The sequence below is a fragment of the Pseudomonas fluorescens group sp. PF-69 genome (assembly GCF_054481235.1).
In genome coordinates this window covers 510429-625771 of record NZ_JBTMNC010000001.1, presented here as the reverse complement: position 1 = coordinate 625771, position 115343 = coordinate 510429, and the positions used below count along the sequence as shown (strand labels likewise).

Below are 115343 nucleotides of genomic sequence, written 5' to 3'. Positions count from 1 at the left end.
CTTGATCGCCAAGGAAGAGGGTGACGTGGTCGCGGTCAAAACGCCGAGTGGCGTTATCGAGTACGAGATTGTCGAAGTTCGCCACATCTGAAAGTAAAAGCAGGCGCCTGCTTCGTGCGGGCGCAATGCTTTGGCAGCTGACTCAGATGTTGTGGGTTGGCGGCCTGTGGTTGTTGCACATCGGTCTGCTGCCGGTGCTGGGGCTGATTGGCCTGGCACCGCTGTTGATCGACGAAATTGCAGGCACCCTGAATGCACTGTTGGTGGGGTTTACCACAGTGTGTCTGGTTTTCCAGGCTTTGGTGCTGATTCAGGCCGAGGGTCGTGCCAGTCTATGGCGCGATATTCGTGGCCAGCTGTTGCTGGTGGGGTTGTTTGCCTGCGCGATGTACTTCGCGGTGCGTGTCGGGTGGCCCGATGCGGAGCGTTGGCAGGTGTTCAGTTATCTTGTCCTGGGCTTTTCTGGACTGGTGCTGGTCATGCAGCCGGTGCCTGGATGGAGTGGCAGGGTGCGCGAAGCACACCCTTGACCCTTGCCGTCACTTGAAGCGATGGACGTTCGACAGCTGTTTGTTGACGCTGAAGTTCTTGCGGTAAATCAGTGCCATCTTGCCGATGACCTGAACCAGGTCCGCCTTGCCGACCTTGCACAGTTCTGCAATGGATGCCAGGCGCGATTCGCGATCGAGGATGTTGAGCTTGATTTTGATCAGTTCGTGATCCGCCAAAGCGCGTTCAAGTTCGGCTAACACACCTTCAGTCAAACCGTTGTCAGCCACAATCAAAACCGGTTTCAGATGGTGGCCAATGGATTTGTACTGTTTCTTCTGCTCTTGAGTGAGCGGCATAATCTGACCCTTTCGTCTGGATTCTGTAAAATGGCGGCCATTTTACCCGAGGGTTCGTGGATCCGCCCAATTAATCACGACCCTTATCATCGAGGTGCCCAATGGCGCGTTCCAAGACAAGCCTTGGTTGGCTGAAAAGACATGTCAATGACCCCTATGTGAAGCAGGCGCAGAAGGATGGCTACCGCTCGCGTGCGAGTTACAAGCTTCTGGAGGTCCAGGAGAAATACAAGCTGATCCGTCCGGGCATGAGCGTTGTCGACCTGGGTGCGGCGCCCGGTGGCTGGTCGCAGGTCACTAGCCGGCTGATTGGGGGGCAGGGGCGTCTGATCGCCTCGGACATCCTGGAAATGGACAGCATTCCGGACGTGACTTTCATCCAGGGTGACTTTACTCAGGACGAAGTGCTCGCTCGTATCCTTGAAGCCGTGGGTAATTCGCAGGTGGACCTTGTGATTTCCGATATGGCCCCCAATATGAGTGGTACGCCTGCCGTAGATATGCCCAAAGCCATGTTTCTTTGCGAGCTGGCTCTTGATCTGGCTGCCCGGATACTCAAGCCGGGTGGTAATTTCGTGATCAAGGTTTTTCAGGGGGAAGGGTTTGATGCTTACGTAAAGGACGCTCGTCAGAAATTCGACAAGGTCCAGATGATCAAGCCGGACTCGTCCCGTGGCAGTTCCCGTGAGCAGTACATGCTGGCTTGGGGCTACCGCGGTCGGAGTGAATAAAGCGAGGTTTTTTTGCAGGGCAATAGGATTTTCGTATTTCGCCCTGTGAGAAATAACGAATATTGTGTAGGAAGAGTTTCACAAAGGGTTACAGACGGCGCCTGCCAAGTTGTAGGTAATGTAGTAAGTTAGGCCGGTGAATATCATGCGAAGCGCGCGCCATCAGCGGCGCTTGCTTCAGAGGGTAGTTAATTGAACGATATGGCAAAGAATCTGATCCTGTGGTTGATCATCGCGGCTGTCCTGGTGACGGTGATGAACAACTTCTCCAGCCCTAACGAGCCGCAGACCCTCAACTATTCCGACTTCATCCAGCAGGTCAAGGATGGCAAGGTCGAGCGCGTAGCGGTTGATGGCTACGTGATTACCGGCAAGCGCAACGATGGCGACAGCTTCAAGACCATTCGTCCGGCGATCCAGGATAATGGCTTGATCGGCGATCTGGTGGATAATCACGTCGTGGTCGAAGGCAAGCAGCCTGAACAGCAAAGCATCTGGACTCAACTCCTCGTCGCCAGCTTCCCGATCCTGGTGATCATTGCCGTGTTCATGTTCTTCATGCGCCAGATGCAGGGCGGCGCCGGAGGCAAGGGCGGGCCGATGAGCTTTGGCAAGAGCAAGGCGCGCCTGCTCTCCGAAGATCAGGTGAAAACCACGTTGGCTGACGTTGCCGGTTGCGACGAAGCCAAGGAAGAAGTGGGTGAACTGGTCGAGTTCCTTCGTGATCCGGGCAAGTTCCAGCGTCTGGGCGGTCGCATTCCCCGCGGCGTGCTGATGGTTGGTCCTCCGGGTACCGGTAAAACCTTGCTGGCCAAGGCGATTGCTGGCGAAGCCAAGGTGCCGTTCTTCACCATCTCCGGTTCTGACTTCGTCGAAATGTTCGTCGGCGTGGGTGCCAGCCGCGTTCGCGATATGTTCGAACAGGCCAAGAAACATGCGCCATGCATTATCTTCATCGATGAAATCGACGCCGTCGGTCGTCACCGTGGTGCCGGCATGGGCGGCGGTCACGACGAGCGCGAGCAGACTCTCAACCAGTTGCTGGTAGAGATGGACGGCTTCGAAATGAACGATGGCATCATCGTGATTGCGGCCACCAACCGTCCAGACGTACTGGACCCCGCACTGCTGCGTCCGGGCCGTTTTGACCGTCAGGTTGTAGTGGGTCTGCCGGATATCCGTGGTCGCGAACAGATTCTCAAGGTCCACATGCGCAAAGTGCCAATGGGTGACGACGTTGCTCCGGCTGTTATCGCTCGTGGTACCCCAGGTTTCTCCGGTGCTGACCTGGCCAACCTGGTCAACGAGGCATCGTTGTTCGCCGCGCGTGCCGGCAAGCGCATTGTCGAGATGAAGGAATTCGAACTGGCCAAAGACAAGATCATGATGGGTGCCGAGCGCAAATCCATGGTCATGTCCGAGAAAGAAAAGCAGAACACGGCTTACCATGAGGCGGGTCACGCCATTGTTGGTCGCGTCGTGCCTGAGCATGATCCGGTGTACAAGGTATCGATCATCCCGCGTGGTCGTGCGCTGGGTGTGACCATGTTCCTGCCGGAAGAAGATCGCTACAGCCTGTCCAAGCGAGCGCTGATCAGCCAGATCTGCTCGCTGTACGGCGGTCGTATTGCTGAAGAAATGACGCTGGGCTTCGATGGTGTGACCACCGGTGCTTCCAACGACATCATGCGCGCCAGTCAGATTGCGCGGAACATGGTGACCAAGTGGGGGCTTTCGGAGAAACTTGGACCATTGATGTACGCCGAAGAAGAAGGTGAGGTTTTCCTTGGTCGTGGCGGCGGTGGTCAGAATGCAAGTTTCTCCGGCGAAACGGCCAAGCTGATCGACTCCGAAGTACGCAGCATTATTGATCAATGCTACGGCACGGCTAAGCAGATCCTGACGGACAACCGTGACAAGCTCGATGCCATGGCTGATGCTCTGATGAAGTACGAGACGATCGATGCTGATCAGATCGATGACATCATGGCGGGTCGTACGCCTCGCGAACCTCGCGATTGGTCGGGTGGCACGGGTACTTCCGGAACCCCTCCGGTGGTGCAGGATGAGCGTCCGGAAACACCGATTGGCGGTCCGGCTGCTGACGTTTAAGGTTTGAAATGACTTCTGTTCAGTCCTCGACCCGGTTGCCTTGCGGCAACCGGGTTCTTGATTTGGCCCAGACTCATGTCATGGGCATTCTCAATGTCACTCCCGATTCTTTCTCCGACGGTGGTCAATACAGCCAGCTCGACGCAGCGTTGCGCCATGCCGAAGCCATGGTGGCGGCTGGCGCGACCCTGATCGATGTGGGCGGTGAGTCCACGCGACCAGGTGCCAGGGTGGTTTCACCGCTGGAAGAGCTGGAGCGTGTAGCGCCGGTCGTCGAGCGGATCAGCCGTGAACTGGATGTGATCATCTCGGTGGATACCTCCACGCCAGCCGTCATGCGCGAGACCGCGCGACTGGGGGCCGGGTTGATCAATGACGTTCGGGCGCTGCGCCGGGAAGGCGCGCTGGATGCGGCGGCGGCAACCGGGTTGCCAGTCTGTCTGATGCATATGCTCGGCGAGCCGGGCGACATGCAGGACAATCCGCAATACCGGGACGTTACGAAGGAAGTGGGCGAGTTTCTTGCTGAGCGCATGGTTCGGTGCGCGGCTGCTGGGATTGGCGCCGATCGGATCATTCTCGATCCTGGCTTCGGCTTCGCAAAAAACTTGCAACACAATCTGAGCTTGTTCAAGCATATGGAAGCCTTGCATGCCTTGGGGCGCCCCCTGTTGGTCGGGGTTTCACGAAAGAGCATGATCGGGCAAGCATTGAATCGCCCCGTGGGTGAGCGCTTGTTCGGCAGTCTTGCCCTTGCGGCGCTGGCTTCGCATAAGGGTGCGCGTATATTGCGCGTCCATGATGTAGCAGAAACTATCGATGTGGTGAGGATGATCGCCGCAGTGGAATCAGCCGAATAAGAGTTATGGAGAGCTTATGACTAGGAAATACTTTGGTACTGACGGCATTCGTGGTCGAGTCGGTGAATACCCGATTACTCCTGATTTCATGCTCAAACTCGGCTGGGCCGCGGGCATGGCGTTTCGCAAGATGGGCGCCTGCAAGGTGCTTGTCGGCAAGGACACCCGCATTTCCGGTTATATGTTTGAGTCGGCGCTTGAGGCCGGGCTTACCTCGGCCGGCGCCGATGTAATGCTGTTGGGGCCGATGCCAACGCCGGCCATCGCTTACCTGACGCGCACCTTTCATGCTGAGGCCGGGATTGTGATCAGTGCTTCGCATAATCCTCACGATGACAACGGCATCAAGTTCTTCTCCGGAAAGGGTACCAAGCTGCCGGATGAAGTCGAGCTGATGATCGAGGAGCTGCTGGACACGCCGATGACCGTGGTTGAGTCGAGCAAGATCGGCAAGGTCACGCGAATCAACGATGCGTCGGGTCGTTATATCGAGTTCTGCAAGAGCAGCGTGCCGACTGGCACCAGCTTCGCCGGGATGAAAATCGTCATCGACTGTGCCCATGGTGCGACTTACAAGGTAGCGCCTAGCGTGTTCCGTGAGCTGGGCGCCGATGTCGTTGTTCTTTCCGCGCAGCCCAATGGTTTAAACATCAATGACAATTGTGGTTCGACCCATATGGGGCAACTGCAGGCTGCCGTTCTTGCCGAGCATGCTGATCTTGGGATCGCGTTCGATGGTGATGGTGACCGTGTTCTGATGGTCGATCACACGGGTGCCATCGTCGATGGGGATGAGCTGTTGTACATCATTGCTCGCGATTTGCATGAGCGCGACAAGCTGCAAGGCGGTGTGGTCGGTACCCTGATGAGTAACCTGGGGCTGGAGCTGGCTCTGGCGGACCTGGCGATTCCTTTTGTTCGTGCCAATGTTGGTGACCGTTATGTGATTGCTGACCTGCTGGAGCGCAACTGGCTGGTAGGTGGCGAGAACTCGGGGCATATCGTTTGCTTCAATTACACCACTACGGGTGATGCGATCGTTGCTGCATTGCAGGTTCTGATGGCGCTCAAGACGCGCTCGGAAAGTCTGGCTCAGTCTCGTCAGGCGTTGCGTAAGTGTCCGCAGGTATTGATCAATGTACGTTTCGGCGGGGGAGCGAGTCCCCTCGAGCATTCGTCGGTCAAGGAAGCCAGTGAGCGAGTGACCAAGGCCATGGCGGGTCGTGGACGCGTGCTCCTGCGCAAGTCCGGGACAGAGCCACTGGTGCGCGTCATGGTCGAAGGCGAAGACGAAACTCAGGTTCGCGGCTACGCCGAAGAGCTGGCAAAACTGGTTACTGAAGTTTCTGTCTGAATTCGGCTTGCCAGCCATGATTGTGTTGGGTAACATCTGCGCCCACTTTGACCGACGAGGTACAGCATGCGTCGCCCTATGGTAGCTGGTAACTGGAAGATGCACGGTACCCGCGCCAGCGTCGCTGAGCTGATCAAAGGCCTTCGTGATCTGGCCTTGCCGAGCGGTGTTGATGTTGCGGTATTCCCACCTTTTCTGCATATCAATCAAGTGATTGATGGCTTGGAAGGAAAGCCGATTTCGATTGGCGCGCAGAACTCTGCGGTGGAATCGATGCAGGGTGCGTTGACAGGTGAGATTGCGCCGAGTCAGTTGGTGGATGCAGGTTGTTCCCTGGTGCTTGTCGGGCACTCCGAACGCCGCCAGGTACTCGGCGAGCAGGACGGAATGCTGATTCGCAAGTTTGCGGCGGCACAGGCGTGTGGCTTGATCCCGGTGTTGTGTATAGGGGAGACCCTTGAGCAGCGCGAAGCCGGGAAGACTCTCGAGGTTGTCTCGCGTCAGCTTGGCAGTATCATTGAGGAGTTGGGCGTCGGTGCTTTTACAAGCGCAGTGATCGCTTACGAGCCGGTCTGGGCCATTGGCACCGGGCTGACTGCTTCGCCGCAACAAGCTCAGGATGTGCATGCAGCCATCCGTGCGCAGTTGGCGGTAGAGAATTCTGAAGTCGCGCAAGGTGTGCGGCTTCTATACGGCGGCAGCGTGAAGGCGGCCAATGCGGTCGAACTGTTCGGCATGCCGGATATCGATGGGGGGCTCATTGGTGGAGCTTCCCTGAATGCAGATGAGTTCGGTGCGATTTGTCGCGCCGCGGGAAACTGAAAAAATGCTGGAAACAGTCGTAGTCGTTTTTCATCTGCTGGGTGCATTGGGCGTAGTTGCTCTGGTATTGCTGCAGCAGGGTAAAGGTGCGGATGCTGGCGCGTCTTTCGGAGCAGGTGCTTCAAATACTGTGTTCGGAAGCCAAGGTTCCTCTACCTTTCTTAGTAAGTTTACTGCTATACTTGCCGCAGGTTTCTTCATAACCAGCTTAGGGTTAGGTTACTTTGCTAAAGAGAAAGCTCACCAGCTGACTCAAGTAGGTTTGCCAAACCCGGCAGTGTTGGAAGTTCCAAAGCAACAACCGGCTTCTGATGATGTACCGGTGCTTCAAGAGCAAAAGTCGGCTACTCCAGCGACTGACGTGCCTCCAGCTCAAGAGCAGAAGTAAGAAGGGTTTCAAACGTAGTATTGCCGAGGTGGTGGAATTGGTAGACACGCAACCTTGAGGTGGTTGTGCCCATAGGGTGTAGGGGTTCGAGTCCCCTTCTCGGTACCAATTAGTCAGGAGAGCCCGCTGTTGCGGGCTTTCTTGCAGGTGGAAGGTTACATTGACCCTGTCAGGGATCGGTCGTATACTTCCGCCCCAGCTTTGTCGCGGGGTGGAGCAGTCTGGTAGCTCGTCGGGCTCATAACCCGAAGGTCGTCGGTTCAAATCCGGCCCCCGCAACCAGTTTAAGGAGCCCCTTTTAAGGGGCTTTTTGTTAGCTGGACACTTTATAACGCCGCTGTTCGACGGCGTTTCAGGGATGGGCGTTTCGCCCATTTTTTTATTTTGCATAGCATGCATTTACATGCACGAGGGGGTTCAGGTGTCGAGCAAGCTAGAACAGTTGCAGGCCTTGTTGGCCCCGGTGGTCGTGGCCCTTGGCTATGAATGCTGGGGTATTGAGTTTTCGGCTCAAGGTCGCCACTCACTGTTGCGCGTTTATATCGATAAAGAAGGCGGTGTGCTGGTGGACGATTGTGCCATCGTCAGCCGTCAGATCAGCGGTGTCCTGGATGTTGAAGATCCGATTTCCGTTGAATACACCCTTGAGGTTTCCTCGCCTGGCATGGAACGCCCTCTGTTCACTCTTGAGCAGTTTGCAAAATTTGCCGGTGAACAAGTGAAGATCAAGCTGCGCTCGCCTTTTGAAGGTCGACGCAACTTTCAGGGCCTTCTGCGCGGTGTAGAAGAGCAGGATGTCGTGGTGCAGGTAGAAGACCATGAGTTCCTGTTGCCGATCGATATGATCGACAAGGCCAACATTATTCCCAGTTTTGACTGAGACGCGGATCCCGCGGATCCAATGGCTTGCGAAAGGCGAGGCGTACGATGAGCAAAGAAGTACTGCTGGTTGTTGAGTCGGTATCCAATGAAAAGGGCGTACCGGCAAACGTAATTTTTGAAGCGCTGGAGCTGGCCCTGGCCACTGCTACCAAAAAGCGTTTCGAGGACGAAGTTGATCTGCGTGTGGAAATCAATCGCCACACCGGTGCTTACGAGACTTTCCGTCGCTGGACGGTTGTCGAAGAAGCAGACCTTGACGATCCGGCCATCGAAACCTGGCCGAGCAAGGTTGCTGAAACGCACCCGGGTGCCAAGGTGGGTGACGTCGTCGAAGAAAAAATCGAATCGATCGAATTCGGCCGTATCGCTGCACAGACTGCCAAGCAAGTCATCGTGCAGAAAGTCCGCGAGGCCGAGCGTGCCCAGGTTGTTGACGCTTACCGCGAGCGCCTGGGTGAAATCATCTCCGGTACCGTGAAGAAAGTGACCCGCGACAACGTGATCGTCGATCTGGGTAACAACGCTGAAGCGTTGCTGGCTCGTGAAGACATCATTTCTCGCGAAACCTTCCGTGTTGGCGTGCGTCTGCGTGCGCTGCTCAAGGAAATCCGCACCGAGAACCGCGGCCCGCAGTTGATCCTGTCGCGTACCGCGCCGGAAATGCTGATCGAGTTGTTCCGCATCGAAGTGCCGGAAATCGCTGAAGGCTTGATCGAAGTGATGGCGGCTTCCCGTGACCCGGGTTCGCGCGCCAAGATCGCCGTTCGCTCGAAGGACAAACGCATCGACCCGCAGGGCGCTTGCATCGGTATGCGCGGCTCGCGCGTCCAGGCAGTGTCGGGCGAGTTGGGCGGTGAGCGTGTTGATATCGTTCTGTGGGACGACAACCCGGCTCAGTTCGTGATCAACGCCATGTCCCCGGCCGAGGTTGCGGCAATTATCGTCGACGAAGATGCCCATGCAATGGACATCGCCGTTGGCGCAGACAATCTGGCTCAGGCCATCGGTCGCGGTGGTCAGAACGTGCGTCTGGCCAGCCAATTGACTGGCTGGACCCTGAACGTGATGACCGAATCGGACATCCAGGCTAAGCAGCAAGCAGAAACCGGCGACATCCTGCGCAACTTCATCGACGAGCTGGAAGTCGACGAAGAACTGGCCCAGGTGCTGGTCGATGAAGGCTTCACCAGCCTGGAAGAGATTGCCTACGTACCGTTGGAAGAAATGCTCAACATCGACGGCTTTGACGAAGACATCGTCAACGAGCTTCGCGCTCGTGCCAAGGATCGTTTGTTGACCAAAGCCATCGCTACTGAGGAAAAGCTGGCAGACGCCCATCCGGCCGAAGACCTGCTCTCGCTTGAGGGTATGGACAAGGATTTGGCGATGGAACTGGCGGTGCGCGGCGTAATTACCCGCGAAGACCTGGCCGAGCAGTCTATTGACGACCTGCTCGACATCGACGGCATTGACGATGATCGTGCCGGCAAGTTGATCATGGCCGCCCGAGCCCACTGGTTCGAGTAATTAGGCGCGGCCTGAGGAGAGAAGTGCATGACGCAAGTCACGGTGAAACAACTGGCCGATGAGGTCAAAACACCGGTAGAGCGCCTGTTGCAGCAGATGCGTGAGGCAGGTCTGCCGCACACCGCCGCCGAAGAAAGTGTGACTGACAGTGAGAAGCAATCGTTGCTGACTCACTTGAAAAGCAGCCACAAGGCGAAAGTGGAAGAACCACGCAAGATTACGCTGCAGCGTAAAACCACCAGCACCCTGCGTGTTGCTGGCAGCAAAAGCATCAGCGTAGAAGTACGCAAGAAGAAAGTCTTCGTACAGCGCAGCCCGGAAGAAATCGAAGCCGAGCGCAAGCGTGAACTGGAAGAGCGTCGCGCAGTAGAAAATGCTGCACGTCAGAAGGCTGAAGAAGAAGCCAAGCGTCGCGCCGAAGAAGAAGCTCGTCGCCAGCCTGCTGCGCCGACCGCTCCAGCCGAACCTGTAGCAGCGCCTGCAGCAGTGGCCGAACCTGTGCGCGAAAGCGCGCCGGTCGTGGCAGCTGCTCCAGCCGCTCCTGCGGCGGACACTCGCAAGCGTGACGAACAGCGCCGTCCGGACAAGCCACGTGCCGACGATAACAATCGTCGCGGTGGTGGCGATGGTGAGCGCAAAAACGCTCCGCATCGTGCTTCGGTCAAGGAAAAAGCGCCTGCTCCACGCGTTGCCCCTCGTACTACCGACGAAGAAAGCGATGGCTTCCGTCGTGGTGGTCGCGGCAAGGCCAAGCTGAAGAAGCGCAACGCCCACGGTTTCCAGAGCCCAACCGGCCCTGTCGTGCGCGAAGTGAAGATCGGCGAGACCATCACTGTGGGCGATCTGGCCCAGCAGATGTCGGTCAAGGCTGCTGAAATCATCAAGTTCATGTTCAAGCTGGGTACTCCGGCGACCATCAACCAGGTTCTCGATCAGGAAACTGCTCAACTGGTTGCCGAGGAGCTGGGCCACAAAGTGACCCTGGTCAGCGACACCGCCCTGGAAGATTCCCTGGCCGAGTCCCTGAAGTTTGAAGGTGAAGCCGTTTCCCGTGCACCTGTCGTGACCGTCATGGGCCACGTTGACCACGGTAAGACTTCCCTGCTCGACTACATCCGTCGTGCCAAGGTTGCTGCTGGCGAAGCCGGTGGCATCACCCAGCACATCGGTGCCTACCACGTTGAAACCGACCGTGGCATGGTGACGTTCCTCGACACCCCAGGTCACGCCGCGTTTACCGCAATGCGTGCCCGTGGTGCCAAGGCGACCGACATCGTGATCCTGGTGGTTGCAGCGGACGACGGCGTAATGCCGCAAACCATCGAAGCTGTTCAGCACGCCCAGGCTGCTGGCGTTCCTCTGGTCGTTGCCGTGAACAAGATCGACAAGCCGGGCGCTGATCTCGATCGCATCCGCAGCGAATTGTCGGTACACGGCGTGACGTCGGAAGAGTGGGGCGGTGACACGCCATTCGTACCGGTCTCGGCGAAGATGGGTACCGGTGTCGACGAATTGCTCGAAGCCGTTCTGCTGCAAGCCGAAGTTCTGGAATTGACGGCTACGCCTTCGGCTCCTGGCCGTGGTGTGGTGGTTGAATCGCGTCTCGACAAGGGCCGTGGCCCGGTGGCGACCGTTCTGGTTCAGGACGGTACCTTGCGTCAAGGCGACATGGTGCTGGTCGGTTCCAACTACGGCCGCGTTCGCGCCATGCTCGACGAGAACGGCAAGGCCATCAAGGAAGCCGGTCCAGCCATCCCTGTCGAGATCCTCGGCTTGGACGGTACCCCGGATGCTGGCGACGAGATGAGCGTGGTTGCCGACGAGAAGAAAGCCCGTGAAGTGGCTCTGTTCCGTCAAGGCAAGTTCCGCGAAGTCAAACTGGCTCGTGCTCACGCAGGCAAGCTGGAAAACATCTTCGAAAGCATGGGTCAGGAAGAGAAGAAGACGCTCAACATCGTCCTCAAATCCGACGTCCGTGGTTCGCTGGAAGCGTTGAACGGTGCCTTGAACGGCCTGGGTAACGACGAAGTGCAAGTGCGCGTTGTCGGTGGCGGTGTCGGTGGTATCACCGAGTCCGACGCCAACCTGGCACTGGCCTCCAATGCTGTACTGTTCGGCTTCAACGTGCGTGCCGATGCCGGCGCTCGCAAGATCGTCGAGCAGGAAGGTCTGGATATGCGTTACTACAACGTGATCTACGACATCATCGAAGACGTCAAGAAAGCCCTTACCGGTATGCTTGGCAGCGATGTTCGCGAGAACATCCTCGGTGTGGCCGAAGTGCGTGACGTGTTCCGTTCGCCGAAGTTTGGCGCGATCGCCGGTTGCATGGTGATCGAGGGTACTGTTCACCGTAACCGTCCAATCCGTGTACTGCGCGAAGACATCGTTATCTTCGAAGGCGAGCTGGAATCCCTGCGCCGCTTCAAGGATGACGCTTCCGAAGTGCGTGCCGGCATGGAATGCGGTATTGGCGTGAAGAGCTACAACGACGTCAAAGTCGGTGACAAGATCGAAGTCTTCGAGAAGGTTCAGGTTGCTCGCAGCCTCTAACTCGCGCACTTCAAGAGCCGTGATGGGCAGCCGCATGCAAATGCACGGCGCATCACCCGGACTCTAAACGCAACGCCCGGTCTGGCTTCTGTCAGGCCGGGCGTTTGCCGCTTTCAGACCTCACGGGTTTCGCCGTGGGGCAGTAACAGGTAACAAGACATGGCAAAAGAATATAGCCGTACCCAACGTATCGGCGATCAGATGCAGCGCGAGCTGGCACAACTGATCCGTCGTGAAGTCAAAGACCCGCGCGTCGGCCTGGTCACCATTACCGCAGTGGAAGTCAGCCGTGACGTCGGTCACGCCAAGATTTTCATCACCGTGATGGGGCAGGACAGCGCCGAAGAGATTGCACAGAGCATCAAGGTGCTCAACTCCGCCGCCGGTTTCCTGCGCATGCAGTTGGCTCGCGAGATGAAGCTGCGCAGCGTTCCACAGTTGCACTTCCATTACGACGAAAGCGTTGTGCGTGGTGCGCATCTGTCGGCCTTGATCGAGCGCGCAGTGGCTGAAGACAATCAGCATCCGGTTGCGGCAGAAGCCGAAGACACCAAGGAGTAATCGGTGGCTCAGGTCAAACGTATCCGTCGTAACGTCAGCGGTATCATCCTGCTGGACAAGCCGCTGGGGTTCACCTCCAATGCGGCCTTGCAGAAGGTCCGCTGGTTGCTCAATGCCGAGAAGGCCGGACACACCGGCAGTCTCGACCCGCTGGCCACCGGCGTGTTGCCGTTGTGCTTCGGTGAGGCCACCAAGTTCTCGCAATACCTGCTTGATTCCGACAAGGGTTACGAAACCCTGGCGCAACTGGGCAAAACCACGACCACGGCGGATGCCGAGGGCGAAGTTTTGCAGGAGCGTCCTGTGACCGTTGGTCGCTCCGATATCGAAGCTGTGTTGCCGAATTTTCGTGGGCAAATCAGTCAGATACCGCCGATGTACTCGGCGCTCAAGCGTGATGGTCAGCCGCTGTACAAGCTGGCCCGTGCAGGCGAAGTAGTGGAGCGTGAACCGCGTTCTGTTACTATTACGCGCTTGGAATTGCTGGCCTTCGAAGGTGATACTGCGCGGCTGGCAGTGGATTGCAGCAAAGGCACCTATATTCGCACCCTGGTGGAGGATATTGGTGAGCAACTCGGTTGTGGCGCTTACGTGGCAGAACTGCGACGTACCCAGGCCGGGCCTTTCACGCTGGCCCAGACGGTCACCCTGGAAGAGTTGGAAGCGGTACATGCCGAAGGCGGCAACGAAGCGGTCGACCGCTTCCTGATGCCATCGGACAGCGGTCTTCTGGATTGGCCGCTTTTGCAGTTCTCGGAGCACAGCTCGTTCTACTGGCTTAACGGCCAGCCGGTACGCGCTCCGGATGCACCGAAATTCGGTATGGTACGGGTACAGGATCACAATGGTCGCTTCATCGGTATCGGTGAAGTGAGCGAAGACGGGCGCATCGCGCCGCGTCGACTGATTCGGTCAGAATGACCGGACGAGGGTGGCTGTCAACAGGCACGGTCACTACTCATTTTTAGATACAGGGATTTGTCCCTGGCCTGTTGAAACTGTTTTTCTGAAACAGTTTCCTGATAAAAGGATTGCCTCATGGCTCTCGACGTTCAAGAAAAAGCCCAAATCGTAGCTGACTACCAGCAAGCTGTTGGTGATACTGGTTCGCCAGAAGTGCAAGTTGCACTGCTGACCGCCAACATCAACAAACTGCAAGGTCACTTCAAGGCCAACGGTAAAGATCACCACTCCCGTCGTGGTCTGATCCGCATGGTAAACCAGCGTCGTAAGCTGCTGGACTACCTGAAAGGCAAAGACGTGAGCCGTTACAGCGCTCTGATCGGTCGCCTGGGTCTGCGTCGCTAATTCAGCGATTGCGCTAGAGGTTGGTTGTCTGTCGTGCATCCGCGGGTTTCCCGCTGGCACATGGCAGGCTTCCAGCCTCAAGTTTTATCTGGATATCTGCTTTGCCTGAGTCGCTGCACCCTGGACATCCCGATCGGGCCGATTCCCGACGTTGCCCAAGAATTTCGCAAGAAACCAGTTTCCCCAAGAGCCACAAAAGAAGGTAGGACACCGTGAACCCGGTCATCAAAAAATTCCAGTTCGGTCAGTCGACCGTTACCCTCGAGACTGGCCGTATCGCCCGTCAGGCCTCCGGCGCAGTATTGGTCACCGTTGACGACGACGTCAGCGTATTGGTGACCGTAGTCGGTGCCAAGCAAGCCGATCCAGGCAAGGGCTTCTTCCCTCTGTCTGTTCACTACCAGGAAAAAACTTACGCTGCCGGTAAGATCCCTGGTGGTTTCTTCAAGCGTGAAGGCCGTCCTTCCGAGAAAGAAACCCTGACTTCCCGACTGATCGACCGTCCGATCCGTCCGCTTTTCCCGGAAGGCTTCATGAACGAAGTGCAGGTAGTCTGCACCGTCGTTTCCACCAGCAAGAAGACCGATCCGGACATCGCTGCGATGATCGGTACCTCGGCTGCCCTGGCGATCTCCGGCATTCCGTTCGATGGTCCGATCGGCGCTGCCCGCGTTGCGTTCCACGAAAGCACCGGCTACCTGCTGAACCCGACTTACGAGCAGCTGGCTGCTTCGAGCCTGGACATGGTCGTTGCCGGTACTTCTGAAGCCGTTCTGATGGTTGAATCCGAAGCCAAGGAACTGACCGAAGACCAGATGCTGGGCGCCGTACTGTTCGCCCACGACGAATTCCAGGTCGTTATCCAGGCCGTCAAAGAGCTGGCCGCCGAAGCTGCCAAGCCAACCTGGAGCTGGGCTCCGCAAGCCGAAGCCACCGAGCTGCTGGGTGCCATTCGCGCCGAGTTCGGCGAAGCGATCTCCCAGGCTTACACCATCACCGTCAAGGCCGACCGTTATGCTCGCCTGGGCGAGCTGAAGGATCAGGTCGTTGCCAAGCTGTCCGGCGAAGAAGGCCAGCCTTCCGCTGCTGACGTCAAAGCCGCTTTCGGTGAAATCGAATACCGCACCGTTCGCGAAAACATCGTAAACGGCAAGCCACGTATCGACGGCCGCGACACCCGCACCGTACGTCCGCTGAACATCGAAGTTGGCGTTCTGCCGAAGACCCACGGTTCGGCGCTGTTCACCCGTGGCGAAACCCAGGCTCTGGTCGTTGCAACTCTGGGTACTGCCCGTGATGCACAACTGCTGGACACCCTGGAAGGCGAGAAAAAAGACCCGTTCATGCTGCACTACAACTTCCCTCCGTTCTCGGTGGGCGAGTGTGGTCGCATGGGTGGTGCCGGTCGTCGCGAAATCGGTCACGGCCGTCTGGCCCGTCGTTCGGTTCAGGCCATGCTGCCTGCCGCCGACGTGTTCCCGTACACCATCCGCGTTGTGTCGGAAATCACCGAGTCCAACGGTTCAAGCTCCATGGCTTCGGTCTGCGGTGCTTCCCTGGCTCTGATGGACGCTGGTGTTCCAATGAAGGCGCCGGTTGCCGGTATCGCCATGGGTCTGGTTAAAGAAGGCGAGAAATTTGCCGTCCTGACCGACATCCTGGGCGACGAAGACCACCTGGGCGACATGGACTTCAAGGTAGCCGGTACCGCCAAAGGCGTGACCGCGTTGCAGATGGACATCAAGATCAAGGGCATCACCGAAGAAATCATGGAAATCGCTCTGGGCCAAGCCCTGGAAGCGCGCCTGAACATCCTCGGTCAGATGAACCAGATCATCGGCCAGTCGCGTACCGAGCTGTCGGCCAATGCACCGACCATGATCGCGATGAAGATCGACACCGACAAAATCCGTGATGTCATCGGTAAAGGTGGCGCGACCATCCGTGCGATCTGTGAAGAGACCAAGGCTTCGATCGATATCGAAGACGACGGTTCGATCAAGATCTTCGGCGAAACCAAGGACGCCGCTGAAGCGGCACGTCAGCGCGTTCTGGGTATCACCGCGGAAGCCGAGATCGGCAAGATCTACGTCGGTAAGGTTGAGCGCATCGTCGACTTCGGCGCATTCGTCAACATCCTGCCTGGCAAGGACGGTCTGGTTCACATCTCCATGCTGAGCGACGCTCGCGTAGAGAAAGTGACCGACATCCTCAAGGAAGGTCAGGAAGTGGAAGTACTGGTACTGGACGTGGACAACCGCGGCCGCATCAAGCTGTCCATCAAGGACGTAGCAGCAGCCAAGGCTTCGGGCGTTTAATCCGCTCGCCCGCCTGACCGCTTCAACGTTGTAAAAAAGACCCCGCCGTGAAAACGACGGGGTCTTTTTTTGCCTGTAGACAATCAAGGCGCTGGCTAAAGTTGCCGGTATGCCTTCGCGATGCTAGGTTTAGCGCACCGCCCGTGTAGCTCAGTCGGTAGAGCAGCGCACTCGTAACGCGAAGGTCGCAGGTTCGATTCCTGTCTCGGGCACCATCCCTCTGTTGTTTCGCCTTTCTGCTCAAAATCCTCGATCGTACGTTTGGGGCCATCCCTTGCATTACTGCCGGCCTGTCCCTGGGCGCGACTGAAGATGAGTGCGGTTTATTTGTGGATTGATGTAAAGAGTCGTGTAAATCGTCTGATAAACATCCTATATTCGGAACCTGCATGAGCTTAGCCCAGCAGTTTTCAGATGATCCCGAATGGTTCTGAAGGCCAGACAAACCAGGTTGAACACGGTTATTTGCGTCAGAGAGATCCTTGATGATCCAGATCCATCTTCCATTCCCCAGATCAGCGAGAACACCATGACCGTTAAAGAAATGAGCCAGGAAGCCCGGCACGAAGAGGCGCTCAACAAGTATTTGCTGGATTCGCCCCAGCTAGCCGAAGAGATCAAGGACTTGCCAGCCGACGATCAGAAAGACCAGATCCAATGGGCCTTCGAGGATGAGGCTGAAGCCCAGGGCCTGCAGCCGTGGGAACTGACGCTCAAGTACACATCAAGCCCCGAAGAGTACGAGGCCGCGCGCCTGGTTCTTCACAAGGAGGCGGCTGAAGTGTTGGGCGTCGAGTGGGATGAGTACTGCGAGATGAATAATCTGGTGGTCTGAAAAAGCGCCCACCGCGTGCAGGAGCGAGCAAGCTCGCTCCTGCAGTTTTTCATTGCGTGTGATCAGAGGCTCAGACGCATCGACAGATCGACAGCCTTCACATCCTTGGTCATTGCGCCAATCGAAATGTAATCCACGCCGGTTTCGGCGATGGGCAGCAACGTGCTTTCGTTGATGCCGCCGCTGGCCTCCAGTTTTGCCTTGCCAGCGTTCAAGCGCACGGCTTCGCGCATGTCATCCAGACTCAGTTCATCGAGCATGATGATGTCGGCACCGGCCGCCAAGGCCTCTTTCAGTTCATCCAGGTTTTCCACTTCGATCTCAACCGGTTTGCCCGGTGCGATTTTGTGCGCGGCGGCGATGGCCTCAGGAATGCCTCCGCAAGCGGCGATATGGTTTTCCTTGATCAGGAATGCGTCATACAAGCCGATGCGATGATTGTGACAACCGCCACAGGTCACGGCGTACTTTTGCGCCAGACGCAGGCCCGGCAGGGTTTTGCGAGTGTCGAGCAGCTTGACCTGGGTCTGGGCCACGAAATCCGCCAGGTATTGCGCGCGGGTGGCCACGCCGGACAGCAGTTGCAGGAAGTTCAAGGCACTGCGTTCACCAGTCAGCAACGAGCGCGCGGGACCTTCGAGGTGGAACAGCACCTGGTTGGGTTTGACCCTTTCGCCATCGGCGACCTGCCAGTGCACTGCCACTCGTGGGTCCAGTTGCCGAAACACGGCATCGACCCAGGCGGTACCGCTGATCACGGCAGCGTCGCGGGTGATGATGGTGGCTTTGGCCAGGCGTTCGGACGGGATCAGCTGTGCGGTGATGTCGCCGCTGCCAATGTCTTCGAGCAGCGCGCGGCGCACGTTGGCTTCGATTTCGGTGGTCAAATCGGCGAGGCGTAGATTCGGCATAACGGACTCCACAAACAAAGTGTCCCGATTATAGGGCCATGGTGCGAAGCAACCCAAGGCATCCGAGCGATCGCCAATGCTCGCACACCTGCATTTGGTCGAATCCCATGGGCCTGCCTGCAGGCAAGGGAGGGGGCTATTTACAACGAAGCCGAAGAGTCCTCTGGCGCAAGCGCTATCTTTTACAAGATAATTCGCCTTGTATTTGACGTCATGACTTTGACGATTCGGATTTTCTGGAGGCTGGATGCACAAAGACGGGAATGTAGTGCCTTTGCGCAAGGCGACTACCGATCAGGCGATCCACCTGCCACTCGCCCGCCTGCCTGTGATTCTGCTTCAGGTTCGCGACAAGGCTACGCAACTACTCCGACAGAGTTTGCAAGAGCTGTTCGATAACGCTGACGACACGCTTTTCGAACTGGCCGACCGTGCTCGGAGCGACGTCGAACACAACATCTTCTTTCAGGCGATGCGCGACTTGCGTCTCAAGCGCAACAGTATCGAGCGGGTGTTTTTTGAACAGTTCTTCGACGGGTTTATCAGGCTGGCCCAGTACGAAACCACGCCTACCATCCTGACTCGCGTATTACCGGTCGACGTCAGCGTTGCACTGGAGGATGACGAACTCGAGCGCAATGTTGCGGTGGAGTCGATGGTCAACAAAGTGCTGAATCGCGATGGTTTCGCCCTCGACCAACTCACCGCCCGCCTCAGCACCTTGCTGGGTGGGGCACTGATCGAACGATACAACCCCCTGGGGCCGACGTTGCTCTGCGAGTTTTTCCTGCAGGCCGCGCGTAACCTGGGGGTAACGTTCAAGGTCAAGTTGATCATTCTCAAGCTGTTCGATCGCTACGTCCTCAGTGGTGCCGACCAGCTTTACGCTGAAGCCAATCAACTGTTGATCGCCACCGGCGTTTTGCCTGATCTCAAGCCTGCGCCAGGGCGCCGGATGGCGGATCAGCCGCCCTCCAGCACATCCCATGATGGCGCCGAGGGGCAAAACGAGGACGGTGTGCCGCCGGTGTTCCCGGCGCTACAGCAATTGTTGCTCCGTGTGCGCGGCAGCGTCGTCCCCACCCTGGATGCCAGTACCCCGGGAGAGCCGATTTCCAGCCAGGACCTGCTGCGTCTGCTCTCGCATCTTCAGCAATCTTCAACCGCGCCGAACGCGTGCAATGACCTGGATCTGCGCACCCGGTTGCAACAGTTGCTGACAGGGGCCAACGCCAGAAGTGGCAGGTTGCACGTCGTCGGTGCGGCCGATGACGATGTGATCAACCTGATCGCCATGTTGTTCGAAAGCATCCTCGACGACCTTCATTTGCCGGATGCGCTCAAGGCCCTGATGGGGCGGCTGCAAATACCGATGGTGAAAGTGGCGGTGCTCGACAAGCGTTTGTTCAGCCGCAGCAACCATCCGGCGCGACGCCTGCTTAATGAAATCGCCAGTGCCGCCCGGGGCTGGAGCGAGTGCGATGACCTCGAACGTGACAGCCTTTACGTGCGCACGGAGCAGGTGGTGCAGCGCCTGTTGAACGATTTTGTCGACGACCCGGCGATATTTTCCGAAGTGCTGGCCGACTTCCTGGCTTTCACCAGTGATGAGCGTCGTCGCAGTGAATTGCTGGAGCAGCGTACCCGCGATGTTGAAGAGGGGCGCGCCAGAACCCTGCTGGCCCGTCAGCGTGTCGAACAGGCGTTGAACCATGCGCTGCTGGGCAAAGTGTTGCCGCAAAGCGTGGTGCTGTTTGCCCGGGATGCCTGGAGCAAAGTGTTGCTGTTGACCTGCCTCAAGCATGGCGATCAATCCACACAGTGGCACGCCGATGTGCAAGTCATGGAGCATTTGATCTGGAGCGTCCAGCGTCATGAAGAGCCCGACGCCGGTACACGATTGTTGGCGCGGGTGCCGGGTTTGCTCAAATCCTTGCGCGAGGGTTTGAGTGGTTCGGCGTACGACCCTTTCGCCACCAGTGAGTTTTTCAGCGAACTGGAAAGCCTGCATGTGCAATTGTTTGAGCGGCCCGAGCGCTCGCTCGCGGATGCGGCGGTCATGATCGAAGTGCTGGAAAGAATCGTATTGCCCAGCGCCGATGAAGGCCCTGTGGATAAGGGGCTGCCGCTGCCGGCAGACGATGCCGGAATGCGCCACGTCAATCAGCTGCACTCTGGCTGCTGGGTCGAGTTCCAGACCGATCCGGAAAGCTCCCTGCGCTGCAAACTGGTGGCGATCATTGAAGCCACCGGTCAATACATCTTCGTCAACCGCACCGGCATGAAGGTGCTGGAGCGCAGTCGTTCGTCCCTGGCGCGGGAATTTCGCCAGGGGGCGGCACGGGTCCTCGATGACACCTTATTGTTTGATCGGGCGCTGGAGTCGGTCATCGGCCATCTGCGGCGTCTCAATCGCGGCAAGTGATCGCGTTCGGACGGGCTATCGCGGCATACTGGGCACTCACACGGTCGTCGTTGAAGGAGCCTGTATGCAGTTGGACCCCGCAAGCGGTTGGTGTCAGGACGTGCGTCTTTGCCCCTCGCCCAACTTCAATGCGCGCCCCACGGGCGAAATTTCCCTGCTGGTGATTCACAACATCAGCCTGCCGCCGGCGCAATTCGCCACGGGGAAGGTGCAGGAATTTTTCCAGAACCGACTGGATGTCACGGAGCACCCCTACTTTGAAGGGATTGCCGATCTGCGGGTGTCGGCGCATTTTCTGATCGAGCGTGACGGCACTGTCACCCAGTTTGTCTCTTGCCTTGAGCGCGCCTGGCACGCCGGCGTTTCGAGTTTTGAGGGGCGGGAGACCTGTAACGATTTTTCCGTGGGCATTGAACTCGAAGGCACGGATGATCTGCCGTTCACCGACGCCCAATATGACGCGTTGACGGCCCTTACCCGGCAACTGCAAAGCGCCTTCACGGCCATTACCACGCAGCGCATCTGCGGGCATAGTGACATCGCGCCCGGGCGCAAGACTGATCCGGGACCGGCGTTCGATTGGGCACGCTATCGTGCGGCCCTGGCAAAAGCCGCCATGGAAAAAGAGGAGTAACAATGAGTTTTCTGGTGCTGCTGTTGGCGGTCTGGATCGAGAAGTTCTCGGCCCTGCGCCACCGGGTACAACGCGACGGTTTTTGGTTGCGCGAACTGGCCAGGCTTGAGGTCAACGCGCGTCTGGTCAATCGGCCGTGGCTGATCCTGGCCATTTCGGTATTTTTGCCGGTGGCGTTGCTGGGGTTGCTGTTGGTGGTGCTGCAGCCGGTGGCCTACGGCTTGCTGGTGTTACCGGTGCACCTGCTGGTGGTGATTTACAGTCTGGGTCGTGGCGATCTGCTCGCCGGTCTGGGGCCGTTTCGCGATGCCTGGCGTCGGCAAGACCTGCAAGCGGCGGCCCATGTCGCCAAGCGCGACGTGGATATCTGCGCCGACAGTGGCGAACAACTGCTGGAACGGGTTGAAGGACATCTGCTGTGGGAGGCCTACCAGAGCTTTTTCGCGGTGATTTTCTGGTACTTCCTGTTGGGGCCGGTCGCGGCTCTGAGTTATCGATTGCTCGCGCTGGTTGAGGAGCATGGGAAAAACCCGGCCGTGGTCGAACGCGCGGCGCAACTGCGTCATGCCTTCGATTGGTTGCCGGTGCGCTTGCTGGCGGCAAGTTTTGCCTTGGTCGGCAACTTTGTCGCCGTCGGCCGGGTGATGTTGCACGAGTTGTTGAACTGGAACATCAGCGCCGCGCAATTGATCGAGAAGGCCGGGCTGGTGGCGGGTGAAATCCCGGCACCGGTGGTCGGGCCTGAAGGCATCAATAATCTTGACCGGATCTGGGAACTGCTGTTGCGGGCTGCAGTGCTCTGGTACGCCGGGTTTGCCTTGTGGACCGTTCTGGCCTGATTTCTTTTTAGCGGCCAAAAGATTGTCCGGGCGCAGCCAGAGCCCCGGACAAACTTTTGCCGTTAACCTTAAGTTACAAAACCTCTCTTCGATTTAAGCTATACAGAAATAGCGCCGGGTAGTGGCTATCTGCTGTCGGTCTGCGCCTGCCAATAAAAATAAGAAATCATGGGGAGACTTCCAGTGAAGCGCTTGCTCTATCCCGCTGTCGCACTGATGAACCGTCTGAGCTTTGGCATGAAGTTCAGTCTGATCAGCGTCCTGTTCCTGGTGCCGATGCTGGTGACCAACTTCTACCTGGTGCGTGACTCCTATCGCGAATTCCAGGGTACCCGTACCGAACTGCAAAGCCTCGACCTGCTGGGCAGCAGCCTGGCGTTGCGGCGCGATCTGGAAACCCTCAACAACCTGGTGCAGATCAATGTCACCCTGGGCCAGTCAGGCAAGGCGGGCAATGTCGAGTCGCAGATCAGCGCCCTGGAGCAAAGCCTTCTGACCCGTTTGCAAGGGCTGACCGCGATGAGCACGGACCCCGAGCAAATCGCGGTATTCGATACCAAGCGCGATGAAATGATCGCCGCCTTCAAGGCGCAACACAGCGAAACGTCCCTGCAAAGCAAAAGCGGAATGATTGGCAAGTTGCTCGCCAGCGCGCAGATTTTCAGCCAGATCGTTGCCAGTCAGGCCGGACTGAGCCGCGATTCCCAGAGCGACATGCGCCAACTGAGCGAACTCATCACCAATGTCACCCCGCCTGTGACTCAGCTTCTGGGTGAAGGCCGGGCGATGGGCTCCTTTTCGCTGGGCCAGGGCTTTCTCAATTCGGCGTCGAGTACCCGTTTCGATGAGCTGTTGGCGCAGATCGAGAAGCTGCAAGGCGAGTATGGGCTGAAATTGCAGGACGCATTGGGCTCCAGCAAAGCGGCGCGGGAAACCCTGGCAGCCTTGGCCGATGGCAGCCGGGCGACGTTGAAAAAGGCCAGTGAACTGTTCGAAGAACAAGTGGTAATGGCCGACACCCTGGATGCGCCCTGGCAGGGTTTCTACGATCAGGTCACCGGCCTGATGGACCAGACGTATCAACTCAACGAAGCCACGCTGAAGTTTCTTGGCACCCAATTGCAGCAGCGCCTGGATCAGAACCGCACGCACATGGTCTTGCAGGCAGTGGCGCTGTCGGTGGTGTTTGTGCTGATCTTCTACCTTTACGGCGGCTTCTACGCCTCGACCCGTACCACGCTCAAACGCCTTGGCGGGGTGATGGATAAAGTCGCGGCCGGCGACATGACGGTGACGTTCAGCGCCCACAGTCGCGATGAATTGGGCGAGTTGGGCGAGGTATTCAACGGCACCGTGAAAAAAATCCATGACCTGATTGAGCGCGTGGGGCAAACCGTCAGTGAGGTGGAGCGCCAGGCCGGGCAAGTTGAAAACGTCTCGGCGCAAAGCAACCATGCCGTGGCCGGGCAACGGAGCCAGATCGAGCAAGTCGCCACGGCAATGAACCAGATGTCGGCCACGGCCCTCGAGGTCGCGCGTAGCGCCGCCGCGGCGGTCAGCAGCGCCCACAGTGTCAACGACGAAACCATCAGCGGGCGTGGGCTGGTCGAGTCCCAGCAAGGCAGCATCGCGGCACTGGCCAGCGAAATAGATCAGTCGGTGCTGGTGATCAATCAACTGGCCAGTGACAGCCAGTCCATCAGCCGCGTGCTGGAGGTGATCAAGAGCATCGCCGAGCAGACCAACCTGTTGGCGCTCAATGCCGCCATCGAAGCGGCGCGGGCCGGCGAGCAGGGGCGTGGGTTCGCGGTGGTGGCGGACGAGGTCCGGACACTGGCCAAGCGAACCCAGCAATCGACCGAAGAAATCGAACAGATGATCACCAGGCTCCACAATGGGGTCGGCGCTGCCGTGAAGGCGATGGGTGTGAGCCATGAGATGGCCAATGGCACGGTAGGGCAGTCGGAAAAGGTCCAGCAGGCGCTGGAAAACATCCTCGGTGCCGTCGGTATGATCGTCGACCAGAACCAGCAGATCGCCGCAGCCGTGGAGCAGCAAACGGCGGTTGCCCACGACATCGACCAGAACATTGTCGAAATCAATCGTGCCGGTGAACGGACTGCTGAAGGTGCGCACCAGACCGAGGATGCCAGTCGCGTGTTGTCGGCTCAGGTGGTGGAACTCAAACAGCTGATCAGCGCATTCCGGGTCTAGATAGCCGCAGTCCGCCACCTGTATAAACGCTTGTTTGCGATGATCGCGTGATGGCCGACGTTGCTGTCGACGGGCATCTCGCGTTCGCGAACAGGCTCCGTTTTACAGGGGCTGTGTGTGGCTGAAAGTTTTGTAATACCTTTCTCAAATTTCGTAAGAACCTTGCAGTTTTTCTCCCTGTTCCTGTATTTCAACTTCAATGAACGGAGATTCATTTCAGTGCCCACACGGAGGAGGCCTTTCCATGTCTGTTGCAACCCTTGGAATCCAGGGACGCTGCGCCCATTGCCAGCGCACATTGCTGCTTGAGTCCTGGCAGATCAATGCCATTGCAATCAACGAAGCGTTCAGATGCACTCATTGCCGAAAAACCTTGCAACTGAACGACCCGAAACAAATCAAGCGCTTCAAGTCGCTTGATTCCCTGGCCATGTTGAAAGCAAGCCTGCTGGTGATGATTTGCACCGCTTTACTGGTGGCGCTGGTGCTGGAGTGGCTTGGCATGATCAGCGTTCTGGAGCAGCTCAATTTCTCGCTGCTGGCGATCTTCGTCTACTTCATCGCCATGCGCTTTGCCCGTCAGCGTCAGCACATGACATTGATTCTTGAGGCCGCCAAGGCTCACGCCGACTGATTACCAGTTGAACAATTCACAGGCATTGGCCGTGCTGACCGCCGCCAATCGCTCAGGGCTGATCGCCATGATGCCGGCCAGTGCCGCGCAAATGGCGGGCAAGTGGGCCGGGCTGTTACGTTGACCGGGAAACATGGCGGGTGCCATGTCCGGTGAGTCGGTTTCCAGGACCACTGATTCGAGCGGCAGCTCGGCGAGGACCCGGTGCATGCGCAGCGCCTGGGGCCAGGTCGCGGCACCGCCCAGTCCCAGTTTGAAACCGAGCTTGATGTATTCGCGCGCCTCTTCCTTGCTGCCGGCGAAGGCGTGGATGATGCCGGCGCGTGGCAGGCGAAAGCGCTTGAGCGTGGCAATGACCGCCGCATGACTGCGTCGCACATGGATCAGCGCCGGCAGATTGAAATCCGCAGCCAGTTGCAACTGTGCGTCGAACAACACTTGCTGGCGTTCGCGGTCGAGGGTTTCGATGAAGTAATCCAGGCCAATCTCGCCCACTGCGCACAACTGTCGGTGACCGGCCAGACGGGTCAGCCACTCACCGAGTTCGCGTACATCTTCGGGCCGATGATCGTCCAGATACACAGGATGCAGACCGAACGCGGCATGCAGGTCGGGATCGCTTTGCACCAGATCCCAGACGCGCTGCCAATTGCCCTGATAAACCCCCAGCACCACCATCCGCCGTACCCCGAGGGCGCGGCTTTCGGCCAGCAGCGCCTGACGATCCTTGTCGAAGTCGGGAAAGTCCAGATGGGTGTGGCTGTCGATCAGCTCCACGGTTCAGTCCTGGCGGATACGCTGCTTGAAGGTGCGCGGGATGGCCTGCACGCCGGGTTGGTAATCGGACTGCTCGATGGCGGCCAGGGCCAGTGCGAGGGCCTTGTCGGCAATCAGCTGATGTTGCTGGGCCATGGCATTGACCGGCAGAGGCAGGAAATCCAGCAACTGAGTGTCGCCGAAAGTGCCGAGGCGCAACGGGCGGTTTTTCAGCGGGAAGTCGTGCAAGGCATCGAACACGCCCTGCAACAGCACATAGGACGTGGTCACCAGAGCTTCGGGTAAATGGCCTACACGCTGGAGTAATTCTTCCATCAGTTGTTTGCCGCATTCGCGGCTGAAGGATTCGCCCTGTTCGATCAGCACCTCGCCGTCGAAACCTTTCAAGGCCTCTTTGAACCCGGCGGTACGTTCCTGGCTGATGCTCAGTTCCGGGCGGGCACCGATCAAGGCGATTTGCTTGGGTAACGGGTCCAGCAGGCTGCGGGTCAATTGCAGGCTGGCTTCGCGGTCGTCGCTGATCACCGAGCAGAAGTGTTCAGGCTCCATGACACGGTCGATCGCGATGATAGGAATACCCTTGGCTTGCAACTGGCGATAGCTGTCATCGCCGGGTGGCAGGCAACTGGCAACGATCAGGGCATCGCAGCGGCGGGCGCGGAACAGTTTTAGCAATTGGCGTTCGCTGTCCGGCGCGTCATCGGAACTGGCGATCAGCAGCTGATAGCCGCGAGCGCGTGCGCCTTGTTCCAGCAGTTTGGCGATTCGCGCGTAACTGGGGTTTTCCAGATCCGGCAAAATGAACCCCAGGGTGCGGGTGTGCCGACTGCGCAGCCCGGCGGCCTGGGGATTGGGCGTGAAGCCATGTTGCTCGACGACTGCGCGTACACGTTCGACGGTGGCGCTACTGATGCGTTGCTGTTCGGCCTTGCCATTGATGACGTAGCTGGCGGTGGTAACGGACACACCGGCCAACTGGGCAATATCACTGAGTTTCAACCCGGGATTTCCTTGTTTTTTCGAGCTTGCCTCGACAATTTTGCCAATCCTAACCGATTCACGCAGGCGATCCCGCCTTCACGCAGCCGACAAGTTGGACTTCAAGGATGGGCCATTATCGAGTAACGTGCCAATCAATCTAGATTAAACGTTTCAGCAGGCGTATTTTCTACGTTATGGGCGCCTTCGGCCGGTTCTGCCACGAAACCGCTGAAGACTGTCGCAGGACAAGCGCCTAAGCTGAAACACTCAAAACAATACCTGGTGCCAACAGGTGCCAAAAGGAGAAAGCATGCTCGAGCTCACCATAGAGCAGATATCCATGGGCCAGTCGGCTGTGGATAAGTCCGCAGCCTTGCAGTTGCTGGCCCGGCATCTGGTTACCGATGGTCTGGTTGCCGAGGGTTATCTCGCTGGCCTGCAGGCGCGCGAAGCCCAGGGCTCGACCTTTCTCGGTCAAGGTATCGCCATCCCCCACGGCACCCCGGAAACCCGCGATCAGGTATTCACCACGGGTGTGCGCCTGATGCAGTTTCCCGAGGGCGTTGACTGGGGCGACGGGCAGATCGTCTACCTGGCCATTGGCATCGCCGCCAAATCCGATGAACACCTGCGCCTGCTGCAATTACTGACCCGCGCTCTCGGCGAGACCGATCTGGGCCAGGCCCTGCGCCGCGCCAGCTCCGCCGAGGCCCTGCTGAAACTGCTGCAAGGTGCGCCGCAGGAATTGGCGCTGGATGCGCAAATGATCGGCCTGAGTGTGGCGGCCGAAGATTTTGAAGAGCTGGTCTGGCGCGGTGCGCGTTTGTTGCGTCAGGCCGATTGTGTCAGCAACGGTTTCTCCGCCGTGTTGCAACAGGTCGAAGCACTGCCTCTGGGCGATGGCCTGTGGTGGCTGCACAGTGAGCAAACAGTCAAACGCCCCGGTCTGGCGTTCGTGACCCCGGACAAACCGCTGCGTTACCTCGGTCAGCCGCTGAACGGGTTGTTCTGCCTGGCCAGCCTGGGTGAGGCCCATCAAGCGTTGCTCGAACGACTGTGCGCGTTATTGATTGAAGGTCGCGGCCATGAATTGGGCCGTGCTACCAGTTGCCGCGCGGTGCTTGAAGTGCTCGGCGGCGAACTGCCAGCGGACTGGCCGAGTACGCGGATCGCGCTGGCCAACGCCCACGGTTTGCATGCGCGGCCGGCGAAAATCCTCGCGCAACTGGCAAAGAGTTTTGAAGGTGAAATTCGCATCCGCATCGTCGATGGTCAGGACAGCGCGGTGTCGGTCAAGAGCCTGAGCAAGCTGCTCAGCCTCGGTGCTCGTCGCGGTCAAGTGCTGGAAATCATCGCCGAGCCGAGCATCGCTGCCGATGCGCTGCCTGCCTTGTTGGCTGCCATCGCAGAAGGCCTCGGTGAAGAAATCGAGCCGTTGCCGCCCGTCAGCCAGCCGCGCGAAGAGTTTGTCGAGACCGCCCAGGTACTGCTCGCCCCGGCGTCCGGCAGCGTGATTCAGGCCATCGCCGCCGCGCCGGGAATCGCCATCGGCCCGGCGCATATTCAAGTGCTGCAAGCCATCGAGTACCCGCTGCGCGGTGATTCCGCCGCCGTCGAACGCGAGCGTCTCAAGCAGGCGCTGGCGGATGTGCGGCGCGACATCGGTGGTTTGATCGAACGCAGCAAGGCCAAGGCCATTCGCGAAATTTTCGTCACCCACCAGGAAATGCTCGACGACCCGGAATTGACCGATGAAGTCGACACCCGTCTCAAGCAGGGCGAAAGCGCAGAAGCGGCCTGGATGTCGGTGATCGAAGCGGCGGCCCGGCAACAGGAAGCGCTGCAGGACGCCTTGCTTGCCGAACGTGCTGCCGATTTGCGTGATATCGGTCGACGGGTGTTGGCGACGCTCTGCGGGATCGAAACCCCGAGCGAACCCGAGCAACCGTACATTCTGGTGATGGACGAAGTCGGTCCATCCGACGTTGCGCGTCTGGACCCGACTCGCGTGGCCGGCATCCTCACCGCCCGCGGCGGCGCTACTGCCCACAGTGCGATCGTGGCCCGGGCGCTCGGTATTCCGGCGTTGGTCGGTGCCGGTCCGGCCGTGTTGCTGCTGGCGCCGGGCACGCCGTTGCTGATCGATGGCCAACGCGGTCGCCTGCACGTGGATGCCGACGCCGCAACGCTGCAACGGGCCACTGAAGAACGTGACACCCGTGAACAACGATTGAAGGTGGCGGCTGAACAGCGCCATGAACCGGCCTTGACCCGCGACGGCCATGCGGTCGAAGTGTTTGCCAACATCGGTGAAAGCGCTGGCGTGACCGGTGCGGTGGAGCAGGGTGCCGAAGGCATTGGCCTGTTGCGCACCGAACTGATTTTCATGGCGCACCCGCAAGCCCCGGACGAGGCGACCCAGGAAGTCGAATACCGGCGTGTCCTCGATGGCCTGGCGGGTCGACCCCTGGTGGTGCGCACCCTGGATGTCGGCGGCGACAAACCGCTGCCCTATTGGCCGATCGCCAAGGAAGAAAACCCGTTCCTCGGTGTTCGTGGCATTCGCCTGACCCTGCAACGGCCACACATCATGGAAGCGCAGCTGCGCGCCTTGCTGCGAGCAGCCGACAACCGTCCGCTGCGGATCATGTTCCCGATGGTCGGCAGTGTCGATGAGTGGCGCCAGGCCCGGGACATGACCGAACGCCTGCGTCTGGAAATCCCGGTCGCGGACCTGCAACTGGGGATCATGATCGAAGTGCCGTCGGCGGCGTTGCTGGCGCCGGTGTTGGCCAAAGAGGTGGACTTCTTCAGTGTCGGCACCAACGACCTGACGCAATACACCCTGGCCATCGACCGTGGTCATCCGACCTTGTCGGCCCAGGCCGATGGCCTGCATCCGGCGGTGTTGCAACTGATCGACATCACCGTGCGCGCGGCCCATGCCCATGGCAAGTGGGTCGGTGTCTGCGGTGAACTGGCGGCCGATCCATTGGCGGTGCCGGTGCTGGTCGGGCTCGGTGTGGACGAGTTGAGCGTGTCGGGGCGCAGCATTCCCGAGGTCAAGGCGCGGATCCGTGAACTCAGCCTCAGCCAGACCCAAACCCTTGCCCAAGCGGCGCTCGCCGTGGGCAGCGCCAACGAAGTGCGCGCATTAGTGGAGGCCCTGTAATGGCCAGGATTTTAACCTTGACCCTCAACCCGGCGCTGGACCTCACCGTCCAGTTGCCGCGCCTGGAACCGGGTCAGGTCAATCGCAGTGACGTGATGCACACCCATGCCGCCGGCAAAGGGTTGAACGTGGCGCAGGTATTGGCGGACCTCGGGCACCAACTGACGGTCAGCGGATTTCTCGGTGAAGACAATCTGCAAGCGTTCGAAACCCTGTTCGCCAGACGCGGCTTTGTCGACGCGTTTATCCGCGTGCCGGGGGAGACCCGCAGCAATATCAAACTGGCGGAAAGCGATGGTCGCATCACCGACATCAATGGCCCGGGGCCGCAGGTCAGCGCGACTGCGCAGCAGGCCTTGCTCGATCGTCTTGACCGGATCGCTCCGGGGCATGACGCCGTCGTCGTCGCCGGCAGCCTGCCTCAGGGCGTTAGCCCGCAATGGTTGCAGGCGTTGATCCTGCGCTTGAAAAAACTCGGTCTGAAGGTCGCGCTCGACACCAGCGGGGATGCCTTGCGGGCCGGGCTCAAGGCCGGTCCATGGCTGATCAAGCCGAACATCGAAGAGCTGGCTGAAGTGCTGGGTTGTGAGGTGGTTTCTGTCACCGCGCAGGCCGAAGCGGCGAATCGTTTGCACGCGCAGGGTATCGAGCATGTGGTGATTTCCCACGGCGCCGATGGCGTGAACTGGTTCAGCGTCGGTTCGGCGCTGCACGCCACACCACCTAAAGTCAGCGTCGCCAGTACGGTGGGCGCGGGCGACTCGTTGCTGGCGGGGATGCTCCACGGCCTGGTCAGCGCCGACCTGCCTGAGCAGACCTTGCGCAGCGCCACGGCAATTGCCGCGATGGCCGTCACCCAGATCGGTTTCGGTATCAGCGACGCGGCGCAACTGGCGCAGCTCGAACAGGGTGTGCGCGTGCGTCCCCTGACAGAACAATAAGAGGGTTGGTCATGAAATTAGCCATTGTTACTGCCTGCCCGAACGGCATGGTCACCAGTGTGCTGTGCGCTCGTCTGCTGGATGCAGCGGCCCAGCGTCAGGGCTGGAGCACCAGTGTCGAAGTGAACGACGCAGCGCATCCTGAACGGCAATTGTCGGCGGCGACGATCGAGGCCGCCGAGTGGGTACTGCTGGTGACCAGCGCCCCGGTGGACATGTCGCGATTCGTCGGCAAGCGGGTGTTCCAGAGCACCCCGGCGCAAGCCCTGCAGGACGTCGAGGCGGTGTTGCGCCGTGGCGCCGAAGAGGCCCGATTGTACGTCGCCCCTGAAACCGTCGCAGAACCGGTTGCGGTGAGCAAAAACGAACCGCGGCTGGTCGCGATCACCGCCTGTCCGACCGGCGTCGCCCACACCTTCATGGCCGCCGAAGCCTTGCAGCAAGCGGCCAAGCGCCTGGGTTACGACCTGCAAGTGGAAACCCAGGGCTCCGTTGGGGCGCGTAATCCGCTGAGTGCGCAAGCCATCGCCGAAGCCGACGTGGTGCTGCTGGCGTGCGATATCGAAGTCGCCACCGAGCGTTTCGCCGGCAAGAAAATTTATCGCTGCGGCACCGGTATTGCCCTCAAGCAGGCCGAAGCCACGCTGAACAAAGCGCTGGCCGAAGGCACGCAGGAAAGCGCAGCCAGCGGCGCCAGCGGTCCGGTCAAGGCAGAGAAGACCGGCATCTACAAACACCTGCTGACCGGCGTGTCGTTCATGTTGCCGATGGTGGTGGCGGGCGGTCTGATGATTGCCTTGTCGTTCGTGTTTGGCATCACCGCGTTCAAGGAACCCGGCACGTTGGCGGCGGCATTGATGCAGATCGGCGGCGAGACCGCGTTCAAGCTGATGGTGCCGTTGCTGGCGGGCTATATCGCTTACTCCATCGCCGACCGTCCGGGTCTGGCGCCAGGGATGATCGGCGGGCTGCTGGCGAGCTCCCTCGGCGCCGGTTTTATCGGCGGGATCATTGCCGGTTTCATCGCCGGTTACGCCGCCCAGGCGATCAATCGTTATGCGCGTTTGCCGCAAAGCCTCGAGGCGCTCAAGCCGATCCTGATCATCCCGTTGCTGGCCAGTCTGTTCACAGGCCTGGTGATGATCTACGTGGTCGGCAAACCCGTGGCCGGGATGCTCGAAGGGCTCACGCATTTCCTCGACAGCATGGGCACCACCAATGCGATCCTGCTTGGCGTGCTGCTGGGCGGGATGATGTGCGTCGATCTTGGCGGGCCGATCAACAAGGCCGCTTATGCGTTCTCGGTCGGGCTGCTGGCCTCGCAGAGTTATGCACCGATGGCCGCGACCATGGCGGCCGGCATGGTGCCGCCGATCGGCCTCGGCATTGCCACGTTCATCGCCCGGCGCAAGTTTGCCCAGACTGAACGCGAGGCCGGTAAAGCGGCGCTGGTGCTGGGGTTGTGCTTCATCTCCGAAGGGGCGATTCCGTTTGCCGCCAAAGACCCGCTACGGGTGATTCCGGCGAGCATCGCCGGTGGCGCGCTGACCGGTGCGCTGTCGATGTATTTCGGCTGCAAGCTGATGGCGCCCCACGGTGGATTGTTCGTGCTGGCCATTCCGAATGCGATCAACCATGCATTGCTGTATTTGCTGGCGATCGTGGCGGGGAGTTTGTTGACGGCGGTGGTGTACGCGCTGGTCAAGCGGCCTGAGGCGGTGGAATTGACGGCAGTGCCCGTCAGCGCCTGATCCCCACCCCTGTAGGAGCGAGCCCGCTCGCGATGAACTCAAAGACACCGCGGGCTATCAGATTTCCCCGCGTTATCGTTGACCACCCTCGCGAGCAGGCTCGCTCCTACAGGGGATTTGTGCCGCGTCAGTAAACGTCGCGGCGGTAGCGGCCCTGTTCGATCAGGCGTTCCACTTCGGCAGCGCCGAGCACATCGTTGAGCACTTGATCGACTCCCGAAGCCATGCCCTGCAAGCTGCCGCAGATATAAATCATCGCACCGTCCGCCAGCCACTTCTTCAGCTCGGCGGCTGATTCGCGCAGGCGATCCTGTACATAGATTTTCTCTGCCTGGTCCCGCGAGAACGCCAGGTCCAGGCGCTGCAGATCAGCCGAAATCAACCACTCTTCCAACTCGTCGCGACACAGATAGTCGTGTTCCCGATTGCGCTCGCCGAACAGCAGCCAGTGACGTTGTTGGCCGTCGGCAATCCGCGCCTTGAGCAGGCTGCGCAGCGCGGCCAGCCCGGTGCCGTTGCCCAGCAGGATCATGGGCACGGGGTCTGACGGCAGATGGAAACCACTGTTGCGTCGCACACGCAGGCTGATGGTGCTGCCCACCGGCGCGTGTTCGGTCAGCCAGCCGGAGCCGACGCCGAGGCTGCCATCGGGGTGCAGTTCCTGGCGAACGATCAGCTCCAGTACGCCATCGGCGGCAATCGAGGCAATGGAATATTCGCGCAGGGCCAAAGGCACCAGCGCATCCACCAGCGCCTGGGCATGCAAACCGACCAGATGCGCACGATTCGCCGGCAGTTGGCGGCTGGCGAGGGCTTGCTCCAGCGGCTGCGACCGGCCATCGAATTCAATCGTGGCGCGACCGTCAATCCCCAGGCCGTCGAGGAAATGCTCGATCGCCCAGGAGCCATTGCGCGGCAACACTTCCACCAGGTCACCTGCCAGCCAACTGCTGGTGGTGGGCGGCTTGAGGCCCAGCAAGTACACGGGCGAGCCGCTGCTGTCCGGGTTGAGCAACTCGCGACGAACCAGCGGCCAGTTGTCATAGCTCGGCGCTTTCCAGGTGTCGACCGGTGCTTGTCCGGTCAACAGCCCCAGTTGTTGCTGCCAGTGACGCAAGGCGTAAGGGTCGCCGCTGTCGACTTCTACCGGGGCGAACAAAGTCTTGCCGCCGTGTTCGCCCAGCCAGGTGTGCAAGCGCCGGGCGAAGCCGCAGAAGTGCTGATACTGCCGGTCGCCGAGACCGAGCACCGCGTAGTTCAAGCTCTCCAGGCTCGACGCCCGCCCCAGCACCTTGCGTTCAAAACCACGGGCGCTGTCCGGTGCCTGGCCGTCGCCGAAGGTGCTGACCACGAACAGCGCGTTGTTCGAACTCTGCAGGTCCTCCTCGCTGACAGTCGCCAGCGGCTGCACTTTCACTGGCAGGCCGGCCGCTTGTAATTGGCCGGCCGTCTGCCAGGCCAGTTGCTCGGCAAAGCCACTCTGGCTGGCGAAACTGATCAGCCATGCCGGGGTGTCGCTGGCGGGTTGGGCGAGGTCCTTGCGGGCGTCCTTGACCTGGCGTTTTTTGCGGCGACGATCGAGGTACAACAGCCAGCCCGTGACGAAAAACAGCGGCATGCTCAGCGCGGTGATCGTCAGGATGATCCGCCCGACGATGCCGAAGTAGCTACCGACGTGCAGCGCATAGAGGCTGGTCAGCAATTGCGCCTTGAAGCTCTTGTCGCTGTAGCGCTCGTGCCGTTTGATCTCGCCGGTGACCGGATCGAGGGTGATCTGGTTCAGCGCGCGGTCATGGGGTGAGTTTTTCAACAGGTAGAACACGGTCGCCGGTTGCCCGGCGACTGGCGGCATGCGCGTGTTATAGAAGCTCAGGTCGGGACCGGCGGCGCTATAGATGCTCAGCCACATGGCCGAGTAATCGACTGTCGGTGCCGGGCCGCTGGGGGCCGGGCCCCGACCACCGCGAACGCGCTCGTTCTGCGGTGAATCGGAGAGCAAACGGGTCAGGCCCTTGTTGTACCACTCGTAGGACCAGGACAACCCGGTCAAGGCGGCCAGGAGGTAAAACACCAGGCACCAGGTGCCGGCGACCGAGTGCAGGTCCCAGTTGAAGCTGCGACCTTTTTTCTTCCAGTCGAGGGTCAGCCAGGCACGCCAGCTTTTCCACTGGCGGGGCCAGCGCAAGTACAGGCCGGAGAGGCAGAAGAACACCAGGATCAACGTACAGGCCCCGGTGATTTGCCGACCGGTATCGCCCATGGCGAGGAAACGGTGCAATTGCAGCATCAGGCCGAAGAAGTCCTGGCCAGTGGCGTCGCCCAGCAGCTCGGCGGTGTAAGGATCGAAGTAACGCATCGGTCCGCGCCGTTCGCCCGGTGGCGGGGTGAAGAACACTTTTGCGGCAATGCCGCTGTCGATGTCGACCGAAAGCCCCGCCACCTTGTTGCCCGTGGCTGTTTCGATTTTCTCCACCAGTTCGGCGGGCGGCAGCACCCCGGCCACCTGCTTCTGGACCTGCAACACAGAGGGGTTCAGCGCATACAGGATTTCATCCTGAAACGATACCGTCGCCCCGGTGATGCCCATCAGGGCCAGGACGAGTCCGGCGCTGATGCCAAAAAACCAGTGCAACTGGAACAGGGTTTTCTTCAACACGTCGCTCGCCTTGTTCGTTCAAAAGTCATCACGGCGCGCATTATGCCGTGGGTTGTCGAGAAGCATTCTTTTTTACACGCAAAAGCCCCGTTCATCTGGATGAACGGGGCCAGGCCCTGTTTCGACCTTCTCCCTCCTGTAGGAGCGAGCCTGCTCGCGATGCTCGTCAACGATAACGCGTAAATCCTGACACCCCGCGTCGTGCTCAAGTCCATCGCGAGCGAGCTCGCTCCTACAGAGGTTGCGTGTTCACTTTTCCATCAGAAGTGGAAGTTGGTGCTCAGCAAGGCAGTACGGCCCGCCGCCTGGTTGGCGAAGTGAGTCGAGAAAGCCTTGTCGTAGTAGGTTTCGTCGGTCAGGTTCTGCACGTTCAGTTGCAGGTCGATGTTTTTGGTCAGCTTGTAGGCGGCCATTGCATCGTAACGAACGTAGGAATCGACCATGGTGGTGTTGGCCACGCTGCCGAACACGTCATCGACGTAGAACGCGCCGCCGCCGATGGTCAGCTTCGGCGTGACCTGATAGGTCGTCCAGAGGCTGGCGCTGTTTTTCGGCGTGTTAGGCAGTTCGTTGCCATCGTTGGCCTTGCCCAGCGGACCGCCATCGATCTGTTCGCTGTCCATGTAGGCGTAACCGGCGAAGACCTGCCATTTGTCGGTGATTTTGCCGGTAGCCGACAGTTCAACACCTTGAACGCGGGTCTTGCCGACGTTTTCATAGGACGTGGTGTTGGTCTGTACCCGGGCGTTTTCCTTCTCGGTGCGGAAGATATCGGCGGTCAGCGACAGACGATCGTTCATCAGACCCCACTTGGTGCCGATTTCGTAGTTCTTGGTGGTTTCCGGCTCCATGTCGCTGCTCAGCAGGTTGCCGTTGCGATCAGGCGTGCCGCCCAGCGGGTTGCCTTCCTGGCCGTCGCCGAGGGTCGTGCCCGGTGGGGTGGCGGACGTCGCGTACGACGCATAGATGCTGCCGTTCTCCGCCGGCTTGTAGACCACACCGAATTGACCGGTCACGAACTCACTGACGTCGTCGCCCTTGGAGGTGGTGGCGCCGGCGTTGGTGTAGGTTTTGTAGCTCGTGTCGAAATGGTCGTAACGCAGGCCCATGTTCACCAGCCATTGCTCGGACAGCTCGAGCGTATCGAACGCGTACAACGCATAGGTGTCGGCCTTGGTGTCGGTGCCGGCGTAGTTACGCGAGATGGCACCGCTCCACGGATCGCTCGGGTTCGGGTTTGCCAGCGAAGTACAGTTGTATCCGCTGCGAGGACCAATCAACGCAGGGTTGCAGTTGGTGGTCGCGGCGGCTGTTGCCGGGGTGGTGTCGGTGTTGACGTTGTACGAGGATTTCCGGTTCTCCTCGTGGGTGAATTCGATACCGGTGGCGAAACTGTTCTTGAACCCGGCGAGATGGAAATCGCCGAACAGGTCGGTCTGGTTCGTGGTCGTCTCGGTGTTGCTCACACGGGTGTTGGCACGACGCCAGACGCTGCCGTTGTTGACGTTGCCCTTGCTGTCGTCCGGCTGGGTCAGGATGTAGTCCTGCATGCTGGTGCCGTGGCGCAGGGTGTTCTTGACGGTCAGCGAGTCGTTCAGGTCGTGCTCGATGGCGATGGTCGCGGTGTCGGTGCGACCCTTGCGGAAATCGCGGTTGTCCAGGCCGTAGAAATTGCTGCTGTCGCCGCCGTCGTTTGGTTTGTCCGGGTTGGACTTGGTGCGGGCAGCGGAGCCGGCAGTCGGAATGGAGTAGGGGATACCCGAGTCCGGTGTGTCGTTACTTTCCAGATGGTAGTAGTCGAGATTGACCCGGGTATCGGTGCCCAGGCCAAAGGCCAGCGATGGAGCGACGCCCCAGCGATCGTAATCGACGCTGTCGCGGCCGGCGACGTTGCTTTCATGGCTCATCAGGTTCAGACGGCCAGCGGCGGTGTCGGAGAACTGATAGTTGCCGTCCATGGTGTAACGCTGGGTCTGGTCAGAACCCCAGGTAAAGCCACCGTCGAACGAGTCGCCCAGGTGCGCTTTTTTGCTCACCAGGTTGATGCTGCCGCCCGCTGCACCACGGCCGCCGATGGCCGAGTTCGGTCCTTTGCTGACTTCGATCGATTCAACGGCGAAGATCTCCCGGCTCTGCGAACCGGTATCGCGCACGCCGTCCAGGTAAGTATCGCCCTGGGCATCGAAACCACGAATGAATGGACGGTCGCCCTGTGGGTTGCCGCCTTCACCGGCACCGAAGGTGATGCCGGGAACGGTACGCAGCGCGTCCTGCATGTTCATGGCGCCGGTGTCCTTGAGCACTTGCTGCGGGATCACTGTGATCGAGCGCGGTGTGTCCACCAGCGGCGCGGTGTACTTGGGCGAGGAGGCTTTTTCGACGTTGTAGGTGGTCTGGTCCTGCGCTTCGCCAGTGATAGAGGTTGCACCGAGGGAGATGGTGTTGCCCGGTGCTTTCTCGTCGGTCTTTTCAGCCGCGAATACCATGTGGCCCGCGGAGCCGGCGGTGATCGCCATGCCAATTGCAGAAGCGAGTAAACGCGGTGAACTGACAGGTTGCTGTGGTTGCTGGCGTGACATTTTTATTCCCCTCCCCAAGGATTTGAGGCGGCGGAATATAGGGTAAATACGTATTCGTATCAATTGCGAAACATTACTATTCGCACTGAATTTACATTCTTTACAATTTACCCTTACGGTTTTTACCGTTTCATTCGTCTGGCGGGTTTTACACAGGCAATAAGAATCAATACCATTGGCGCCCCTTTGCTTTCTGGTGCCTTGCTCATGTTGCTGCACATCCCCGGCTTGTTCGAAAAAGAAGAAGTGCAGCGCATTCGCGAGGCTCTGGAGCAGGCCGATTGGGCGGACGGCAAAATCACCGCCGGTTACCAGTCAGCCAAGGCCAAGCACAATCTGCAATTGCCGGAAGGCCATCCGTTGGCCAAGGAGATCGGCGCGGCGATGCTGGAGCGGCTGTGGAAAAATCCGCAGTTCATGTCTGCCGCGTTACCGCACAAAGTCTTTCCTCCGTTGCTGAACTGTTACACGGCCGGTGGCAGTTTCGACTTCCATATCGACAACGCCGTGCGTCAACCCAAGGGCAGCATTGAGCGGGTGCGGACAGATCTGTCGGCAACGGTGTTTTTCAGCGAGCCTGCGGATTACGACGGCGGCGAACTGGAAATCCAGGACACCTACGGCACCCAGCGCGTGAAGTTGCCGGCCGGTGACATGGTGCTGTACCCCGGCACCAGCCTGCACAAGGTCAATGCGGTCACTCGCGGAGCCCGCTATGCCTCTTTCTTCTGGACCCAAAGCCTGGTGCGCGAAGACAGCCAGCGTGCCTTGCTGTTTGAAATGGATGGCGCGATTCGCCAACTGACCCAGGACCTTCCCGACCACCCTTCGCTGATCCGCCTGACCGGCACCTATCACAACCTGTTGCGCCGCTGGGTGGAGGTGTAAGTGGCGGAATTTCGATTGCGCCGCGAAGAAGTCCTCGACGGTGATCGGCTAAAAGCCATGCTCGACGAAAGCCCGGCGCGTGCGGCCCAGGCGATTCTGATGGCTGCCGGCGAAGGCATCCTCGATGCTCAGGCATTGCTCGGGCAGATACTGCTGGACGGGCAAGGCATCGCCCGGGATCAGCCGTTGGCGGTGCGTTGGTTCGACATCGCCGCCCGACGCGGGCATTCGATGGCGCGCAACATGCTCGGTCGCTGCCATGAACATGGCTGGGGGTGTGCAGCCGACGCTGCGGCTGCCGCACGGCACTATCGAATTGCAGCAGAAGCCGGGCTGGATTGGGCGATGTACAACTACGCCAATCTGCTGGCGACCGGGCGTGGAGTGATCGAGGATCAGTTGCAAGCGCTGAGTCTCTATCGTCACGCGGCCGAGTTGGGCCATGCGAAATCGATGAACCTGCTGGGTCGGTATCTGGAGGAAGGGCGGCTATGCCCGGCGGATCCGGCAGCGGCCCGTGACTGGTATCGGCGTTCGGCCGAGGGCGGGGATTTTCGTGGGCAGTTCAGCTTTGCGGCGGTGTTGACCGAAGAGGGAAATATCGACGACGCATTGGTCTGGCTGCGCAAAGCGCTGGCCGGGGGGAATCTGAATTTCTTGCGGGTGGCGAGTGAGGCGCTGATGGGCGCGACCGATCCGAGGATTCAGACCCTGGCGCACGAATTCCATCATCGTGTCGTTGAATTAACGCCAGTATCTTGAGCCTTTGTGGGAGCGAGCCTGCTCGCGATGACGTCATGGCATTCAACATCAATGTTGACCGACCTATCGCCATCGCGAGCAAGCTCGCACACAGGGTTTTGCATGGAAATCAAAAAGCCCATGACACGTCATGGGCTTTTTGCTTGAAGCTTGTTGCTTGAAACTTGCAGCTGCTCTTATACGTAATACGATTTCAGCGGCGGGAAGCCATTGAACTCAACGGCGCTGTAGCTGGTGGTGTAGGCACCGGTCGACAGCCAGTACAGGCGATCACCGATGGCCAGGTTCAGCGGCAGGCCGTACTTGTAGTTTTCGTACATGATGTCGGCGCTGTCGCAGGTCGGGCCGGCGATGACAACTTCTTCCATCTCGCCTTTCTTTTCGGTCCAGATCGGAAACTTGATGGCTTCGTCCATGGTTTCGATCAGGCCGGAGAACTTGCCCACATCCGTGTACACCCAACGCTCTACGGCGGTACGGGATTTACGGGCAACCAATACCACTTCGCTGACCAGGATGCCGGCGTTGGCGATCAGCGAACGGCCGGGTTCCAGGATGATTTCCGGCAGGTCGTCACCGAAGTCTTCCTTGAGGAAGCGGATGATTTCTTCAGCGTAGGTTTCCAGGCTGTTGGTGCGGGTGATGTAGTTGGCCGGGAAGCCGCCGCCCATGTTGATCAGCTTCAGTTCAATGCCGTCTTCTTCCTTCAGGCGCTCGAAGATCACTTTGACCTTGGCGATTGCCGCGTCCCAGACGCTGATATCGCGCTGTTGCGAGCCGACGTGGAAGGAAATGCCATAAGGCACCAGGCCGAGGTCGCGGGCGAGAATCAACAGGTCCATGGCCATGTCGGTCTGGCAGCCGAATTTGCGCGACAACGGCCAGTCGGCGGTGGTCGAGCCTTCGGTCAGGATGCGCACATAGACTTTCGAACCCGGCGCAGCCTTGGCGATGTTGCGCAGGTCGGCTTCGGAGTCGGTGGCGTAGAGACGCACGCCCTTCTCATAGAAGTAGCGGATGTCCTTGGATTTCTTGATGGTGTTGCCGTAGCTGATCTGGTCGGCGCTGACGCCACGGCTCAGCACTTTGTCCAGCTCATAGATCGAGGCGATGTCGAAGCTCGAGCCTTTTTCCTTGAGCAGGTCGATGATTTCCACGGCCGGGTTGGCCTTGACCGCGTAGTAGACCTTGGCGAATTCGAAACCGGCGCGCAGGTCGTCATAAGCCTTGCTGATCATTGCGGTGTCGATCACCACGAACGGGGTTTCTTGCTTGTCGGCGAACGCCTTCATTTTTTGAAAGGTTTCGCGCGCGAAATAGTCTTCGACCTGGATCGACATGCTGGGAACTCCTACTGGCAAACTAAAATTATCAATGGGTGCAAATGAACGTCCTCCGTATCCCCACTTTGGTTCGCCTACTTCCCAAGGCATGTCGCCGAAAGCAAAAAGGCCATGGGGAGCGTTGCTTCCCTTGGCCTTGCTGTCTCGTCGTCAGTACTTGAGCCGGATGGATCGTTTCCAGCATGGACGTTCGGCGCGAACTTTAGGGCGTGAGGGGCTTGAGATCAACAAAAAATGTCGCAATTTTGCACTCGTCTGTCGCACGGTAACGACACAGTCCTTTTTAACTGACACAGATGACAGGCGGATGTTCCGAACGATTTATGAAGTGTTAAAAATACCTGCACGTTCGACGCTTTTGTGTACAAGTTCACTGGAAAGTACGATGGCGTCAACTTCGGCGAAGTTGGCTGCGAGAATCTGGACTGAGAGGGAATTTGATTATTTAAGTGAGTGTTTGTGGATGGCTTTTGCAGGCTCTACTGTTGATATTTTTTTCCGGCCTGTGAATCACTCAAAAATCGCACAGAACCTGTGGGAGCCAGCCTGCTGGCGATGACAATTTCATCATCGAAACAGTGTTGACTGGTATTCCCCAATCGCTAGCAGGCTAGCTCCCACAGAGATTTGTGTTTTTTACTCGATTATCAGGCAACCACTGCCTCAGCCGGCGAGACGATACTGGTCTTCATCCCGCGCGAACGCCCGGAACTCAGATAAGCCGCGATCGACTCCTGTGTCACCTCACCCAGGAACACCCGCTCCGCATCCATCACCGGCAGCCACGAACGGTTGAACTCGTACATGCGCGACAACAGGATGCGCAAATGCTCGTCGTAGGCGGCCGTGGCATTGAACTCGCGCAAGTATTGCCCGCAGGTGCCGGCCTGGCGGTGCAGGTCGCGGCGTCGCACATAGCCCAGCGCCTTGTTCTCACCATCCGTCACGACTACATAGCGGCGGTCATGTTCGTCCATCAATTCCAGCGCGTCGGCCACCGGGGTATCCGGGCTGACGGACGGCGCGTTATCGGCCGCATCTTCAGCCTTGACCAGCAGCAAGCGCTTGAGGGTGCTGTCCTGGCCAACGAAGTTGCTGACAAAGTCATCCACCGGATGGGCGAGCAGGGTGTCCGGATGGTCGATCTGCAACAGCTTGCCGGCCCGGAAAATCGCGATCTTGTCGCCCAGCTTGATCGCTTCGTCGATGTCATGGCTGACCATGATCACCGTCTTGTTCAGCGCCCGTTGCATCTCGAAGAACTCGTTCTGGATCATTTCCCGGTTGATCGGATCGACCGCGCCGAACGGTTCGTCCATCAGCAACAGCGGAGCATCGGCTGCCAGGGCACGAATCACACCGATGCGTTGCTGCTGGCCACCGGACAATTCCCGAGGGTATCGATGCAGATACTGCTTGGGCTCGAGCTTGATCATGCTCATCAGCTCACGGGCGCGGTCGTGACATTTCTGTTTGTCCCAACCCAGCAGGCGCGGGACCACGGTGATGTTTTCCTCGATGGTCATGTTCGGGAACAGACCGATCTGCTGGATCACATAGCCGATGTTGCGGCGCAGGGTCACTTCGTCGAGGGCCGTCGTGTCTTCGCCGTTGATCAGGATCTTGCCCGAGGTCGGTTTGATCAGGCGGTTGATCATTTTCAACGTGGTGCTCTTGCCGCAACCCGATGGCCCGAGGAACACGCAGATTTCGCCTTCATTGACGGTCAGGCTCACCGAATCCACGGCTTTCACATCTTTGCCGTTGCTTTGGAAGGTCTTGCTGAGGTTTTGAAGTTCGATCATTTGAGTAATCCTTTTGGGGTCAGCGAGCGTTGCAGCCATTGCAGAAGCAGGTCGGCGAAGATGGCCAGCAGGCTGACCAGTACGGCACCGACAATCAGCATCGACATGTCACTGCGGCTGATGGAAGCGAGGATGAGCACACCGAGGCCGCCGGCGCCGATGGTCGCGGCGATGGTCATGACACCGATGTTCATGACCACGGCGGTGCGTACGCCGGCGAGGATCACCGGTACGGCGATGGGCAGTTCGACCATGCGCAGGCGCTGGCCGAAGGTCATGCCGATACCGCGCGCGGCTTCGCGAATGCCCGGTTCGACGCCGGTCAGGGCCAGGTAGGTGTTACGCATGATCGGCAGCAGTGAGTAGAGAAACACCGCGGTGATCGCCGGCATCGGGCCCAGGCCCTGGCCGAATTTGGAATAGAAGGGCAGCAACAGGCCGAACAGGGCAATCGATGGCACGGTCAGCAGTACCGTGGCGCTGGCTTGCAAAGGCCCGGCAAGGGTGGGGAAGCGGGTCATCAGGATGCCCAGCGGTACACCCACCAGTATCGCCAGCGTTACCGCGATGCCGACCAGGGTGATGTGCTGCCAGGTCAGGTGCAGTACCAGCGGCCAATCGAGATGGGAAAAGGCGTTCAAGAATTCCATGGCTTTTCCTCGTTCAGTTCAGTGGATGCTGGCGCAGGAAATCGGCGGCCACGGCGGAGGGGCTTTCGTGGTCGACATCAACCCGCGCGTTGAGCTGGCGCATGGTGTTGTCGTCGAACAGTTCGGCCAGAGGCTTGAGCTGCTCAGCCAGTTGCGGGTGCGCATCGAGATAGGCCTGACGCACCACCGGGGCGGCGGTGTAGTCGGGGAAGTAGTGCTTGTCGTCTTCGAGCAACTTGAGTTTGAAGGCGTTCAAGCGACCGTCGGTGGTGTAGACCAGGCCAGCAAATACCTGACCGTTGCGCAGCGCGGTGTAGACCAGGCCCGCGTCCATCTGGCGGATGTTTTGACGGGTCAGGTTCATGCCGTACAGCTTGACCATGCCATCGAGGCCATCGGAACGGTTGGCGAACTCGGTGTCCAAAGCCACCAGGTGGTTGGTCCTGGCCTCGTCTCGCAGCACCCTGTTGAGATCGCTGATGGTGTTGATCTGCGGGTACTCATCGGCGACGTTCTTCGGCAGTGCCAGGGCGTAGGTGTTGCTGAATTTCGACGGTGTTAGCCAGACCAGGCCCTTTTTTCCGTCGAGTTCTTTCACTCGGGCGTAGGACTGTTCGCTGTCGAGTTTTTCGGTCACATGGTTGTAGGCCACCAGCGACACGCCGGTGTATTCCCAGAGCATGTCCAGTTGACCGCTTTCGTGGGCGTTGCGGGCCAGATTACTGCCCAGGCCACCGGTGACTTGCACGTCGTAACCCTTGGCGCGCAGGTATTGGGAGGTGATTTCCGCCAGCAGCGTCTGTTCGGTGAACACGCGGGCGCCGATGCGGATCAGCGGTTTATCCGCCGCTTGGGCAAATCCTGCGCACAGCAGGATGCAGCCTAATAAAAAGCTTGATGTCTTCATGAGAGTTCCTTTGCCGAGGCTTAAGACGGGCGCAAGCCGCGTTCGAGCCAGGTTCGGCTGGCCAGTGTCACCAGACCGTCGAGCAGCAGGGCCAGCAGGGCGGTGCAGGCCGCGCCCAGCAGCAGTTGCGGCTGATTGTTCAGGGCGATGCCGGGGAAAATCAGGCTGCCGAGACTGTTGGCGCCGATCAGGAATGCCAGCGGCGCCGTGCCGACATTGATGGCCAGTGCCACGCGTACGCCACCGATGATGATCGGCACGGCGTTGGGCAATTCGACTTTCCACAGCACCTGGCGCGGGGTCATGCCGATGCCGACGGCGGCTTCCTTGAGTGAGCCCTGGACGTTTTTCAGGCCTTCATAGGTGTTGCGCACGATCGGTAGCAGCGAGGCAAGGAACAGGGCGAAGATCGCCGGCCCGCTGCCTATGCCGAGGATGCCGAGGGCGATGGCCAGCACGGCGAGGGGCGGGACAGTGTTGCCGATGTTGAAGACCTGCATGAAGCGTTCGGCGCGGCCAACCATGGTCGGGCGGCTGAGGAAGATGCCGGCGGGGATGCCCACGACAAGGGCGGCCAGCATGGAAGCGAGGACGAGAATCAGATGAGCTTGCAGGTAAAACAACAAATCGTCGCGGTAGTGTTCGATCGTGTCGATGCCGATCCAGTGGATCAGCAGGGCCAGGAGGGCGATGACCAGCGCGCCTCCTATCAGCCCTTTGCCATAGCGAATAGCCACAGGCGGACTCCTTTTTTCAGTCGGCGAGCGCAGTCCCGTGTGGCATGCCATTCCTGGCAGCCGGGAAATCAACGTTCGCGAGAAGCAGCTCATGCCGGGCGCGTTCCACTGCAGGAGCGAGCCTGCTCGCGAAAAACGTCCAGACAGCGCGTACATTCAGGTACCCGGCGTTATCGTTGACGTCCATCGCGAGCAGGCTCGCTCCTACAGGGGGTAGGCGCACGGCTGATGAGCCATAAGCGCAGCCTCGTCAGGCTAACTTGCTGATTTTTCAGCCCCTGACGAAAGCCGTAACAGGGGAGTGGACGCCTCCACCTTTTAAAAGGTTCCATAATTGGGAGCTTCTGGCCACCTTTAGTGTCCTGCGGGGATCTGTTGATCACCGCAGTCGACGGGCCGAGCGGTGGTCTGTGATGGACGGTTTGCGCTATACTCGCCGCCCTTTTTTGAATCACCTGCCAGGCGATTTCCCATGACCAAACAGGCCGCCGAAGTCGCGAAACGCCGCACTTTCGCCATTATTTCCCACCCCGATGCCGGTAAAACCACCATCACCGAGAAGCTCTTGCTGATGGGCAAGGCGATTGCGGTAGCCGGCACGGTGAAATCTCGAAAATCCGACCGCCATGCCACCTCCGACTGGATGGAAATGGAAAAGCAGCGGGGTATCTCGATTACCACGTCGGTCATGCAGTTCCCGTATCGCGAGCACATGATCAACCTGCTCGACACCCCGGGCCACGAAGACTTCTCCGAAGATACCTACCGCACACTGACCGCGGTGGACTCGGCGTTGATGGTCCTCGACGGCGGTAAGGGTGTAGAGCCACGCACCATCGCCCTGATGGACGTCTGCCGTCTGCGTGACACGCCGATCGTCAGCTTCATCAACAAACTCGACCGTGACATCCGCGACCCGATCGAACTGCTCGACGAAATCGAAGCGGTCCTGAAGATCAAGGCTGCGCCCATCACCTGGCCGATCGGTTGCTACCGAGATTTCAAAGGCGTGTATCACCTCGCCGATGACTACATCATCGTCTACACCGCCGGTCACGGTCACGAGCGCACCGAAACCAAGATCATCGAGAAACTCGATTCCGACGAAGCCCGCGCCCACCTGGGTGACGAGTACGAGCGCTTTATCGAGCAGCTGGAGTTGGTGCAGGGCGCCTGCCACGAGTTCAACCAGCAGGAATTCCTCGACGGTCAGCTGACCCCGGTGTTCTTCGGTACGGCGCTGGGCAACTTCGGTGTCGACCATGTACTCGACGCCGTGGTCGACTGGGCGCCGCGTCCGCTGGCACGTGTGGCCAACGAGCGCACCGTGGAGCCGATCGAAGAGAAGTTCTCGGGCTTCATCTTCAAGATCCAGGCGAACATGGACCCGAAACACCGTGACCGCATCGCCTTCATGCGTATCTGCTCCGGCAAGTACGAAAAAGGCATGAAGATGCGCCACGTGCGTACCGGCAAAGACGTGCGGATCGGCGACGCGCTGACCTTCTTCTCCTCCGAACGTGAGCAACTGGAAGAAGCCTACGCCGGCGACATCATCGGTTTGCACAACCACGGCACCATCCAGATCGGCGACACCTTCAGCGAAGGCGAAACCCTGGGCTTCACCGGTATCCCGCACTTCGCCCCGGAACTGTTCCGCCGCGTACGCCTCAAGGACCCGCTGAAATCCAAGCAGCTGCGCCAGGGCCTGCAACAACTGGCCGAAGAAGGCGCGACCCAGGTGTTCTTCCCGGAACGCAGCAACGACATCATCCTCGGCGCCGTCGGTGTGCTGCAGTTCGACGTGGTCGCCAGTCGCTTGAAGGAGGAATACAAGGTCGAGTGTTCCTACGAGCCGATCACCGTCTACTCGGCGCGTTGGGTCGAGTGCAGTGACAAGAAGAAGCTCGAGGAATTCTCCAACAAGGCCGTGGAAAACCTGGCACTGGACGGCGGCGGTCACCTGACCTACCTCGCACCTACAAGGGTCAACCTGGCACTGATGGAAGAGCGCTGGCCGGACGTGAAATTCCGCGCGACGCGCGAACATCACTAAGCGCTGAGTTGAAACACCCGAAACCCCGTTGCGAGAGCTGCGGGGTTTTTTGTTGTTCTGTAGCACGCCTTATGGACGCTCTGATATCGAACCTTTTGCAGTTGGGCTGCCGTGTACGAAGTCAAATAACACGATTATTGGCGATACCATTTGTCGGAACTGTCATTTTTAACAGGTTTTCATTTGGGTGGTTCAGTATTAAAACTGTTCAGGTTGTCGGTATGAAGTCCCAAAACTGGAACAGGATGGCTGAATCATGGCAGACGAAACTGATATAAAAAACGCTGAAGAGCAAAAACCAAATTGGATAAAGCCCGAGATTTATCATCCCAGGCCTGGAACTGTTTTACCAGGGTTTACGGTCCAGGCTGGCATCGATTTGTTTAATCCCTCTAGATGGCAGTTGAAAATCATGGAGGGTGATAAGGAGTTATATTTTCGTGAAATAAGCGCAGAGCAATATTTTACTCATAACGTAGGAAAGGATGCAATTAAGCCCGGCACAAGATTTGACGTTCACGTCCACTATTTACTTTCTTCGATCTGGGGTCAGTGGGCAAGTTTGAAAAATTTGTTAATGGCAGACCCTAAGCCGGTAATTACAGAACCAGCAGAAGGGGCTTTTACAAGTAAAAGGCCAAGGGTCGCTGGCCGAGGTGTTTCTGGCGCTACAATCAAACTGTATCAGGCAAAAAAAGGAACCGTGCTTTTCGGCACTGCAGTCGTTGACGCGAACGGGGATTGGCAAACCACACCTGTCATTGATTTTTCTGACGGGCCTTTTGAATTGGTAGTGAATCAAACTATCTCCGATACGGAGTACTGGTCTGAAAATGTAAAAATTATCGTGGCAGACCCTAAACCGGTAATTACAGAACCAGCAGAAGGGGCTGTTACAAGTAGAAGGCCACTGGTCGCTGGCCGAGGTATTCCTGACGCTACAATCAATCTATATCAGGCAAACTTTGGGGACCGGATTTTCGGCACTGCAGTCGTTGACGCGAACGGTGATTGGCAAACCACACCTGTCATTGATTTTTTTGAAGGGTCTTTTCAGTTGGTAGTGAATCAAACTATCAACAATACGGAGTACTGGTCTGACAACGTAAGGATTACCGTGGCAGCCACTAAGCCGGAAATTACAGCACCAGCAGTAGGGACTGTTACAAGTAGAAGGCCACTGGTCGCTGGCCGAGGTATTCCTGGCGCTACCATCAATCTGTATCAGGCAAACATAGGAACCGTGCTTTTCGGCACTGCAGTCGTTGACGCGAACGGTAATTGGCAAATCATACCTGTCGTTGATTTATATGTAGGGACTTTTCAGTTGGTAGTGAGTCAAATTATCTCCAATGCGGAGTACTGGTCTGACAACGTAAGGATTACCGTGATAGCTTTAAGAGTGCCCGTGATTACCAGTCCTGAGGATGGCGCAATAGTGAGCACAGACAAACCGATGATTCACGGATCGGGTTATGCCGGTGCGACTGTCAAGCTCTATCAGGAAAATGTCGGGGATACTGTCTTTGGCACTGCAATTGTTGGCTTGGACGGTAATTGGAGTATTTCTCCTACAGTAGCTTTTCCGAAGGGAGAGTTTTCTCTTACAGCTAATCAGTCTTTAGTAAGTGGTACTTCCGATTGGGCGAAGGTCGTCAATATTAGAATTGATGTGTAAATTTAAACCTTTGCGTCTGAGTGGTGAATTGCGTGAAAGAAGCCAGCGTGATTCGTTAGATGACGTGGGAAGTTGATTTCACAAAAAAACAGACGTTCACCCGTTACGTGCCTGGTTGAGTGCAGCAAGAAGTTGCCGGAGGAAAACCTGGCACTGGACGGTGGTGGTCACCTGACCTACCTCGCGCCGACTCGAGTCAGCCTGGCACTGATGGAAGAGCGCTGGCCGGACGTGAAATTCCGCGCGACGCGCGAGCATCACTAAGCGCTGAGTTGAAACACCCGAAACCCCGTTGCGAAAGCTGCGGGGTTTTTTGTTGCCTGTTGCATTACCTGTAGGAGTGAGCCTGCTCGCGATGATTTCAGGTGCGCCGCGTTTATTCGGGAGGTGTGCATCATCGTTAACCTCCATCGCGAGCAAGCTCGTTATCTTTTCGGCATAACGCTTATCGCAAACCAATCTCCACGCCCATGGCATTTCCGCCGAGTCGATACCGTCCTGTCTGGAGAACCCGGCTGATCGGAACTAGATTTTACTCAGCGCCAGCCAGGCACTTGAGTTTCACCTGCGAAAGGATGGAATCGGCTATGAACAGGTTGCTACGCGTTGTATTGCTGTTGAAGGTTTTCGTGATGCTGTCCCTCGGCAGTGCGGCGGTCTGGGCCGAGTGTGAGAACCACGCTACCCAGGCGATGAGCGGGCAGGGCGGAGACAGTGGATTGATGCTCGCCAAGTCCGAATCCGAACCGGGTGATCAGGGCCAGGGCGGCGCGGATAACGGTGACGACTCGACCACCGACGAACCGGATTCCAGTGACGACGAAGAAGGCGATAGCCAGACCTAAATCGCAGACAAAATAAAACCCCTTCCACTTGAAGTGGAAGGGGTTCGATCAACACAACCCCTGTGGGAGCTAGCCTGCTAGCGATTGCGGTGTGCCGGTAAACAGAAATGTTGACCGGTATACCGCTATCGCCAGCAGGCTGGCTCCCACATTTTTATGCCGCGCCGTGCACGAACTGCTCGGCGTAGTGGCAAGCCACTTGGCGGCTGTCGAGCAGGCGCAGGGCCGGCTCTTCAGTTTTGCAACGATCGGTGGCGTAGGGGCAACGCTTGTGGAACGCGCAGCCAGACGGCGGGTTCAGCGGGTTGGGCAGCTCGCCGACGATCTTGATCTTCGGCTTGTCCGGATCCGGGTGAATGGTCGGCGTCGCCGACAACAGCGCCTGGGTGTAGGGGTGCAGAGGACGGGTGTAGATGTCCTCTTTCGGGCCCATTTCCACGGGACGACCGAGGTACATCACCATCACGTGATCAGCGACGTGCCGCACCACCGCCAGGTTGTGGGAGATGAACACATAGGCGGTGTTGAACTCTTGCTGCAGGTCCATGAACAGGTTCAGCACCTGGGCCTGGATCGATACGTCCAGCGCCGAGGTCGGTTCGTCCGCCACCAGCACTTTCGGTTGCAGCATCATGGCGCGGGCGAGGGCGATCCGCTGGCGCTGGCCGCCGGAGAACATGTGCGGATAGCGCTGGTAGTGCTCGGGACGCAGACCCACCTGCTTCATCATCGCCTGGACTTTCTCGCGACGTTCGGTGGCCGACAGGTTGGTGTTGATCAGCAGTGGCTCGGCCAGTTGATCACCGATTTTCTGCCGTGGGTTCAACGATGCGTACGGGCTCTGGAACACCATCTGCACGTCTTTGCGCAGTTGCTTGCGCTGGGCCTTGTCGGCGCCGGCCACTTCCTGGCCGGCGATTTTCAGGGAGCCCGAGGACGGCTCTTCGATCAGTGTCAGGGCGCGGGCCAGGGTGGATTTGCCGCAACCGGACTCACCTACGACGGCGAGGGTCTTGCCGGCTTCCAGCTCGAACGACACACCGTTGAGGGCGCGAACGGTGGCGTGACCCTTGAACAGGCCACGGGACACTTCGTAGTGACGGGTCAGGTCGCGGGCGGTAAGAACGACGGCCATTACGCCACCTCCTGGTTCAGCGGGTAGAAGCAGCGGGCGAGGCTGTTGCTTTTCGGGTCAAGGGTCGGACGCTGCGCACGGCAGTTGTCCTGCACATACGGGCAGCGCGGCGACAGCAGGCAGCCCTGCGGACGGTCGTAACGACCGGGCACGATGCCCGGCAGGGTCGACAGGCGGGAGGCCCCCAGGCTGTGTTCCGGGATCGCCTTGAGCAGCGCTTCGCTGTACGGGTGAGCCGGGATGTCGAACAACTGGGGCACCTGACCGACTTCGACCGCTTGGCCGGCGTACATCACGCACACGCGCTGGGCGGTTTCGGCCACGACCGCGAGGTCGTGGGTGATCAGTACCAGGCCCATGTTCTGCTCTTTCTGCAACGCCAGCAGCAGGTCCATGATCTGCGCCTGAATCGTCACGTCCAATGCAGTGGTCGGTTCGTCCGCAATCAGCAGTTTCGGTTCGCCGGCAATGGCCATGGCGATGGCAACACGCTGGCTCATACCACCGGACAGTTGATGCGGGTAGGCGTCCATACGGCTGGCGGCACCCGGGATTTCGACTTTTTCCAGCAGTTCGATGGCACGCTTGCGCGCGGCCTTGCCGGACATTTTCAGGTGCAGGCGCAGCACTTCTTCGATCTGGAAGCCGACGGTGTAGCTCGGGTTCAGCGCGGTCATCGGGTCCTGGAAGACCATGGCCAGGTCTTTGCCGACGATTTGCCGACGCTGACGGTTGCTGAGCTTGAGCATGTTCTTGCCATCGAAATTCAGGGCGTCGGCGGTGACGATCCCCGGATGCTCGATCAGGCCCATCAGCGCCATCATGGTCACGGACTTGCCGGAACCCGATTCGCCAACGATGGCCAGGACTTCGCCCTTGTCCACTTTCAGGTCGAGGCCATCGACCACGGGAACGGCGTTCTTGTCGCCGAAGCGAACGTTGAGATTCTTGATTTCTAACAGGGACATTGGAATCTCCTCAGGCGGCGTTCTTGAGTTTCGGGTCCAGCGCATCGCGCAGGCCGTCGCCCATCAAGTTGATTGCCAGCACGCTGAGCAAAATGGTCAAGCCAGGCAGGCTGACGACCCACCAGGCGCGTTCGATGTAGTCGCGGGCCGAGGCCAGCATGGTGCCCCACTCAGGGGTTGGCGGTTGTACGCCAAGGCCGAGGAAGCCCAGTGCGGCGGCATCGAGAATCGCCGAGGAGAAGCTCAGGGTCGCCTGAACGATCAGTGGTGCCATGCAGTTGGGCAACACGGTCACGAACATCAGGCGTGGCAGGCCGGCACCGGCCAGGCGCGCGGCGGTCACGTAGTCGCGGTTCAGTTCGCCCATCACCGCAGCACGGGTCAGACGAACGTAGGACGGCAGGGACACCACGGCGATGGCGATCACGGTGTTGATCAGGCCTGGGCCGAGGATGGCGACGATCGCCACGGCCAGCAGCAGGGAGGGCAGGGCCAGCATGATGTCCATCAGACGCATGATGGTCGGGCCGACCACGCGCGGGAAGAACCCGGCGAACAGACCCAGCAGGATCCCCGGGATCAGCGACATGACAACCGACGACAAGCCGATCAGCAAGGACAGGCGCGAACCCTGGATCAGGCGCGACAGCAAGTCACGACCCAGCTCATCGGTACCGAGCAGGAACTGCATCTGCCCACCTTCCAGCCAGGCCGGAGGGGTCAGCAGGAAGTCGCGGTATTGCTCGCTCGGGTTATGAGGCGCGACCCACGGGGCGAAGATGGCGCAGAAAATCACCAGCAACATGAACAGCAGGCCGGCGACGGCGCCTTTGTTCTTGGAAAACGCTTGCCAGAATTCTTTGTACGGCGACGGGTACAGCAGGCTTTGATCCGCGGCGGAGGCGGTGGCGGCTACTGAGGAAGTTGGAGTGCTCATGGGTATTGACCTCAGCGCTGATGACGGATGCGTGGGTTGGCAAAGCCGTAGAGGATGTCCACTACGAAGTTGACCAGAATCACCAGGCAGGCGATTAACAGGATGCCGTTTTGCACAACCGGGTAATCCCGGGCGCCAATGGCTTCGATCAGCCATTTACCGATCCCCGGCCAGGAGAAGATGGTTTCGGTCAGGACCGCACCGGCCAACAGGGTGCCGACTTGCAGGCCGACCACCGTCAGCACCGGAATCAGCGCGTTACGCAGGCCGTGCACGAACACCACGCGCGATGGCGACAGGCCTTTGGCGCGGGCGGTGCGGATGTAGTCCTCACGCAGCACTTCCAGCATCGACGAACGGGTCATCCGGGCGATCACCGCCAGCGGGATCGTGCCGAGCACGATGGCCGGCAGGATCAGGTGATGCAGTGCGTCGAGGAACGCACCCATGTCATCGGCCAGCAGTGTGTCGATCAGCATGAAACCGGTGCGCGGCTCGATGTCGTACAGCAGGTCGATCCGCCCGGATACCGGGGTCCAGCCCAGGGATACCGAGAAGAACATGATCAGGATCAGGCCCCACCAGAAGATCGGCATCGAGTATCCCGCGAGGGAGATACCCATGACCCCATGATCGAACAGGGACCCTCGCTTGAGTGCCGCGATCACCCCGGCCAGCAGGCCCAGGATGCCGGCGAACAACAGGGCGGCCATGGACAGCTCCAGGGTCGCGGGGAAGAGAGAGGTGAACTCGGTCCAGACGCTCTCACGGGTACGCAGGGACTCCCCGAGATCGCCGTGGGCCAGTTTGCCGATGTAATCCAGGTACTGGGCATACAGGGGTTTGTTCAGACCTAGGCGTTCCATTGCCTGAGCGTGCATTTCCGGGTCGACTCTGCGTTCGCCCATCATGACTTCCACAGGGTCGCCAGGGATCATGCGAATCAACGCGAAAGTCAGCAAGGTGATGCCGAAGAACGTGGGGATCAATAACCCCAGTCGGCGGGCAATAAAACTAAACATCGTGTGGTGTACCTCATCAGCCGGTTAGGCGTGCCCGGCACGCCTGGGTTCAGGAATGCCGGGAGTTTCTTATCTACTTCACCTGGGTGGTGGCGAAGTTATTCGTGGTGAGCGGGCTAATGTGATAACCCTCTACGTTGTTGCGCATTGCTGTAAACATTCTAGTGTGCGCCATGCTGATCCACGGCTGGTCTTGATTAAAAATAACCTGAGCCTGTTCGTACAAGGCAGCACGCTCGGCCGGGTCGGTTTTTTCGCGGGCCTGGTCAATCAGTGCCTGGAATTTGTCATTGCACCAGCGCGCGTAGTTTTCGCCGTTCTTTGCCGCTTCGCAGCTGAGCATAGGCGTCAGGAAGTTATCCGGGTCGCCGTTATCGCCCGCCCATCCGGCGGAAACCATATCGTGCTCGCCGTTTTTCGCGCGCTTGAGCATTTCGCCCCATTCCATCACGCGGATGTCGATCTTGATCCCGACCTTGGCCAGGTCAGCCTGCATCATCTGCGCGCCCAGCATCGGGTTCGGGTTGGTCGGGCCGCCACCGTTGCGGGTGAACAGGGTGAATGTCGTGCCTTCAGGTACGCCGGCTTCCTTGAGCAGGGCACGAGCCTTGTCCAGATCGTGGGCCGGGTTCTTCAGGCTGTGGTTGTAACCGAGCAGGGTGTCAGGGTACGGGTTGACCGCCGCTGTCGCATTGCCTTTGCCAAACAGGGCGTTGACATAGGCTTCCTTGTCGAAGGCGATGTCGATGGCTTTACGCACACGCACGTCACTCATGTATTTGTGCGTGGTGTTCATGGCCACGTACGAAACGGTCATGGCGTTCAGTTCGTCGACCTTCAGGTTAGGGTCTTTCTTGATGCTCGGGATGTCATCCGGCTTCGGATACAGCGCCACCTGGCACTCGTTGGCCTTGAGCTTCTGCAGGCGCACGTTGTTGTCGGTGGCGATGGCCAGGATCAATGCCTCGGCCGGCGGCTTGCCACGGAAGTAGTCCGGGTTGGCCTTGAAGCGAACCTGGGCGTCCTTGTTGTAGCGCTGGAAGACGAACGGGCCGGTGCCCACCGGTTTGTTGTTCAGGTCGCCGGTCTTGTTGGCCTTGAGCAACTGGTCGGCGTACTCGGCCGGGTAGATTGACGAGAAGGCCATGGCGATGTCGGCCAGGAACGGCGCTTCACGGCGGGTCAGGGAGAACTTGACCGTGTTGTCGTCGACTTTCTCGACACTTTTGAGCAGTTCCTTGAAGCCCATGCTTTCAAAGTACGGGAAGCCTACGCTCGACAGTTTGTGCCATGGGTGGTTCGGGTCCAGTTGACGCTGGAAGCTCCAGACCACGTCGTCGGCATTCATGTCGCGGGTCGGCTTGAAGTATTCGGTGGTGTGAAACTTGACGCCCTTGCGCAGGTGGAACGTGTAGCTCAGGCCGTCATCGCTGATGTCCCAGGACTCCGCCAGTGCCGGAATCACTTCGGTGGTGCCGGGCTTGAAGTCAGCCAGGCGGTTGAAGATGGTTTCGGCCACTGCGTCGGCGGTGACTGCAGTTGTGTACTGGACCATGTCGAAGCCTTCGGGGCTGGCTTCGGTACAGACCACCAGGGGTTTGGCCGACACGCCAACCGCGACACTCAGCAACGCGGCGGCGATGGCCGCACGTAGGGGAAGCATTTTCATCAAGAACCCTCTGCAATCGGTTGATCAGGAAACCCGACGGCTGACTTCTCAGGAGTCAGCCGTCGGGCAGGCGTGTTTACAGAATGTTGAACGGAATCGTGGTCACGAGACGGAACTCGTTGATGCTGCCGTCAAGCTGGTTTTCGCTGGCGCGGTGTGCGGTGTAGGTCGCGCGAACACTCGTGGCCTTGAATGGACCGCTCTGTACTGCGTAGGACGCACCGATGCCGTATTCGTAGTGGTGTTCGCCGTCCATTGTCAGCACGCTGTCGTACGCGCCGCCTTTGTAGTGAGTACCGTCGATACCCCAGCCACGCGCCTGATAGATGTTGAGTTTCAGGCCTGGCACGCCGTATTCGGCCATGTTCAGGCCGTAGGCTACCTGGAAGGATTTCTCGTTCGGGCTGTTGAAGTCCGACAGCAGGGAGTTGGCCAGGTAGATGCCATTGGTTTCGTGCAGGTAGTCGAAGTACTCGTTACCGTTCACTTCCTGATACGAGAAGGTCAGGCTGTGGGCCTGGTGGGTCAGGCCGAACGACAGGGAGTAGGTGTCGTTGTCGATCTGTCCGAGCTTGGCTTTACCTTCGTCTACGGTTTTGTAGTAGTTCAGGCCGGTGGTCAGGCTCAGTACCGAGCTGTCACCCAGTACGTGGGTGGCGCCGAAGTAGTACTGGTTCCACATGTCTTCGGCCTGGGTGCCCCACAGGCTGGTGGTCAGGCTCGCGAATGGCTGGTAGGTGATGCCAGCGGTGTTCACGTGATCGATTTCAATGATCTCGTCAGCATATTCAGAGCGGAATTTACGCTGGCTTTCTTCGGTACGCGGTGAGTTGCGGTCGAAGGTGGCCAGGTCGAAGGACAGGTTTTCCAGTTCTTCGCTGTGGAGCGCAATACCTTCGAAGCTCGAAGGCAGCGCACGGTTGCCGATCACGTCGACCATCGGGCTGCTGAAGTTCATGCGGCCGGCAGTCAGGGTGGTGTTGGAGACACGGGCCTTGACGTTGGCCAGGCCCATTTTGCTCCACTGGCCTTGGGCATCGCCGCCTTCGCGGGTCAGGGTACGGTTGTTACCCGCTTTTTTGCGATCGCCTGGTGCGCCGCCGTTGCCGGATGCCAAATCTTTGCGATCACGATCCAGCGCGATGGCGTTGTAAGCCGCCACTTCTGTGCTGAAACCGACGGTCCCCTCGGTGAAACCCGAGTTGTACTTGACGATGGTGCCCTGCACCCAGTTGATACGACGATCGGTATCTGCCAGCGCGCCGTTTTTTTTGTAGGAAAACTTGGCACCGCGTTTTAGTTGTTCGTTGGCATACCAGTTACGTGTGGTACCGGTGATCGACTGGCCTTCAACAAAACCCGTGGCTTCGCTTTGAGCGCTTTTCTCTTTCACAGTAACCGGGGTGTACGCCTGGCTCTGGGTTTCTGCGTAAGCCGTGGCGGTTACGCTGCTGATGGCCAAGGCCAGTATCGCGGTGCTGCTCAGTTTCATGGGTAAAGCTCCTTACTTTCTTTTTTTATGCCGTTCTTTTTTGATGAGCCGGCTATTTGCTTTGGAACTCAATGCACGCATCGCAAACGTTTGCTGTACGCCTTATGGGCGAATTACGGCAACACGCTTGCGTGAGGGCGCTAGGCGCCCCCGGCGATGTAGCTACACGGTTTTACTTTTCGATGCTGACACCCGAGAAGACGTTGCGACCGAACGGGCTCACCTTGAACCCTTCGATTTTGGCGCTCAACGGTTGGTTGACCGTCGAGTGGGCGACTGGCGTGATCGGCACTTGCTGCTTGAGCAACTGCTGCGCCTGTTTGTAAAGCACGGTGCGCTGGTCATGGTCGGTCACGACCTTGGCCTGCTTGATCAGCTTGTCGTAAGCCGGATCGCACCACATGGAGTAGTTGTTGCCACCAATGGCATCGCAGCTGTAGAGCGTGCCGAGCCAGTTGTCCGGGTCACCGTTGTCGCCGGTCCAGCCGATCAGGCTGATGTCGTGCTCGCCATTCTTGGTGCGCTTGATGTACTCGCCCCACTCGTAGCTGACGATCTTGACCTTGAGACCGATCTTCGCCCAGTCAGCCTGGAGCATTTCGGCCATCAACTTGGCGTTGGGGTTGTACGGTCGCTGGACCGGCATGGCCCAGAGGGTGATTTCGGTGCCTTCTTTCACGCCGGCAGCCTTGAGCAGTTCCCTGGCTTTTTCCGGGTTGTAGGCGGCGTCTTTGATAGTGTCGTCGTAGGACCATTGGGTCGGTGGCATGGCGTTGACGGCCAGTTGCCCTGCGCCCTGGTAAACGGCGTTGAGAATGCCTTGCTTGTTCACCGCCATGTCCAGTGCCTGGCGCACTTCAAGCTGGTCGAACGGCTTGTGGCGTACGTTGTAGGCGATGTAACCGAGGTTGAAGCCGGGTTTCTCGATCAACTGCAGCTTCGGGTCGCTTTTCAGTGCGGTCACATCGGCAGGGCGCGGGTGCAGGGTGATCTGGCACTCATTGGCCTTGAGTTTCTGCACGCGTACCGACGCATCGGTGTTGATGGCGAAGATCAGGTTGTCGAGCTTGACCCGGCTCGGGTCCCAGTACTGCTTGTTGCCGGTGTAACGGATGTTCGAGTCTTTCTGGTAGCTCTTGAACACGAACGGCCCGGTGCCGATCGGTTTCTGGTTGATGTCGCTCGGCTTGCCTTCGGCCAGCAGCTTGTCGGCGTATTCGGCGGAAAGGATGGCGGCGAAGCTCATGGCGATGTTCTGAATGAACGCGGCGTCGACGCTGTTAAGCGTCATGACCACGGTCAGCGGCCCGGTCTTTTCGACCTTGGCGATGTTCTTGTTCAGGCTCATGCCGTTGAAATACGGAAATTCGGTCGGGTAAGCCTTACGGAAAGGTTGTTGCGGATCGAGCATGCGGTTGAATGTGAACAGCACATCATCGGCGTTGAAGTCACGAGTCGGTGTGAAGTACTTGGTCGTGTGAAACTTCACCCCGGGACGAAGGTGGAAGGTGTACTTGAGGCCGTCCTCGGAAATATCCCAACGTGTGGCCAGGCCCGGTACGACATTGGTCGCGCCTTTTTCGAACTCTGCCAGGCGGTTGTACAGCGGCTCGGCGGCGTCGTTATCGGTCGCGGTCGTGTACTGCGCGGTGTCGAAGCCAGCAGGACTGCCTTCGGAGCAGAACACCAGGCTGTTGTTGGCTGCCTGGCTCATGGAAGTGGCGGCCAACAGGCCGGAGCCCAGCAGTGCGGATAAAACCAAGGTATGGCGCATAACGCTTCCTCTCGTTCAGTGTTTTGACAATGAGCCGTCGTCCCGTCCGCGGACGTGGAGGCTTCACTGGTTTCAAGCCATTGCGTGCATCAGGAAAACCGATGACCCACGCATAAGCTGGTCGGATCCCGACGGTATGAATCGTGGGTCCGGCAGTAAATGCGTAGAGTCCGAAAGACTCGTAGGAAATGACGACGCGTCCTAACGGACTGCTGTAGTCAGCAGACGATTTGGATGTAGGCGGATTCCTGCTTTCTCGGGTAATACGGCAATGGCGACGTCAAAAACGTCGCCATTGCCGAACCTTATTTGCTGACGCTGACACCGTAGAAGGAGTTCAAGCCAAACGGGCTGATCTTGAAATCCTGCACTTCGGTGCGCATGGGTTGGAACACCGTCGAGTGAGCGATAGGTGTCATTGGAGTCTGGTCTTTCAGAATGTGTTGAGCCTGTTTGTACAGCTCGGTGCGCTTGGCCTGATCCGAGGTGCGCTTGGCTTGCTTGACGATGTCGTCAAACGGCTTGTAGCACCACTTGGAGAAGTTGTTGCCTTCCAGCGAGTCGCAACCGAACAGCACGTTCAGCCAGTTGTCCGGATCACCATTGTCACCGCTCCAGCCAATCAGCATTGCCTGGTTCTCGCCACCTTTGGAGCGCTTGATGTACTCGCCCCACTCGTAGCTCTGGATCTTGACCTTGAGGCCGATCTTGGACCAGTCGGACTGCAGCATTTCTGCCATCAGCTTGGCGTTCGGGTTGTATGGACGCTGTACCGGCATCGCCCAGAGCACGATTTCGGTGCCCTCTTTGACGCCCGCTTCCTTGAGCAGCTCTTTGGCTTTCTCGGGGTTGTACGGCGCATCCTTGATGGTGGTGTCGTAGGACCACTGGGTCGGCGGCATGGCGTTGACGGCCAATTGGCCGGCGCCCTGGTACACGGAGTCGATGATCTGTTGCTTGTTGACGGCCATGTCCAGCGCCTGGCGAACCTTCAGGTCGGCCAGCGGGTTGGCCTCGGTCTGACCCTTGACCTTGGGCATCACGTTGTAGGCGATATAACCCAGGTTGAAACCAGCCTGGTCAGGCAGCTTCAGGGTCTTGTCTTCGCGCAGCGCCTTCAGGTCGGCCGGACGCGGGAACAGAGTGACCTGGCACTCGTTCTTCTTCAGCTTCTGGATACGTACCGACGGGTCGGTGGTGATGGCGAAGATCAGGTTGTCGATCTTGACGTCTTCAGGCTTCCAGTAGTCCTTGTTCCCGGTGTAGCGGATGTTGGAGTCTTTCTGGTAGCTCTTGAACACGAACGGACCAGTGCCGACCGGCTTCTGGTTGATGTCGGCGGCCTTGCCTTCCTTGAGCAGCTGGGCAGCGTACTCGGCGGACTGGATCGAGGCGAAGCTCATGGCCATGTTCTGGATGAACGCGGCATCGACGTCTTTGAGGGTGAACTTGACAGTGTGGTCGTCGACTTTATCGATCTTGGTGATGTTGGTGTCCATCCCCATGTCGGTGAAGTACGGGAATTCGGTCGGGTACGCTTTGCGGAACGGGTCATCCTTGTTAATCATGCGATTAAAGGTGAACAGCACGTCGTCGGCGTTGAACTCACGAGTTGGCTTGAAATACGGGGTGGTGTGGAACTTGACGCCTTCACGCAAGTGGAAGGTGTAGGTCAGGCCGTCATCGGAGACGTCCCACTTGGTCGCCAGCCCAGGAACTACGGCGGTACCGCCGCGCTCGAACTGGGTCAAACGGTTGAACATGGTCTCGGCTGAGGCGTCGAAGTCGGTTCCGGTGGTGTATTGACCCGGATCGAAACCGGCCGGGCTCCCTTCGGAGCAGAACACCAGGTTAGTCGCAGCTTGGGCGAAAGGCGCGGCCGCTAATAAGCCGGCACCTAATAGAAACGGAATGACCGCGTGTTTAAGCATGGTGGCCTCATGATTTGTTGTCATTTTTTGGTTTTGAGGACGACCTCGTGAGTCGTGCCTGCGGATACTTATGCAGGGGCCATACCCAATGCAAGATCCTGAGTGACTACAAGCCTTAAACAGTGGCACGAACGTACCTTAATGTCGCATATGTATAAAACTTGACGCATTTGACCGTTTGCGCGGTGTTTTTACCGTGCAATTGGCGCCCCTTTTTGGTGCGTTAAGGCCTTGGGGGCGCCCGTGGGTGGGGCGAGGTGTTACCTATTTATACCCCTGTCCCTCAATGGGGGCGCGGGTAAATGGGAGCCATTATCGTTGCCAGGCTCGTGGGCAAGTTGTACGAAGTGCAACTGCGATTGTTGTCCGGGTATTCCTGTTTATTTCAAGAATCAGCATAGACGTCGGTTTGCAAAAAAAAAGGCGATCACTAGAGTGATCGCCTTTTTTGCCTACCGGTTATGAATCAAGGCATCAGCACTTCAATCGAGCCGTCGGCTGTCATGCTGACCTGGCTGGTGCCCGCTTCCACTTCCGGCGTGACCGGAGCGGCGTCCATGCTGGCAGCTTTCATCATCATCGGTACGCGCATGTACGGTTGTGGATAGCCGTTGCTGTTGAGGTTCAGGTTGACGATCTTGTAGCCCTTGCCCCCCAGTGCATCAGTGGCCAGTTGGGCGCGGGCCTTGAACGCGGTCACGGCGTCCTTGAGCAGGGCGTCTTCGCTGGCCTTGCGGGTTGGCGTGGCGATGGCGAAGTCCATGCCGCCCATCTTCAGGTCGGTGAGCAGTTCGCCGGTGAGTTTCGACAGTGCGGCGAAGTCCGAGCTTTCCAGGCGCAGCTCGGCGCGTTCACGCCAGCCAGTGATCTTTTGACCCTTGGTGTCATAGATCGGGTAGCTGTTGCGGCTGCCCTGGCGCAACGTGATGTCCTTGACCTGTTTGGCCTGGGCCAGCGCCTTGTTCATGGTGGTGCTGACGTCAGCGGCGAGTTTGGCCGGGTCGCTGTTTTGTTCTTCGGTATAGAGGGTCACGATCATCAGGTCGCGAGCCACTTCCTGACTGACTTCGGCGCGCAGTGAAATCTGGTTGTAATGAAGCTCGTCGGCAGCCTGGGCCGGGAGGCTGGCGATCGCGCCAATGCTCAGGGCGAGGAGGGCGGCGCTGCGGCGGAATGTGTGCATGAAAGCTCCTTGAAGGGTGCGCAGGGGTCTGTTCCGGGCCTGCGTGAAACCATCAGACTCTAGCCGCTACGATCCGGTTCGCACAGTTACAACTTCTATACAGATACACATGCCCCCTGTAGGAGTGAGCCTGCTCGCGATGAACCTGAGAGCACCGAGGGGTGCCAGGTTCCCAGCGTCCTCGTTGACGACCATCGCGAGCAGGCTCGCTCCTGCATGTGGCCGTTTGCCGCACTTTTTCCTGTCAGCCCCCGCGCTTGGTTATACTCCCGGCGATCCGCCTGGAGCGCTCATCAGGAGAGCTCATGCTCGCCCCCGTTCAAATTACCTCTGCAACTCGCCAGAATCTCTGGCGGCTGACGTTCATCCGCACTTTGGTGTTGGCCGCCCAGGCCGGTTCCGTGGGCCTGGCCTACTGGTTTCAATTGCTGCCGTTGCCCTGGTTCCAGCTGGCGGCGACCCTCGGTTGCTCGATGCTGTTGTGTGCGTTCACGGCGATTCGCCTGCGTACGTCATGGCCGGTGACAGAGCTCGAATACGCCTTGCAACTGGCCTGCGACCTGTTTATCCACAGTGCCTTGCTGTACTTTTCGGGCGGCTCGACCAACCCGTTCGTGTCTTATTACCTGGTGCCACTGACCATCGCGGCCGTGACATTGCCGTGGCGTTATTCGGTGATCCTGTCCGGTATCGCGTTGACGATGTACACCCTGTTGCTGGCGCGTTTTTATCCGTTGCAGACCTTCCCGATCGCTCGGGAAAACCTGCAGGTCTACGGGATGTGGCTGAGTTTTGCCCTCGCCGCGGCGGTCATCACCTTCTTCGCCGCGCGCATGGCCGAAGAGTTGCGCCGTCAGGAAGAACTGCGCGCCATTCGCCGCGAAGAAGGGCTGCGCGACCAGCAATTGCTGGCCGTGGCCACCCAGGCGGCCGGCGCCGCCCATGAACTGGGTACGCCACTGGCGACCATGAGCGTGTTGCTCAAGGAAATGCGCCAGGATCACCACGACCCGATGCTGCAGGACGACCTGAGCGTGCTGCAGGATCAGGTCAAGCTGTGCAAAGAGACCTTGCAACAACTGGTGCGTGCCGCCGAAGCCAATCGCCGCCTGGCCGTGGAGATGCAGGACGTCACCGATTGGCTCGATGAGGCACTGAACCGCTGGCACCTGATGCGCCCGGAAGCCAGCTATCGCTTCCAGCGCCTGGGTCAAGGCAAGGTGCCGCGCTTGGCACCACCGCCGGACCTGACCCAGGCCTTGTTGAATTTGTTGAACAACGCCGCCGATGCCTGTCCCGAGGGCCTGCAAGTGACGCTGGACTGGGATGCGGATAACCTGACGATCAGCATTCGCGACCACGGTGCCGGTGTACCGCTGGCCATCGCCGAGCAGATCGGCAAGCCATTTTTTACCACCAAGGGCAAAGGTTTCGGCCTGGGCCTGTTTTTGAGCAAGGCCAGCGTGACACGCGCCGGCGGCTCAGTGAAACTCTACAGTCATGAGGAAGGCGGCACGCTCACCGAGCTGCGCCTGCCCCGTGTCGCCCGAGGAGACCAACATGAGTGACGAAATCCAAGTCGAAGGCGAAGAACTGCCGCATTTGCTGCTGGTCGATGACGACGCAACATTTACCCGCGTCATGGCCCGTGCGATGGCTCGCCGTGGTTTTCGCGTCAGTACCGCCGGTTCCGCCGAAGAAGGCCTGGCGATGGCCCAGGCCGATCTGCCGGACTACGCCGCCCTGGACCTGAAAATGGACGGCGACTCGGGTCTGGTGTTGTTGCCCAAGTTGCTGGAAATGGACCCGGAAATGCGCGTGGTGATCCTCACCGGTTACTCGAGCATCGCCACCGCCGTCGAGGCGATCAAGCGCGGCGCCTGCAACTACCTGTGCAAACCGGCGGATGCCGACGACGTGCTGGCCGCGCTGCTTTCCGAGCATGCCGACCTCGATAGCCTGGTGCCGGAGAACCCGATGTCGGTCGACCGTCTGCAGTGGGAGCATATCCAGCGCGTGCTGACCGAGCACGAAGGCAACATCTCCGCCACGGCCCGCGCCCTGGGCATGCATCGCCGCACGCTGCAGCGCAAACTGCAGAAGCGCCCCGTTCGCCGCTGAACCTGTGCTGAACGAATGCGGGTAGCTCCTCGCGACAAACCGAACCGATCATCTATGATCGGTTCGTGCGTGTTTTTTTCTTTATCGAGCCTTTTCCATGAATCAGAACGCTGAATATTCTGCGGTCAACGATGCGGTGCACGGGCAGTTTTTCCGCAAAGTGTGGGCGATGACCACGCCTTACTGGCGCAGTGAAGAGAAGGGCAAGGCCTGGACGTTGCTGATCGCCGTGATTGCCCTCTCGTTGATCAGCGTCGGAATCTCGGTGTGGTTCAACACCTGGTACAAAGACTTCTACAACGCCCTGCAGAAGAAGGATGAGGCGTCGTTCTGGACGTTGATCCTGTATTTCTGCGCCATTGCCGCCGTGGCGATTATCGGCGCGGTGTACCGCCTTTACCTGACCCAGATGCTGACCATACGCTGGCGGGCCTGGCTCACCGAAAAGTATTTCGCCCGCTGGCTCAGCGACAAAAATTACTATCGGCTGGAGCAGGGCGGTTACACCGATAACCCGGACCAGCGGATATCGGAAGACCTCAACAACTTCACCTTAAACACGCTGAGCCTGGGCCTTGGGCTGATTAGCAATGTCGTGAATGTGGTGTCTTTCTCGGTCATCCTGTGGGGAGTATCGGGCAGCATCGAAGTGTTGGGCTTTACCATTCCCGGCTACATGTTCTGGTGCGCGTTAGTGTATGCGGTAGCTGGTAGCTGGCTCACGCATTTGATCGGCCGTCGTTTGATCGGCCTGAACAACCAACAACAACGCTTCGAAGCCGACCTGCGTTTCTCCATGGTCCGGGTTCGTGAAAATGCCGAAAGCATTGCGTTATACAACGGCGAACCCAACGAAAACCGCCGCCTTAGCGGTCGTTTCGGGATGGTTTGGCATAACTTCTGGGACATCATGAGGGTGTCCAAGCGCCTGACTTTTTTCACTCGAGGTTACACACAGATAGCGATCATCTTTCCGTTCATGGTCGCGGCGCCGCGTTACTTCTCCGGCAAGATCGAACTCGGTGAACTGATGCAAATCAGCTCGGCTTTCGGCAACGTCCAGGAGAGTTTCAGCTGGTTTATCAGCGCGTACCAGGACCTCGCCTCGTGGCGCGCCACCTGTGATCGTCTGTTGAGTTTCCGTCAGGCCATGGTCGACAACGAAGAGTGTGTTCCGGCCATCGAGGTGCAGAATCAAGGGGATGCATTGCAGGTGCACAACCTCGGCCTCGATCTCGCTGACGGTCGCCATCTGCTGACCAACGCCGACATGACCGTGGAGGAGGGCGAGCGCGTCATGCTCAGCGGTCGCTCCGGCAGCGGCAAGTCGACCTTGCTGCGGGCAATGGGGCATCTGTGGCCGGCGGGCCACGGCAGTATCCGTCTGCCGGCGGCGCGTTACCTGTTCCTGCCGCAGAAACCCTATCTGCCGATTGGTACGTTGCGTGAGGCGTTGAGTTATCCACAGGCTGGTGATACCTATCCCGACGAGCGTTATGTGCACGTTTTGGAAACTTGCCGACTGCCGCATTTGGTGGCGCGCCTTGACGAAGCCAATCACTGGCAGCGCCTGCTGTCGCCCGGTGAGCAGCAACGCCTGGCCTTCGCCCGCGCCCTGATTTATGCGCCGCAATGGTTGTACATGGATGAAGCGACTTCGGCGATGGATGAAGAGGATGAGGCTTCGCTGTATCAGGCGCTGATCGATGAGTTGCCGGGACTGAGCATCATCAGCGTCGGCCATCGCAGCAGTCTCAAGCGGTTCCATCCGCGGCACATTCGTATCGAGAATGGCCGCCTGGTAGACCAGGCTGTGACCGCCTGAACACCGCATTCCCTGTAGGAGCGAGCCTGCTCGCGATGTTGGTTAACGATAACGCGTGCTACCTGGATGCACGCGGCGCTCGTCAGTCCATCGCGAGCAGGCTCGCTCCCACACAGGGTGATGGGTGATCGTACAACCGTGTTGAGCTATGATGCGGTTTCAACCGAATTTTTCGAGACAGATGTTCACCATGGAAAACCTGAACGACACACCACGCCTCCCTCGCAAGCGCCGCAGCCTCGCGCAGGAACTGGTGACGGTGCTGTCCGAGCAGATCCGCGACGGCCACCTCAAGCGTGGTGACAAGTTGCCCACCGAGTCGGCGATCATGGATGCCCATGGCGTCAGTCGCACGGTGGTGCGCGAGGCGATTTCCCGTCTGCAGGCGGCAGGGCAGGTGGAAACCCGCCACGGTATCGGCACCTTCGTCCTCGACACCCCGAGCCCGAGCGGTTTCCGTATCGATCCGGCGACAGTGGTGACCTTGCGTGATGTGCTGGCCATCCTGGAGCTGCGCATCAGCCTGGAGGTGGAGTCCGCCGGTCTGGCCGCGCAACGCCGAACCCCAGAGCAGTTGGCGTTGATGCGCGCGGCACTGGATGCCTTGAATGAAAGCGTTTCCCACGCCGGCGATGCCGTGGCCTCGGACTTCCAGTTCCACCTGCAAATCGCCCTGTCGACCGGCAACCGCTACTTCACCGACATCATGACCCACCTGGGCACCAGCATCATTCCGCGCACCCGCCTCAATTCCGCGCGGCTGGCCCACGATGATCAGCAGCACTACATGAATCGCCTGAGCCGCGAGCACGAAGAAATCTACGATGCGATTGCTCGCCAGGATTCCGATGCGGCCCGCGCGGCCATGCGTTTGCACCTGACGAACAGCCGTGAGCGGTTGCGTCATGCCCATGAAGAGGCTGAGGCGCAGCGGGGGTAGTTTTCAACTCCGCCTGATCGTTTGCCTGATCGACCGCTTTCGCGAGCAGGCTCGCTCCCACATTTGAACTGCGGTGAACACTATTTGTGCGCACCCTAATCCCTGTGTGGGAGCGAGCCTGCTCGCTATAGGGCCATCAGCCATTTCCCACATCCTCCAGCGTGTTTGCTCAGTCCTCCAATCTTCTGACAACGTATCTCTTCGAGTCGGCGGGTGCTCCGCTTTTCCTGCCCCAATAGCCGCTGAAACCCCTGTCTCGCATTACGCTTGTCGAACAATTTACACCCACGGCGATGAAATGCAGTTGACGGTTATATTTTAAGTTGTACGATGACCTACAACTTCAGCGAAGGCTGAACGGTTTTCTCACACACAAACGTCGCTACCCAGGGTGTTCGAATAATGAATCCACAAGAACTGAAGTCCATCCTTTCTTCCGGCCTGTTGTCTTTCCCGGTCACCGATTTCAATGCCCAGGGCGATTTCCACCGCGCTGGCTACATCAAGCGTCTCGAATGGCTGGCCCCATACGGCGCCTCGGCTCTGTTCGCCGCAGGCGGCACCGGTGAGTTCTTCTCTCTGGCGGCCAGCGAATATTCGGAAATCATCAAGACGGCCGTCGACACTTGCGCCACCAGCGTGCCGATTCTGGCCGGTGTTGGCGGTTCGACCCGTCAAGCCATCGAATACGCGCAGGAAGCTGAACGTCTGGGCGCCAAGGGCCTGTTGTTGCTGCCGCATTACCTGACCGAAGCGAGCCAGGACGGCGTTGCCGCCCACGTTGAAGCCGTGTGCAAATCGGTCAACATCGGTGTCGTGGTCTACAACCGCAACGTTTGCCGTCTGAATGCGCCGCTGCTGGAGCGTCTGGCCGAGCGCTGCCCGAACCTGATCGGCTACAAGGACGGCCTGGGTGATATCGAGTTGATGGTGTCGATCCGCCGCCGCCTCGGTGACCGCTTCAGCTACCTGGGCGGCTTGCCGACCGCTGAAGTCTACGCCGCTGCCTATAAGGCGCTGGGCGTGCCGGTCTACTCCTCGGCAGTGTTCAACTTCATCCCGAAAACCGCGATGGACTTCTACCACGCGATCGCTCGTGACGATCACGCCACCGTTGGCAAGATCATCGACGACTTCTTCCTGCCCTACCTGGACATCCGTAACCGCAAAGCCGGTTACGCCGTGAGCATCGTCAAGGCCGGGGCAAAAATTGTCGGTCACGACGCTGGCCCCGTGCGTGCACCGCTGACCGATCTGACGGGCGAAGAGTATGAAATGCTCGCCGCGCTGATCGACAAGCAGGGCGCGCAGTAACACATCCGGTTTAACGGGGCCGCTGAGTATTCCGCGGCCTTTTGCGTGAGATCTTTTTGTTTCGAGGGCAGTCCCGTGACACATGCAAAGCGTTTCGACAACTACATCAACGGCGAATGGGTCGCGGCCAGCGATTACGCGACCAACATCAACCCGTCCGAGCTCAGCGATGCCATCGGCAACTACGCCAAGGCAGACCTGGCCCAAGTCCACGCCGCCATCGATGCCGCCCGTGCCGCGTTTCCGGCGTGGTCGACGTCCGGCATTCAGGCGCGTCACGATTCCCTGGATAAAGTCGGCACTGAGATTCTCGCCCGTCGCGAAGAGCTCGGCACGTTGTTGGCTCGGGAAGAGGGCAAGACCCTGCCCGAAGCCATTGGCGAAGTGACCCGCGCCGGCAACATTTTCAAGTTCTTCGCCGGTGAATGCCTGCGCCTGTCCGGCGACTACCTGCCGTCGGTGCGTCCGGGCGTCAACGTTGAAGTCACTCGCGAAGCCTTGGGCGTGGTCGGTCTGATCACCCCGTGGAACTTCCCGATTGCCATCCCGTCGTGGAAAATCGCCCCGGCCCTGGCCTACGGCAACTGCGTCGTGCTCAAGCCGGCGGACCTGGTGCCAGGTTGCGCCTGGGCCCTGGCGGAAATCATCTCCCGCGCAGGCTTCCCCGCTGGCGTGTTCAACCTGGTGATGGGCAGCGGTCGCGTGGTGGGTGATGCACTGGTCCACAGCCCGAAAGTCGATGGCATCAGCTTCACCGGCTCCGTGGGCGTCGGTCGTCAGATCGCCGTCAGCTGCGTGTCGCGCCAGGCCAAGGTCCAGCTGGAAATGGGCGGCAAGAACCCGCAGATCATTCTCGACGACGCTGACCTCAAGCAAGCGGTCGAGCTGTCGGTGCAGAGCGCGTTCTACTCCACCGGCCAGCGTTGCACCGCATCGAGCCGCTTCATTGTCACTGCTGGTATCCACGACAAGTTCGTCGATGCCATGGCCGAGCGCATGAAGTCGATCAAGGTCGGCCACGCGTTGAAAGCGGGCACCGATATCGGTCCGGTGGTTTCGCAAGCCCAGCTTGAACAGGACATGAAGTACATCGACATCGGCCAGTCCGAAGGTGCGCGTCTGGTCAGCGGTGGTGGTTTGGTGACCTGCGATACCGAGGGCTATTACCTCGCTCCGACGCTGTTTGCCGACAGCGAAGCGGCGATGCGCATCAGCCGTGAAGAGATCTTCGGCCCGGTGGCCAACGTGGTTCGCGTCGCGGATTACGAAGCGGCATTGGCCATGGCCAACGACACCGAGTTCGGCCTGTCGGCGGGCATCGCCACGACGTCGTTGAAGTACGCCAACCACTTCAAGCGCCACTCCCAGGCCGGGATGGTCATGGTCAACCTGCCGACCGCTGGTGTGGATTACCACGTTCCGTTCGGCGGGCGTAAAGGTTCATCCTATGGCTCCCGCGAGCAAGGCCGCTATGCGCAAGAGTTCTACACGGTCGTGAAGACCAGTTACATCGGCTCGTAAGGCAATACCCCCTGTAGGGAGCGAGCCCTGCTCGCGATGGTCTTGAAGTCGCCACAGTCAACCTGATGCCCCGCGTCATCGTTGACCACCATCGCGAGCAGGCTCGCTCCTACAGGGGCCGCACCCGTTTCACCCGCGCATAAAAATAATCAGTGGGAGTACATCTACATGCAATCGACCAAGCCGACTCACGTCCGCTATTTGATCCTGCTCATGCTGTTCCTGGTGACCACGATCAACTACGCCGACCGGGCTACCATCGCCATTGCCGGCTCCAGCCTGCAAAAAGACCTCGGCATCGACGCGGTCACCCTCGGCTACATCTTCTCGGCATTCGGTTGGGCCTACGTGGCCGGGCAAATTCCCGGTGGCTGGCTGCTGGACCGTTTCGGCTCGAAAAAAATCTATGCCTTGAGCATCTTCACCTGGTCGCTGTTCACCGTCCTGCAGGGTTATGTCGGTGAGTTCGGCATGTCCACGGCGATTGTCGCGCTGTTCATGCTGCGCTTCCTGGTGGGCCTGGCCGAAGCGCCGTCCTTCCCTGGCAACGCGCGCATCGTGGCGGCCTGGTTCCCGACCGCTGAACGCGGTACGGCATCGGCGATCTTCAACTCCGCGCAATACTTCGCCACGGTGCTGTTCGCGCCGCTCATGGGCTGGATCGTCTACACCTTTGGCTGGCAGCACGTGTTTGTCGTGATGGGCAGCATCGGCATCGTGTTCTCGCTGATCTGGCTGAAAGTTATCCACAGCCCGCGCCAGCACCCGATGATCAATGACGCCGAGTTCAAGCACATCGCCGAGAACGGCGGCATGGTCGACATGGACCAGGACAAAGGCCAGGGCAAAAAGGTCGACGGGCCAAAGTGGGACTACATTCGCCAGTTGCTGACCAATCGCATGATGCTCGGCGTCTACCTCGGCCAATACTGCATCAACGGCATCACTTACTTCTTCCTGACCTGGTTCCCGGTGTACCTGGTGCAAGAGCGCGGCATGACCATCCTCAAGGCCGGTTTCATTGCCTCGTTGCCAGCGATCTGCGGCTTCATTGGCGGTGTGCTCGGCGGGGTGATTTCCGACTACCTGCTGCGCAAGGGCCACTCCCTGACCTTCGCCCGCAAGGCACCGATCATCGCCGGCCTGCTGGTTTCCAGCAGCATCGTGGCGTGTAACTACGTCGACATCGAATGGATGGTCGTGGGCTTCATGGCCCTGGCGTTCTTCGGCAAAGGCGTGGGCGCGCTGGGCTGGGCGGTGGTCTCCGATACTTCGCCGAAACAGATCGCCGGGTTGAGCGGTGGCCTGTTCAACATGTTTGGCAACCTCGCCTCGATCACCACCCCGATCGTGATCGGTTACATCATCAGCTCCACCGGATCGTTCAAATGGGCGCTGGTGTTTGTCGGTTGCAACGCACTGGTCGCGGTGTTCAGCTATCTGGTCATCGTCGGTCCGATCAAACGCGTTGTGCTTAAAGAACCACCGATGAGCGGTCCTGAAATGAATAACAAATTGTCTCAAGCGCATTCCTGAGGAGCGGCGTCATGCAGTTGATTGAACATTCCGACTCGCCGCGCTACATCCGCCTGCACGAGCGGGACAATGTGGTGATCGTGGTCAACGATCAGGGGGTTCCGGCCGGCACCGCGTTTGCCGATGGCCTGGTCACCGTGGATTTCGTGCCACAAAGTCACAAGGTCACCCTGGAGGACATCCCCGAGGGCGGACAGGTGATTCGTTACGGCCAGACCATTGGCTATGCCTTGCAGCCGATTCCACGTGGCAGTTGGGTCAAGGAAGACCAATTGCGCATGCCCACCGCGCCACCGCTGGACAGCCTGCCGCTGTCCACCGAAGTGCCGGCCGCGCAAACCCCGCTGGAGGGCTATACCTTCGAGGGTTATCGCAACGCCGACGGCACGGTTGGCACGCGTAACATTCTCGGCATCACGACCACGGTGCAGTGCGTTACCGGCGTGCTGGACCATGCGGTCAAGCGCATCAAGGACGAACTGCTGCCCAAGTACCCGAACGTCGATGACGTGGTGGCGCTGACCCACAGTTACGGCTGCGGCGTGGCGATCACCGCCACCGATGCCTACATCCCGATTCGCACCGTGCGCAATCTGGCGCGCAACCCGAACCTGGGGGGCGAGGCCCTGGTGATCAGCCTGGGCTGCGAGAAATTGCAGGCCGGGCAAGTGATGCACGAGAACGACAGTTCGGTGGATTTGAGCGAGCCCTGGTTATATCGCCTGCAGGACTCCAGTCACGGTTTTACCGAGATGATCGAGCAGATCATGGCGCTGGCCGAGACCCGTTTGAAGAAGCTCGATCAGCGCCGTCGGGAAACCGTGCCGGCGTCCGAGCTGATCCTGGGCATGCAATGCGGTGGCAGTGATGCGTTCTCCGGGATCACCGCTAACCCGGCCCTGGGTTACGCCTCGGACTTGCTGCTGCGTGCGGGTGCGACGGTGATGTTCTCCGAAGTGACCGAAGTGCGCGACGCGATCTACCTGCTGACCTCGCGCGCGCAAACCAGGGAAGTCGCTCAGGAGCTGGTGCGGGAAATGGACTGGTACGACCGTTACCTGGCCAAGGGCGAGGCGGATCGCAGCGCCAACACCACGCCGGGCAACAAGAAGGGCGGGCTGTCGAACATTGTCGAGAAATCCCTGGGGTCGATCGTCAAGTCCGGTAGCAGCGCCATTACCGGCGTGCTCGGCCCAGGCGAGCGCTTCAAGGAAAAAGGCCTGATCTTCTGCGCAACGCCGGCCAGCGACTTTGTCTGCGGGACGTTGCAGTTGGCGGCGGGGATGAACCTGCACGTGTTCACCACCGGTCGTGGCACGCCTTATGGATTGGCCATGGCGCCCGTGGTGAAGGTATCGACCCGCACTGAGCTGGCACAGCGCTGGCCGGACCTGATCGACATCGACGCCGGGCGAATCGCCACCGGACGCGCCTCCATCGAGGACCTCGGCTGGGAGTTGTTCCACTACTACCTGGATGTGGCCAGCGGCAAGAAGCAGACGTGGGCCGAAAAGCACAAGCTGCATAACGACATCACCTTGTTCAACCCGGCGCCAATCACGTAAGACCGCGTCGGCTGCATCGCTGGCAAGCCAGCTCCCACAGGAATCTTCTGCGTTGCATAAGACGTATGAACACCGAGGAACCTGTGGGAGCTGGCTTGCCAGCGATAGCGTTCTACCAGACGGCGAGGGACTTGCTGGCTTATCATTAGCCCCCTAACGACGCTCACCCAAGGTTATCCCCGGCATGCTGGCCATTTTCCTCGAAACCCTGAACATCACCGCACCGGTGTTCGCCATGCTGTTTCTGGGGGTGCTGCTCAAGCGCATCGATTGGATCAACGATAACTTCATCCACACCGCGTCGGCGCTGGTGTTCAACGTCAGCATGCCGGCGTTGCTGTTTCTCGGCATCCTGCATGCCGACCTGCACGCCGCGCTGCAGCCAGCGCTGCTGATCTATTTCTCCCTCGCCACCCTGGTGTGCTTTGCCATCGCCTGGGGCTGGGCGATTTTCAAGTGCCCGCGAGAAGACCGCGGGATCTACACCCAGGGCGCATTTCGCGGTAACAACGGGGTCATCGGCCTGGCACTGGCGGCGAGCATGTACGGCGATTACGGGATTTCCCTGGGAGCGATTCTCGCGGCGCTGGTGATCCTGTTCTACAACACGCTGTCGACCATCGTGCTGGCGGTGTACAGCCCGGTAATCAAGTCCGATCCGTGGAGCATTTGCAAAAGCGTGTTCAGCAATCCGCTGATCATCAGCGTGATCGCGGCGGCACCGTTTGCCTACTTCAAGATCGGTTTGCCGGGATGGCTGGAAACTTCCGGCCAGTACCTGGCGCAGACCACCCTGCCGTTGGCATTGATCTGCATTGGCGGCACGCTGTCGCTGGCGGCGATGCGCAAGAGCGGGCCGATGGCGCTGAGTTCAAGTCTGGTGAAGATGCTCGGCTTGCCGATACTGGCGACGCTCGGCGCGTGGCTCTGGGGTTTTCGTGGCGCGGAGTTGGGGATTCTGTTCCTGTACTTCGGCAGCCCGACGGCGGCGGCCAGTTTTGTCATGGCCCGGGCAGCCAATGGCAATCATGAACTGGCGGCGGCGATCATCGTCATTACCACGTTGATGGCGGCGGTCACCACCAACGTCGGGATCTTTTTGTTGCAGTGGGGCGGGTGGATCTAGTCGCTGAAGAGTCGGTGCTTTTTAGGGCCTCATCGCGAGCAGGCTCGCTCCCACATTTGGAATGCATTCCCTGTGGGAGCGAGCCTGCTCGCGATGTCACTCCGGCTTCTGGTAGGTATCAATCACTTCCTGCGCCGCCCGGAATGCGTCGATCGCCGCCGGCACGCCGGCATACACCGCGCAATGCAGCAGCGCTTCACGAATTTCTTCCACGGTGCAGCCATTGTTCAGCGCACCGCGCACGTGGCCTTTCAATTCCTGCGGGCACTTCAGCGCTGTCAGGGCGGCGAGGGTGATCAGGCTGCGGGTTTTAAGCGGCAAGCCTTCGCGGCTCCAGACGCTGCCCCAGGCGTGTTCGTTGACGAAATCCTGTAGCGGCTGGGTGAACTCGGTGGCGTTGCCCAGCGCGCGGTCGACGAAGGCGTCGCCCATCACTTGGCGGCGTACTTCAACGCCGGTCTTCTTGTTCTCGGTCATGGCAATTCTCTCTTGTGGTGTTGGCGATGCCAGGCGCGCAGCGACGTGAACAGCAAAAACGCCACCAGCGCCGGCAGGACGAAAAACAGCATCAGGTGTTCAAGCTTGGCCGCCAATGGCATACCGGTGGTGAACGACACCACGTGCAGGCCGTAAGCCAGGTACAACCCCAGAAACAGCAAGCCTTCGGCACGGGTTACCCGGTAGCCGGAATAGAACACCGGCAGGCACAGCGCGGCGACGCCGAGCATCACTGGCAGGTCGAAATCCAGGGCATTGGGCGATACCGACAGGGGTGTCGGCGCGACCAGTGCGGTAAAGCCCAAAACGCCCAACAGGTTGAACAGGTTGCTGCCAATGACGTTGCCCACCGCGATCTCCCGTTCGCCACGGGAGGCGGCGATCAGCGAGGTCGCGAGCTCTGGCAGGGAAGTGCCGATGGCGACGATGGTCAGGCCGATGATCCGTTCCGACAGTCCCAGATCAGTGGCGACCGCAACCGCCGCGCCCAACAGTAAGTGGCCGGCGTACACCAGCATCGCCAGGCCGGCAACGATCATCATCAGACTTTTTAACCATGGCGCTTGCACCGGGTGCTCATGAGTCGACTGCGGACGCGCCGAGTGCTTCGACTGGCGCAGCAACAGGCCCAGGTACAGCAGCAGTGCAGTCAGGAGAATGACGCCATCGGCACGGGTCAGCTCTTCATTCCAGGCCAGCACGAACACCAGCAGGCTGGCGCCGATCATCAGCGGAATATCCAGGCGCACCAGTTGCCGTGACACCCGCAGGGGGATGATCAGCGCCGACAGGCCGAGGGTCACGAGGATATTGAAAATGCTGCTGCCGATCACGCTGCCGACGGCGATGTCGGCGTTATGCGCCAGGGTGGCTTGCAGGCTGATGGCCATCTGCGGTGCGCTGCTGCCGAGGGCGACGATGGTCAGGCCGATGATCAGTGGTCGCACATGCAGGCGCGCGGCCAGGCGCACGGCGGCACGTACCATCAGTTCGGCGCCGGCAATCAGCAGCACCAGGCCGCTGAGCAATTCGATCACGTTGATCAGGGGTAAATCGGCTAGTCCGAAGATGGTCGGGGCTCCGTTTGTCAGTCGTCGAGGGCTTGCACGCGAACCCGTGCGGTGCCGCTCTTGAGCATGCCCAGGCGTTCGGCGGCCTCGTGGGACAGGTCGATCAGGCGCCCACGGGTATGCGGCCCACGATCGTTGATGCGGACCACGCAGGATTTGTCGTTGTTCAGGTTGGTGACCTTCACCCGTGTGCCGAAGGGAAGCTGGCGATGGGCGGCGGTCAGGGAATTCCGGTCGAAACGCTCGCCGCTGGCGGTGCGTTTACCCTGGTGTTTGGCGCCGTAGTACGAGGCCATGCCGGTCTTGTCGTAGCCATGCGGGTCGACGGTATCGTTACTCGCGCAGCCGGCGAGAAGGGAAAGGAGGGCGCAGGCGCCGAGCAGACGTTTCATTTCAAAGGCTTCCCGAAACAACTGTAGGAGCGAGCCAGCTCGCGATGGAGGGTCAGCTACATCGGGGCCAGCTGACATTTCATCGCGAGCAGGCTCGCTCCTACAAGGTTTTGAGCCAGGTTTAAAAACTGGCTCCATTTCTATCAGCCTTCGAGCTTGCTTTTCAGCAATTCGTTCACTTGTTGCGGGTTGGCCTTGCCTTTGGAGGCTTTCATGGCCTGGCCGACGAAGAAACCGAACATCTTGCCGCGCTTGGCTTCGTCTGCTGCACGGTACTGCTCGACCTGCTCGGCGTTGGCCGCGAGCATTTCGTCCAGCACTGCCGAGATGGCACCGGTGTCGGTCACTTGCTTCAGACCGCGCTTGTCGATGATCTCGTCCGCGCTGCCTTCGCCGTTGGCCATGGCTTCAAACACTACCTTGGCGATCTTGCCGGAGATGGTGTTGTCCTTGATCCGCAGCAGCATGCCGCCCAGTTGCTCGGCGGAAACCGGCGACGCTTCGATGTCCAGGCCTTGTTTGTTGAGCAGGCTGCCCAACTCGACCATCACCCAGTTGGCTGCCAGCTTGGCGTCGCCGCTGATGCTCGCGACTTGCTCGAAGTAGTCCGCCTGCTCGCGGCTGGTGGCCAGCACGTTGGCGTCATACACCGACAGGCCGAACTGTTCCTGGAAACGCTCGCGTTTCTGTGGTGGCAATTCCGGCAGGGTGGCGCGCACGTCGTCGAGGAACGCGTTTTCAATCACGACCGGCAGCAGGTCCGGATCGGGGAAGTAACGGTAGTCGTTGGCTTCCTCTTTGCTGCGCATCGGACGGGTTTCGTCCTTGTTCGGATCGTACAGGCGGGTTTGCTGAATCACCTTGCCGCCGTCTTCGATCAATTCGATCTGACGCTGGATTTCGCTGTTGATCGCCTTCTCGATGAAGCGGAACGAGTTGACGTTCTTGATCTCGCAGCGGGTGCCGAACTCGGCCTGGCCTTTCGGACGGATCGACACGTTGCAGTCGCAACGCAGCGAGCCTTCGGCCATGTTGCCGTCGCAGATGCCCAGGTAACGCACCAGTGCATGGATCGCCTTGACGTAGGCCACGGCTTCCTTGGCGCTGCGCATGTCCGGCTCGGAAACGATCTCCAGCAACGGTGTGCCGGCACGGTTCAGGTCGATGCCGGTGGCACCGTTGAACTCCTCGTGCAGGCTCTTGCCGGCGTCTTCTTCCAGGTGCGCGCGGGTGATGCCGACACGTTTGACCGTGCCGTCTTCCAGGGCGATGTCCAGGTGGCCCTTGCCGACGATCGGCAATTCCATCTGGCTGATCTGGTAGCCCTTGGGCAGGTCCGGGTAGAAGTAGTTCTTGCGGGCGAACACGTTGTGCTGGCCGATCTCGGCGTCAATCGCCAGACCGAACATCACCGCCATGCGCACCGCTTCCTGGTTCAGCACCGGCAGTACGCCGGGCATGCCCAGGTCGATCAGGCTGGCCTGGGTGTTCGGCTCGGAGCCGAACGTGGTGGAACTACCGGAAAAGATTTTCGACCGGGTGGTGAGCTGGGTATGAATCTCCAGCCCGATCACGACTTCCCATTGCATGTGTGTCTCCTCAGAAGCCTAGGCAGGGGATTTTGAAACGTCGCGAGCGAAGATAAGGCAAGGCGAAAACTGGCGAGTAAGCGGAGTTGACTTTAGTCAATGAGCATTACGAGCCAGTTTTCAACGCAGCATTACCGAGCGCAGCAGTTTCAAAACCCCTGCGGGGTGCGGGTGTGCCAGTCAGTGTGTAGCTGATACTGGTGGGCAACGTTCAACAGGCGACCTTCCTGGAAGTACGGAGCGAGCAATTGCACGCCGACCGGCAAGCCATCTACAAAACCGGCAGGCATGGACAAGCCCGGCAGGCCAGCGAGGTTGGCGGTGATGGTGTAGACGTCTTCCAGGTATGCAGCGACCGGGTCGCTGTTTTTGGCGCCGAGCTTCCAGGCCGGGTTTGGCGTGGTTGGGCCGAGGATGATGTCGACCTCGTTGAAGGCCGCCATGAAGTCGTTCTTGATCAAGCGACGGATCTTCTGCGCCTTCAGGTAGTAGGCGTCGTAGTAGCCGGCCGACAGTGCGTAGGCGCCGACCATGATCCGGCGCTGTACTTCCGGACCGAAGCCTTCGCCACGGGAGCGTTTGTACAGGTCCATCAGGTTGACCGGGTTTTCGCAGCGGTAGCCGAAGCGCACGCCGTCGAAACGCGACAGGTTGGAAGAGGCTTCCGCCGGAGCGATCACGTAGTACGCAGGGATCGCGTGCTGCATGTTCGGCAGGCTGATTTCCTTGATCACGGCGCCGAGCTTTTCCAGCTCCTTGACGCTGTTGTGGATCAGATCGGCGATGCGCGGGTCGAGACCGGCGCTGAAATACTCTTTAGGCACGCCAATGCGCAGGCCTTGCAGCGAGCCGTTGAGGCTGGCGCTGTAGTCCGGCACGGGCTCGTCGATGCTGGTGGAGTCGTTCGGATCGAAGCCGGCCATACCCTGCAACAAAATGGCGCAGTCTTCGGCAGTGCGGGCCAATGGGCCACCCTGATCGAGGCTCGAGGCGTAGGCGATCATGCCCCAGCGCGAAACGCGACCGTACGTCGGTTTCAGGCCGGTGAGGTTGGTCAATGCGGCGGGCTGACGAATGGAGCCGCCCGTGTCGGTGCCAGTGGCTGCCGGCAACAGACGAGCGGCAACGGCCGCGGCCGAACCGCCGGACGAACCGCCAGGCACGTATTCCAGGTTCCACGGGTTTTTCACGGCGCCGTAGTAGCTGGACTCGTTGGCCGAACCCATGGCGAATTCGTCCATGTTGGTCTTGCCCAGGGTCACGGCCCCGGCGGCGGCCAGCTTGGCGACGACGGTGGCGTCGTAAGGTGCTTTAAAGTTGTCGAGCATCTTCGAGCCGCAGCTGGTGCGGATGCCCTGGGTGCAGAACAGGTCTTTGTGGGCGATCGGCGCGCCGAGCAGGGCGCCGCTCTCACCGTTGGCCCGGCGGGCGTCCGCAGCTTTCGCCTGCGTGAGCGCCAGGTCCTCGGTGAGGCTGATGAAACTGTTGAGCTGTGGATCGAGCTGGGCGATACGCGCCAGCAGGACTTTGGTCAGCTCTTCGGAAGAAAACTTTTTATCGGCGAGTCCGCGGGCGATCTCGGCCAGAGTCAATTGATGCATTGCAGGCTCTTTCCCTTTAGTCGATGACTTTCGGAACCAGGTACAGGCCGTTTTCGACCGCTGGTGCGATGGACTGGTAAGCCTCGCGATGATTGGTCTCGGTCACGACGTCTGCACGCAGGCGCTGGCTGGCTTCCAGTGGGTGGGCGAGCGGTTCGATACCGTCGGTATTGACCGCCTGCATTTCGTCGACCAGCCCGAGAATGCTGTTGAGGGCTGAAGTGATGTGTGGAAGATCGGCTTCATTGAGGCCCAGACAGGCCAGATGAGCGATTTTTTCCACGTCGGAGCGTTCAAGCGCCATTGGGATTCTCCAGTGGAAAACAGAACGGACGGCGTCCGTGTGTTAGATTGTCGGAACACTACCGCACTTCTACGGTCATAAGGCCGCGATTGTGGGGCTTGGTGCACAGAAAAGCGGCCAATTTAACATATTGGCGCCTTGCCCAAAATCCCTGTCGTTGTTAGAGTTTGCCGCACTTTTTTACCCACGCGTTGCCTAGGGTCCCTTTCCCATGTTCAAGAAACTGCGTGGCATGTTTTCCAGCGATCTTTCCATTGACCTGGGCACTGCCAACACCCTTATTTACGTGCGCGAGCGCGGTATCGTCCTGAATGAGCCCTCCGTTGTGGCTATTCGGACACACGGTAACCAGAAAAGTGTCGTTGCTGTCGGCACCGAAGCGAAGCGCATGTTGGGCCGTACGCCGGGCAACATTGCTGCCATTCGTCCGATGAAAGACGGCGTGATCGCCGACTTCAGCGTCTGCGAAAAGATGCTGCAGTACTTCATCAACAAGGTTCACGAAAACAGCTTCCTGCAGCCCAGCCCTCGTGTTTTGATCTGCGTTCCGTGCAAATCCACCCAGGTTGAGCGTCGTGCCATCCGTGAATCGGCCCTCGGTGCCGGTGCCCGTGAAGTATTCCTGATCGAAGAGCCAATGGCCGCTGCGATCGGTGCCGGCCTGCCGGTTGAAGAAGCTCGCGGTTCGATGGTCGTGGATATCGGTGGTGGTACCACTGAAATCGCCCTGATCTCCCTGAACGGTGTGGTGTATGCCGAATCCGTGCGTGTGGGCGGCGACCGCTTCGACGAAGCGATCATCACTTACGTGCGTCGCAACTACGGCAGCCTGATCGGTGAGTCGACGGCCGAGCGCATCAAGCAGGAAATCGGTACGGCCTACCCGGGCGGCGAAGTGCGTGAAGTCGACGTACGTGGCCGTAACCTGGCTGAAGGCGTTCCACGTGCATTCACCCTGAACTCCAATGAAGTGCTGGAAGCTCTGCAAGAGTCCCTGGCAACCATCGTTCAGGCCGTGAAGAGCGCGCTGGAGCAATCGCCTCCGGAACTGGCTTCCGACATCGCCGAGCGTGGCCTGGTCCTGACCGGTGGTGGCGCCTTGCTGCGTGACCTCGACAAGTTGCTGGCCCAGGAAACCGGTCTGCCGGTGATCGTTGCCGAAGACCCGCTGACCTGCGTTGCTCGCGGCGGTGGCCGTGCCCTGGAAATGATGGATAAACACACCATGGACCTGCTCTCCAGCGAATAAGTCGCCGGATTGCCTCTATGCTGTTGAGCGCGCAGGCGGCACTTTGCAGTGCTGCCTGTTCGCGTTTATCTTCTGTCGTCTGCATCCAGGCCGGTTTGATGCCGTATGAGTAAAGAGAACATTTGCCTGGGAGGAGCGGCTTATTAAACCGCTTTTCTCCAAAGGTCCCTCACTGGGCGTGCGCGTGTTGGTGCTGGTCGTGCTTTCGATCGCGCTGATGGTGGTCGATGCCCGCTTCACACTGCTCAAGCCAGTGCGTAGCCAAATGTCGCTGGTGCTGATGCAGTCCTACTGGATCACCGACCTGCCGCAGCGGCTATGGCAAGGTGTGGCCAGCCAGTTCGGCAGCCGGACCGAACTCGTCGCCGAAAACGAAAAGCTCAAGACCGAGAACCTGCTGCTGCAGGGGCGCATGCAAAAGCTTGCCGCCCTGACCGAGCAGAACGTTCGGCTGCGCGAGTTGCTCAACTCTTCGGCGCTGGTGAACGAGAAGGTCGAAGTGGCCGAGCTGATCGGCATGGACCCCAATCCCTTTACCCATCGCATCATCATCAACAAAGGTGAGCGCGACGGCGTGGTCCTCGGTCAGCCGGTGCTCGATGCCCGCGGCCTGATGGGGCAAGTGGTCGAGTTGATGCCGTACACCTCCCGCGTCCTGTTGCTGACCGATTCCACCCACAGCATTCCGGTGCAGGTAAACCGCAACGGTCTGCGGGCGATCGCCAGCGGCACTGGCAATCCGGAGCGCCTGGAACTGCGTCATGTGGCCGATACCGCTGACATCAAGGAAGGTGATCTGCTGGTCAGCTCCGGCCTTGGCCAACGCTTCCCGGCAGGTTACCCGGTGGCGACGGTCAAGGAAGTGATTCACGACTCCGGTCAGCCATTCGCCATTGTTCGCGCCGTGCCGACGGCTGCGCTGAACCGCAGCCGATACCTGCTGCTGGTGTTCAGCGATACCCGTACCCCGGAAGAGCGTGCCAACGACGCTGCCCAGGCGCAGGAATCCCTGGATGCGCAGGGTGGCGGGCCGATCATTCCGGCGACCGTGCCCAAGCCGGCCATCGTTCCGACTCCGGCTCAGGCTGCCCCGGTGGCCCCGGCAGTGCCTGCTACCGTACCGGCGGCTACAACGCCGGCCAAACCAGGCGTTAAACATCCCAAGCCGTCCACGACCGCACCCGCGCCAGCCAAACCGCCGGCGGCACAACCCGCCGTAGTCAAACCTGCTGCCAAACCGCCTGTCTCCGCGCCGGCGACCACTGGGGGACGAGAATAATGGCTGGTGTCAAAGCCTCCCGAAACGGCTGGATCGTCTGGCTGACCTTCGCCATCGGCATGCTGCTCAGCGTTTCGCCGCTGCCGCAGTTCATGGAAATCCTTCGTCCTCTATGGCTGGCCCTGTTGCTGGCGTTCTGGGCATTGACCCTGCCGCAGAAGGTCGGGATGGTCACCGCGTGGTGCCTGGGCCTGACCGAGGATGTGCTGTATGGCACGTTGCTGGGGCAAAATGCCTTGATCCTGACGTTGATCACCTACCTGGTGCTGGCGTTGCAACAACGTCTTCGGATGTTCCCGATGTGGCAACAAAGCCTGGTGATCCTGGTGATCTTCGGCCTCGCGCAGTTGGTCCAGTTGTGGCTCAGCGCCCTGACCGGCAATCGCCAGCCGACGCTGGCACTGGTGTTGCCGGCACTGGTCAGTGCCTTGCTCTGGCCTTGGGTCAGCTTCGGTTTGCGCGGATTGCGTCGACGCTACAAAATCAACTGATTCGGTCAGGCATTTGCCCACACCATGACAAGGGAGATGTCTTGATGAAGTCGCTATACCTCGCCTCTGGCTCGCCGCGTCGACGTGAACTGCTTACGCAGATCGGCGTGCCGTTTTCCGCCGTCAGTGCGGACATCGATGAAACTCCTTTAGCTCACGAATCCCCATCGGCCTATGTCGAGCGTCTGGCGCGTGGCAAGGCTGCGGCCGGGCGCGATGTCGTGCAGTCCGGCGCTCCGTTTTGCGTGCTGGGAGCCGATACCGCCGTGGTGCTCGACGGGAAAATTCTCGGCAAGCCGGTTGATGAAGCTGACGCTTGCGCCATGCTGAAGATGTTGTCCGGGTGTGAGCATGAAGTCCTGACGGCGATCGCTGTACTCGAAGGTGAGCGTTGCGAGTCGCGGGTGGTGCGTAGCGTGGTGCGTTTTCGCCCGATAAGCAGCGATGAGGCAACGGCCTACTGGGCCAGCGGCGAGCCGAAGGACAAGGCCGGTGGTTATGGAATTCAAGGACTGGGTGCGGTGTTTGTCGCCGGGCTCAATGGAAGTTACTCGGCGGTGGTTGGCTTGCCGCTGTGCGAAACCGCAGAACTGCTCGGCCATTTCGGCATACCCTGTTGGCAAAACCATAATGCGCGTTAAGCGTTGTACTGACCAGATGTGGCCATTACCGTGAACATGCCTGAACGAGACCCTGCCATGAGTGAAGAGATCCTGATCAACATCACGCCGATGGAATCGCGCGTGGCGGTGGTTGAAAACGGTGTCCTGCAAGAGGTCCATGTCGAACGTACGCAAAAGCGCGGCATCGTTGGCAACATCTATAAAGGCAAGGTCGTACGGGTGTTGCCTGGCATGCAGGCCGCTTTCGTCGATATCGGTCTGGATCGCGCCGCGTTCATTCATGCTTCGGAAATTTCCCTGCGCGAAGGCCCGGCGGTCGAGAGCATCAGTGCCCTGGTTCATGAAGGGCAGAGCCTGGTGGTGCAAGTCACCAAGGACCCGATCGGCTCCAAAGGCGCCCGATTGACCACCCAGCTGTCGATCCCTTCGCGTTATCTGGTCTACATGCCGCGTACGGCTCATGTCGGCATTTCGCTGAAAATCGAAGATGAAGCCGAGCGTGAGCGTCTCAAGCAGGTGGTCTCCGATTGCGTCGCCAAAGAAGGCATCAAGGAGGCCGGCGGTTTTATCCTGCGTACCGCGGCGGAAGGCGCGGGTGCCGATGAAATCCTCATGGACATCCGCTACCTGCGCCGGCTCTGGGATCAGATCAATGCGCAGATCAAAACCATCAGCGCACCGAGTGTGATCTACGAAGACCTTGGTTTGGCGCTGCGTACCTTGCGTGACCTGGTGAGCCCGAAGATCGAAAAAATTCGCATCGACTCCCGGGAAACCTTCCAGAAAACCACGCAGTTCGTCGCCGAACTGATGCCGGAGATCGCCGATCGTCTGGAACATTACCCCGGCGAACGGCCGATTTTCGACCTGTACGGCGTCGAAGACGAAATCCAGAAAGCCCTGGAACGCAAAGTCCCGCTCAAGTCTGGCGGTTATCTGGTGGTCGACCCGGCGGAAGCCATGAGCACCATCGACGTCAACACCGGGGCGTTCGTCGGTCATCGCAACCTGGAAGAAACCATCTTCAAGACCAACCTGGAAGCCGCGACCGCGATTGCTCGACAGCTGCGCCTGCGTAATCTGGGCGGGATCATCATCATCGACTTCATCGACATGGAAGATGAAGAGCACCAGCGTCAAGTGCTGCGCACGCTCGAGAAGCAATTGGAGCGCGACCACGCCAAGACCAACATCATCGGTATCACCGAGTTGGGCCTGGTGCAGATGACCCGTAAACGCACCCGCGAAAGCCTCGAGCAGGTTCTGTGCGAGCCGTGCAGCAGTTGCCAGGGCCGCGGCAAATTGAAGACCCCGGAAACCGTCTGCTACGAAATCTTCCGCGAAATCCTCCGCGAAGCTCGCGCCTATCAGGCGGAAGGCTATCGTGTATTGGCGAACCAGAAAGTTGTCGATCGTCTGCTCGATGAGGAGTCGGGCAATGTCGCCGAGCTCGAAGGGTTTATCGGCCGCACGATTCGTTTCCAGGTGGAAACCATGTATTCCCAGGAACAATACGACGTGGTGTTGCTCTGATTCGCTACGCTTTAACTTTTCCTGAACGGCTGGCCTCAGCTTTTTGCAAAACATTTGCCATGGGAGCCAACTGACATGGAGCGTCTGACACGCATATTGGCCGCACTGACCCGCTGGGGTCTGGGCCTGTGCGCGTTGGTTTTGGTATTGATGGCATTGTACGTCAGCCTTGGCCGTGAGCTGACGCCGTTGGTGGCCGAGTATCGTGGTGAAGTCGAGAGCAAGGCCAGCGCCGCCTTGGGCATGCCGCTGCAGATTGGCGAGCTGAAAGGCAGTTGGAGCGGCTTCGCGCCTATTCTTTCGGCCCACGATGTGACGGTCGGTGAGGGTGCCAATGCCCTGCACCTGGAAAAGGTGCGGGCGGTGCCGGACCTCTGGGCCAGTCTGCTGGCGCGCGAGATACGTATTGCCCACCTGGAACTCAATGGCCTGAAGATCAGCCTCAAGCAAGGCAATGAGGGGGAGTGGGCGCTGGAAGGTTTGCCGGTCAGGAACGATCAGCCCCTCGACCCGGAGCAGTTGCTCAATAGCCTGCAAATGGTCCAGCAGTTGTCGGTGCTCGACAGTCAAATCACGTTGCAGCCGTGGGGGGAATCGCCCCTTAGCCTGACTTACGTTGGTCTGAATCTGAAAACCGGTGTATACCGCCAGCGGCTCGATGTTCGCTTGACCCTGCCTGATGGCCAGCCGATGGCGATGAGCCTGCGTACCCGCATTCAGGCCAGCCGATGGAAGGAGGGTGGGGCGGACGTCTACCTGAGCCTGCCGCAAAGTGACTGGTCGAAATGGCTGCCCGAAAGCGTTTCCCAGCAATGGAATTTCTCGCAGATCAAGGCCGGTGGCGAGTTGTGGGCCGCCTGGGGCCAAGGTGCCTTGCAAAGTGCCGCCATCCGGTTGAACGCGCCTCAAATCAAAGGTGCCTATGCCGAGCGCAAGCCGGTCCAGATCAATAATCTGGCGCTCAACGGCTATTTTCAGCGCAGCGCCGACGGCATGTTAGTCACCCTGGACTCTCTGGCCATGAACCTCGGCGAGACTCGCTGGGAATCACGCTTGCAGCTCAAGCAGCTGGCAGCCACCGACAAGGCAGAAGAGGTTTGGCACCTGCAAGCCGACCGCCTCGAGCTCACTCCGCTCACACCGCTGCTCAATGCCCTGGCGCCATTACCTGAAGGTTTCGCCACGACGGTCGAGCGGCTCAAGGTCATCGGTGGCCTGCGCAACGTTCTGATCGACGTGCGGCCCAATGCCACCGACGACAGCAAGTTCAGCTTTGCTGCCAATCTTGATCGGGTCGGCTTCGACGCCTACCACGGCGCTCCGGCGGCACGGAATGTCAGCGGCAGTATCAGCGGGGACCTGGGGCACGGCGAGCTGCGCATGGACAGCAAGGATTTCCTGCTGCACCTGGACCCGATTTTCGCCAAGCCATGGCAATACATTCAGGCCAATGCCCGGTTGACCTGGAAACTCGATAAAGAAGGCTTCACCCTGATCGCGCCGTACCTGAAGGTCTTGGGCGAGGAAGGCAAGATTGCCGGTGACTTCCTGATCCGGCTGCATTTTGACCACAACCAGGAAGACTACATGGACCTGCGGGTCGGCATGGTCGACGGGGACGGTCGCTATACCGCCAAGTACTTGCCGGCGGTCCTGAGCCCTTCACTCGACGAATGGCTGCGTACCGCGATTCTCAAGGGGGCAGTCGATCAAGGTTTCTTCCAGTACCAGGGCTCGCTGAATCACGGCGCCGAAGATGCCGCCCGCAGCATCAGCCTGTTTTTCAAAGTGCACGATGCCGAGTTGGCGTTTCAGCCGGGCTGGCCGCATGTCAGCAAGGTCACGGGGGACGTGTTCGTCGAGGACAGCGGCGTGCGGATTCTGGCCAGCAAGGGGCAGTTGCTCGACACCCAGGTCAGCGATATTTACGTCAACATTCCTCACGCTCCGGCAGGACAGAGCGCTCATCTGTTCCTTGACGGCGGGTTTGCCGGCGGCTTGGGTGACGGCCTGAAAATTCTCAAGGAAGCGCCAATCGGTACTGCCGAGACGTTCGCCGGCTGGGAAGGCGAGGGGGATCTGCAAGGTAAACTGAAGCTGGATATCCCGTTGGTCAAAGGCGAGCAGCCGAAGATCCTCGTCGACTTCAAAACGGCAAAGGCTCGACTGAAATTGCCCGAGCCCCCCCTTGAGTTGACTCAGCTCAAAGGTGATTTTCGTTTCGATAGCAGCAAAGGCTTGAGCGGCCAGAACATCACGGCACGAGCCTTCGACAAACCGGTGAGTGCGCGGATATTCGCCGATGGTCGTGAAGGCAGGCTCAATACCCGTGTCACGGCCACGGGGCAAGTCGAAGTCAAGAAACTCGCGAACTGGCTGAACGTCACCCAGCCGCTGCCGGCGAGCGGTGTGATCCCGTATCAATTGCAACTGACCCTCGACGGTGGCGATAGCCAGTTGATGGTCAGCTCCAGTCTCAAAGGTGTCGCCATCGATTTGCCGGCCCCTTTCGGCATGTCCGCCGAAACCGGGCGCGATACGACATTCCGCATGACGTTGCAGGGAGCGGAGCGACGCTATTGGGTGAATTACGGCGAATTGGCGAACTTCACCTTCGCCGCGCCTCCCGGAAATTTTGCCGAGGGTCGCGGTGAATTGTTCCTGGGTAATGGCAATGCCGTGTTGCCTGCTGCCAAAGGCCTGCGGGTGCGCGGCGTGCTATCGGAGCTGGATGTCGGCCCCTGGCAGGACCTGGCGAACAAGTACGCTGGGCAAGATCCGGGCGGCAGTGCCAAACAGTTGCTCAGCGGCGCGGATTTCAAGGTTGGCAAGCTCAGCGCGCTGGGCACCACTCTGGATCAGGCATCGGTGCAGTTGACGCGCAAACCGGCTGCCTGGGCTTTGCAGCTCGACAGCCAGCAGGTCAAGGGCGCCGCCAGCATTCCTGATGCGAAAGCTGCGCCGATGGTCATCAATCTGCAATATGTGCGCTTGCCGGCACCTGATCCGAAGGTCCTTGCCGACGAAAACTCGCCGGACCCGCTGGCCTCCGTGGATCCGACGAAGATCCCGGCGCTGGATATCACCATCAATCAGCTGTTCCAGGGCAATGATCTGGTCGGCGCCTGGTCACTCAAGGTTCGTCCGACGGCCAAGGGGATTGCCCTCAACTCACTGGATATGGGCCTCAAGGGCATCCTGTTGCAAGGCAGCGGAGGCTGGGAAGGCGCGCCCGGCTCCAGCACAAGCTGGTACAAGGGGCGGATCAGTGGCAAGAACCTGGCGGATGTACTCAAGGGATGGGGCTTCGCACCGAGCGTGACCAGCCAGGAATTCCGTATGGATGTCGATGGCCGTTGGCCCGGTTCACCGGCCTGGCTGGCCAGCAAGCGTTTCTCCGGGACCCTTGATGCCTCAATGAGTGAGGGCCAGTTTGTTGAAGTTGAAGGCGGTGCACAGGCGTTGCGAGTGTTCGGCCTGCTCAACTTCAACTCCATCGGCCGGCGATTGCGCCTGGATTTCTCCGACCTGTTCGGCAAAGGCTTGAGCTATGACCGGGTCAAGGGGCTGCTGGTGGCGACCAATGGCGTCTATGTGACCCGTGAGCCCATCCAGATGACCGGCCCGTCGAGTAATGTTGAGCTCAACGGCACCCTGAACCTGGTGGGCGATCAGATCGACGCCAAGCTGATGGTGACGTTGCCGGTGACCAATAACCTGCCAATTGCCGCCCTGATCGTGGGCGCGCCTGCCGTCGGCGGTGCTCTGTTCCTGATCGACAAGTTGATCGGTGACCGCGTGGCCCGTTTTGCCAGTGTGAAGTACACCGTCAAGGGGCCATGGAAAGAACCGAAAATCACCTACGACAAGCCTTTTTGACGCTCTTTTTCAGAACGCACACTCCAGGCCTATGGAGTAGCATGGACGTCTATCCATTCAGGAGCGCGCCATGTCTGTAGCGGTGATTCAAATGGTCAGCCAGAGCGATGTGCTGGCCAACCTGGCCCAGGCCCGTCGATTGCTCGAGCAGGCAGCAGCCGGTGGTGCGGCGCTTGCCGTGCTGCCGGAAAACTTCGCGGCCATGGGCCGGCGCGACATTGCCGACATCGGCCGCGCCGAGGCGCTGGGCGAAGGCCCGATCCTGCCCTGGTTGAAACAGACCGCTCGCGACCTCAAGTTATGGATTGTGGCCGGCACCTTGCCGCTGCCGCCGGTGGACCAGCCGGCAGCCAAGGTGCACGCCTGCTCGTTGCTGGTCGATGACCGGGGTGAGACGGTGGCGCGTTACGACAAGCTGCATTTGTTCGACGTTGACGTGGCAGACAATCGCGGCCGTTATCGCGAATCCGATGACTATGCTTATGGCAGTGGTGTCGTGGTCGCGGACACACCGGTGGGGCGAGTCGGCCTGACGGTCTGTTATGACCTGCGATTCCCGGAGTTGTACAGCGAATTGCGTGCTGTCGGCGCGGAGCTGATTACCGCACCATCGGCCTTTACTGCCGTGACCGGTGCGGCGCATTGGGACGTGTTGATTCGCGCGCGGGCCATTGAAACCCAGTGTTATGTGCTCGCGGCCGCCCAGGGTGGGACGCATCCGGGGCCGCGTGAAACCTGGGGGCATGCCGCCATCATCGACCCATGGGGGCGCGTGCTGGCGCAACAGGATCAAGGCGAGGCCGTGCTGCTGGCCGAGATAGACAGCAGCGAACAGGCGTCCATCCGGGCGCGGATGCCGGTGTCCAGTCACCGGCGCTTTTTCTCGCAGGGCGCCCAGCGGCCTGCATCAGAACGACGAATTTAAGGCATAAAGCATATGAGCGAGTTGTTGTCCTCAGTCAGTGATCACCTCCTGGCGCCTGGCGGCGTAACGATCGAGAGCCTGCAGGGTGTGCTCGGCGATCTGGCAGGCCCGGGAATCGATGCCGCCGACCTGTATTTCCAGGGGCAGATATCCGAGTCCTGGGCGCTGGAAGACGGCATCGTCAAGGAAGGCAGCTTCAACCTTGACCAGGGAGTGGGCGTGCGGGCGCAATCGGGTGAAAAGACCGGTTTTGCCTACAGCAACGCCATCACTCTGGAAGCCCTGGGCGCGGCGGCCCGTGCCGCCCGCTCGATCTCTCGGGCCGGGCAAAACGGCACCGTGCAGGCGTTCACCACCCAGGATGTCGCGCAGTTATATGGGGCAGACAATCCTCTGGAAGTGCTGACCCGTGCCGAGAAAGTCGATCTGCTCAAACGCATCGATGCCGCGACGCGCGCGCTTGATCCGCGCATCCAGCAAGTCACCGTCAGTATGGCGGGTGTCTGGGAACGGATTCTGGTGGCCTCCACCGACGGCGGGCTGGCGGCGGATGTGCGACCTCTGGTGCGTTTCAATGTCAGCGTGATCGTCGAGCAGAACGGCCGTCGTGAGCGCGGCGGGCATGGCGGTGGCGGTCGCACCGATTACCGTTATTTCCTCGCCGAAGATCGCGCCATGGGCTATGCCCGTGAAGCGCTGCGACAGGCGCTGGTCAACCTGGAGGCCATTCCGGCGCCGGCCGGTACGTTGCCGGTGGTGCTTGGCTCCGGTTGGTCGGGTGTGTTGCTGCACGAAGCGGTCGGCCACGGTCTGGAGGGAGATTTCAACCGCAAGGGCAGTTCAGCCTACAGCGGACGCATGGGCGAGATGGTTGCGTCCAAGCTTTGCACTATCGTCGATGACGGCACCCTGGCGGGGCGTCGTGGCTCCTTGAGCGTTGACGACGAAGGTACGCCGACCGAGTGCACGACGCTGATCGAAAACGGCGTACTCAAAGGCTACATGCAGGACAAACTCAACGCGCGCCTGATGGGCGTGGCCCGTACGGGTAACGGCCGTCGCGAATCCTACGCGCACCTGCCAATGCCGCGCATGACCAACACCTACATGCTCGCCGGTGAAAGCGATCCGGCCGAAATCATCGCCTCGGTGAAGCGCGGTATCTATTGCGCCAACCTCGGCGGCGGCCAGGTGGACATCACCAGCGGCAAGTTCGTGTTCTCCACCAGCGAGGCGTATCTGATCGAGGACGGCAAGATCACCGCTCCGGTCAAGGGCGCGACCCTGATCGGCAACGGGCCGGAAGCCATGAGCAAGGTGTCGATGGTCGGTAACGACCTGTCGCTGGACAGCGGTGTGGGGACGTGCGGCAAGGATGGGCAGTCGGTGCCGGTGGGTGTCGGCCAGCCAACGCTGAAAATTGATGCGATCACCGTGGGTGGCACGGGCGCGTAAGGCGTGGAGCTGCGGGTGAGCCGCCAGGCGACTCACCCGATCAGAGTCTCAGCGCAGACCGCGTTGAGTCTCGTCCAGCTCACGGATGTACTTGAAGATTTTGCGGCTCGATGCCGGTGGCTTGTTGGTCGCCAATTCGTGCTGGGCCTGACGGATCAGGGAGCGCAATTGCTGGCGATCAGCCTCCGGGTAGTCGATGACGAACTTTTCCAGGACTGCATCGTCGCCAGCGATCAGGCGATCACGCCAGCGCTCCAGGTTATGGAAGCGTTCGTTGTATTGGCGAGTGGAGGCATCGAGTTGATCGAGCAAGACCAGAATGGCGTCAGTGTCCTGATCGCGCATCAGTTTGCCGATGAACTGGAGGTGCCGTTTACGCGCGATGTTCGCCGTGTGCTTGGGCGCATCGGCCAAGGCCCGGCGCAAAGCGTCGGTCAAGGGCAGTTTTGCCAGCAAGTCAGGCTTGAGTGTCGTAAGGCGTTCGCCAAGGTCAACCAGAGCATGCAGCTCGCGTTTGACCTGGGATTTGCTTTTTTCTCCCGTATCGAGGGAGTCGTCGTAAGAATCAACCATGGTGGCCGTCCGCAAAGAAACGCCGCCATGATAACCAGTCGGGGGCCGCTTGTCCGGCCCGGTCGCTCGATGACCTATACCGAAAGCAGAATTTGAGTGGAGAACAGCATGAGTGCAGTTGAAAGCGTCGGCCCACAAGCGTTGCCGGCACTGCAAGAACAAGTCGAGCAGATCATCGCTGAAGCCAGGCGCCAGGGGGCCAGTGCCTGTGAAGTGGCGGTATCCCTGGAGCAGGGTCTGTCGACTACGGTGCGCCAGCGCGAAGTCGAAACCGTCGAATTCAATCGTGATCAGGGTTTTGGCATCACCTTGTACGTTGGCCAGCGCAAGGGTTCGGCCAGCACCTCGGCCAGCGGTCCGGAGGCGATTCGTGAGACCGTGGCCGCCGCCTTGGCCATTGCCAAACACACCTCGGAAGACGAAGCGTCGGGCCTGGCGGATGCCGCTCTGATGGCTCGTGACGTTCAGGATTTCGACCTGTTCCACCCATGGGATATCACACCGGAGCAGGCAATCGAGCAGGCGCTGGCCTGTGAAGCGGCCGCATTTGCTGCCGACAGCCGGATCAAGAATGCCGATGGCACTACGCTGAGCACCCATCAAGGCTGCCGTGTCTATGGCAACAGCCACGGTTTTATCGGCGGTTATGCGTCGACCCGGCACAGCCTGAGCTGCGTGATGATCGCCGAGGCCGATGGTCAGATGCAGCGCGATTATTGGTATGACGTGAACCGCCAGGGCAATTTGCTGGCTGATCCGGTGAGCATTGGCCAGCGTGCCGCACAACGGGCGGCAAGCCGTCTCGGCGCGCGTCCGGTGCCAACCTGCGAAGTGCCGGTGCTGTTTTCCGCGGAGTTGGCCGGTGGTTTGTTCGGTAGCTTCCTGTCGGCGATTTCCGGCGGCAGCCTGTACCGCAAGTCATCGTTCCTTGAAGGCACCCTGGGTCAGAAGCTGTTTCCTGAATGGCTGACCATCGATGAGCGTCCGCACTTGATGCGTGCCTTGGGCAGCGCGGCCTTCGATGGCGATGGTCTGGCGACTTACGCGAAGCCGTTCGTTGAAAAGGGCGAGCTGGTGTCTTACATCCTCGGTACTTACTCCGGTCGCAAGCTCGGCATGCCGAGCACCGCGAATGCCGGAGGCGTGCATAACCTGTTCGTCACCCATGGTGATGAAGATCAGGCGGCCTTGCTGCGTCGCATGGGGCGTGGCCTGCTGGTGACCGAATTGATGGGGCAAGGCCTGAACATGGTCACGGGCGACTACTCCCGTGGCGCGGCCGGTTACTGGGTCGAGAACGGTGAAATCCAGTTCGCGGTCCAGGAAGTGACCATTGCCGGCAACATGCGTGACATGTTCAAGCAGATCGTTGCCGTGGGTAACGACCTGGAGCTGCGCAGCAACATTCGTACGGGTTCTGTGCTGATCGAGCGAATGACAGTGGCGGGCAGCTAAACCCGCTCGTCACAAAAAAGGCGCGCCACCTGATTGGGTGGTGCGCCTTTTTTATTGGGCTACTGAGCGGGTTTGGTCTGGATTGGCGTTTACTCGCCTTCGTCGAAATAACGGTTGATCAAGTCTTTCAACGCATCCAGTGCACGTTGCGCGTCTTCGCCTTCGGTGCTGATGTAGATTTTGGTGCCCTTGCCAGCCGCGAGCATCATCATTGCCATGATGCTTTTGCCGTCGACCGTGGATTCCGGAGTGCGTCCGACTCTGATCGTGCAGTCCTTGAACTCACCGGCGACTCCGACGAATTTTGCAGAAGCACGGGCATGCAGGCCCAGCTTGTTGATGATTTCGATTTCCTGAGCAGGCATCGCGGTGTGAATCCTTTAGCTGAGGTCGCGGTGGCGAACCTGGACGTTCTTCAGGGATTGTTGCAGCGTCTTGCCTAAACGTTCGGTCAGGTAGACGGAGCGGTGATGCCCGCCCGTGCAGCCAATGGCAATGGTGACATAGGCGCGGTTGCTGGCGGCAAAGCGGGGCAACCATTTGAGCAGATAGGTGGAGATGTCCTGGAACATCTCTTCTACATCCGGCTGGGCTGCGAGGTACTCGGCAACGGGTTGATCAAGCCCGGACTGCGCTCGAAGCTCGGGTTTCCAGTAGGGATTGGGCAGGCAGCGCACGTCGAATACCAGGTCGGCATCCACTGGCATGCCACGCTTGAAACCAAAGGACTCCACTAGGAATGCCGTGCCGGGTTCCGGCTGGTTCAGCAAGCGCAGTTTGATCGTATCCCGTAGCTGATACAGGTTGAGGTTGGTGGTGTTGACTTTGAGATCGGCAAGGTCGGCGATGGGGCCGAGCAGGCTGGTTTCATCGTTGATCGCTTCAGCCAGCGAACGATTGGCACTGCTCAGCGGGTGACGACGACGGGTTTCCGAAAAACGCTTGAGCAAGGTTTCTTCGTCGGCATCCAGGTACAGAACATCGCACTGGATATGCCGGCTGCGGACTTCTTCGAGCAATTCGGGGAATCGCGACAAGTGACTTGGCAGGTTGCGTGCATCAATGGACACGGCCACCAGCGGCTGTGCCAGTTCGGTGTGGATCAATGCGCGTTCGGCGAGTTCCGGCAGCAACCCGGCGGGAAGGTTGTCGATGCAGTAGTAGCCACTGTCCTCGAGTACATCAAGGGCGGTGCTTTTACCTGAGCCGGAGCGGCCACTGACGATGATCAAGCGCATGGTTACTGACCGTTTTGCTCGTCCAGGACAACCTGATACAAGGCTTCATTGCTCGGGGCGCTGCGCAGTTTTTCGCGCACTTCCTTGCGGTCGAGCATGCTGGCAATTTGGCGCAAAAGCTCCAGGTGCGCATCGGTAGCGGCTTGCGGGACCAGTAGAACGAACAACAGGTCAACCGGTGCGCCGTCGATGGCGTCGAAATCTATGGGGGCATCGAGGTGCATCAGGGCACTGATGGGTGAAGAGCAGCCCTTCAGGCGACAGTGGGGAATGGCGATGCCGTTACCAAAACCCGTCGAGCCGAGTTTTTCACGGGCAATCAACGCCTCGAAGACATCTTGCATCTCCAGATCCGGCACTTCCCGGGCGATCAGGTTGGCAATTTGTTCGAGGGCTTTCTTTTTACTGCCGCCCGGCACGTTCACAAGGGAACGGCCGGGGGTCAGGATGCTTTCAAGTCGGATCATGGGTTGGGGGTGTTAACGACCGGTAGCGCCCTGTAGGAGGCTCTGGGTCTTTTCCTTATGCTTTTTGAGTTGTTTATCCAGCTTGTCGGTCAGTGCGTCGATCGCCGCGTACATATCGGTATGTTCCGCGTTCGCGACCACTTCATTGCCGGGAATATGCAGCGTGGCTTCGATTTTCTGCTTCAACTTTTCGACGGTCATCGTGACCTGTACGTTGGTGATCTTGTCGAAGTGCCTCTCTAACCGTTCGAGTTTTTCGCCGATGTAGGTGCGAAGAGGTTCGGTCACTTCCAGTTGGTGTCCACTGATGTTGACTTGCATACAGCTTCTCCTTCGTTGCCAGTGCATAAAGCGGTAGATCAAATGATCTACCACTGGAACGCTGTGGCGTGGCTCTACATCAACCGCTTGCGTTCGCTCGAAGGCGCGATCCCCAGGGATTCGCGGTACTTGGCGACGGTGCGGCGAGCCACCTGAATGCCTTGTGCCTCCAGTAAACCAGCGATCTTGCTGTCACTCAACGGCTTTTTCTGATTTTCCGCGGCAACCAGTTTTTTGATGATCGCGCGGATCGCCGTGGACGAGCATTCGCCGCCTTCGGAGGTGCTGACATGGCTGGAAAAAAAGTACTTCAGTTCATATATGCCCCGAGGGGTATGCATGAATTTCTGTGTGGTCACCCGTGAAATTGTCGACTCGTGCATGCCAACCGCCTCGGCGATGTCATGCAGGACCAGCGGTTTCATGGCTTCGTCGCCGTATTCCAGGAAGCCGCGCTGATGCTCGACGATCTGGGTGGCAACTTTCATCAGGGTTTCATTGCGGCTTTGCAGGCTCTTGATGAACCAGCGGGCTTCCTGCAACTGATTGCGCATGAACGTGTTGTCGGCGCTGGTGTCGGCGCGACGCACGAAGCCGGCGTACTGGGCGTTGACCCGAAGACGCGGAACCGATTCCTGGTTGAGTTCCACCAGCCAGCGCTCGTTGTCCTTGCGCACGATCACGTCGGGAACCACGTATTCGGCTTCAGTGGATTCGATTTGCGAGCCCGGGCGCGGATTGAGGCTCTGAACCAGTTCGATCACCTGGCGCAGCTCATCTTCCTTGAGCTTCATGCGGCGCATCAGCTGGCTGTAATCGCGGCTGCCGAGCAAGTCGATGTAGTCGGTGACCAGGCGCTTTGCTTCGGCGAGCCAAGGAGTTTTAGCTGGCAACTGGCGTAATTGCAGCAGCAGGCATTCGCCCAGGTTGCGGGCGCCGATCCCGGCGGGTTCGAATTGCTGGATACGGTGCAGGACGGCTTCGATTTCGTCCAGCTCGATGTCCAGCTCCGGGTCGAAGGCTTCGAGGATCTCCTCGAGCGTCTCGTCCAGGTAGCCCTGATTGTTGATGCAATCGATCAGGGTCACGGCGATCAGGCGATCGGTGTCGGACATGGGCGCCAGGTTCAATTGCCACAGCAAATGGCTTTGCAGGCTTTCACCGGCCGATGTGCGGGTGGTGAAATCCCACTCGTCGTCATCGTTGCTCGGCAGACTGCTGGCGCTGGTCTGGTAAACGTCTTCCCAGGCGGTATCGACGGGCAGTTCGTTGGGGATACGCTCGTTCCAGTCGCCTTCCTCGAGGTTATCAACCGTCGGTGCGCTTTCCTGGTAGGAGGGTTCCTGAATGTCGGGGTTGGGTTTCTGTTCGACGTTGTCGGCCAAGGGGTCGCTGTTATCGAAGTCGTCGCCTTCTTCCTGGCGTTCGAGCATCGGATTGGACTCCAGGGCCTCCTGGATTTCCTGTTGCAGGTCCAGGGTCGACAATTGGAGCAGGCGGATGGCCTGTTGCAGCTGCGGTGTCATCGTCAGCTGCTGGCCCATTCTCAAGACTAGCGATGGTTTCATGGCAGGGGCTAAACACCTTATTCGCCGGCGCACATGCGCCATCCACTACAGGGCGCCGGAGCGCCAAACATAAGCAAATTATATGCCTGAAACTGAAGTGTTTGCCTAGAGCGCTGTAACAATAAAAAAGTGTTGATTTTTTATCGAGACAAGCGCTCGGTCGACTAGCCAGACACCTCGGTGCTTACAGGCGGAACTCATGGCCCAAATACACTTCCTTGACCAGATCGTTGGCCAGGATGGTTTCAGCGTCGCCTTCGGCGATCAATTGGCCATCGTTGACGATGTAGGCGGTTTCACAGATGTCGAGGGTTTCACGGACGTTGTGGTCGGTGATCAGCACGCCAATGCCTTTGGCCTTGAGGTGATGAATGATCTGTTTGATGTCGCCGACCGAAATCGGGTCCACGCCGGCGAAGGGCTCGTCGAGGAGGATGAATTTCGGGTTGGTGGCCAATGCCCGGGCGATTTCCACGCGGCGGCGTTCACCACCGGACAGGCTCATGCCGAGGTTGTCGCGGATGTGGCTGATGTGGAATTCCTGCAGCAGGCTTTCCAGCTCCTTGCGGCGACCGGCTTTGTCGAGTTCCTTGCGGGTCTCGAGGATCGCCATGATGTTGTCGGCGACCGAGAGTTTGCGGAAGATCGACGCTTCTTGCGGCAGATAGCCGATACCGGCCTTGGCGCGGCCGTGCATTGGCTGGTGGCTGACGTCCAGGTCGTCGATCAGTATGCGGCCCTGATCGGCCTGCACCAGGCCCACGATCATGTAGAAGCAGGTGGTCTTGCCGGCACCGTTAGGGCCTAGCAGGCCAACGATCTGACCGCTGTCGATGGACAGGCTGACATCACGGACGACCTGGCGGCTCTTGTAGCTCTTGGCCAGATGCTGAGCTTTCAGAGTTGCCATTACTGGGCCTTTTGCTCGTCGGTTTTCTTCTTCGGCTGGATCACCATGTCGATGCGCGGACGCGCTTCGGTGACCTTGTTGCCTGTTGCACGGCCAGCGCTCGCAAGCTTCTTGACGGTGTCGTAGACGATTTTCTCGCCCTGGGTGGTGTTGTTGTCCTTGTCGACGACTTTGGCGCGATCGATCAGTACGACGCGGTTTTGCGCGGCGTGGTACTGGATGGTCACTCCCCAGCCCTGGACGGGCTTGGTGTCGCCCTGGGCTTGCAGTTGTTCGAAGTAGGCGAGATTGCCCACAGAGGTCACCACATCGATATCGCCGGTCGGCGTGCGAGTGATGGTCACGGTGTTGCCGGTGACTTTCATCGAGCCCTGGGTAATGATCACGTCACCTTTGTAAGTGGCAATGCCATTCTTGTCGTCCAGTTGGGCGTCATCGGCTTGAATGCGGATAGGCTGCTCTTGATCGTTCGGCAGAGCCCAGGCGCTCAGGCTTCCCAGTGCTGCGACCAGACTGAGCAAAATAGGGAGGGTTTTAACGAGCCTCATACTGTCCTCTTACGTTCGAAAGCAGGTGTATCCTGCTTTCTTTCAAATACGCTTTCATTCCGGTACCGGTCGATACGCCGCCAGCGCCGTCGATTCTAACGGGTTGCTCGGTCTGCGCATATTGCTGCTGCGGGAACACTGTCATTCGAGTGGTGGTGATCAGGGTTCTGCGGTTTTTTTCGTCAAAGCGCGTGATGCGTACCGAATCGATCAATTCAACCTGCGTGCCGTCCGGGTTGACCTCACCCTTTTCGCTCTGGACGTGCCACGGGAACTCGGTGCCGCGGAACATGTTCAGGTCAGGGTTGGTCAGCAGCGTGACTTCGCTTGCTTTCAGGTGCTCGACCTTGTCGGAAGTCATTTCGTATTGAAGCCTGCCATCGGGCAGGAACTGCACGCTGTGGGCGTTGGTGGCGTAATAATCGATTTCGCTTTCGTCGACATGCGCGATCGGCTTGTCGAGGAAGCGTTCCGGGCTGATGTTCCAGTAGCCGACCGCGGCGAAAATCGCCGCAATGCAACCGAACACCAGAATGTTGCGAATTTTTTTGTTCAGCATGGTTTGGCTCACAGGTACGCGGCGTTGGCCGCATCGAGACGGCCCTGGGCGCGCAGGATCAATTCGCAGAATTCGCGGGCGGCACCCTCGCCACCGCGGGCCTGGGTTACTCCGTGAGCGTGTTCACGCACAAAGCTTGCGGCATTGGCCACCGCCATGCCCAGGCCGACGCGGCGAATCACCGGCAGGTCCGGCAAGTCGTCGCCTAGATAAGCGACCTGCTCATAGCTTAGGTTGAGTTGGCCGAGAAGCTCGTCGAGCACCACCAGTTTGTCTTCGCGCCCCTGGTACAGATGCGGGATGCCGAGGTTTTTCGCCCGTCGTTCAACCACCGGGGTTTTGCGGCCGCTGATGATCGCGGTCTGGACGCCGGCCGCCATCAGCATCTTGATGCCCTGGCCGTCGAGGGTATTGAAGGTCTTGAATTCGCTGCCGTCTTCGAGAAAGTACAGGCGCCCGTCGGTCAGGACGCCATCGACATCGAATACTGCCAGTTTGATCTGTTGGCCGCGTTGCAGCAGGTCCGCGCTCATTACATTACTCCTGCACGCAGCAAGTCGTGCATGTTCAAGGCGCCGACCGGGCGGTCTTCGCTGTCGACCACGACCAATGCGTTGATTTTATGATCTTCCATGATTTTCAGGGCCTCGGCGGCGAGCATCTCGGCGCGGGCGGTCTTGCCGTGCACGGTCATGACCTGATCTATCGTGGCGCTATGGATGTCGACGCTGCGGTCCAGGGTGCGGCGCAAGTCGCCGTCGGTGAAGATCCCGGCCAGCTTGCCGTCGGCCTCCAGGATGACTGTCATGCCAAGGCCCTTGCGGGTCATTTCCATCAGCGCATCCTTGAGCAAGGTGCCGCGCTGAACCTGTGGCAACTCTTGCCCGGCGTGCATGACATTTTCCACCTTCAGCAGCAGGCGTCGGCCCAATGCTCCACCGGGATGGGAGAAGGCGAAGTCTTCAGCGGTAAAGCCGCGCGCTTCCAGCAGTGCGACAGCCAGGGCGTCGCCCATGACCAGCGCCGCAGTAGTAGAGGAGGTGGGGGCCAGGTTCAGCGGGCAGGCTTCATGCTCGACGTGAACGTTCAGGTTGACCTCGGCGGCCTTGGCCAGCGGCGAGTTCGGGTTGCCGGTCATGCTGATCAGCTGGATGCCCAGACGCTTGATCAGTGGCAGCAGGGTGACGATTTCATTGGTCGAGCCGGAGTTCGACAGCGCCAGGATGACGTCGTCGCGGGTGATCATTCCCATGTCGCCGTGGCTGGCTTCGGCCGGGTGCACGAAAAATGCGGTGGTGCCGGTGCTGGCCAGGGTGGCGGCGATCTTGTTGCCGACATGCCCCGACTTGCCCATGCCGACCACGACTACGCGGCCTTTGCTGGCCAGAATCATCTCGCAGGCGCGTACGAAATCTGCGTCGATATGCGGCAGCAAGCTTTGTACGGCTTCTACCTCGAGGCGGATGGTGCGTTGTGCTGATTGAATCAGGTCGCTGGATTGGCTCATGTCTGAATCGTATAGCCTGATGAAAAGGCGGCGATTATAGCGGTTATGATCGAAACCCTCACGCATGTTTGTCGAGCATTGTCATTCCATGCTGCTCAATCCCTCTAAATGAGCGTTTTTGCCTGTCTCGTTGCTGAATATGGCTCGGCATTGGCCTTGGGCGCGTGGCCATTGCAGTGATATAGTTCGCCGCCAGTTCGGCCCGCTCGGCGGATGTGCTTTTGTCAGACAGCCAGGCGTCCGAGTGAGAGGCTGCATCGCAAGGAGTTTAGATGAGTGCCGATAACGCCTACGCGGTCGAGCTGAAGGGACTGACCTTCAAGCGCGGTGCGCGCAGCATTTTCAATAACGTCGATATCCGTATTCCCCGCGGCAAGGTCACCGGCATCATGGGGCCTTCCGGGTGTGGCAAGACCACGCTGTTGCGGTTGATGGGCGCACAATTGCGGCCTACCAATGGCGAAGTCTGGGTCAACGGTCAGAACCTGCCAAAACTGTCGCGCAGCGATCTGTTCGACGCCCGCAAGCACATGGGCGTGCTGTTTCAGAGCGGCGCACTCTTTACCGACCTCGATGTCTTCGAGAACGTCGCCTTTCCGCTGCGTGTTCACACCCAACTGCCGGAAGAAATGATCCGCGACATCGTCCTGCTCAAATTGCAGGCCGTGGGTTTGCGCGGCGCCCTTGACCTGATGCCCGATGAGCTGTCCGGCGGCATGAAGCGCCGCGTCGCGCTGGCGAGGGCGATTGCGCTTGATCCGCAAATTCTCATGTACGACGAGCCCTTTGTCGGCCAGGACCCTATCGCCATGGGCGTACTGGTGCGCCTGATCCGCTTGCTCAACGATGCATTGGGCATCACCAGCATCGTGGTCTCCCACGACCTGGCCGAAACCGCGAGCATCGCCGATTACATCTATGTGGTCGGCGACGGGCAGGTGTTGGGGCAGGGCACGCCTGACGAGCTGATGAACTCGGACGAGCCGCGTATCCGTCAATTCATGACAGGCGATCCGGACGGTCCGGTCCCCTATCACTTTCCAGCGACGGACTACCGAGCAGATCTTCTGGGGAAGCGTTGATGCGCAAGATTTCACTTATAGAGCGAGTGCGCCGGTTCGGCCAGGCCGGCATCGATGTGCTGTCGGTGTTCGGACGTTCGGCGATATTTCTGTTTCACGCGCTTCTTGGGCGTGGCGGTATTGGCGGCGGATTTGGCTTGCTGGTCAAGCAGCTGCACTCGGTGGGCGTGATGTCCCTGGTGATCATCGTGGTCTCCGGTGTGTTCATCGGCATGGTACTGGCGCTGCAAGGGTTCAACATTCTGTCCAGCTACGGTTCGGAGCAGGCGGTCGGGCAGATGGTGGCGCTGACGCTGCTGCGCGAACTGGGCCCCGTGGTGACTGCGTTGCTGTTTGCCGGGCGTGCCGGTTCGGCGCTGACGGCGGAAATCGGCAACATGAAGTCCACCGAACAGCTGTCCAGCCTGGAAATGATCGGGGTCGACCCGCTCAAGTACATTATTGCCCCGCGCCTCTGGGCCGGCTTCATTTCCCTGCCGGTGCTGGCCATGATTTTCAGCGTGGTGGGCATCTGGGGCGGTTCGTGGGTAGCGGTCGACTGGCTGGGTGTCTATGAAGGTTCCTACTGGTCGAACATGCAGAACAGCGTGACGTTCACGGATGATGTGCTCAACGGCATCATCAAAAGCATCGTCTTCGCCTTTGTCGTGACCTGGATCGCCGTATTCCAAGGCTATGACTGCGAGCCCACTTCCGAGGGGATCAGTCGTGCCACTACCAAGACCGTGGTGTATGCCTCCCTGGCAGTACTGGGCCTGGACTTTATTCTGACCGCTTTGATGTTTGGAGATTTCTGATGCAAAACCGCACCCTGGAAATCGGTGTCGGCCTTTTCTTGCTGGCTGGCATCCTGGCTTTGTTGCTGCTGGCGCTGCGGGTCAGTGGCCTCTCGCCGAGCCCGAGCACCGACACCTATAAACTTTATGCATACTTTGACAATATCGCCGGTTTGACGGTCAGAGCCAAAGTAACCATGGCGGGTGTCACCATCGGCAAGGTCACCGCAATCGATCTGGATCGCGACAGTTTCACCGGTCGGGTGACCATGCAGGTGGAAAAACGCGTAGATAACCTGCCCGCCGACTCCACTGCATCTATCCTGACCGCTGGCCTGTTGGGCGAGAAGTACATCGGTATCAGCGTGGGCGGGGAAGAAGCCTTGCTCAAGGATGGCGGAACCATCCACGACACCCAGTCGTCGCTGGTGCTGGAAGACCTGATCGGTAAATTCCTGCTCAATACCGTTAGCAAAGACGCCAAATGAGGAGCTGTTAAATGATCTCAATCTTGCGACGTGGCCTGTTGGTATTGCTCGCGGCTTTGCCGTTGGTAGCTAACGCCGTGGCGGCGCCTTCCGCGCACGATCTGGTACAGGACACCACCAATCGGTTGCTCGCCGACCTGGCGGCCAACAAAGAGAAATACAAGAAGGACCCGAATGACTTTTATGCGGCGCTGAACACGATTGTCGGCCCCGTGGTGGATGCCGAGGGTATTTCCAAGAGCATCATGACGGTCAAGTACTCGCGTAAAGCCAGCCCTGCGCAAATGAAGACCTTTGAAGAAAACTTCAAGAAAGGTTTGTTCCAGTTCTATGGCAATGCGTTGCTTGAGTACAACAACCAGGGCATCGTCGTTGACCCCGCCAAGGATGAGTCGGGCGACCGCACCAGCGTCGGCATGACGGTCAAGGGCAGCAATGGCGCGATCTATCCAGTGCAGTACACACTCGAGAAGATCAATGGCGAGTGGAAGCTGCGCAACGTCATCATCAACGGCATCAACATCGGCAAGCTGTTCCGCGATCAGTTCGCCGATGCAATGTCGCGCAATGGCAACAACCTGCAGGCGACCATCGACAATTGGGCAGGGGAAGTTGCCAAAGCCAAGGCCGCTACCGAACAATCCGACCAGAAGCCAGCCCAATGAGTGATTCGGCCGTTCGCATGAACGAAACCGGCGAACTGTTGCTCAGTGGCGTGCTGGATTACCGCACCGGCCCAGGCCTGCGCGAGCAGGGGCAGGCGCTGATCAAGTCCAGCAAGGCTGCGGCCCTGGTGATCGATTGTTCGGCGGTGGAGAAGTCCAGCAGTGTCGGCCTGTCCTTGCTGCTGTGCTTCATGCGAGATGCCCAGGCGGCCGGCAAGGCGCTGAGCATCCGCGGGATGCCCGAAGACATGCGCGAAATTGCTCAGGTCAGTGAGTTGACCGAGCTGTTGGCGCATCCCTAACCCGCATCGATAAAGTAGCCCCCCGTCAGAGTCCTGCTCCGCGGGGTTCGCAGGCGCGGGGCTTTTTTGTATGATGTCCGACCCGCGCGCACAGGGCGCCGATTGAGGTTGAGCATGCAGGCCACCGAAGTGAAGAGCTTCCTTGAAGGAAAGCTGCCAGGAACTCAGGTAGAAGTTGAGGGCGAAGGCTGCAATTTCCAGCTGAACGTGATTAGCGATGAACTGGCGGCATTGAGCCCGGTCAAGCGTCAGCAGCAGATCTATGCCCATTTGAACCCGTGGATCACCGATGGCAGCATCCACGCGGTCACTATGAAATTTTTCAGCAGCGCGGCCTGGGCCGAGCGCACCTGAGCCCAAGGGCGTCGAGATTCTTATGGATAAATTGATTATTACTGGCGGAGCTCGTCTTGACGGCGAGATCCGCATCTCCGGGGCAAAGAACTCTGCCCTGCCGATCCTGGCTGCGACGCTGCTGTGCGATGGCCCTGTGACTGTGGCCAACCTGCCGCACCTGCACGACATCACCACCATGATCGAGCTGTTCGGTCGCATGGGCATCGAGCCTGTCATCGACGAGAAACTGGCCGTCGAAATCGACCCGCGCACCATCAAGACCCTGATCGCTCCGTACGAACTGGTGAAAACCATGCGTGCGTCGATCCTCGTACTGGGCCCGATGGTTGCCCGTTTCGGTGAAGCCGAAGTCGCACTGCCTGGCGGTTGCGCCATCGGTTCGCGTCCGGTTGACCTGCACATCCGTGGCCTCGAAGCCATGGGCGCGGTCATCGACGTTGAAGGCGGCTACATCAAGGCCAAGGCGCCGGAAGGCGGCCTGCGTGGCGCGCACTTCTTCTTCGACACCGTCAGTGTGACCGGTACCGAGAACATCATGATGGCCGCCGCTCTGGCCAAGGGCCGCAGTGTACTGGCCAACGCCGCACGCGAGCCTGAGGTCGTCGACCTGGCGAACTTCCTGAACGCCATGGGCGCCAAGGTTTCCGGTGCTGGCACCGACACCATCACCATCGATGGCGTCGAGCGTCTGCACACCACCACTTACAAAGTGATGCCCGACCGTATCGAAACCGGCACCTATCTGGTCGCCGCTGCCGTGACTGGCGGTCGCGTGAAGGTCAAGGACACCGATCCGACCATCCTCGAAGCCGTTCTGGAAAAACTCCGGGAAGCGGGCGCCGAAATCACCTGCGGCGAAGACTGGATCGAACTGAACATGCACGGCAAGCGGCCGAAAGCCGTCAACGTGCGTACCGCACCGTATCCGGCGTTCCCGACTGACATGCAAGCGCAGTTCATCTCCCTCAACGCCATTGCCGAAGGCACGGGCGCCGTGATCGAGACGATCTTCGAAAACCGCTTCATGCACGTTTATGAACTGCACCGCATGGGCGCCAAGATCCAGGTCGAAGGCAACACCGCCATCGTGACCGGCACCGAAAAGCTCAAGGGCGCGCCAGTCATGGCGACCGACCTGCGTGCTTCGGCCAGCCTGGTCATCTCGGCGCTGATCGCCGAAGGCGACACCCTGATCGATCGCATCTACCACATCGACCGTGGTTATGAGTGCATCGAAGAGAAACTGCAGATGCTCGGCGCCAAGATCCGCCGCGTACCGGGCTAGTTCCTGCTGCATGGGCATAAGGACATGCCCGTTGAATTGTTGAAGTCGAGCCGGATTCCGGCTCGACGTGTGTCCGGCGCCGTTTGCGACCGGGCATGAGTACCTTGATAAGGACTGACGTTTCCCATGTTGACCATCGCACTGTCCAAGGGCCGCATCCTTGATGACACCTTGCCGCTTCTGGCTGAAGCAGGCATCGTGCCGACCGAGAATCCGGACAAGAGTCGCAAGCTGATCATCCCCACGACCCAGGAAGATGTACGCCTGCTGATCGTGCGTGCCACCGATGTGCCGACCTACGTCGAGCATGGCGCCGCCGACCTGGGTGTCGCCGGTAAAGACGTGCTGATGGAATACGGCGGCCAGGGCCTGTACGAGCCACTGGACCTGCAAATTGCCCAGTGCAAACTGATGACGGCCGGCAAGGTCGGCGCAGTCGAGCCCAAGGGCCGTCTGCGTATCGCCACTAAATTCGTCAACGTTGCCAAGCGTTACTACGCCGAACAGGGCCGCCAGGTCGACATCATCAAGCTTTACGGTTCGATGGAACTGGCGCCTCTGATCGGCCTGGCCGACAAGATCATCGACGTGGTCGACACGGGTAACACGCTGCGGGCCAACGGTCTGGAGCCACAGGACTTCATTGCTGCCATCAGCTCCCGGCTGATCGTCAACAAAGCTTCGATGAAAATGCAACACGCCCGTATTCAGGCGTTGATCGACACCCTGCGCAAGGCAGTGGAGTCTCGACACCGCGGCTGATTCACCTGCGCGACCTTGAGTCGCGCCCGTCTATCCGCCTCATAGCCAGAATTCTCAGGTGCCCAAGCGGAAACGACTGCTAAGTTAGGGCGCCTGAGTTTTTGCCAATCCTATGAGGCTCTCGCTATGACCGCACCGACTGCAATTCGCCGACTCAACGCTGCTGACCCGGATTTCGCACATCATCTGGATCATCTGCTGAGCTGGGAAAGTGTGTCTGACGACTCGGTCAATCAGCGGGTGCTGGACATCATCAAGGCCGTGCGCGAGCGTGGCGATGCCGCGCTGGTGGAATTCACCCGTCAATTCGACGGGCTCGATGTCGCGTCAATGGCCGACCTGATCCTGCCGCGCGAACGCCTGGAACTGGCGCTCACGCGCATCACGGTAGCGCAGCGCGAAGCCCTGGAAAAAGCTGCGGCCCGGGTGCGCAGCTACCACGAAAAGCAGAAACAGGACTCCTGGACTTACACCGAGGCCGACGGCACGGTGCTGGGTCAGAAGGTCACGCCGCTGGACCGCGCCGGCCTGTATGTGCCGGGCGGCAAGGCGTCGTACCCGTCGTCAGTATTGATGAACGCCATTCCGGCCAAGGTTGCCGGTGTGACCGAAGTGGTCATGGTGGTGCCGACTCCGCGTGGCGAGATCAATGAGCTGGTGCTGGCCGCCGCCTGCATCTCCGGCGTCGACCGCGTGTTCACCATTGGCGGTGCACAAGCTGTCGCCGCGCTGGCCTACGGCACCGAAAGCGTGCCGAAGGTCGACAAAGTGGTGGGGCCGGGCAACATCTATGTCGCCACCGCCAAGCGCCACGTGTTTGGTCAGGTCGGCATCGACATGATCGCCGGTCCGTCCGAGATCCTCGTGGTGTGCGACGGTCAGACCGATCCGGACTGGATCGCCATGGACCTGTTCTCCCAGGCCGAGCACGATGAAGACGCCCAGGCGATCCTGGTCAGCCCCGACGCCGATTTCCTCGACAAAGTGGCCGACAGCATCGCCAGGCTGATGCCGACCATGGAGCGCGCGCAAATCATCGAAACCTCGATCAATGGTCGTGGTGCGCTGATCCAGGTTCGCGATATGGCCCAGGCCATCGAAGTGGCCAACCGCATCGCGCCGGAGCACCTGGAGTTGTCGGTGGCCGATCCGCAAGCCTGGCTGCCGCAGATCCGCCACGCCGGTGCGATCTTCATGGGCCGTCACACCTCCGAAGCCTTGGGCGACTATTGCGCGGGCCCGAACCACGTGTTGCCGACTTCCGGCACCGCGCGGTTCTCCTCGCCGCTGGGTGTTTACGACTTCCAGAAGCGCTCGTCGATCATCTTCTGCTCCGAGCAGGGGGCGTCCGAGCTGGGCAAAACCGCTTCCGTGCTGGCCCGTGGCGAGTCGCTGACCGCCCACGCCCGCAGTGCCGAATACCGTATCGTTGACGAACAAAAGGGAAACTGAGCATGAGTAAATTCTGGAGCCCGTTCGTCAAGAATCTGGTGCCTTACGTACCGGGCGAGCAGCCGAAACTGGCAAAACTGGTGAAGCTCAACACCAACGAAAACCCGTATGGCCCATCGCCCAAGGCGCTGGCCGCCATGCAGGCCGAGCTGAACGACAACCTGCGTTTGTACCCGGATCCGAACAGCGATCTGCTCAAGAATGCGGTCGCCAGGTATTACGGCGTGCAGAGCAATCAGGTGTTCCTCGGCAACGGTTCCGATGAAGTCCTGGCGCACATCTTTCACGGCTTGCTGCAGCACGATCAGCCGCTGCTGTTCCCGGATATCAGCTACAGCTTCTATCCGGTCTACTGCGGTCTGTACGGCATCCGGTTTGATGCGGTGCCGCTGGACGCGCACTTCCGGATCGACCCGGCGGACTACGCCAAGCCGAATGGCGGGATCATTTTCCCCAACCCGAATGCGCCGACCGGTTGCCTGCTGGCCCTCGACGCCATCGAGCAAATCCTCAAGGCCAGCCCGGATTCGGTGGTCGTGGTGGATGAGGCTTACATCGACTTCGGCGGAGAAACCGCGATCAGTCTGGTGGACCGTTATCCGAACCTGCTGGTGACTCAGACGCTGTCCAAGTCCCGTTCCCTGGCGGGTCTGCGGGTAGGTTTGGCGGTGGGGCATCCTGACCTCATCGAGGCGCTGGAGCGGATCAAGAACAGCTTCAACTCCTATCCGCTGGATCGGATGGCGAATGTCGGTGCGGCGGCCGCGTTTGAAGATCGTGAGTACTTCGACAAGACTTGCCGATTGGTCATCGAGAGTCGCGAGCAGTTGATTGCACAGCTGCAGGCCAAGGGTTTCGAAGTATTGCCGTCGGCAGCGAACTTCATTTTCGCCCGTCACCCGCAGCACGATGCGGCGGGGCTGGCGGCGAAGTTGCGTGAGCAAGGCGTGATCGTCCGGCACTTCAAGCAGGAGCGGATTGCTCAGTTCCTGCGGATTTCCATCGGTACGCCGGAGCAGAACCAGGCGTTGATCGACGGTTTAGGCGATCTGTAAACCATCCCCGATCCTGTGGGAGCGAGCTCGCTCCCACAGTGTTTAGTGTTGTTTTGACTTACTCGTGATGCGGTTCGCCCAGGAATGTCAGCGAACTGAACAATCCACGGCTTCTTACGTCAGCGCTGTCCTTCACCGGCACTTCCACCTGAGCCGAAATCACATTCAACCCTTCATTGCGCACCAGCACTTGCGCCCGACCGTCCGCGTCGGTTTCGGTGCTCAAGGTGTTCGGCGCATTGCGATAGTCACCCACCAACTTCACGCCTGCCGCCGGTTTTCCATCCAGTAGCACACGCACCGGCAGCGAATTGCCCGGCCCCACGGTCAGCGGATCGACTTCCGGCAAAATCAGCAACTTCAGCTGATCAAGCCTGGGCAACCTGGCGGCCGACTGATAAATCGCCAGGCTGTACTTGAACGTCTGTGTCGACTCGATCGCGCCCGGTACTTTACTGCGCCCCTCGTTGACCCACTTCTTGTCGGCGGTCTGCGACCACATGCCATTGTCCAGTGCCACGGCGATCACCGCGGGCGGTTTCAGCGGTTGCAGGCGCGCGTGATCAGGCAGGCGCTGGACGGTCACCGGAATCATTTTCCCGCTGATGTCATACGCCCAGGCGCCGCTGATTTTCTGCGCCTTGAAGGCATTGTCCTCGGCGCCGTGGCCGTAAATCACTTCGATGTTGCCGCGACGCTGTTCAGTCCAGAGACCATGGGCCGAGACCTCATGGGTGAACAATAGACCGAGCAGGGCCAGGGATTTGAGAGAGGGCATGGAGATGTCCTTTTATAGAGTGAGTGTCAGGCTGACGGTGAAATTGCGCGGCTCGCCGGGGTTGACCCAGTAATGGCTGTAGGAACGCTCGAAGTATTTCTCGTCGAAAACGTTGTTGAGGTTCAGGCCCACAGTGACGTTGTCGCTGGCCTTGTAATGGGCCAGCAGGTCAACCGTGTGATAAGCCGGCAATTCGAAGTCGCTGCCGGCTTCGCCCGAGCGGTCGCCGACATAGGTGAAGGCCGCACCGACATCGGATCCGCGCAAGCGACCGTCCTGAAACGCATAAACCCCCAGCAAACTGCCGCTGTGTTTGGCGACGCCGAGAATTCGGCTGCCGGTTGGAATGACCTTGTCGCCCTCGGTGACTTCAGCATCGATGTAGGCGAAGGCGCCGATCACCCGTACGGCATCGGTGACTTGCCCGGCGACTTGCAGATCGAAACCCTGGCTGCGGGCCTTGCCCATGGCGCGGCTGGTGTCGGTGCCCGGGTCGAGGGCGAGGACGTTTTTCTTTTCGATATGGAAGGCGGCGAGGGTGCTGCTCAAACGGTCGTCGAACAGCTCGCTCTTGATCCCGATTTCATAGCCAACACCTTCTTCCGGATCAAAGGATCTGCCGGCGGCGTCCAGGCCATTGTTCGGTTTGAACGAAGTGGAGGCGTTGGCGAACAGGCCGATTTCGGGTGTCAGCTGATACAGCAGTCCGGCCCGTTGCGTAAGGGCGTCGTGGTGCTGGCGGCTGGTGGAGTTGCGCGTGTGATCGTCGATGCTTTGCTCGAACCGTTCGAGACGCGCACCGAGCATGCCTCGCAACGTGTCAGTGAAGAGGATCTGATCCTGCAGGTTCAGGGCGCGGCTTTCGACGTGTTCGAAGAAGTCAGTGCCGGAACGTGCGCCGCCTGGTTTCGGCTGGCCATAGAGCGGTTGGTCAATGTCGATGGCGTAGGGGCTGCCGGCGATGGTCGTCACGCGCTCGTTCTTGCGGTAGTTCTCGTATTCACTGCCGATCAGTAGTTCGTGCTGCCACGGACCGGTGTCGAATAATCCGCGCAGTTCGAGTTGGGTAATGCTGTCGTGCCAATCGTTATCCCGCTCGCGGTAGCGTCGGTTGACGGTGTGGCCATCGGCATTCAAGGCGCGCGCTTCCGAGGCGAAGCCCCAGAGTTTGCCTTGCTTGTAGTGACTGGCCAGGCGCAGTTTCCAGGTGTCGTTCAGGTGATGTTCGAGCGCGGCTTGCAGCAGGTTGTTGTGGTTGTCGGTGTCGCCATCGTTGGGTTCGCCGAGGAAGGTCGAACGAGACACGCCACTCCACGCGTTGTTCGGCGCGACGATGCCGCGGTCGAATGTGGAGCGGTGGCGCATGAACTCGCTTTCCACCAGCAGCGTCGTGTCGGGATTGAGTTGCCAACTGAAGGAGGGCGCGACGAACACCCGCTCACGATCAACGTGATCGCGAAAGCTCTGGCCGTCCTCGACGGCCAGGTTTACCCGCGACAACACGTTGCCGTCCTCATCCAGTGGGGTGTTGACGTCCAGCGCGGTGCGGTAGCGATCCCAACTGCCAGCGCTGGTTTGCAGGGTGGCGAAGGCTTCGGGTCGGGGTTTTTTGGTGACGATATTCACCGTGCCGCCCGGATCGCCCCGACCGTAAAGACTGGCAGCAGGGCCTTTGAGCACTTCGATGCGTTCGATACTCGCCACGTCCGGCGTGCTCGGGTAGCCGCGATTGGCGCTGAATCCGTCCTTGTAGAATTCCGAGGTGGTGAAGCCACGCACGCTGTATTCGTAGAGCGTCAGGCCGCCGAAGTTGTTCTGTTTCGACACGCCGCCCGCGAAGTCCAGTGCACGCTCGACGCTGATGCTGCCCAAGTCGTTGAGCACACTGACGGGAATCACGCTGATCGATTGCGGGATGTCGCGAATGGCGGTGTCGGTTTTGGTTGCGCTGGAAGAGCGGGTGGCGCGGTAGCCATCGACCGGGCCGGTGGCGGATTCGTAATCTGAAGTGACGCTGATTGCGTCCAGTTCGAGGGTTCGCGGTTCTTCGGCGAAGACCGGATTCCCCAGCAGCCCGAGGGCAAGACTGGCCACGGAGGCCTTTGTTCGAGACGACATGTTATGTTGTTCCAATTCCTAGAATTGAAACAATATAACATGTCTAATGAGAATGTCTGCCAATGGCCCGAAATGCTCGGGCCGGGTTTAGTTTTCTTCTTTTTCCTTCACCGGAGCCGGCGGCGGACGCAAGCCGATTTCCGCGGTGAGCTTGAGCTCCTTGCCGTTGCGCATCACTTGAACAGTGACCTTGTCAGTCGGTTTGATCCGCGCGACCTGATTCATCGAGCGACGGCCATCACCGGCCGGTTCGCCGTCGATGCTGAGGATCACATCGCCCAACTGCAGGCCGGCCTTCTGCGCCGGGCCGTCGCGGAAAATCCCGGCGACGACGATGCCCGGACGTCCAGAAAGACCGAAGGACTCCGCCAGTTCCTGGGTCAATGGCTGCACTTCAATACCCAGCCAGCCGCGAATCACCTGGCCGTGCTCGATGATCGACTTCATCACTTCCATTGCCAGTTTGATCGGGATCGCGAAGCCGATGCCCTGGGAGCCACCTGACTTGGAAAAAATCGCCGTGTTGATACCGGTCAGGTTGCCGTTGGCATCCACCAGTGCACCCCCGGAGTTGCCGGGGTTGATCGCGGCGTCGGTCTGGATGAAGTCTTCGTAGTTGTTCAGGCCCAACTGGTTACGCCCGGTCGCACTGATGATGCCCATGGTCACGGTCTGGCCGACACCGAACGGGTTGCCGATGGCCAGGGCCACATCGCCGATGCGGATGTTGTCGGAACGGCCGACGGTGATCGCCGGCAAGTTCTTCAAATCGATCTTCAGCACCGCGAGGTCGGTCTCCGGGTCGCTGCCGATCACCCGGGCCAGGGTTTCGCGCCCGTCCTTGAGCGCGACCACTATCTGGTCGGCACCGCTGGTCACGTGGTTGTTGGTCAGGATGTAGCCTTCCGGACTCATGATCACGCCCGAACCGAGGCTCGACTCCATGCGTTTCTGCTTGGGCGAGTTATCGCCGAAGAAACGGCGGAACTGCGGATCTTCGAACAACGGGTGGTTGGGTTTGTTGATGACTTTGGTGGTGTACAGGTTCACCACGGATGGCGCGGCCGTAGTCACCGCGTCAGCATAGGACACCGGACCTTGCTGCATGCTGGTGGTCTGCGGGGCTTGCTGCAGATTGACGTCGAGGCTTGGCAGCCCGACCCACTGCGGGTAACGCTGGATTATCAACAGAGCGACAAGCACGCCGGCCAGTAGCGGCCAGCCGGAAAAACGCAGCGCCTTGAGCATTAAGCACGTCCTGAGAGGGTTGCAGGCGGTATCGGACCGCCCATAATGACGCGCATTATACGAGGCCGCGCGTGCCTCTGAACGGGATATTTAGGAGTCTTTCATGGCCGTCGCCCTGAGCACCCTGGTCGAAGAAGCCGACCGTTACCTCAGCAGTTCGAAAATTGCCGATTACTGCCCCAACGGCCTGCAGGTCGAAGGCCGGCCGCAAGTGATGCGCATTGTCAGTGGCGTCACCGCCAGCCAGGCGTTGCTCGATGCCGCCGTGGAAGCCAACGCCGACCTGGTGCTGGTGCACCATGGCTATTTCTGGAAGGGCGAAAACCCGTGCATCACCGGCATGAAGCAGCGTCGCCTGAAGACATTGCTCAAGCACGATATCAGCCTGCTGTCCTATCACCTGCCGCTGGATCTGCACCCGGATGTCGGTAACAACGTGCAGTTGGCCCGGCAGCTCGACATCACCGTCGAAGGCCCGCTGGACCCGGACAACCTGAAGATTGTCGGTCTGGTCGGTTCGTTGAGTGAGCCGATGATGCCTCGGGATTTTGCCCGCCGGGTCCAGGAAGTCATGGGCCGCGAGCCCTTGCTGGTCGAGGGCAGCAAGATGATTCGTCGGGTCGGCTGGTGCACGGGGGGCGGTCAGGGCTACATCGATCAGGCCATTCTGGCGGGTGTCGACCTGTACCTGAGCGGCGAGGCTTCCGAGCAAACGTTCCACAGCGCGCGGGAAAACGACATCAGCTTCATCGCCGCCGGCCACCACGCCACCGAGCGTTATGGCGTTCAGGCGCTGGGGGATTACCTGGCGCGACGCTTTGCCCTCGAACACATCTTCATCGATTGCCCGAACCCAATCTGACAAAACGCTGTCCCTGTAGGAGCGAGCCTGCTCGCGATGAACCCGAGAACGCCGCGGGGTGTCAGGCCCCCAGCGTTATCGTTGACGAACATCGCGAGCCGGCTCGCTCCTGCAGGGGGCGGGTTCTGCCCAAACGAGGGGGCATATTCATATGCTCTTTCGTTCTAGTTGGCGTCCTGATTAGAAGTGGGCGCTGTGCTAGGATTCCTCGCTCGAACACGGCCCGCTGGCCGTTCATAAGAAAGCTTTCGTGAGTAGCCATGGTCGACAAACTGACGCATCTGAAACAGCTGGAGGCGGAAAGCATCCACATCATCCGCGAGGTGGCCGCCGAGTTCGATAACCCGGTGATGCTGTACTCCATCGGTAAAGACTCCGCCGTGATGCTGCACCTGGCACGCAAGGCGTTTTTCCCTGGCAAGCTGCCGTTTCCGGTGATGCATGTCGACACCCGCTGGAAATTCCAGGAGATGTACGCCTTCCGCGACAAAATGGTCGCCGAGCTGGGTCTCGACCTGATCACCCATGTGAACCCGGACGGCGTGGCGCAAGGCATCAACCCGTTTACCCACGGCAGTGCCAAGCACACCGACATCATGAAGACCGAAGGCCTGAAGCAGGCATTGGACAAATATGGTTTCGACGCCGCTTTCGGTGGTGCTCGTCGCGATGAAGAGAAATCCCGCGCCAAGGAGCGCGTGTATTCGTTCCGCGACAGCAAGCACCGCTGGGATCCGAAAAACCAGCGCCCGGAGCTCTGGAACGTCTACAACGGCAAGGTCAACAAGGGCGAATCCATTCGTGTGTTCCCGTTGTCGAACTGGACTGAACTGGACATCTGGCAGTACATCTACCTTGAAGGCATCCCGATCGTCCCGCTGTACTTCGCCGCCGAGCGTGAAGTCATCGAGAAGAACGGCACGCTGATCATGATCGACGACGAGCGCATCCTCGAACACCTGAGCGATGAAGACAAAGCGCGCATCGTCAAAAAGAAAGTGCGTTTCCGTACCCTTGGCTGCTACCCGTTGACGGGCGCGGTGGAGTCCGAGGCCGAAAGCCTCACGGACATCATTCAGGAAATGCTCCTGACGCGAACTTCCGAGCGCCAGGGCCGTGTCATCGACCACGATGGCGCCGGCTCGATGGAAGACAAGAAACGTCAAGGTTATTTCTAAGGGGCTGTCATGTCGCATCAATCTGATTTGATCAGCGAGGACATCCTCGCCTACCTGGGCCAGCACGAACGTAAAGAGCTGCTGCGCTTTCTGACCTGCGGTAACGTCGACGACGGCAAGAGCACCCTGATCGGGCGTCTGCTGCACGACTCCAAGATGATCTACGAAGATCACCTGGAAGCCATTACCCGCGATTCGAAAAAAGTCGGCACCACCGGTGAAGACATCGACCTGGCGTTGCTGGTCGACGGCCTGCAGGCCGAGCGTGAGCAAGGCATCACCATTGATGTCGCGTACCGCTATTTCTCCACCGCCAAGCGCAAGTTCATCATCGCCGACACCCCTGGCCATGAGCAGTACACCCGCAACATGGCCACCGGTGCATCCACCTGTGACCTGGCGATCATCCTGGTCGACGCCCGTTACGGCGTGCAGACCCAGACCCGTCGCCACAGCTTCATTGCCTCGCTGTTGGGCATCAAGCACATCGTCGTCGCCATCAACAAGATGGACCTCAAGGACTTCGATCAGGGCGTGTTCGAGTCGATCAAGGCCGACTACCTGAAGTTCGCCGAAGGCTTGAAGATGAAGCCGACGAGCATGCACTTCGTGCCGATGTCTGCCCTCAAGGGCGACAACGTGGTGAACAAGTCCGAGCGCTCGCCGTGGTACACCGGCCAGTCGCTGATGGAAATTCTCGAAACCGTGGAAGTGGCGGGCGATCGCAACTTCACCGACCTGCGTTTCCCGGTGCAGTACGTCAACCGTCCGAACCTGAACTTCCGTGGTTTCGCCGGCACCCTGGCCAGTGGCATCGTCAAGAAAGGCGACGAAGTCGTGGTCCTGCCGTCGGGCAAGAGCAGCCGCGTGAAATCCATCGTCACCTTCGAGGGTGAGCTGGAGCACGCCGGTCCAGGTCAAGCGGTGACGCTGACCATGGAAGATGAAATCGACATCTCCCGCGGCGACCTGTTGGTCCACGCCGACAACGTGCCGCCGGTCACCGACAGCTTCGAAGCGATGCTGGTGTGGATGGCTGAAGAGCCGATGCTGCCGGGTAAGAAATACGACATCAAACGCGCCACCAGTTACGTGCCGGGCTCCATCGCCAGCATCGTCAACAAGGTCGACGTGAACACCCTCGAAGAAGGCCCGGCCAGCGCGTTGCAGCTGAACGAAATCGGTAAGGTCAAGATCGCGCTCGACGCGCCGATTGCCCTCGACGGTTACGACAGCAACCGCACCACCGGCGCGTTCATCATTATCGACCGCCTGACCAACGGCACCGTGGGCGCCGGCATGATCGTCGCCCAGCCTCTGGCACACGGCAGTGCCACGCACCACGGCAAACTGGCCCACGTCGCCACCGAAGAACGCGCCCAGCGCTTCGGCCAGCAACCGGCCACCGTGTTGTTCAGCGGCCTGTCGGGCGCAGGCAAGAGCACCCTGGCATATGCCGTGGAGCGCAAACTGTTCGACATGGGTCGTGCGGTGTATGTGCTCGATGGCCAGAACCTGCGTCACGACCTGAACAAGGGTCTGCCACAGGATCGCGCCG

General features: G+C 59.5%; 101 protein-coding genes, 3 tRNA genes and 2 pseudogenes (2 of these 106 cut by a window edge). 66 read left to right on the top strand and 40 right to left on the bottom strand.

Translation table 11 applies throughout. The annotated features are described in order from the left end of the window. Together greA and ACX3YF_RS02910 are read left to right on the top strand one after the other, a co-directional pair. A protein-coding gene (greA, locus tag ACX3YF_RS02915) for a transcription elongation factor GreA (protein ID WP_130204036.1) crosses the window boundary here: on the top strand, positions 1-91 show its final stretch. The gene continues 386 nt to the left of window position 1, outside the view; the window shows 91 of its 477 coding nt (coding positions 387-477); its start codon lies off the left edge, out of view; its stop codon occupies positions 89-91. Positions 92-125: 34 nt separating this feature from the next. Beyond that, on the top strand, positions 126-530 hold the full coding sequence (locus tag ACX3YF_RS02910) for an MFS transporter (RefSeq protein ID WP_458973374.1): 405 nt from the start codon (positions 126-128) through the stop codon (positions 528-530). A 9-nt stretch (positions 531-539) separates the two neighbouring features. Here the strand turns inward: ACX3YF_RS02910 and ACX3YF_RS02905 are convergent, their stop codons facing one another. Beyond that, positions 540-848, bottom strand: coding sequence for a YhbY family RNA-binding protein (locus tag ACX3YF_RS02905; protein ID WP_007942889.1), 309 nt, complete (start codon positions 846-848; stop codon positions 540-542). 101 nt (positions 849-949) lie between these two features. Between ACX3YF_RS02905 and rlmE the strand changes: the two genes are divergently transcribed. The 17 genes from rlmE (at position 950) to ACX3YF_RS02820 (ending at position 17099) form a co-directional block, all read left to right on the top strand. Further along, complete coding sequence (rlmE, locus tag ACX3YF_RS02900; protein WP_033058124.1) at positions 950-1579, top strand: 23S rRNA (uridine(2552)-2'-O)-methyltransferase RlmE; 630 nt, start codon at positions 950-952, stop codon at positions 1577-1579. A gap of 201 nt (positions 1580-1780) precedes the next feature. Continuing rightward, positions 1781-3691, top strand: coding sequence for an ATP-dependent zinc metalloprotease FtsH (ftsH, locus tag ACX3YF_RS02895; protein ID WP_090315927.1), 1911 nt, complete (start codon positions 1781-1783; stop codon positions 3689-3691). A gap of 8 nt (positions 3692-3699) precedes the next feature. After that, complete coding sequence (folP, locus tag ACX3YF_RS02890; RefSeq protein ID WP_130203905.1) at positions 3700-4551, top strand: dihydropteroate synthase; 852 nt, start codon at positions 3700-3702, stop codon at positions 4549-4551. Positions 4552-4567: 16 nt separating this feature from the next. Continuing rightward, a complete protein-coding gene (gene glmM, locus ACX3YF_RS02885; RefSeq protein ID WP_130203906.1) occupies positions 4568-5905 on the top strand; it encodes a phosphoglucosamine mutase in 1338 nt (445 codons plus the stop codon). A gap of 66 nt (positions 5906-5971) precedes the next feature. Beyond that, complete coding sequence (tpiA, locus tag ACX3YF_RS02880) at positions 5972-6727, top strand: triose-phosphate isomerase (protein ID WP_130203907.1); 756 nt, start codon at positions 5972-5974, stop codon at positions 6725-6727. Positions 6728-6731: 4 nt separating this feature from the next. Next, positions 6732-7115: a preprotein translocase subunit SecG gene (gene secG, locus ACX3YF_RS02875; RefSeq protein ID WP_017336473.1), complete on the top strand. Its 384-nt coding sequence runs from the start codon at positions 6732-6734 to the stop codon at positions 7113-7115. Between the two features lie 22 nt (positions 7116-7137). Further along, positions 7138-7223 (top strand) — tRNA-Leu (locus ACX3YF_RS02870). A 97-nt stretch (positions 7224-7320) separates the two neighbouring features. After that, a tRNA-Met gene (locus tag ACX3YF_RS02865) sits at positions 7321-7397 on the top strand. A 139-nt stretch (positions 7398-7536) separates the two neighbouring features. Beyond that, positions 7537-7995, top strand: a complete 459-nt coding sequence (rimP, locus tag ACX3YF_RS02860) for a ribosome maturation factor RimP (RefSeq protein ID WP_149972091.1) — start codon at positions 7537-7539, stop codon at positions 7993-7995. Between the two features lie 47 nt (positions 7996-8042). Beyond that, complete coding sequence (gene nusA / locus ACX3YF_RS02855) at positions 8043-9524, top strand: transcription termination factor NusA (RefSeq protein WP_047537517.1); 1482 nt, start codon at positions 8043-8045, stop codon at positions 9522-9524. A 27-nt stretch (positions 9525-9551) separates the two neighbouring features. Continuing rightward, positions 9552-12077, top strand: coding sequence for a translation initiation factor IF-2 (infB, locus tag ACX3YF_RS02850; protein ID WP_448645795.1), 2526 nt, complete (start codon positions 9552-9554; stop codon positions 12075-12077). Between the two features lie 159 nt (positions 12078-12236). Continuing rightward, positions 12237-12638, top strand: coding sequence for a 30S ribosome-binding factor RbfA (gene rbfA, locus ACX3YF_RS02845; protein ID WP_007973108.1), 402 nt, complete (start codon positions 12237-12239; stop codon positions 12636-12638). A gap of 3 nt (positions 12639-12641) precedes the next feature. Continuing rightward, entirely contained in the window at positions 12642-13559 is a 918-nt protein-coding gene (gene truB, locus ACX3YF_RS02840) for a tRNA pseudouridine(55) synthase TruB (RefSeq protein WP_047537524.1), read from the top strand. A gap of 117 nt (positions 13560-13676) precedes the next feature. Next, positions 13677-13946, top strand: a complete 270-nt coding sequence (rpsO, locus tag ACX3YF_RS02835) for a 30S ribosomal protein S15 (RefSeq protein ID WP_046820615.1) — start codon at positions 13677-13679, stop codon at positions 13944-13946. Between the two features lie 212 nt (positions 13947-14158). Further along, on the top strand, positions 14159-16264 hold the full coding sequence (pnp, locus tag ACX3YF_RS02830; protein WP_130203909.1) for a polyribonucleotide nucleotidyltransferase: 2106 nt from the start codon (positions 14159-14161) through the stop codon (positions 16262-16264). A gap of 139 nt (positions 16265-16403) precedes the next feature. Continuing rightward, positions 16404-16479: transfer RNA gene (locus tag ACX3YF_RS02825), tRNA-Thr, on the top strand. 314 nt (positions 16480-16793) lie between these two features. Then, entirely contained in the window at positions 16794-17099 is a 306-nt protein-coding gene (locus tag ACX3YF_RS02820) for a DUF6388 family protein (RefSeq protein ID WP_130203910.1), read from the top strand. Between the two features lie 62 nt (positions 17100-17161). Here ACX3YF_RS02820 and nadC read toward each other — a convergent pair whose 3' ends face one another. Further along, positions 17162-18010 carry a carboxylating nicotinate-nucleotide diphosphorylase gene (gene nadC / locus ACX3YF_RS02815; RefSeq protein ID WP_130203911.1) on the bottom strand — a complete coding sequence of 283 codons (849 nt, stop codon included), beginning with the start codon at positions 18008-18010 and terminating at the stop codon, positions 17162-17164. 247 nt (positions 18011-18257) lie between these two features. On the opposite strand from nadC, the gene ACX3YF_RS02810 reads away from it, so the two are divergent. The 6 genes and pseudogenes from ACX3YF_RS02810 to ACX3YF_RS02785 all read left to right on the top strand — a co-directional run bounded on the left by ACX3YF_RS02810 (position 18258) and on the right by ACX3YF_RS02785 (position 24756). Then, positions 18258-20435 (top strand): DUF1631 domain-containing protein, encoded by a 2178-nt coding sequence (locus ACX3YF_RS02810; RefSeq protein WP_458973373.1) that lies wholly within the window; start codon positions 18258-18260, stop codon positions 20433-20435. A 64-nt stretch (positions 20436-20499) separates the two neighbouring features. Next, positions 20500-21069 carry a 1,6-anhydro-N-acetylmuramyl-L-alanine amidase AmpD gene (gene ampD, locus ACX3YF_RS02805; RefSeq protein WP_090467112.1) on the top strand — a complete coding sequence of 190 codons (570 nt, stop codon included), beginning with the start codon at positions 20500-20502 and terminating at the stop codon, positions 21067-21069. A gap of 2 nt (positions 21070-21071) precedes the next feature. After that, a complete protein-coding gene (gene ampE / locus ACX3YF_RS02800) occupies positions 21072-21908 on the top strand; it encodes a regulatory signaling modulator protein AmpE (protein ID WP_130203913.1) in 837 nt (278 codons plus the stop codon). Positions 21909-22076: 168 nt separating this feature from the next. Continuing rightward, positions 22077-23216: pseudogene (locus ACX3YF_RS02795) on the top strand (methyl-accepting chemotaxis protein); the annotation flags it as partial. Further along, a complete protein-coding gene (locus ACX3YF_RS02790; protein ID WP_458946366.1) occupies positions 23193-24122 on the top strand; it encodes a methyl-accepting chemotaxis protein in 930 nt (309 codons plus the stop codon). The pseudogene ACX3YF_RS02795 and the gene ACX3YF_RS02790, both read left to right, overlap by 24 nt. Positions 24123-24366: 244 nt before the next feature. Next, positions 24367-24756: a hypothetical protein gene (locus ACX3YF_RS02785; protein WP_130203915.1), complete on the top strand. Its 390-nt coding sequence runs from the start codon at positions 24367-24369 to the stop codon at positions 24754-24756. Here ACX3YF_RS02785 and ACX3YF_RS02780 read toward each other — a convergent pair whose 3' ends face one another. Together ACX3YF_RS02780 and cra are read right to left on the bottom strand one after the other, a co-directional pair. Beyond that, complete coding sequence (locus ACX3YF_RS02780) at positions 24757-25533, bottom strand: TatD family hydrolase (RefSeq protein ID WP_196586429.1); 777 nt, start codon at positions 25531-25533, stop codon at positions 24757-24759. It lies immediately after the preceding gene. A gap of 3 nt (positions 25534-25536) precedes the next feature. Beyond that, positions 25537-26532, bottom strand: a complete 996-nt coding sequence (gene cra / locus ACX3YF_RS02775; RefSeq protein WP_288101087.1) for a catabolite repressor/activator — start codon at positions 26530-26532, stop codon at positions 25537-25539. A 292-nt stretch (positions 26533-26824) separates the two neighbouring features. Here cra and ptsP point away from each other — a divergent pair, with 292 nt between their 5' ends. From ptsP to ACX3YF_RS02760, 3 genes are read left to right on the top strand one after another with little or no spacing between them, the layout of a single operon-like run. Next, on the top strand, positions 26825-29686 hold the full coding sequence (gene ptsP, locus ACX3YF_RS02770; protein WP_458973372.1) for a phosphoenolpyruvate--protein phosphotransferase: 2862 nt from the start codon (positions 26825-26827) through the stop codon (positions 29684-29686). Continuing rightward, positions 29686-30627 (top strand): 1-phosphofructokinase, encoded by a 942-nt coding sequence (pfkB, locus tag ACX3YF_RS02765; RefSeq protein WP_448645798.1) that lies wholly within the window; start codon positions 29686-29688, stop codon positions 30625-30627. Before ptsP ends, pfkB begins: the two co-directional genes overlap by 1 nt. Positions 30628-30638: 11 nt before the next feature. After that, complete coding sequence (locus ACX3YF_RS02760; protein ID WP_458973371.1) at positions 30639-32378, top strand: PTS fructose-like transporter subunit IIB; 1740 nt, start codon at positions 30639-30641, stop codon at positions 32376-32378. A 127-nt stretch (positions 32379-32505) separates the two neighbouring features. Here the strand turns inward: ACX3YF_RS02760 and ACX3YF_RS02755 are convergent, their stop codons facing one another. Beyond that, a complete protein-coding gene (locus tag ACX3YF_RS02755; protein WP_458973370.1) occupies positions 32506-35034 on the bottom strand; it encodes a PepSY domain-containing protein in 2529 nt (842 codons plus the stop codon). Positions 35035-35294: 260 nt separating this feature from the next. Continuing rightward, positions 35295-37613, bottom strand: coding sequence for a TonB-dependent receptor (locus ACX3YF_RS02750; protein WP_458973369.1), 2319 nt, complete (start codon positions 37611-37613; stop codon positions 35295-35297). Between the two features lie 207 nt (positions 37614-37820). Between ACX3YF_RS02750 and ACX3YF_RS02745 the strand changes: the two genes are divergently transcribed. Next, complete coding sequence (locus ACX3YF_RS02745) at positions 37821-38501, top strand: Fe2+-dependent dioxygenase (protein WP_047537568.1); 681 nt, start codon at positions 37821-37823, stop codon at positions 38499-38501. Between the two features lie 57 nt (positions 38502-38558). Further along, positions 38559-39263 carry a tetratricopeptide repeat protein gene (locus ACX3YF_RS02740; protein ID WP_458974824.1) on the top strand — a complete coding sequence of 235 codons (705 nt, stop codon included), beginning with the start codon at positions 38559-38561 and terminating at the stop codon, positions 39261-39263. Between the two features lie 176 nt (positions 39264-39439). On the opposite strand, the gene ACX3YF_RS02735 is transcribed toward ACX3YF_RS02740, so the two are convergent. Next, positions 39440-40603: a type III PLP-dependent enzyme gene (locus tag ACX3YF_RS02735; protein WP_103404015.1), complete on the bottom strand. Its 1164-nt coding sequence runs from the start codon at positions 40601-40603 to the stop codon at positions 39440-39442. Between ACX3YF_RS02735 and ACX3YF_RS02730 the strand changes: the two genes are divergently transcribed. Continuing rightward, positions 40602-41165: a hypothetical protein gene (locus tag ACX3YF_RS02730; protein ID WP_449104717.1), complete on the top strand. Its 564-nt coding sequence runs from the start codon at positions 40602-40604 to the stop codon at positions 41163-41165. The genes ACX3YF_RS02735 and ACX3YF_RS02730 overlap by 2 nt on opposite strands. A gap of 88 nt (positions 41166-41253) precedes the next feature. Here the strand turns inward: ACX3YF_RS02730 and ACX3YF_RS02725 are convergent, their stop codons facing one another. Genes ACX3YF_RS02725 through ACX3YF_RS02710 form a run of 4 tightly spaced genes read right to left on the bottom strand, consistent with a single transcriptional unit; the run spans position 41254 to position 44705 of the window. Then, positions 41254-42411 carry an osmoprotectant ABC transporter ATP-binding protein OsmV gene (locus ACX3YF_RS02725; RefSeq protein WP_130203925.1) on the bottom strand — a complete coding sequence of 386 codons (1158 nt, stop codon included), beginning with the start codon at positions 42409-42411 and terminating at the stop codon, positions 41254-41256. Continuing rightward, positions 42408-43061 carry an ABC transporter permease gene (locus ACX3YF_RS02720; protein WP_130203926.1) on the bottom strand — a complete coding sequence of 218 codons (654 nt, stop codon included), beginning with the start codon at positions 43059-43061 and terminating at the stop codon, positions 42408-42410. The genes ACX3YF_RS02725 and ACX3YF_RS02720 overlap by 4 nt, the downstream gene beginning before the upstream one ends. A gap of 13 nt (positions 43062-43074) precedes the next feature. Further along, positions 43075-43968 carry a glycine betaine ABC transporter substrate-binding protein gene (locus tag ACX3YF_RS02715; protein WP_458946151.1) on the bottom strand — a complete coding sequence of 298 codons (894 nt, stop codon included), beginning with the start codon at positions 43966-43968 and terminating at the stop codon, positions 43075-43077. Positions 43969-43988: 20 nt separating this feature from the next. Beyond that, positions 43989-44705 (bottom strand): ABC transporter permease, encoded by a 717-nt coding sequence (locus ACX3YF_RS02710; RefSeq protein ID WP_130203928.1) that lies wholly within the window; start codon positions 44703-44705, stop codon positions 43989-43991. 472 nt (positions 44706-45177) lie between these two features. Between ACX3YF_RS02710 and ACX3YF_RS02705 the strand changes: the two genes are divergently transcribed. From ACX3YF_RS02705 to ACX3YF_RS02690, 4 genes and pseudogenes are all read left to right on the top strand, one after another. Continuing rightward, complete coding sequence (locus ACX3YF_RS02705) at positions 45178-46761, top strand: peptide chain release factor 3 (protein ID WP_103404011.1); 1584 nt, start codon at positions 45178-45180, stop codon at positions 46759-46761. A 256-nt stretch (positions 46762-47017) separates the two neighbouring features. Then, entirely contained in the window at positions 47018-48439 is a 1422-nt protein-coding gene (locus ACX3YF_RS02700; protein ID WP_130203930.1) for an Ig-like domain-containing protein, read from the top strand. 141 nt (positions 48440-48580) lie between these two features. Continuing rightward, a pseudogene (locus tag ACX3YF_RS02695) lies at positions 48581-48703 on the top strand (hypothetical protein); the annotation flags it as partial. A gap of 323 nt (positions 48704-49026) precedes the next feature. Further along, positions 49027-49284: a hypothetical protein gene (locus tag ACX3YF_RS02690; protein ID WP_130203932.1), complete on the top strand. Its 258-nt coding sequence runs from the start codon at positions 49027-49029 to the stop codon at positions 49282-49284. A gap of 154 nt (positions 49285-49438) precedes the next feature. Here the strand turns inward: ACX3YF_RS02690 and ACX3YF_RS02685 are convergent, their stop codons facing one another. The 9 genes from ACX3YF_RS02685 to ACX3YF_RS02645 all read right to left on the bottom strand — a co-directional run bounded on the left by ACX3YF_RS02685 (position 49439) and on the right by ACX3YF_RS02645 (position 61395). Then, positions 49439-50419 (bottom strand): peptide ABC transporter ATP-binding protein, encoded by a 981-nt coding sequence (locus ACX3YF_RS02685; RefSeq protein WP_130203933.1) that lies wholly within the window; start codon positions 50417-50419, stop codon positions 49439-49441. After that, positions 50419-51387: an ABC transporter ATP-binding protein gene (locus tag ACX3YF_RS02680; RefSeq protein WP_047537600.1), complete on the bottom strand. Its 969-nt coding sequence runs from the start codon at positions 51385-51387 to the stop codon at positions 50419-50421. Before ACX3YF_RS02680 ends, ACX3YF_RS02685 begins: the two co-directional genes overlap by 1 nt. A 10-nt stretch (positions 51388-51397) precedes the next feature. Beyond that, a complete protein-coding gene (locus tag ACX3YF_RS02675) occupies positions 51398-52324 on the bottom strand; it encodes an ABC transporter permease subunit (protein ID WP_090316022.1) in 927 nt (308 codons plus the stop codon). Between the two features lie 11 nt (positions 52325-52335). After that, positions 52336-53346 (bottom strand): ABC transporter permease subunit, encoded by a 1011-nt coding sequence (locus ACX3YF_RS02670; protein WP_047597886.1) that lies wholly within the window; start codon positions 53344-53346, stop codon positions 52336-52338. A gap of 73 nt (positions 53347-53419) precedes the next feature. Continuing rightward, positions 53420-55015 (bottom strand): ABC transporter substrate-binding protein, encoded by a 1596-nt coding sequence (locus tag ACX3YF_RS02665; protein WP_458973368.1) that lies wholly within the window; start codon positions 55013-55015, stop codon positions 53420-53422. A 76-nt stretch (positions 55016-55091) separates the two neighbouring features. Then, positions 55092-56507, bottom strand: a complete 1416-nt coding sequence (locus ACX3YF_RS02660) for an OprD family porin (RefSeq protein ID WP_458973367.1) — start codon at positions 56505-56507, stop codon at positions 55092-55094. A 172-nt stretch (positions 56508-56679) separates the two neighbouring features. Next, positions 56680-58281 carry an ABC transporter substrate-binding protein gene (locus ACX3YF_RS02655; protein WP_196585107.1) on the bottom strand — a complete coding sequence of 534 codons (1602 nt, stop codon included), beginning with the start codon at positions 58279-58281 and terminating at the stop codon, positions 56680-56682. A 305-nt stretch (positions 58282-58586) separates the two neighbouring features. Further along, on the bottom strand, positions 58587-60212 hold the full coding sequence (locus tag ACX3YF_RS02650) for an ABC transporter substrate-binding protein (protein WP_196585108.1): 1626 nt from the start codon (positions 60210-60212) through the stop codon (positions 58587-58589). Positions 60213-60678: 466 nt separating this feature from the next. Then, positions 60679-61395, bottom strand: coding sequence for an SIMPL domain-containing protein (locus ACX3YF_RS02645; protein ID WP_130203937.1), 717 nt, complete (start codon positions 61393-61395; stop codon positions 60679-60681). 305 nt (positions 61396-61700) lie between these two features. On the opposite strand from ACX3YF_RS02645, the gene ACX3YF_RS02640 reads away from it, so the two are divergent. From ACX3YF_RS02640 to ACX3YF_RS02600, 9 genes are all read left to right on the top strand, one after another. Further along, on the top strand, positions 61701-62963 hold the full coding sequence (locus tag ACX3YF_RS02640) for an ATP-binding protein (RefSeq protein ID WP_130203938.1): 1263 nt from the start codon (positions 61701-61703) through the stop codon (positions 62961-62963). Next, positions 62956-63516 carry a response regulator transcription factor gene (locus tag ACX3YF_RS02635; RefSeq protein ID WP_047537624.1) on the top strand — a complete coding sequence of 187 codons (561 nt, stop codon included), beginning with the start codon at positions 62956-62958 and terminating at the stop codon, positions 63514-63516. Before ACX3YF_RS02640 ends, ACX3YF_RS02635 begins: the two co-directional genes overlap by 8 nt. A 97-nt stretch (positions 63517-63613) precedes the next feature. Next, the gene (locus tag ACX3YF_RS02630; protein WP_448645804.1) at positions 63614-65341 is read left to right on the top strand and encodes an ABC transporter ATP-binding protein/permease; all 1728 of its coding nucleotides are present in this window, start codon (positions 63614-63616) and stop codon (positions 65339-65341) included. Between the two features lie 190 nt (positions 65342-65531). Then, a complete protein-coding gene (locus ACX3YF_RS02625) occupies positions 65532-66281 on the top strand; it encodes a FadR/GntR family transcriptional regulator (RefSeq protein ID WP_177329342.1) in 750 nt (249 codons plus the stop codon). A gap of 402 nt (positions 66282-66683) precedes the next feature. Then, on the top strand, positions 66684-67595 hold the full coding sequence (gene kdgD / locus ACX3YF_RS02620) for a 5-dehydro-4-deoxyglucarate dehydratase (RefSeq protein ID WP_130203940.1): 912 nt from the start codon (positions 66684-66686) through the stop codon (positions 67593-67595). Between the two features lie 75 nt (positions 67596-67670). Beyond that, a complete protein-coding gene (locus ACX3YF_RS02615) occupies positions 67671-69116 on the top strand; it encodes an aldehyde dehydrogenase family protein (protein ID WP_458973366.1) in 1446 nt (481 codons plus the stop codon). A gap of 168 nt (positions 69117-69284) precedes the next feature. Then, the gene (locus ACX3YF_RS02610; protein WP_458973365.1) at positions 69285-70652 is read left to right on the top strand and encodes an MFS transporter; all 1368 of its coding nucleotides are present in this window, start codon (positions 69285-69287) and stop codon (positions 70650-70652) included. An 11-nt stretch (positions 70653-70663) separates the two neighbouring features. Continuing rightward, a complete protein-coding gene (gene garD, locus ACX3YF_RS02605) occupies positions 70664-72217 on the top strand; it encodes a galactarate dehydratase (RefSeq protein ID WP_448645806.1) in 1554 nt (517 codons plus the stop codon). A gap of 184 nt (positions 72218-72401) precedes the next feature. Then, the gene (locus ACX3YF_RS02600) at positions 72402-73343 is read left to right on the top strand and encodes an AEC family transporter (RefSeq protein ID WP_288097779.1); all 942 of its coding nucleotides are present in this window, start codon (positions 72402-72404) and stop codon (positions 73341-73343) included. Between the two features lie 96 nt (positions 73344-73439). Here the strand turns inward: ACX3YF_RS02600 and ACX3YF_RS02595 are convergent, their stop codons facing one another. The 6 genes from ACX3YF_RS02595 to gatC all read right to left on the bottom strand — a co-directional run bounded on the left by ACX3YF_RS02595 (position 73440) and on the right by gatC (position 78797). Further along, the gene (locus tag ACX3YF_RS02595) at positions 73440-73820 is read right to left on the bottom strand and encodes a carboxymuconolactone decarboxylase family protein (protein ID WP_047537646.1); all 381 of its coding nucleotides are present in this window, start codon (positions 73818-73820) and stop codon (positions 73440-73442) included. Then, the gene (locus tag ACX3YF_RS02590; protein ID WP_130203944.1) at positions 73817-74878 is read right to left on the bottom strand and encodes a calcium/sodium antiporter; all 1062 of its coding nucleotides are present in this window, start codon (positions 74876-74878) and stop codon (positions 73817-73819) included. The genes ACX3YF_RS02595 and ACX3YF_RS02590 overlap by 4 nt, the downstream gene beginning before the upstream one ends. Before the next feature lie 50 nt (positions 74879-74928). After that, positions 74929-75303, bottom strand: coding sequence for a septal ring lytic transglycosylase RlpA family protein (locus ACX3YF_RS02585; protein ID WP_130203945.1), 375 nt, complete (start codon positions 75301-75303; stop codon positions 74929-74931). A gap of 143 nt (positions 75304-75446) precedes the next feature. Beyond that, entirely contained in the window at positions 75447-76892 is a 1446-nt protein-coding gene (gene gatB / locus ACX3YF_RS02580) for an Asp-tRNA(Asn)/Glu-tRNA(Gln) amidotransferase subunit GatB (protein ID WP_090467156.1), read from the bottom strand. A 149-nt stretch (positions 76893-77041) separates the two neighbouring features. Next, complete coding sequence (gatA, locus tag ACX3YF_RS02575; RefSeq protein ID WP_130203946.1) at positions 77042-78493, bottom strand: Asp-tRNA(Asn)/Glu-tRNA(Gln) amidotransferase subunit GatA; 1452 nt, start codon at positions 78491-78493, stop codon at positions 77042-77044. Positions 78494-78509: 16 nt separating this feature from the next. Continuing rightward, positions 78510-78797 carry an Asp-tRNA(Asn)/Glu-tRNA(Gln) amidotransferase subunit GatC gene (gatC, locus tag ACX3YF_RS02570; protein WP_047537661.1) on the bottom strand — a complete coding sequence of 96 codons (288 nt, stop codon included), beginning with the start codon at positions 78795-78797 and terminating at the stop codon, positions 78510-78512. A 211-nt stretch (positions 78798-79008) separates the two neighbouring features. On the opposite strand from gatC, the gene mreB reads away from it, so the two are divergent. The 8 genes from mreB (at position 79009) to tldD (ending at position 90231) form a co-directional block, all read left to right on the top strand. Continuing rightward, positions 79009-80046, top strand: coding sequence for a rod shape-determining protein MreB (gene mreB / locus ACX3YF_RS02565; protein WP_002555108.1), 1038 nt, complete (start codon positions 79009-79011; stop codon positions 80044-80046). Positions 80047-80188: 142 nt separating this feature from the next. Then, positions 80189-81325 (top strand): rod shape-determining protein MreC, encoded by a 1137-nt coding sequence (mreC, locus tag ACX3YF_RS02560; protein WP_130203947.1) that lies wholly within the window; start codon positions 80189-80191, stop codon positions 81323-81325. Beyond that, positions 81325-81816 (top strand): rod shape-determining protein MreD, encoded by a 492-nt coding sequence (gene mreD / locus ACX3YF_RS02555; protein WP_449104722.1) that lies wholly within the window; start codon positions 81325-81327, stop codon positions 81814-81816. Before mreC ends, mreD begins: the two co-directional genes overlap by 1 nt. Before the next feature lie 44 nt (positions 81817-81860). Further along, positions 81861-82457 carry a Maf family protein gene (locus ACX3YF_RS02550; RefSeq protein ID WP_458946101.1) on the top strand — a complete coding sequence of 199 codons (597 nt, stop codon included), beginning with the start codon at positions 81861-81863 and terminating at the stop codon, positions 82455-82457. Positions 82458-82514: 57 nt separating this feature from the next. Continuing rightward, a complete protein-coding gene (gene rng, locus ACX3YF_RS02545; protein ID WP_047537689.1) occupies positions 82515-83972 on the top strand; it encodes a ribonuclease G in 1458 nt (485 codons plus the stop codon). A gap of 75 nt (positions 83973-84047) precedes the next feature. Continuing rightward, on the top strand, positions 84048-87851 hold the full coding sequence (locus tag ACX3YF_RS02540) for a YhdP family protein (protein WP_130203949.1): 3804 nt from the start codon (positions 84048-84050) through the stop codon (positions 87849-87851). Between the two features lie 70 nt (positions 87852-87921). After that, positions 87922-88776: a carbon-nitrogen hydrolase family protein gene (locus tag ACX3YF_RS02535; protein WP_130203950.1), complete on the top strand. Its 855-nt coding sequence runs from the start codon at positions 87922-87924 to the stop codon at positions 88774-88776. 12 nt (positions 88777-88788) lie between these two features. After that, a complete protein-coding gene (gene tldD, locus ACX3YF_RS02530; RefSeq protein WP_130203951.1) occupies positions 88789-90231 on the top strand; it encodes a metalloprotease TldD in 1443 nt (480 codons plus the stop codon). A 48-nt stretch (positions 90232-90279) separates the two neighbouring features. On the opposite strand, the gene yjgA is transcribed toward tldD, so the two are convergent. Then, a complete protein-coding gene (gene yjgA, locus ACX3YF_RS02525) occupies positions 90280-90804 on the bottom strand; it encodes a ribosome biogenesis factor YjgA (RefSeq protein ID WP_047537701.1) in 525 nt (174 codons plus the stop codon). A 108-nt stretch (positions 90805-90912) separates the two neighbouring features. On the opposite strand from yjgA, the gene pmbA reads away from it, so the two are divergent. Further along, positions 90913-92259, top strand: a complete 1347-nt coding sequence (gene pmbA, locus ACX3YF_RS02520) for a metalloprotease PmbA (protein WP_130203952.1) — start codon at positions 90913-90915, stop codon at positions 92257-92259. A gap of 89 nt (positions 92260-92348) precedes the next feature. Here pmbA and ACX3YF_RS02515 read toward each other — a convergent pair whose 3' ends face one another. The 10 genes from ACX3YF_RS02515 to ACX3YF_RS02470 form a co-directional block, all read right to left on the bottom strand. Continuing rightward, on the bottom strand, positions 92349-92624 hold the full coding sequence (locus tag ACX3YF_RS02515) for an HPr family phosphocarrier protein (protein WP_130203953.1): 276 nt from the start codon (positions 92622-92624) through the stop codon (positions 92349-92351). A 15-nt stretch (positions 92625-92639) separates the two neighbouring features. Continuing rightward, positions 92640-93497 (bottom strand): RNase adapter RapZ, encoded by an 858-nt coding sequence (rapZ, locus tag ACX3YF_RS02510; RefSeq protein WP_047537710.1) that lies wholly within the window; start codon positions 93495-93497, stop codon positions 92640-92642. 2 nt (positions 93498-93499) lie between these two features. Continuing rightward, a complete protein-coding gene (gene ptsN / locus ACX3YF_RS02505; RefSeq protein ID WP_047537713.1) occupies positions 93500-93964 on the bottom strand; it encodes a PTS IIA-like nitrogen regulatory protein PtsN in 465 nt (154 codons plus the stop codon). Between the two features lie 12 nt (positions 93965-93976). Continuing rightward, on the bottom strand, positions 93977-94285 hold the full coding sequence (hpf, locus tag ACX3YF_RS02500) for a ribosome hibernation-promoting factor, HPF/YfiA family (RefSeq protein WP_007941242.1): 309 nt from the start codon (positions 94283-94285) through the stop codon (positions 93977-93979). 74 nt (positions 94286-94359) lie between these two features. Next, positions 94360-95853: an RNA polymerase factor sigma-54 gene (locus ACX3YF_RS02495; RefSeq protein ID WP_130203954.1), complete on the bottom strand. Its 1494-nt coding sequence runs from the start codon at positions 95851-95853 to the stop codon at positions 94360-94362. Between the two features lie 184 nt (positions 95854-96037). Continuing rightward, entirely contained in the window at positions 96038-96763 is a 726-nt protein-coding gene (gene lptB, locus ACX3YF_RS02490; RefSeq protein ID WP_130203955.1) for an LPS export ABC transporter ATP-binding protein, read from the bottom strand. Then, on the bottom strand, positions 96763-97311 hold the full coding sequence (gene lptA, locus ACX3YF_RS02485; RefSeq protein WP_130203956.1) for a lipopolysaccharide transport periplasmic protein LptA: 549 nt from the start codon (positions 97309-97311) through the stop codon (positions 96763-96765). The genes lptB and lptA overlap by 1 nt, the downstream gene beginning before the upstream one ends. Further along, on the bottom strand, positions 97298-97870 hold the full coding sequence (gene lptC, locus ACX3YF_RS02480; protein ID WP_047537727.1) for an LPS export ABC transporter periplasmic protein LptC: 573 nt from the start codon (positions 97868-97870) through the stop codon (positions 97298-97300). Before lptC ends, lptA begins: the two co-directional genes overlap by 14 nt. An 8-nt stretch (positions 97871-97878) precedes the next feature. Beyond that, entirely contained in the window at positions 97879-98403 is a 525-nt protein-coding gene (locus ACX3YF_RS02475; RefSeq protein ID WP_034147095.1) for a KdsC family phosphatase, read from the bottom strand. Continuing rightward, positions 98403-99377, bottom strand: a complete 975-nt coding sequence (locus ACX3YF_RS02470) for a KpsF/GutQ family sugar-phosphate isomerase (RefSeq protein ID WP_130203958.1) — start codon at positions 99375-99377, stop codon at positions 98403-98405. Before ACX3YF_RS02470 ends, ACX3YF_RS02475 begins: the two co-directional genes overlap by 1 nt. 272 nt (positions 99378-99649) lie before the next feature. Between ACX3YF_RS02470 and ACX3YF_RS02465 the strand changes: the two genes are divergently transcribed. The 10 genes from ACX3YF_RS02465 (at position 99650) to hisC (ending at position 107601) form a co-directional block, all read left to right on the top strand. After that, a complete protein-coding gene (locus tag ACX3YF_RS02465) occupies positions 99650-100459 on the top strand; it encodes an ATP-binding cassette domain-containing protein (RefSeq protein ID WP_090467168.1) in 810 nt (269 codons plus the stop codon). Continuing rightward, positions 100459-101256: a lipid asymmetry maintenance ABC transporter permease subunit MlaE gene (gene mlaE, locus ACX3YF_RS02460; RefSeq protein ID WP_047537739.1), complete on the top strand. Its 798-nt coding sequence runs from the start codon at positions 100459-100461 to the stop codon at positions 101254-101256. Before ACX3YF_RS02465 ends, mlaE begins: the two co-directional genes overlap by 1 nt. Beyond that, positions 101256-101723, top strand: a complete 468-nt coding sequence (gene mlaD / locus ACX3YF_RS02455; protein WP_047537743.1) for an outer membrane lipid asymmetry maintenance protein MlaD — start codon at positions 101256-101258, stop codon at positions 101721-101723. Before mlaE ends, mlaD begins: the two co-directional genes overlap by 1 nt. Before the next feature lie 11 nt (positions 101724-101734). Then, the gene (locus ACX3YF_RS02450) at positions 101735-102388 is read left to right on the top strand and encodes an MlaC/ttg2D family ABC transporter substrate-binding protein (protein WP_130203959.1); all 654 of its coding nucleotides are present in this window, start codon (positions 101735-101737) and stop codon (positions 102386-102388) included. Next, the gene (locus ACX3YF_RS02445; RefSeq protein ID WP_047537747.1) at positions 102385-102690 is read left to right on the top strand and encodes an STAS domain-containing protein; all 306 of its coding nucleotides are present in this window, start codon (positions 102385-102387) and stop codon (positions 102688-102690) included. The genes ACX3YF_RS02450 and ACX3YF_RS02445 overlap by 4 nt, the downstream gene beginning before the upstream one ends. A 114-nt stretch (positions 102691-102804) precedes the next feature. Further along, the gene (locus ACX3YF_RS02440; RefSeq protein WP_047537750.1) at positions 102805-103044 is read left to right on the top strand and encodes a BolA family protein; all 240 of its coding nucleotides are present in this window, start codon (positions 102805-102807) and stop codon (positions 103042-103044) included. A 22-nt stretch (positions 103045-103066) separates the two neighbouring features. Beyond that, positions 103067-104332: a UDP-N-acetylglucosamine 1-carboxyvinyltransferase gene (gene murA / locus ACX3YF_RS02435; RefSeq protein WP_090467169.1), complete on the top strand. Its 1266-nt coding sequence runs from the start codon at positions 103067-103069 to the stop codon at positions 104330-104332. Between the two features lie 126 nt (positions 104333-104458). Continuing rightward, positions 104459-105094 (top strand): ATP phosphoribosyltransferase, encoded by a 636-nt coding sequence (hisG, locus tag ACX3YF_RS02430; RefSeq protein WP_008018703.1) that lies wholly within the window; start codon positions 104459-104461, stop codon positions 105092-105094. A gap of 126 nt (positions 105095-105220) precedes the next feature. Then, entirely contained in the window at positions 105221-106546 is a 1326-nt protein-coding gene (gene hisD, locus ACX3YF_RS02425) for a histidinol dehydrogenase (protein WP_130203961.1), read from the top strand. A gap of 2 nt (positions 106547-106548) precedes the next feature. Beyond that, positions 106549-107601: a histidinol-phosphate transaminase gene (hisC, locus tag ACX3YF_RS02420; RefSeq protein WP_130203962.1), complete on the top strand. Its 1053-nt coding sequence runs from the start codon at positions 106549-106551 to the stop codon at positions 107599-107601. A 58-nt stretch (positions 107602-107659) separates the two neighbouring features. Here hisC and ACX3YF_RS02415 read toward each other — a convergent pair whose 3' ends face one another. The 3 genes from ACX3YF_RS02415 to algW all read right to left on the bottom strand — a co-directional run bounded on the left by ACX3YF_RS02415 (position 107660) and on the right by algW (position 111745). Beyond that, entirely contained in the window at positions 107660-108379 is a 720-nt protein-coding gene (locus tag ACX3YF_RS02415) for a DUF4198 domain-containing protein (protein ID WP_458973364.1), read from the bottom strand. 12 nt (positions 108380-108391) lie between these two features. Further along, the gene (locus ACX3YF_RS02410) at positions 108392-110497 is read right to left on the bottom strand and encodes a TonB-dependent siderophore receptor (RefSeq protein ID WP_449104728.1); all 2106 of its coding nucleotides are present in this window, start codon (positions 110495-110497) and stop codon (positions 108392-108394) included. Between the two features lie 87 nt (positions 110498-110584). Next, on the bottom strand, positions 110585-111745 hold the full coding sequence (gene algW, locus ACX3YF_RS02405; RefSeq protein WP_130203965.1) for a Do family serine endopeptidase AlgW: 1161 nt from the start codon (positions 111743-111745) through the stop codon (positions 110585-110587). A gap of 103 nt (positions 111746-111848) precedes the next feature. Here algW and ACX3YF_RS02400 point away from each other — a divergent pair, with 103 nt between their 5' ends. The 3 genes from ACX3YF_RS02400 to cysN form a co-directional block, all read left to right on the top strand. Further along, positions 111849-112607: a Nif3-like dinuclear metal center hexameric protein gene (locus ACX3YF_RS02400; RefSeq protein WP_130203966.1), complete on the top strand. Its 759-nt coding sequence runs from the start codon at positions 111849-111851 to the stop codon at positions 112605-112607. Positions 112608-112867: 260 nt separating this feature from the next. Beyond that, positions 112868-113785 carry a sulfate adenylyltransferase subunit CysD gene (gene cysD, locus ACX3YF_RS02395; protein ID WP_090316153.1) on the top strand — a complete coding sequence of 306 codons (918 nt, stop codon included), beginning with the start codon at positions 112868-112870 and terminating at the stop codon, positions 113783-113785. Positions 113786-113794: 9 nt separating this feature from the next. Further along, positions 113795-115343, top strand: partial view of a sulfate adenylyltransferase subunit CysN gene (cysN, locus tag ACX3YF_RS02390; protein ID WP_458973363.1) — the 5' portion only. Its footprint extends 350 nt past the window's final position; 1549 of the gene's 1899 nt are visible here — the first part of the coding sequence; it begins with the start codon at positions 113795-113797; the stop codon falls past the right edge of the window.

Bases quoted from the DNA above. Each gene is read 5' to 3' on its own strand.
- ACX3YF_RS02415 (WP_458973364.1), bottom strand. From the start codon at position 108,379: ATGCCCTCTCTCAAATCCCTGGCCCTGCTCGGTCTATTGTTCACCCAT.
- gatA (WP_130203946.1), bottom strand. From the start codon at position 78,493: ATGCATCAATTGACTCTGGCCGAGATCGCCCGCGGACTCGCCGATAAA.
- ACX3YF_RS02705 (WP_103404011.1), top strand. From the start codon at position 45,178: ATGACCAAACAGGCCGCCGAAGTCGCGAAACGCCGCACTTTCGCCATT.
- ACX3YF_RS02440 (WP_047537750.1), top strand. From the start codon at position 102,805: ATGCAGGCCACCGAAGTGAAGAGCTTCCTTGAAGGAAAGCTGCCAGGA.
- kdgD (WP_130203940.1), top strand. From the start codon at position 66,684: ATGAATCCACAAGAACTGAAGTCCATCCTTTCTTCCGGCCTGTTGTCT.
- ACX3YF_RS02910 (WP_458973374.1), top strand. From the start codon at position 126: ATGCTTTGGCAGCTGACTCAGATGTTGTGGGTTGGCGGCCTGTGGTTG.
- ACX3YF_RS02700 (WP_130203930.1), top strand. From the start codon at position 47,018: ATGGCAGACGAAACTGATATAAAAAACGCTGAAGAGCAAAAACCAAAT.
- ACX3YF_RS02685 (WP_130203933.1), bottom strand. From the start codon at position 50,419: ATGGCCGTCGTTCTTACCGCCCGCGACCTGACCCGTCACTACGAAGTG.
- ptsP (WP_458973372.1), top strand. From the start codon at position 26,825: ATGCTCGAGCTCACCATAGAGCAGATATCCATGGGCCAGTCGGCTGTG.
- ACX3YF_RS02495 (WP_130203954.1), bottom strand. From the start codon at position 95,853: ATGAAACCATCGCTAGTCTTGAGAATGGGCCAGCAGCTGACGATGACA.
- ACX3YF_RS02630 (WP_448645804.1), top strand. From the start codon at position 63,614: ATGAATCAGAACGCTGAATATTCTGCGGTCAACGATGCGGTGCACGGG.
- ACX3YF_RS02655 (WP_196585107.1), bottom strand. From the start codon at position 58,281: ATGCGCCATACCTTGGTTTTATCCGCACTGCTGGGCTCCGGCCTGTTG.
- hisC (WP_130203962.1), top strand. From the start codon at position 106,549: ATGAGTAAATTCTGGAGCCCGTTCGTCAAGAATCTGGTGCCTTACGTA.
- glmM (WP_130203906.1), top strand. From the start codon at position 4,568: ATGACTAGGAAATACTTTGGTACTGACGGCATTCGTGGTCGAGTCGGT.
- lptC (WP_047537727.1), bottom strand. From the start codon at position 97,870: ATGCTGAACAAAAAAATTCGCAACATTCTGGTGTTCGGTTGCATTGCG.
- ACX3YF_RS02640 (WP_130203938.1), top strand. From the start codon at position 61,701: ATGCTCGCCCCCGTTCAAATTACCTCTGCAACTCGCCAGAATCTCTGG.
- rng (WP_047537689.1), top strand. From the start codon at position 82,515: ATGAGTGAAGAGATCCTGATCAACATCACGCCGATGGAATCGCGCGTG.
- rapZ (WP_047537710.1), bottom strand. From the start codon at position 93,497: ATGCGCTTGATCATCGTCAGTGGCCGCTCCGGCTCAGGTAAAAGCACC.
- tldD (WP_130203951.1), top strand. From the start codon at position 88,789: ATGAGCGAGTTGTTGTCCTCAGTCAGTGATCACCTCCTGGCGCCTGGC.
- ACX3YF_RS02745 (WP_047537568.1), top strand. From the start codon at position 37,821: ATGTTGCTGCACATCCCCGGCTTGTTCGAAAAAGAAGAAGTGCAGCGC.
- ACX3YF_RS02475 (WP_034147095.1), bottom strand. From the start codon at position 98,403: ATGAGCGCGGACCTGCTGCAACGCGGCCAACAGATCAAACTGGCAGTA.
- ACX3YF_RS02715 (WP_458946151.1), bottom strand. From the start codon at position 43,968: ATGAAGACATCAAGCTTTTTATTAGGCTGCATCCTGCTGTGCGCAGGA.
- ACX3YF_RS02725 (WP_130203925.1), bottom strand. From the start codon at position 42,411: ATGATCGAACTTCAAAACCTCAGCAAGACCTTCCAAAGCAACGGCAAA.
- ACX3YF_RS02625 (WP_177329342.1), top strand. From the start codon at position 65,532: ATGGAAAACCTGAACGACACACCACGCCTCCCTCGCAAGCGCCGCAGC.
- ACX3YF_RS02660 (WP_458973367.1), bottom strand. From the start codon at position 56,507: ATGAAACTGAGCAGCACCGCGATACTGGCCTTGGCCATCAGCAGCGTA.
- ACX3YF_RS02810 (WP_458973373.1), top strand. From the start codon at position 18,258: ATGCACAAAGACGGGAATGTAGTGCCTTTGCGCAAGGCGACTACCGAT.
- ACX3YF_RS02650 (WP_196585108.1), bottom strand. From the start codon at position 60,212: ATGCTTAAACACGCGGTCATTCCGTTTCTATTAGGTGCCGGCTTATTA.
- ACX3YF_RS02670 (WP_047597886.1), bottom strand. From the start codon at position 53,346: ATGTTTAGTTTTATTGCCCGCCGACTGGGGTTATTGATCCCCACGTTC.
- infB (WP_448645795.1), top strand. From the start codon at position 9,552: ATGACGCAAGTCACGGTGAAACAACTGGCCGATGAGGTCAAAACACCG.
- rpsO (WP_046820615.1), top strand. From the start codon at position 13,677: ATGGCTCTCGACGTTCAAGAAAAAGCCCAAATCGTAGCTGACTACCAG.
- rlmE (WP_033058124.1), top strand. From the start codon at position 950: ATGGCGCGTTCCAAGACAAGCCTTGGTTGGCTGAAAAGACATGTCAAT.
- gatC (WP_047537661.1), bottom strand. From the start codon at position 78,797: ATGGCGCTTGAACGCTCCGACGTGGAAAAAATCGCTCATCTGGCCTGT.
- ACX3YF_RS02790 (WP_458946366.1), top strand. From the start codon at position 23,193: ATGACGGTGACGTTCAGCGCCCACAGTCGCGATGAATTGGGCGAGTTG.
- ACX3YF_RS02675 (WP_090316022.1), bottom strand. From the start codon at position 52,324: ATGAGCACTCCAACTTCCTCAGTAGCCGCCACCGCCTCCGCCGCGGAT.
- ACX3YF_RS02600 (WP_288097779.1), top strand. From the start codon at position 72,402: ATGCTGGCCATTTTCCTCGAAACCCTGAACATCACCGCACCGGTGTTC.
- ACX3YF_RS02735 (WP_103404015.1), bottom strand. From the start codon at position 40,603: ATGTCGATCCAGGTCGAAGACTATTTCGCGCGCGAAACCTTTCAAAAA.
- hisD (WP_130203961.1), top strand. From the start codon at position 105,221: ATGACCGCACCGACTGCAATTCGCCGACTCAACGCTGCTGACCCGGAT.
- nusA (WP_047537517.1), top strand. From the start codon at position 8,043: ATGAGCAAAGAAGTACTGCTGGTTGTTGAGTCGGTATCCAATGAAAAG.
- secG (WP_017336473.1), top strand. From the start codon at position 6,732: ATGCTGGAAACAGTCGTAGTCGTTTTTCATCTGCTGGGTGCATTGGGC.
- ACX3YF_RS02450 (WP_130203959.1), top strand. From the start codon at position 101,735: ATGATCTCAATCTTGCGACGTGGCCTGTTGGTATTGCTCGCGGCTTTG.
- mlaD (WP_047537743.1), top strand. From the start codon at position 101,256: ATGCAAAACCGCACCCTGGAAATCGGTGTCGGCCTTTTCTTGCTGGCT.
- ACX3YF_RS02680 (WP_047537600.1), bottom strand. From the start codon at position 51,387: ATGTCCCTGTTAGAAATCAAGAATCTCAACGTTCGCTTCGGCGACAAG.
- hisG (WP_008018703.1), top strand. From the start codon at position 104,459: ATGTTGACCATCGCACTGTCCAAGGGCCGCATCCTTGATGACACCTTG.
- ACX3YF_RS02720 (WP_130203926.1), bottom strand. From the start codon at position 43,061: ATGGAATTCTTGAACGCCTTTTCCCATCTCGATTGGCCGCTGGTACTG.
- lptB (WP_130203955.1), bottom strand. From the start codon at position 96,763: ATGGCAACTCTGAAAGCTCAGCATCTGGCCAAGAGCTACAAGAGCCGC.
- mreD (WP_449104722.1), top strand. From the start codon at position 81,325: ATGGCTGGTGTCAAAGCCTCCCGAAACGGCTGGATCGTCTGGCTGACC.
- ACX3YF_RS02535 (WP_130203950.1), top strand. From the start codon at position 87,922: ATGTCTGTAGCGGTGATTCAAATGGTCAGCCAGAGCGATGTGCTGGCC.
- mreB (WP_002555108.1), top strand. From the start codon at position 79,009: ATGTTCAAGAAACTGCGTGGCATGTTTTCCAGCGATCTTTCCATTGAC.
- ACX3YF_RS02610 (WP_458973365.1), top strand. From the start codon at position 69,285: ATGCAATCGACCAAGCCGACTCACGTCCGCTATTTGATCCTGCTCATG.
- ACX3YF_RS02465 (WP_090467168.1), top strand. From the start codon at position 99,650: ATGAGTGCCGATAACGCCTACGCGGTCGAGCTGAAGGGACTGACCTTC.
- murA (WP_090467169.1), top strand. From the start codon at position 103,067: ATGGATAAATTGATTATTACTGGCGGAGCTCGTCTTGACGGCGAGATC.
- ACX3YF_RS02635 (WP_047537624.1), top strand. From the start codon at position 62,956: ATGAGTGACGAAATCCAAGTCGAAGGCGAAGAACTGCCGCATTTGCTG.
- ACX3YF_RS02760 (WP_458973371.1), top strand. From the start codon at position 30,639: ATGAAATTAGCCATTGTTACTGCCTGCCCGAACGGCATGGTCACCAGT.
- ACX3YF_RS02785 (WP_130203915.1), top strand. From the start codon at position 24,367: ATGTCTGTTGCAACCCTTGGAATCCAGGGACGCTGCGCCCATTGCCAG.
- algW (WP_130203965.1), bottom strand. From the start codon at position 111,745: ATGCTCAAGGCGCTGCGTTTTTCCGGCTGGCCGCTACTGGCCGGCGTG.
- ACX3YF_RS02740 (WP_458974824.1), top strand. From the start codon at position 38,559: ATGCTCGACGAAAGCCCGGCGCGTGCGGCCCAGGCGATTCTGATGGCT.
- pfkB (WP_448645798.1), top strand. From the start codon at position 29,686: ATGGCCAGGATTTTAACCTTGACCCTCAACCCGGCGCTGGACCTCACC.
- cysD (WP_090316153.1), top strand. From the start codon at position 112,868: ATGGTCGACAAACTGACGCATCTGAAACAGCTGGAGGCGGAAAGCATC.
- ACX3YF_RS02820 (WP_130203910.1), top strand. From the start codon at position 16,794: ATGACCGTTAAAGAAATGAGCCAGGAAGCCCGGCACGAAGAGGCGCTC.
- ptsN (WP_047537713.1), bottom strand. From the start codon at position 93,964: ATGATCCGACTTGAAAGCATCCTGACCCCCGGCCGTTCCCTTGTGAAC.
- ACX3YF_RS02645 (WP_130203937.1), bottom strand. From the start codon at position 61,395: ATGCACACATTCCGCCGCAGCGCCGCCCTCCTCGCCCTGAGCATTGGC.
- ACX3YF_RS02595 (WP_047537646.1), bottom strand. From the start codon at position 73,820: ATGACCGAGAACAAGAAGACCGGCGTTGAAGTACGCCGCCAAGTGATG.
- ACX3YF_RS02730 (WP_449104717.1), top strand. From the start codon at position 40,602: ATGCTGGGAACTCCTACTGGCAAACTAAAATTATCAATGGGTGCAAAT.
- tpiA (WP_130203907.1), top strand. From the start codon at position 5,972: ATGCGTCGCCCTATGGTAGCTGGTAACTGGAAGATGCACGGTACCCGC.
- ACX3YF_RS02445 (WP_047537747.1), top strand. From the start codon at position 102,385: ATGAGTGATTCGGCCGTTCGCATGAACGAAACCGGCGAACTGTTGCTC.
- nadC (WP_130203911.1), bottom strand. From the start codon at position 18,010: ATGCCGAATCTACGCCTCGCCGATTTGACCACCGAAATCGAAGCCAAC.
- ACX3YF_RS02550 (WP_458946101.1), top strand. From the start codon at position 81,861: ATGAAGTCGCTATACCTCGCCTCTGGCTCGCCGCGTCGACGTGAACTG.
- gatB (WP_090467156.1), bottom strand. From the start codon at position 76,892: ATGCAATGGGAAGTCGTGATCGGGCTGGAGATTCATACCCAGCTCACC.
- yjgA (WP_047537701.1), bottom strand. From the start codon at position 90,804: ATGGTTGATTCTTACGACGACTCCCTCGATACGGGAGAAAAAAGCAAA.
- pmbA (WP_130203952.1), top strand. From the start codon at position 90,913: ATGAGTGCAGTTGAAAGCGTCGGCCCACAAGCGTTGCCGGCACTGCAA.
- garD (WP_448645806.1), top strand. From the start codon at position 70,664: ATGCAGTTGATTGAACATTCCGACTCGCCGCGCTACATCCGCCTGCAC.
- lptA (WP_130203956.1), bottom strand. From the start codon at position 97,311: ATGAGGCTCGTTAAAACCCTCCCTATTTTGCTCAGTCTGGTCGCAGCA.
- rbfA (WP_007973108.1), top strand. From the start codon at position 12,237: ATGGCAAAAGAATATAGCCGTACCCAACGTATCGGCGATCAGATGCAG.
- ampE (WP_130203913.1), top strand. From the start codon at position 21,072: ATGAGTTTTCTGGTGCTGCTGTTGGCGGTCTGGATCGAGAAGTTCTCG.
- hpf (WP_007941242.1), bottom strand. From the start codon at position 94,285: ATGCAAGTCAACATCAGTGGACACCAACTGGAAGTGACCGAACCTCTT.
- ACX3YF_RS02585 (WP_130203945.1), bottom strand. From the start codon at position 75,303: ATGAAACGTCTGCTCGGCGCCTGCGCCCTCCTTTCCCTTCTCGCCGGC.
- ACX3YF_RS02750 (WP_458973369.1), bottom strand. From the start codon at position 37,613: ATGTCACGCCAGCAACCACAGCAACCTGTCAGTTCACCGCGTTTACTC.
- mlaE (WP_047537739.1), top strand. From the start codon at position 100,459: ATGCGCAAGATTTCACTTATAGAGCGAGTGCGCCGGTTCGGCCAGGCC.
- ACX3YF_RS02515 (WP_130203953.1), bottom strand. From the start codon at position 92,624: ATGCCTGCTCAGGAAATCGAAATCATCAACAAGCTGGGCCTGCATGCC.
- ACX3YF_RS02470 (WP_130203958.1), bottom strand. From the start codon at position 99,377: ATGAGCCAATCCAGCGACCTGATTCAATCAGCACAACGCACCATCCGC.
- ACX3YF_RS02690 (WP_130203932.1), top strand. From the start codon at position 49,027: ATGAACAGGTTGCTACGCGTTGTATTGCTGTTGAAGGTTTTCGTGATG.
- ACX3YF_RS02905 (WP_007942889.1), bottom strand. From the start codon at position 848: ATGCCGCTCACTCAAGAGCAGAAGAAACAGTACAAATCCATTGGCCAC.
- ACX3YF_RS02540 (WP_130203949.1), top strand. From the start codon at position 84,048: ATGGAGCGTCTGACACGCATATTGGCCGCACTGACCCGCTGGGGTCTG.
- ACX3YF_RS02400 (WP_130203966.1), top strand. From the start codon at position 111,849: ATGGCCGTCGCCCTGAGCACCCTGGTCGAAGAAGCCGACCGTTACCTC.
- folP (WP_130203905.1), top strand. From the start codon at position 3,700: ATGACTTCTGTTCAGTCCTCGACCCGGTTGCCTTGCGGCAACCGGGTT.
- ACX3YF_RS02410 (WP_449104728.1), bottom strand. From the start codon at position 110,497: ATGTCGTCTCGAACAAAGGCCTCCGTGGCCAGTCTTGCCCTCGGGCTG.
- ampD (WP_090467112.1), top strand. From the start codon at position 20,500: ATGCAGTTGGACCCCGCAAGCGGTTGGTGTCAGGACGTGCGTCTTTGC.
- ftsH (WP_090315927.1), top strand. From the start codon at position 1,781: ATGGCAAAGAATCTGATCCTGTGGTTGATCATCGCGGCTGTCCTGGTG.
- ACX3YF_RS02665 (WP_458973368.1), bottom strand. From the start codon at position 55,015: ATGAAAATGCTTCCCCTACGTGCGGCCATCGCCGCCGCGTTGCTGAGT.